The organism is Marinobacterium alkalitolerans (genome assembly GCF_017776525.1).
Lineage (GTDB): Bacteria > Pseudomonadota > Gammaproteobacteria > Pseudomonadales > Balneatricaceae > Marinobacterium > Marinobacterium alkalitolerans.
The window spans coordinates 1-113,498 of the sequence record NZ_JACVEW010000005.1 but is presented as its reverse complement, the minus strand read 5'-3'; the positions used below and the strand labels follow the sequence as shown (position 1 = coordinate 113,498).

111 protein-coding genes (1 of these 111 running past the window's edge) are annotated in these 113,498 nt (G+C 58.4%); 46 read left to right on the top strand and 65 right to left on the bottom strand.

The genetic code is table 11. The annotated features are described in order from the left end of the window. The 3 genes from H9C73_RS04805 to H9C73_RS04795 form a co-directional block, all read left to right on the top strand. A protein-coding gene (locus H9C73_RS04805; protein ID WP_209286662.1) for an efflux RND transporter permease subunit crosses the window boundary here: on the top strand, window positions 1-682 show its 3' portion. It extends 2,537 nt beyond the left edge of the window; 682 of the gene's 3,219 nt are visible here — the last part of the coding sequence; the start codon falls outside the window, past its left edge; it ends in the stop codon at window positions 680-682. Window positions 683-743: 61 nt separating this feature from the next. Continuing rightward, window positions 744-1,214 (top strand): MaoC family dehydratase, encoded by a 471-nt coding sequence (locus H9C73_RS04800; protein WP_209286661.1) that lies wholly within the window; start codon window positions 744-746, stop codon window positions 1,212-1,214. Between the two features lie 11 nt (window positions 1,215-1,225). Continuing rightward, a complete protein-coding gene (locus H9C73_RS04795; protein ID WP_209286660.1) occupies window positions 1,226-2,179 on the top strand; it encodes a 2-hydroxyacid dehydrogenase in 954 nt (317 codons plus the stop codon). On the opposite strand, the gene H9C73_RS04790 is transcribed toward H9C73_RS04795, so the two are convergent. From H9C73_RS04790 to trmH, 7 genes are all read right to left on the bottom strand, one after another. After that, window positions 2,180-5,908 carry an EAL domain-containing protein gene (locus H9C73_RS04790; RefSeq protein WP_209286659.1) on the bottom strand — a complete coding sequence of 1,243 codons (3,729 nt, stop codon included), beginning with the start codon at window positions 5,906-5,908 and terminating at the stop codon, window positions 2,180-2,182. It abuts the gene before it with no gap. 128 nt (window positions 5,909-6,036) lie between these two features. Next, window positions 6,037-7,245 (bottom strand): L-2-hydroxyglutarate oxidase, encoded by a 1,209-nt coding sequence (lhgO, locus tag H9C73_RS04785; protein ID WP_209286658.1) that lies wholly within the window; start codon window positions 7,243-7,245, stop codon window positions 6,037-6,039. A 4-nt stretch (window positions 7,246-7,249) separates the two neighbouring features. Continuing rightward, the gene (locus H9C73_RS04780) at window positions 7,250-9,379 is read right to left on the bottom strand and encodes a TRAP transporter permease (RefSeq protein ID WP_209286657.1); all 2,130 of its coding nucleotides are present in this window, start codon (window positions 9,377-9,379) and stop codon (window positions 7,250-7,252) included. A gap of 69 nt (window positions 9,380-9,448) precedes the next feature. Then, the gene (locus tag H9C73_RS04775; RefSeq protein ID WP_209286656.1) at window positions 9,449-10,480 is read right to left on the bottom strand and encodes a TAXI family TRAP transporter solute-binding subunit; all 1,032 of its coding nucleotides are present in this window, start codon (window positions 10,478-10,480) and stop codon (window positions 9,449-9,451) included. 179 nt (window positions 10,481-10,659) lie between these two features. Continuing rightward, window positions 10,660-12,027, bottom strand: coding sequence for a sigma-54-dependent transcriptional regulator (locus tag H9C73_RS04770; protein WP_209286655.1), 1,368 nt, complete (start codon window positions 12,025-12,027; stop codon window positions 10,660-10,662). Continuing rightward, window positions 12,024-14,099: a sensor histidine kinase gene (locus tag H9C73_RS04765; RefSeq protein ID WP_209286654.1), complete on the bottom strand. Its 2,076-nt coding sequence runs from the start codon at window positions 14,097-14,099 to the stop codon at window positions 12,024-12,026. Before H9C73_RS04765 ends, H9C73_RS04770 begins: the two co-directional genes overlap by 4 nt. A gap of 13 nt (window positions 14,100-14,112) precedes the next feature. After that, window positions 14,113-14,817, bottom strand: coding sequence for a tRNA (guanosine(18)-2'-O)-methyltransferase TrmH (trmH, locus tag H9C73_RS04760; protein WP_209286653.1), 705 nt, complete (start codon window positions 14,815-14,817; stop codon window positions 14,113-14,115). Window positions 14,818-14,928: 111 nt separating this feature from the next. On the opposite strand from trmH, the gene H9C73_RS04755 reads away from it, so the two are divergent. Beyond that, on the top strand, window positions 14,929-15,792 hold the full coding sequence (locus H9C73_RS04755; RefSeq protein ID WP_209286709.1) for a prephenate dehydratase: 864 nt from the start codon (window positions 14,929-14,931) through the stop codon (window positions 15,790-15,792). Window positions 15,793-16,021: 229 nt separating this feature from the next. On the opposite strand, the gene H9C73_RS04750 is transcribed toward H9C73_RS04755, so the two are convergent. The 3 genes from H9C73_RS04750 to H9C73_RS04740 form a co-directional block, all read right to left on the bottom strand. Then, window positions 16,022-17,023 carry a type I asparaginase gene (locus H9C73_RS04750; protein ID WP_209286652.1) on the bottom strand — a complete coding sequence of 334 codons (1,002 nt, stop codon included), beginning with the start codon at window positions 17,021-17,023 and terminating at the stop codon, window positions 16,022-16,024. Further along, window positions 17,020-18,423, bottom strand: a complete 1,404-nt coding sequence (locus H9C73_RS04745; protein ID WP_209286651.1) for an aspartate ammonia-lyase — start codon at window positions 18,421-18,423, stop codon at window positions 17,020-17,022. The genes H9C73_RS04750 and H9C73_RS04745 overlap by 4 nt, the downstream gene beginning before the upstream one ends. 68 nt (window positions 18,424-18,491) lie before the next feature. Then, a complete protein-coding gene (locus H9C73_RS04740) occupies window positions 18,492-19,964 on the bottom strand; it encodes an alanine/glycine:cation symporter family protein (protein WP_209286650.1) in 1,473 nt (490 codons plus the stop codon). 171 nt (window positions 19,965-20,135) lie between these two features. On the opposite strand from H9C73_RS04740, the gene H9C73_RS04735 reads away from it, so the two are divergent. Beyond that, window positions 20,136-20,963, top strand: coding sequence for a helix-turn-helix domain-containing protein (locus tag H9C73_RS04735; RefSeq protein ID WP_209286649.1), 828 nt, complete (start codon window positions 20,136-20,138; stop codon window positions 20,961-20,963). Between the two features lie 23 nt (window positions 20,964-20,986). On the opposite strand, the gene trhO is transcribed toward H9C73_RS04735, so the two are convergent. From trhO to hda, 4 genes are all read right to left on the bottom strand, one after another. Then, a complete protein-coding gene (gene trhO, locus H9C73_RS04730; protein ID WP_209286648.1) occupies window positions 20,987-21,985 on the bottom strand; it encodes an oxygen-dependent tRNA uridine(34) hydroxylase TrhO in 999 nt (332 codons plus the stop codon). Window positions 21,986-22,081: 96 nt separating this feature from the next. Continuing rightward, window positions 22,082-22,879: a tRNA cyclic N6-threonylcarbamoyladenosine(37) synthase TcdA gene (gene tcdA, locus H9C73_RS04725; protein ID WP_209286708.1), complete on the bottom strand. Its 798-nt coding sequence runs from the start codon at window positions 22,877-22,879 to the stop codon at window positions 22,082-22,084. Continuing rightward, window positions 22,872-23,111 carry a hypothetical protein gene (locus H9C73_RS04720; RefSeq protein ID WP_328797938.1) on the bottom strand — a complete coding sequence of 80 codons (240 nt, stop codon included), beginning with the start codon at window positions 23,109-23,111 and terminating at the stop codon, window positions 22,872-22,874. Before H9C73_RS04720 ends, tcdA begins: the two co-directional genes overlap by 8 nt. Before the next feature lie 64 nt (window positions 23,112-23,175). Further along, window positions 23,176-23,862, bottom strand: coding sequence for a DnaA regulatory inactivator Hda (hda, locus tag H9C73_RS04715; protein WP_209286646.1), 687 nt, complete (start codon window positions 23,860-23,862; stop codon window positions 23,176-23,178). Between the two features lie 183 nt (window positions 23,863-24,045). Here hda and purM point away from each other — a divergent pair, with 183 nt between their 5' ends. From purM to H9C73_RS04695, 4 genes are read left to right on the top strand one after another with little or no spacing between them, the layout of a single operon-like run. Continuing rightward, on the top strand, window positions 24,046-25,104 hold the full coding sequence (gene purM, locus H9C73_RS04710) for a phosphoribosylformylglycinamidine cyclo-ligase (RefSeq protein WP_209286645.1): 1,059 nt from the start codon (window positions 24,046-24,048) through the stop codon (window positions 25,102-25,104). Window position 25,105: 1 nt separating this feature from the next. Continuing rightward, window positions 25,106-25,756 (top strand): phosphoribosylglycinamide formyltransferase, encoded by a 651-nt coding sequence (gene purN / locus H9C73_RS04705; RefSeq protein WP_209286644.1) that lies wholly within the window; start codon window positions 25,106-25,108, stop codon window positions 25,754-25,756. A 20-nt stretch (window positions 25,757-25,776) separates the two neighbouring features. Beyond that, window positions 25,777-26,487: a DUF3108 domain-containing protein gene (locus H9C73_RS04700; RefSeq protein WP_236014083.1), complete on the top strand. Its 711-nt coding sequence runs from the start codon at window positions 25,777-25,779 to the stop codon at window positions 26,485-26,487. Further along, window positions 26,484-26,765, top strand: coding sequence for a YfcL family protein (locus H9C73_RS04695; RefSeq protein ID WP_209286643.1), 282 nt, complete (start codon window positions 26,484-26,486; stop codon window positions 26,763-26,765). Before H9C73_RS04700 ends, H9C73_RS04695 begins: the two co-directional genes overlap by 4 nt. Here the strand turns inward: H9C73_RS04695 and H9C73_RS04690 are convergent. The 10 genes from H9C73_RS04690 to H9C73_RS04645 all read right to left on the bottom strand — a co-directional run bounded on the left by H9C73_RS04690 (window position 26,693) and on the right by H9C73_RS04645 (window position 38,265). Further along, entirely contained in the window at window positions 26,693-27,916 is a 1,224-nt protein-coding gene (locus H9C73_RS04690; protein ID WP_209286642.1) for an EAL domain-containing protein, read from the bottom strand. The two genes, H9C73_RS04695 and H9C73_RS04690, sit on opposite strands and share 73 nt — an antisense overlap. Before the next feature lie 86 nt (window positions 27,917-28,002). Continuing rightward, window positions 28,003-29,307, bottom strand: coding sequence for a Xaa-Pro dipeptidase (pepQ, locus tag H9C73_RS04685; RefSeq protein WP_209286641.1), 1,305 nt, complete (start codon window positions 29,305-29,307; stop codon window positions 28,003-28,005). Between the two features lie 52 nt (window positions 29,308-29,359). Beyond that, window positions 29,360-30,298 (bottom strand): LysR family transcriptional regulator, encoded by a 939-nt coding sequence (locus H9C73_RS04680; protein ID WP_209286640.1) that lies wholly within the window; start codon window positions 30,296-30,298, stop codon window positions 29,360-29,362. Between the two features lie 33 nt (window positions 30,299-30,331). Continuing rightward, the gene (locus H9C73_RS04675) at window positions 30,332-31,492 is read right to left on the bottom strand and encodes a M14 family metallopeptidase (RefSeq protein ID WP_209286639.1); all 1,161 of its coding nucleotides are present in this window, start codon (window positions 31,490-31,492) and stop codon (window positions 30,332-30,334) included. Between the two features lie 14 nt (window positions 31,493-31,506). Further along, on the bottom strand, window positions 31,507-32,568 hold the full coding sequence (locus H9C73_RS04670; RefSeq protein WP_209286638.1) for an ABC transporter ATP-binding protein: 1,062 nt from the start codon (window positions 32,566-32,568) through the stop codon (window positions 31,507-31,509). Window positions 32,569-32,570: 2 nt separating this feature from the next. Further along, window positions 32,571-33,563, bottom strand: a complete 993-nt coding sequence (locus H9C73_RS04665) for an ABC transporter ATP-binding protein (RefSeq protein ID WP_209286637.1) — start codon at window positions 33,561-33,563, stop codon at window positions 32,571-32,573. A gap of 6 nt (window positions 33,564-33,569) precedes the next feature. Beyond that, window positions 33,570-34,547, bottom strand: coding sequence for an ABC transporter permease (locus tag H9C73_RS04660; protein ID WP_209286636.1), 978 nt, complete (start codon window positions 34,545-34,547; stop codon window positions 33,570-33,572). Between the two features lie 12 nt (window positions 34,548-34,559). After that, window positions 34,560-35,537 carry an ABC transporter permease gene (locus H9C73_RS04655; RefSeq protein WP_209286635.1) on the bottom strand — a complete coding sequence of 326 codons (978 nt, stop codon included), beginning with the start codon at window positions 35,535-35,537 and terminating at the stop codon, window positions 34,560-34,562. Between the two features lie 194 nt (window positions 35,538-35,731). Beyond that, the gene (locus H9C73_RS04650; RefSeq protein ID WP_209286634.1) at window positions 35,732-37,288 is read right to left on the bottom strand and encodes an ABC transporter substrate-binding protein; all 1,557 of its coding nucleotides are present in this window, start codon (window positions 37,286-37,288) and stop codon (window positions 35,732-35,734) included. Window positions 37,289-37,521: 233 nt separating this feature from the next. Then, window positions 37,522-38,265 carry a spermidine synthase gene (locus tag H9C73_RS04645; protein ID WP_209286633.1) on the bottom strand — a complete coding sequence of 248 codons (744 nt, stop codon included), beginning with the start codon at window positions 38,263-38,265 and terminating at the stop codon, window positions 37,522-37,524. Window positions 38,266-38,399: 134 nt separating this feature from the next. On the opposite strand from H9C73_RS04645, the gene H9C73_RS04640 reads away from it, so the two are divergent. The 4 genes from H9C73_RS04640 to H9C73_RS04625 are packed head-to-tail and all read left to right on the top strand — an operon-like array spanning window position 38,400 to window position 43,726. Further along, window positions 38,400-38,780: a response regulator transcription factor gene (locus H9C73_RS04640; RefSeq protein ID WP_209286632.1), complete on the top strand. Its 381-nt coding sequence runs from the start codon at window positions 38,400-38,402 to the stop codon at window positions 38,778-38,780. A 2-nt stretch (window positions 38,781-38,782) separates the two neighbouring features. Further along, the gene (locus tag H9C73_RS04635; RefSeq protein WP_209286631.1) at window positions 38,783-40,807 is read left to right on the top strand and encodes an exonuclease domain-containing protein; all 2,025 of its coding nucleotides are present in this window, start codon (window positions 38,783-38,785) and stop codon (window positions 40,805-40,807) included. After that, window positions 40,804-40,998 carry a hypothetical protein gene (locus H9C73_RS04630; protein ID WP_209286630.1) on the top strand — a complete coding sequence of 65 codons (195 nt, stop codon included), beginning with the start codon at window positions 40,804-40,806 and terminating at the stop codon, window positions 40,996-40,998. The genes H9C73_RS04635 and H9C73_RS04630 overlap by 4 nt, the downstream gene beginning before the upstream one ends. Next, complete coding sequence (locus H9C73_RS04625) at window positions 40,988-43,726, top strand: sensor histidine kinase (RefSeq protein ID WP_209286629.1); 2,739 nt, start codon at window positions 40,988-40,990, stop codon at window positions 43,724-43,726. Before H9C73_RS04630 ends, H9C73_RS04625 begins: the two co-directional genes overlap by 11 nt. On the opposite strand, the gene H9C73_RS04620 is transcribed toward H9C73_RS04625, so the two are convergent. From H9C73_RS04620 to H9C73_RS16210, 7 genes are all read right to left on the bottom strand, one after another. Continuing rightward, window positions 43,708-43,923: a (2Fe-2S)-binding protein gene (locus tag H9C73_RS04620; RefSeq protein ID WP_209286628.1), complete on the bottom strand. Its 216-nt coding sequence runs from the start codon at window positions 43,921-43,923 to the stop codon at window positions 43,708-43,710. The genes H9C73_RS04625 and H9C73_RS04620 overlap by 19 nt on opposite strands. A gap of 100 nt (window positions 43,924-44,023) precedes the next feature. Further along, window positions 44,024-45,130 carry a DUF294 nucleotidyltransferase-like domain-containing protein gene (locus tag H9C73_RS04615; protein WP_209286627.1) on the bottom strand — a complete coding sequence of 369 codons (1,107 nt, stop codon included), beginning with the start codon at window positions 45,128-45,130 and terminating at the stop codon, window positions 44,024-44,026. A 65-nt stretch (window positions 45,131-45,195) separates the two neighbouring features. Next, the gene (locus tag H9C73_RS04610) at window positions 45,196-48,261 is read right to left on the bottom strand and encodes an AAA family ATPase (RefSeq protein WP_209286626.1); all 3,066 of its coding nucleotides are present in this window, start codon (window positions 48,259-48,261) and stop codon (window positions 45,196-45,198) included. 71 nt (window positions 48,262-48,332) lie between these two features. Beyond that, the gene (locus H9C73_RS04605) at window positions 48,333-49,661 is read right to left on the bottom strand and encodes an exonuclease SbcCD subunit D C-terminal domain-containing protein (RefSeq protein WP_209286625.1); all 1,329 of its coding nucleotides are present in this window, start codon (window positions 49,659-49,661) and stop codon (window positions 48,333-48,335) included. 2 nt (window positions 49,662-49,663) lie between these two features. Continuing rightward, complete coding sequence (locus tag H9C73_RS04600; RefSeq protein ID WP_209286624.1) at window positions 49,664-50,083, bottom strand: secondary thiamine-phosphate synthase enzyme YjbQ; 420 nt, start codon at window positions 50,081-50,083, stop codon at window positions 49,664-49,666. A 68-nt stretch (window positions 50,084-50,151) separates the two neighbouring features. After that, window positions 50,152-51,048, bottom strand: coding sequence for an ADP-ribosylglycohydrolase family protein (locus H9C73_RS04595; protein ID WP_209286623.1), 897 nt, complete (start codon window positions 51,046-51,048; stop codon window positions 50,152-50,154). Between the two features lie 27 nt (window positions 51,049-51,075). Continuing rightward, window positions 51,076-51,759 carry a lytic transglycosylase domain-containing protein gene (locus H9C73_RS16210; RefSeq protein ID WP_209286622.1) on the bottom strand — a complete coding sequence of 228 codons (684 nt, stop codon included), beginning with the start codon at window positions 51,757-51,759 and terminating at the stop codon, window positions 51,076-51,078. Window positions 51,760-51,973: 214 nt separating this feature from the next. Between H9C73_RS16210 and H9C73_RS04585 the strand changes: the two genes are divergently transcribed. Next, the gene (locus H9C73_RS04585; protein WP_209286621.1) at window positions 51,974-52,600 is read left to right on the top strand and encodes a TetR family transcriptional regulator; all 627 of its coding nucleotides are present in this window, start codon (window positions 51,974-51,976) and stop codon (window positions 52,598-52,600) included. A gap of 32 nt (window positions 52,601-52,632) precedes the next feature. On the opposite strand, the gene H9C73_RS04580 is transcribed toward H9C73_RS04585, so the two are convergent. Both H9C73_RS04580 and H9C73_RS04575 read right to left on the bottom strand, forming a co-directional pair. After that, entirely contained in the window at window positions 52,633-55,803 is a 3,171-nt protein-coding gene (locus H9C73_RS04580) for an efflux RND transporter permease subunit (protein ID WP_209286620.1), read from the bottom strand. Then, window positions 55,800-56,948, bottom strand: a complete 1,149-nt coding sequence (locus H9C73_RS04575; RefSeq protein ID WP_209286619.1) for an efflux RND transporter periplasmic adaptor subunit — start codon at window positions 56,946-56,948, stop codon at window positions 55,800-55,802. The genes H9C73_RS04580 and H9C73_RS04575 overlap by 4 nt, the downstream gene beginning before the upstream one ends. A gap of 189 nt (window positions 56,949-57,137) precedes the next feature. On the opposite strand from H9C73_RS04575, the gene H9C73_RS04570 reads away from it, so the two are divergent. Beyond that, on the top strand, window positions 57,138-58,310 hold the full coding sequence (locus H9C73_RS04570; RefSeq protein ID WP_209286618.1) for an HD-GYP domain-containing protein: 1,173 nt from the start codon (window positions 57,138-57,140) through the stop codon (window positions 58,308-58,310). On the opposite strand, the gene H9C73_RS04565 is transcribed toward H9C73_RS04570, so the two are convergent. Further along, the gene (locus tag H9C73_RS04565) at window positions 58,299-59,198 is read right to left on the bottom strand and encodes a DUF1853 family protein (protein WP_209286617.1); all 900 of its coding nucleotides are present in this window, start codon (window positions 59,196-59,198) and stop codon (window positions 58,299-58,301) included. The genes H9C73_RS04570 and H9C73_RS04565 overlap by 12 nt on opposite strands. Window positions 59,199-59,206: 8 nt before the next feature. Continuing rightward, complete coding sequence (locus H9C73_RS04560) at window positions 59,207-59,929, bottom strand: TrmH family RNA methyltransferase (RefSeq protein ID WP_209286616.1); 723 nt, start codon at window positions 59,927-59,929, stop codon at window positions 59,207-59,209. Window positions 59,930-60,291: 362 nt separating this feature from the next. On the opposite strand from H9C73_RS04560, the gene H9C73_RS04555 reads away from it, so the two are divergent. The 4 genes from H9C73_RS04555 (at window position 60,292) to H9C73_RS04540 (ending at window position 65,478) form a co-directional block, all read left to right on the top strand. Further along, complete coding sequence (locus H9C73_RS04555; protein ID WP_209286615.1) at window positions 60,292-61,674, top strand: diguanylate cyclase; 1,383 nt, start codon at window positions 60,292-60,294, stop codon at window positions 61,672-61,674. A 37-nt stretch (window positions 61,675-61,711) separates the two neighbouring features. Beyond that, complete coding sequence (locus H9C73_RS04550) at window positions 61,712-63,160, top strand: ABC transporter substrate-binding protein (protein ID WP_209286614.1); 1,449 nt, start codon at window positions 61,712-61,714, stop codon at window positions 63,158-63,160. An 84-nt stretch (window positions 63,161-63,244) separates the two neighbouring features. Continuing rightward, window positions 63,245-63,865 carry a 23S rRNA (uridine(2552)-2'-O)-methyltransferase RlmE gene (rlmE, locus tag H9C73_RS04545; RefSeq protein ID WP_209286613.1) on the top strand — a complete coding sequence of 207 codons (621 nt, stop codon included), beginning with the start codon at window positions 63,245-63,247 and terminating at the stop codon, window positions 63,863-63,865. A 158-nt stretch (window positions 63,866-64,023) separates the two neighbouring features. Further along, a complete protein-coding gene (locus H9C73_RS04540; RefSeq protein ID WP_209286612.1) occupies window positions 64,024-65,478 on the top strand; it encodes an HD domain-containing phosphohydrolase in 1,455 nt (484 codons plus the stop codon). 12 nt (window positions 65,479-65,490) lie between these two features. Here H9C73_RS04540 and H9C73_RS04535 read toward each other — a convergent pair whose 3' ends face one another. Continuing rightward, window positions 65,491-65,934, bottom strand: a complete 444-nt coding sequence (locus H9C73_RS04535; RefSeq protein ID WP_209286611.1) for a DMT family transporter — start codon at window positions 65,932-65,934, stop codon at window positions 65,491-65,493. A gap of 26 nt (window positions 65,935-65,960) precedes the next feature. Continuing rightward, complete coding sequence (gene trmA, locus H9C73_RS04530) at window positions 65,961-67,046, bottom strand: tRNA (uridine(54)-C5)-methyltransferase TrmA (protein ID WP_209286610.1); 1,086 nt, start codon at window positions 67,044-67,046, stop codon at window positions 65,961-65,963. 147 nt (window positions 67,047-67,193) lie between these two features. On the opposite strand from trmA, the gene metG reads away from it, so the two are divergent. Next, window positions 67,194-69,239 (top strand): methionine--tRNA ligase, encoded by a 2,046-nt coding sequence (gene metG / locus H9C73_RS04525; protein ID WP_209286609.1) that lies wholly within the window; start codon window positions 67,194-67,196, stop codon window positions 69,237-69,239. A gap of 67 nt (window positions 69,240-69,306) precedes the next feature. Here metG and arsJ read toward each other — a convergent pair whose 3' ends face one another. The 5 genes from arsJ to H9C73_RS04500 form a co-directional block, all read right to left on the bottom strand. Then, on the bottom strand, window positions 69,307-70,533 hold the full coding sequence (arsJ, locus tag H9C73_RS04520; protein ID WP_209286608.1) for an organoarsenical effux MFS transporter ArsJ: 1,227 nt from the start codon (window positions 70,531-70,533) through the stop codon (window positions 69,307-69,309). Between the two features lie 2 nt (window positions 70,534-70,535). Beyond that, window positions 70,536-71,546, bottom strand: coding sequence for an ArsJ-associated glyceraldehyde-3-phosphate dehydrogenase (locus H9C73_RS04515; RefSeq protein ID WP_209286607.1), 1,011 nt, complete (start codon window positions 71,544-71,546; stop codon window positions 70,536-70,538). A 49-nt stretch (window positions 71,547-71,595) separates the two neighbouring features. Continuing rightward, a complete protein-coding gene (gene arsB, locus H9C73_RS04510; RefSeq protein WP_209286606.1) occupies window positions 71,596-72,618 on the bottom strand; it encodes an ACR3 family arsenite efflux transporter in 1,023 nt (340 codons plus the stop codon). Window positions 72,619-72,666: 48 nt separating this feature from the next. Beyond that, the gene (locus tag H9C73_RS04505; protein WP_209286605.1) at window positions 72,667-73,026 is read right to left on the bottom strand and encodes a metalloregulator ArsR/SmtB family transcription factor; all 360 of its coding nucleotides are present in this window, start codon (window positions 73,024-73,026) and stop codon (window positions 72,667-72,669) included. 151 nt (window positions 73,027-73,177) lie between these two features. Then, window positions 73,178-73,372 (bottom strand): hypothetical protein, encoded by a 195-nt coding sequence (locus H9C73_RS04500; protein WP_209286604.1) that lies wholly within the window; start codon window positions 73,370-73,372, stop codon window positions 73,178-73,180. Between the two features lie 144 nt (window positions 73,373-73,516). Here H9C73_RS04500 and H9C73_RS04495 point away from each other — a divergent pair, with 144 nt between their 5' ends. Both H9C73_RS04495 and H9C73_RS04490 read left to right on the top strand, forming a co-directional pair. Further along, the gene (locus H9C73_RS04495) at window positions 73,517-74,233 is read left to right on the top strand and encodes an AzlC family ABC transporter permease (protein WP_209286603.1); all 717 of its coding nucleotides are present in this window, start codon (window positions 73,517-73,519) and stop codon (window positions 74,231-74,233) included. Next, window positions 74,223-74,534 (top strand): AzlD family protein, encoded by a 312-nt coding sequence (locus H9C73_RS04490; RefSeq protein ID WP_209286602.1) that lies wholly within the window; start codon window positions 74,223-74,225, stop codon window positions 74,532-74,534. Before H9C73_RS04495 ends, H9C73_RS04490 begins: the two co-directional genes overlap by 11 nt. Before the next feature lie 6 nt (window positions 74,535-74,540). Here H9C73_RS04490 and H9C73_RS04485 read toward each other — a convergent pair whose 3' ends face one another. After that, window positions 74,541-74,861 (bottom strand): DUF6482 family protein, encoded by a 321-nt coding sequence (locus tag H9C73_RS04485; protein ID WP_209286601.1) that lies wholly within the window; start codon window positions 74,859-74,861, stop codon window positions 74,541-74,543. Between the two features lie 105 nt (window positions 74,862-74,966). On the opposite strand from H9C73_RS04485, the gene H9C73_RS04480 reads away from it, so the two are divergent. Beyond that, the gene (locus H9C73_RS04480; RefSeq protein WP_209286600.1) at window positions 74,967-75,923 is read left to right on the top strand and encodes a ketopantoate reductase family protein; all 957 of its coding nucleotides are present in this window, start codon (window positions 74,967-74,969) and stop codon (window positions 75,921-75,923) included. 40 nt (window positions 75,924-75,963) lie between these two features. After that, window positions 75,964-76,305, top strand: coding sequence for a HopJ type III effector protein (locus tag H9C73_RS04475; RefSeq protein ID WP_209286599.1), 342 nt, complete (start codon window positions 75,964-75,966; stop codon window positions 76,303-76,305). On the opposite strand, the gene dinB is transcribed toward H9C73_RS04475, so the two are convergent. Beyond that, on the bottom strand, window positions 76,306-77,400 hold the full coding sequence (dinB, locus tag H9C73_RS04470) for a DNA polymerase IV (RefSeq protein WP_209286598.1): 1,095 nt from the start codon (window positions 77,398-77,400) through the stop codon (window positions 76,306-76,308). A gap of 61 nt (window positions 77,401-77,461) precedes the next feature. On the opposite strand from dinB, the gene H9C73_RS04465 reads away from it, so the two are divergent. The 3 genes from H9C73_RS04465 to H9C73_RS04455 all read left to right on the top strand — a co-directional run bounded on the left by H9C73_RS04465 (window position 77,462) and on the right by H9C73_RS04455 (window position 79,986). Continuing rightward, window positions 77,462-77,635: a hypothetical protein gene (locus tag H9C73_RS04465; RefSeq protein ID WP_209286597.1), complete on the top strand. Its 174-nt coding sequence runs from the start codon at window positions 77,462-77,464 to the stop codon at window positions 77,633-77,635. An 89-nt stretch (window positions 77,636-77,724) separates the two neighbouring features. Next, entirely contained in the window at window positions 77,725-79,446 is a 1,722-nt protein-coding gene (locus H9C73_RS04460) for a GNAT family N-acyltransferase (RefSeq protein ID WP_209286596.1), read from the top strand. Window positions 79,447-79,488: 42 nt separating this feature from the next. Continuing rightward, window positions 79,489-79,986 carry a J domain-containing protein gene (locus tag H9C73_RS04455; RefSeq protein WP_209286595.1) on the top strand — a complete coding sequence of 166 codons (498 nt, stop codon included), beginning with the start codon at window positions 79,489-79,491 and terminating at the stop codon, window positions 79,984-79,986. A gap of 3 nt (window positions 79,987-79,989) precedes the next feature. On the opposite strand, the gene H9C73_RS04450 is transcribed toward H9C73_RS04455, so the two are convergent. Further along, window positions 79,990-81,006 carry a hypothetical protein gene (locus tag H9C73_RS04450; RefSeq protein ID WP_209286594.1) on the bottom strand — a complete coding sequence of 339 codons (1,017 nt, stop codon included), beginning with the start codon at window positions 81,004-81,006 and terminating at the stop codon, window positions 79,990-79,992. 109 nt (window positions 81,007-81,115) lie between these two features. Here H9C73_RS04450 and H9C73_RS04445 point away from each other — a divergent pair, with 109 nt between their 5' ends. The 4 genes from H9C73_RS04445 (at window position 81,116) to H9C73_RS04430 (ending at window position 84,802) form a co-directional block, all read left to right on the top strand. After that, on the top strand, window positions 81,116-81,322 hold the full coding sequence (locus H9C73_RS04445) for a dodecin (protein WP_209286593.1): 207 nt from the start codon (window positions 81,116-81,118) through the stop codon (window positions 81,320-81,322). Between the two features lie 186 nt (window positions 81,323-81,508). Further along, window positions 81,509-82,897, top strand: coding sequence for a sensor histidine kinase (locus tag H9C73_RS04440; protein ID WP_209286592.1), 1,389 nt, complete (start codon window positions 81,509-81,511; stop codon window positions 82,895-82,897). A gap of 3 nt (window positions 82,898-82,900) precedes the next feature. After that, a complete protein-coding gene (locus tag H9C73_RS04435; protein WP_209286591.1) occupies window positions 82,901-83,398 on the top strand; it encodes a hypothetical protein in 498 nt (165 codons plus the stop codon). A gap of 3 nt (window positions 83,399-83,401) precedes the next feature. Further along, window positions 83,402-84,802 carry a sigma 54-interacting transcriptional regulator gene (locus tag H9C73_RS04430; RefSeq protein ID WP_209286590.1) on the top strand — a complete coding sequence of 467 codons (1,401 nt, stop codon included), beginning with the start codon at window positions 83,402-83,404 and terminating at the stop codon, window positions 84,800-84,802. A gap of 31 nt (window positions 84,803-84,833) precedes the next feature. On the opposite strand, the gene H9C73_RS04425 is transcribed toward H9C73_RS04430, so the two are convergent. Continuing rightward, the gene (locus H9C73_RS04425; protein ID WP_209286589.1) at window positions 84,834-85,418 is read right to left on the bottom strand and encodes a hypothetical protein; all 585 of its coding nucleotides are present in this window, start codon (window positions 85,416-85,418) and stop codon (window positions 84,834-84,836) included. Window positions 85,419-85,506: 88 nt separating this feature from the next. Here H9C73_RS04425 and H9C73_RS04420 point away from each other — a divergent pair, with 88 nt between their 5' ends. After that, window positions 85,507-86,886 carry a methyltransferase gene (locus H9C73_RS04420; protein WP_209286588.1) on the top strand — a complete coding sequence of 460 codons (1,380 nt, stop codon included), beginning with the start codon at window positions 85,507-85,509 and terminating at the stop codon, window positions 86,884-86,886. Here the strand turns inward: H9C73_RS04420 and H9C73_RS04415 are convergent. The 3 genes from H9C73_RS04415 to smrA form a co-directional block, all read right to left on the bottom strand. Next, window positions 86,855-88,924: a tRNA(Met) cytidine acetyltransferase TmcA gene (locus tag H9C73_RS04415; RefSeq protein ID WP_209286587.1), complete on the bottom strand. Its 2,070-nt coding sequence runs from the start codon at window positions 88,922-88,924 to the stop codon at window positions 86,855-86,857. The two genes, H9C73_RS04420 and H9C73_RS04415, sit on opposite strands and share 32 nt — an antisense overlap. Then, window positions 88,921-89,625: a nucleotidyl cyclase domain-containing protein gene (locus tag H9C73_RS04410; protein ID WP_209286586.1), complete on the bottom strand. Its 705-nt coding sequence runs from the start codon at window positions 89,623-89,625 to the stop codon at window positions 88,921-88,923. The genes H9C73_RS04415 and H9C73_RS04410 overlap by 4 nt, the downstream gene beginning before the upstream one ends. Before the next feature lie 70 nt (window positions 89,626-89,695). After that, a complete protein-coding gene (smrA, locus tag H9C73_RS04405) occupies window positions 89,696-90,280 on the bottom strand; it encodes a DNA endonuclease SmrA (protein ID WP_209286585.1) in 585 nt (194 codons plus the stop codon). A 124-nt stretch (window positions 90,281-90,404) separates the two neighbouring features. Between smrA and H9C73_RS04400 the strand changes: the two genes are divergently transcribed. Further along, the gene (locus H9C73_RS04400; protein WP_209286584.1) at window positions 90,405-91,184 is read left to right on the top strand and encodes a hypothetical protein; all 780 of its coding nucleotides are present in this window, start codon (window positions 90,405-90,407) and stop codon (window positions 91,182-91,184) included. 158 nt (window positions 91,185-91,342) lie between these two features. Then, window positions 91,343-93,055, top strand: coding sequence for a DEAD/DEAH box helicase (locus tag H9C73_RS04395; protein ID WP_209286583.1), 1,713 nt, complete (start codon window positions 91,343-91,345; stop codon window positions 93,053-93,055). Window positions 93,056-93,094: 39 nt separating this feature from the next. Here H9C73_RS04395 and H9C73_RS04390 read toward each other — a convergent pair whose 3' ends face one another. Next, window positions 93,095-94,015: a LysR family transcriptional regulator ArgP gene (locus tag H9C73_RS04390; protein WP_236014081.1), complete on the bottom strand. Its 921-nt coding sequence runs from the start codon at window positions 94,013-94,015 to the stop codon at window positions 93,095-93,097. A 121-nt stretch (window positions 94,016-94,136) separates the two neighbouring features. On the opposite strand from H9C73_RS04390, the gene H9C73_RS04385 reads away from it, so the two are divergent. Beyond that, window positions 94,137-94,763: a LysE/ArgO family amino acid transporter gene (locus H9C73_RS04385; RefSeq protein ID WP_209286581.1), complete on the top strand. Its 627-nt coding sequence runs from the start codon at window positions 94,137-94,139 to the stop codon at window positions 94,761-94,763. 186 nt (window positions 94,764-94,949) lie between these two features. Continuing rightward, window positions 94,950-96,131 carry a formate-dependent phosphoribosylglycinamide formyltransferase gene (purT, locus tag H9C73_RS04380; RefSeq protein WP_209286580.1) on the top strand — a complete coding sequence of 394 codons (1,182 nt, stop codon included), beginning with the start codon at window positions 94,950-94,952 and terminating at the stop codon, window positions 96,129-96,131. Here purT and H9C73_RS04375 read toward each other — a convergent pair whose 3' ends face one another. Together H9C73_RS04375 and H9C73_RS04370 are read right to left on the bottom strand one after the other, a co-directional pair. After that, a complete protein-coding gene (locus tag H9C73_RS04375; RefSeq protein WP_209286579.1) occupies window positions 96,132-96,416 on the bottom strand; it encodes a hypothetical protein in 285 nt (94 codons plus the stop codon). A 64-nt stretch (window positions 96,417-96,480) separates the two neighbouring features. Then, the gene (locus tag H9C73_RS04370) at window positions 96,481-96,729 is read right to left on the bottom strand and encodes a GIY-YIG nuclease family protein (RefSeq protein ID WP_209286578.1); all 249 of its coding nucleotides are present in this window, start codon (window positions 96,727-96,729) and stop codon (window positions 96,481-96,483) included. 119 nt (window positions 96,730-96,848) lie between these two features. Between H9C73_RS04370 and nhaD the strand changes: the two genes are divergently transcribed. Then, the gene (nhaD, locus tag H9C73_RS04365; protein ID WP_209286577.1) at window positions 96,849-98,090 is read left to right on the top strand and encodes a sodium:proton antiporter NhaD; all 1,242 of its coding nucleotides are present in this window, start codon (window positions 96,849-96,851) and stop codon (window positions 98,088-98,090) included. 11 nt (window positions 98,091-98,101) lie between these two features. On the opposite strand, the gene cysG is transcribed toward nhaD, so the two are convergent. Both cysG and H9C73_RS04355 read right to left on the bottom strand, forming a co-directional pair. Next, a complete protein-coding gene (cysG, locus tag H9C73_RS04360) occupies window positions 98,102-99,520 on the bottom strand; it encodes a siroheme synthase CysG (RefSeq protein ID WP_209286576.1) in 1,419 nt (472 codons plus the stop codon). Window positions 99,521-99,613: 93 nt separating this feature from the next. Next, entirely contained in the window at window positions 99,614-99,991 is a 378-nt protein-coding gene (locus H9C73_RS04355) for a glutaredoxin family protein (protein WP_209286575.1), read from the bottom strand. Between the two features lie 179 nt (window positions 99,992-100,170). On the opposite strand from H9C73_RS04355, the gene minC reads away from it, so the two are divergent. From minC to cspE, 4 genes are all read left to right on the top strand, one after another. After that, window positions 100,171-100,908, top strand: a complete 738-nt coding sequence (gene minC / locus H9C73_RS04350; protein WP_209286574.1) for a septum site-determining protein MinC — start codon at window positions 100,171-100,173, stop codon at window positions 100,906-100,908. Window positions 100,909-100,942: 34 nt separating this feature from the next. Then, window positions 100,943-101,755 (top strand): septum site-determining protein MinD, encoded by an 813-nt coding sequence (gene minD, locus H9C73_RS04345; protein WP_209286573.1) that lies wholly within the window; start codon window positions 100,943-100,945, stop codon window positions 101,753-101,755. Next, window positions 101,755-102,003: a cell division topological specificity factor MinE gene (gene minE, locus H9C73_RS04340; protein ID WP_209286572.1), complete on the top strand. Its 249-nt coding sequence runs from the start codon at window positions 101,755-101,757 to the stop codon at window positions 102,001-102,003. The genes minD and minE overlap by 1 nt, the downstream gene beginning before the upstream one ends. 282 nt (window positions 102,004-102,285) lie before the next feature. After that, on the top strand, window positions 102,286-102,492 hold the full coding sequence (gene cspE, locus H9C73_RS04335; protein WP_209286571.1) for a transcription antiterminator/RNA stability regulator CspE: 207 nt from the start codon (window positions 102,286-102,288) through the stop codon (window positions 102,490-102,492). 91 nt (window positions 102,493-102,583) lie between these two features. Here the strand turns inward: cspE and H9C73_RS04330 are convergent, their stop codons facing one another. After that, window positions 102,584-102,823: a hypothetical protein gene (locus H9C73_RS04330; RefSeq protein WP_209286570.1), complete on the bottom strand. Its 240-nt coding sequence runs from the start codon at window positions 102,821-102,823 to the stop codon at window positions 102,584-102,586. A gap of 214 nt (window positions 102,824-103,037) precedes the next feature. On the opposite strand from H9C73_RS04330, the gene H9C73_RS04325 reads away from it, so the two are divergent. Further along, entirely contained in the window at window positions 103,038-104,666 is a 1,629-nt protein-coding gene (locus H9C73_RS04325; protein WP_209286569.1) for a methyl-accepting chemotaxis protein, read from the top strand. A 40-nt stretch (window positions 104,667-104,706) separates the two neighbouring features. Here the strand turns inward: H9C73_RS04325 and H9C73_RS04320 are convergent, their stop codons facing one another. From H9C73_RS04320 to H9C73_RS04290, 7 genes are all read right to left on the bottom strand, one after another. Beyond that, entirely contained in the window at window positions 104,707-105,189 is a 483-nt protein-coding gene (locus tag H9C73_RS04320; RefSeq protein ID WP_209286568.1) for a GNAT family N-acetyltransferase, read from the bottom strand. 53 nt (window positions 105,190-105,242) lie between these two features. After that, complete coding sequence (locus H9C73_RS04315) at window positions 105,243-106,091, bottom strand: mechanosensitive ion channel family protein (RefSeq protein ID WP_209286567.1); 849 nt, start codon at window positions 106,089-106,091, stop codon at window positions 105,243-105,245. Between the two features lie 82 nt (window positions 106,092-106,173). Then, window positions 106,174-107,457, bottom strand: a complete 1,284-nt coding sequence (locus H9C73_RS04310; protein WP_209286566.1) for a GGDEF domain-containing protein — start codon at window positions 107,455-107,457, stop codon at window positions 106,174-106,176. Window positions 107,458-107,621: 164 nt separating this feature from the next. Beyond that, window positions 107,622-107,942 carry a putative quinol monooxygenase gene (locus H9C73_RS04305; RefSeq protein ID WP_209286565.1) on the bottom strand — a complete coding sequence of 107 codons (321 nt, stop codon included), beginning with the start codon at window positions 107,940-107,942 and terminating at the stop codon, window positions 107,622-107,624. Between the two features lie 30 nt (window positions 107,943-107,972). Then, the gene (locus tag H9C73_RS04300) at window positions 107,973-108,476 is read right to left on the bottom strand and encodes a DUF1543 domain-containing protein (RefSeq protein ID WP_209286564.1); all 504 of its coding nucleotides are present in this window, start codon (window positions 108,474-108,476) and stop codon (window positions 107,973-107,975) included. 66 nt (window positions 108,477-108,542) lie between these two features. Continuing rightward, a complete protein-coding gene (locus H9C73_RS04295; RefSeq protein WP_209286563.1) occupies window positions 108,543-109,013 on the bottom strand; it encodes a hypothetical protein in 471 nt (156 codons plus the stop codon). 350 nt (window positions 109,014-109,363) lie between these two features. Further along, window positions 109,364-110,227 carry a LysR family transcriptional regulator gene (locus tag H9C73_RS04290; RefSeq protein ID WP_236014080.1) on the bottom strand — a complete coding sequence of 288 codons (864 nt, stop codon included), beginning with the start codon at window positions 110,225-110,227 and terminating at the stop codon, window positions 109,364-109,366. 142 nt (window positions 110,228-110,369) lie between these two features. Between H9C73_RS04290 and H9C73_RS04285 the strand changes: the two genes are divergently transcribed. The 4 genes from H9C73_RS04285 to H9C73_RS04270 all read left to right on the top strand — a co-directional run bounded on the left by H9C73_RS04285 (window position 110,370) and on the right by H9C73_RS04270 (window position 112,099). Further along, window positions 110,370-110,987, top strand: coding sequence for a glutathione S-transferase family protein (locus H9C73_RS04285; RefSeq protein ID WP_209286561.1), 618 nt, complete (start codon window positions 110,370-110,372; stop codon window positions 110,985-110,987). Then, window positions 110,988-111,344 (top strand): nuclear transport factor 2 family protein, encoded by a 357-nt coding sequence (locus H9C73_RS04280; RefSeq protein ID WP_209286560.1) that lies wholly within the window; start codon window positions 110,988-110,990, stop codon window positions 111,342-111,344. 71 nt (window positions 111,345-111,415) lie between these two features. Then, the gene (locus H9C73_RS04275) at window positions 111,416-111,613 is read left to right on the top strand and encodes a tautomerase family protein (protein WP_209286559.1); all 198 of its coding nucleotides are present in this window, start codon (window positions 111,416-111,418) and stop codon (window positions 111,611-111,613) included. Window positions 111,614-111,706: 93 nt separating this feature from the next. Then, window positions 111,707-112,099, top strand: a complete 393-nt coding sequence (locus tag H9C73_RS04270) for a universal stress protein (protein WP_209286558.1) — start codon at window positions 111,707-111,709, stop codon at window positions 112,097-112,099. Between the two features lie 115 nt (window positions 112,100-112,214). On the opposite strand, the gene H9C73_RS04265 is transcribed toward H9C73_RS04270, so the two are convergent. The 3 genes from H9C73_RS04265 to H9C73_RS04255 form a co-directional block, all read right to left on the bottom strand. Further along, a complete protein-coding gene (locus H9C73_RS04265; RefSeq protein ID WP_209286557.1) occupies window positions 112,215-112,562 on the bottom strand; it encodes a DUF3024 domain-containing protein in 348 nt (115 codons plus the stop codon). Window positions 112,563-112,643: 81 nt separating this feature from the next. Beyond that, window positions 112,644-112,946 carry a type II toxin-antitoxin system RelE/ParE family toxin gene (locus H9C73_RS04260; protein ID WP_209286556.1) on the bottom strand — a complete coding sequence of 101 codons (303 nt, stop codon included), beginning with the start codon at window positions 112,944-112,946 and terminating at the stop codon, window positions 112,644-112,646. After that, window positions 112,943-113,224 carry a type II toxin-antitoxin system Phd/YefM family antitoxin gene (locus tag H9C73_RS04255; RefSeq protein WP_209286555.1) on the bottom strand — a complete coding sequence of 94 codons (282 nt, stop codon included), beginning with the start codon at window positions 113,222-113,224 and terminating at the stop codon, window positions 112,943-112,945. The genes H9C73_RS04260 and H9C73_RS04255 overlap by 4 nt, the downstream gene beginning before the upstream one ends. Between the last annotated feature and the right edge of the window lie 274 nt (window positions 113,225-113,498).

The window sequence follows — 113,498 nt, the reverse complement described above, 5'->3', positions numbered from 1 at the left end:
CAAGGATCTGCTGCCGGTTACCTACGTGACCGCCGATATGGCCGGTGCAATCGATTCTCCTCTCTACGGCATGTTTGCCATGGTTGAGCGGCTGAACGGACTCGACTCGGCTCCCGAGCAGTTCTTTATTCAGCAGCCCCCGTTACCGGAACTCGGCACCCTGAAGTGGGATGGCGAGTGGCAGATCACCTATGAAACCTTCCGCGATATGGGGATGGCCTACAGCGTGGGGGTGTTCATGATCTTTCTGCTGCTGGTCGCTCAGTTCCGCTCCTACCTGCTGCCGCTGGTGATCATGGCGCCGATTCCGCTCACGCTGATCGGCATCCTGCCGGGGCATGCATTGCTGGGGCGTGAATTCACGGCCACCAGCATGATCGGCATGATCGCACTGGCCGGCATTATCGTGCGCAATTCCATTCTGCTGGTGGTCTTTATTCGCCAACTGCTGGAAGAAGGCATGTCACTGGAAGAATCGGTTGTGCTGGCCGGTGCCGTGCGGGTCAAGCCCATCGCCCTGACCGCGATATCGGCCATGGTCGGCGCCTATTTCATCCTGAGTGACCCGATCTTCAATGGCCTGGCGATTTCACTGGTGTTCGGGCTCGCCATGTCGACGTTGTTGACCATTCTGGTGGTCCCCCTGCTCTATTACACGCTGGCGCGCTGTCGCTGGCTGTGATTGACCCGGCACAACCGCAGGTTAAGATGGATGGCTTTGATCATGACAAGAGGCTTATTTAATGGACGCTGACACACAGCCCAGGTTGTATCTGGACGATCTGAAGCCGGGCATGCGCTTTACGACCGACAAGGTGCAGGTCACCGCCGAGACGATCAAGACATTTGCCCGGCAGTACGACCCTCAGCCCTTCCACCTGGACGAGGCTGCAGCGGAAGACAGTCTGTTCGGCGGCCTGGCCGCCAGTGGCTGGCACACGGCGTCCCTGAGCATGCGCTTGATGGTCACCAGCGGCATTCCCTTTGCCGGCGGCATGATCGGTGCAGGTGTTGAGCTGCAGTGGCCCGCGCCCACTCGACCGGGAGACGAGTTGCATGTCGTCATGGAGATTCAGGACATCATTCCGTCTCGATCGAAGCCGGATCGTGGCATCGTCCTGCTTGAAAACCGCACCCTGAACCAGCACGATGAGGCTGTTCAGATCATGCACGCAAAAGTAGTCGCGTTTCGCCGCCCGGCTCAGGCTGAATGAGAGGACAGGTTATGAAAGCCGTTTTTCTGGACACCCAAAGCCTCGATGATCTGGACCTGTCGCCACTGGCCAACTCGGTTGATGCGCTGCAGTGCTACAGCGCAACCTCTGCCGATGAGGTCGCGGAACGTATTCAGGGCTATGACATCGTTATCACCAACAAGGTGGTGCTCAGTGCCGAACATATCCGTGCTGCCGATCAGCTCAAATTGATCTGTGTTGTCGCCACTGGCGTGAACAACGTTGATCTGGAAGCCGCCCGCGCACGAAGCATCCCGGTCTGTAATTCTCAGGGGTATGGCGTGCACTCGGTCGCCCAGCATGTACTGGGGCTGATGCTCGCGCTCCACACGCAACTGCTTGCGTATGACAGGGCCGTCAGACAGGGGGACTGGAACCGCTCGACGCAGTTCTGTCTGCTGGATTATCCGATTCTGGAACTGAGCGGGCGTACGCTGGGCCTGGTGGGCTATGGCGCTCTGGGTCAGGAAGTCGCAAGGCTGGCAGCCTGCTTTGGCATGCAGGTGCTGATCTCGGCCCGCCCCGGCAGTGAGACTGTACCCGATGATCGCGTGGCATTTGATGAAGTGCTGAAACGTGCTGATGTGCTGACGCTGCACTGCCCGCTCACCGACCAGACCCGAAACCTGATTGATGCCGCAGCGCTGGCGACAATGAAGCCGGGAAGCTTCCTGATCAATGCCGCGCGCGGTGGGATTGTGGATGAAGCCGCTCTCAAGGCTGCGCTGTGTGATGGGCATCTGGGCGGTGCCGCGACCGATGTGCTCAGTGAAGAGCCACCCCGTAACGGCAATATCCTGCTGGATGACAGCATCCCCAACCTGATCGTGACCCCGCATTCCGCCTGGGGCAGCGTTCAGGCCCGGGAAACGATCATTCGTCAGACCCGTGAGAACATCGAACAGTTCAAGCAGGGACAGCCCGTGCGTCAGGTAAACGCCTGATCAGCTGTCCAGAGGTTCCGCAGCTGCCATATAGTGCTGCTGCCACCGCCAATACCATGCCGGCATGTCATCGGCCGGCATGGGACGCGCAATGGCGTACCCCTGACCGAGATCACACCCGAGCGACAGCAGCTCACGGCCGTGCTCTTCCGTCTCGACCCCTTCAGCAATCACCTCACGTCGGAACGCACCCGCCAGCTGGATCACCCCCTTGAGAATGGCCAGGTCATCCGGGTCTACCAGCATGTCACGCACAAAGCTGCGGTCGATCTTCAGCATCTGGGCCGGCAGTCGCTTCAAATAGGTCAGTGACGAGTAGCCTGTGCCAAAATCATCCAGTGCAAAACCGACTCCCAAACTGCTGCACTCATCAATGATGGCTGATACCTGCTCCACGTCTTCAAGCGCCGTGGTTTCCAGTATTTCCAGCTCCAGGTCACCTCGGCGGATACCCGGTCGTCGATCCAGCATCTTCTTGATGGAGGGGATAAACTCGCTGTGCTGAAGATGAATGGCGTCGATGTTGACACTGACCGGAATCTCCAGCCCTTCCTGTCGCCATGCAAGCACCTGGTCCAGCGCGGTTTCCAGCACCCACTCACCGACCTCGATCGCGATCGGATGGTTTTCAATAACCGGCAGGAAGGCGGCAGGCGGCAAGAGGCCACGCTCCGGATGCTGCCAGCGAATCAGAGCTTCACAGCCAATCACATCACCGGTGCGCATATTCACCTTGGGCTGGAAATGCAGCACCAGCTCACGGTTGCTCATCGCCAGCCGGATACTTTCGAGGCTGTCGTGCTGAGTCCGAAGGGCCCGATCACGTTCAACATCGAAGAACTGATAGCGGTTCTTGCCGGCCTGCTTGGCCTGATACATCGCCTGGTCAGCCTGTCGCAACAGCTGGTCGGCATCCAGGTTCTCCTGCTGCGGGTAGAAGGCAACCCCGATACTGGCAGACACGCGAAGGCCCAGCCCCTTCACTCGGAAGGGGTCAGACACCGAATCAAGCAAGCGGCGGATCACCGGAATACTGTCTTCCGTCTGTTCCAGGTTCATCAGCACAGCGACAAATTCATCCCCGCCCAGCCGAGCCAGAGTATCTTCCTGACGCATCACCTCTTTCATGCGCTGCGCCACCTGAATCAGCAGCTGATCACCCACGGCATGGCTGTGGGTGTCGTTGATCAGCTTGAATCCATCCAGATCGATGAACAGGATGGCAACGCTGGAATGCGTGCGATTGGCCAGTGCGATGGCCTGCTGCATCCGGTCCGCCAGCAGGGTACGGTTGGGCAGTCCGGTCAGTGCGTCAAAGTGCGCAATGCGTTCAAGCTGGTGCTGCTGATGCTTGAGGGTGGTGATGTCGGACATCAGTGAGACATAGCCTTTCAATGCCCCTGTCTGGTCAAAGAAGGCGTTGATCTTCTGCAGCACCGCGTAGCGCTCACCTTCCCGATGGCGATTCCACACTTCCCCTTTCCAGTAGCCAAAGCGCTTCAGGCGCTCCCAGACCCGATCACGATAATCAGGGTCAGCCTCATGTACATTCATGAATACCGGGTCCTGCCCCTTGGCTTCTTCCGCGGAATAGCCCGTTGTACGCACAAACGCCTGATTGACCGAGAGGATCTTGCCATCCGGGTCGGTGATCATGATGCTTTCATCCGCGTTGTCGAACACGCTTGCGGACAACTGCAGCTGGCCTTCTGTCTCCTGTCGCTTGCGAATGTTGGTGAGCAGGCCTGCCAGCAACTCCAGCAACGCGACGGTCTGATCATCAAAAATCTGTTTTTCCCGACTGGAAACACCCACGAATCCAATGCAGCCACTCTCACTCATCAATGGCTGATCAATAAAGCTCTTGAGGCCACGCTCGCGAATGATATCGGCGACGAAGCGCTCTTCCAGTTCGCCAACATCCGGCACCACAATCGCCTCACCCTGAGAGTGCCGTTGCGTCCAGCTCGGCATATTGGCCAGCGGAATACCCTGCAGGCGGTCCTTCCAGCCTTCAAGCCCGTCCACACACCATTCATGGGTCATGGAGAACTGCTGGTCGTCGAAGTCGTATTCAAACAGGTAACAGCTATCGGCACCGATAAAGGCGCCAATCTCATGCAGCGCCTGCTGGATCGCATCATCCACTTCCGGCAGGCTCAGGTTGATAAAACGGTTGGAAAACTTCAGCACAATCTCGCGATAGGCATCCAGCTGCTCAACCTTATGCTCGGCCTGGCTGCGCTGCATTTCAGCGTCCACTCGACCCACGAAGACACGAAACAGCTCTTCAGCCAGCGCTTCTTCCCTCAAGGGGCGGCATCCCAAACCAACCAGAATGCCCATCGGCTGTTGCTGCTTGTCCAGCAGCGAACTGCCCACGTAGGACTCAATTCCCATCTCCTGCAGCAGCTCATCCTCAGGAAACATCGCCTGTATACTGTGGGCGTGAACCTCCATGGAGCACTCCATAACATCATTGCAGGGAGTCCCCTTCAAGCCATAGCGGAAAGGAGTAATATCTCCTTGCAGAGCCGCTCCGGCAATCACATCAACCGACTCATGGTTCGGAGACAGGGCCCCGACAAATACGTAGTCAAGACCGAGTGCATCTGCTAAATGCCGGCATACTGCACGGTAAAAGTCGATGCCTGCCAGTGAAGCATAATCGGTTGCCAGAGCCGTCAAGGCATCCTGCACCACATGCTGACGAGTAATATCCTGTACGGTGCCAAGCGTCATGGGTCGGCCGGAACTGTCGACCACTCGGTTTTCCGCCCGCACATGGATGAACTTGACGCGACCATCCGGCATCAGCAGACGGTGCTCAATATCATAGGGAGAGGCACTCTCAAGCGCGTTGCTGTAGGTATCCTTCAAACGCTCCAGGTCATCGGGGTGCACGCGCTCCCAGGCGCGGCGATAGACCACGGCAGGGTCTTCATTTTCGTCAATCTCCAGAATATGCCGCATCTGACTGGAGCAGACCATTTCACCCTTTTCGTGATCGAGCACCCAGCTGCCAACCTTGGCAATGCGCTGCGCCTCTTCAAGCTGGTAGCGGCTTTCTTCCAGTGCCCGGTTGGCCGCGGCACGCTGCTTTTCGAGCTCTTTTCGGTGTCTGATATTGCGTATCAGCAGCACGATCACCAGCGCCTGCACCAGCAAGCCTGCCAGCAGCAACAGGAGCTGGTGCTTGCGGTTTTGTTCGATTTGCCCCACCTGGGCATCCACCATCTGCTCGAGCCGCTCCTGGTAGTGCCAGAGGTCGGCCGCCTGGTGGCGTCCGGGCGTGATGTCGTTGATGATGGAGTACAGGAGCGAGCGCCCGTCAAAGGTGTAAGGCCTTGAATAGACTTCTACGGTCCTGACCTCACCATCGGCCAGACGGTGCCGGAAAATGAAGTAGTTACGCCCTTCCGATTCAGCCAGTGCACGCTCGGCCTTGACTTGCTCCGGCGTGAACGTGTTGATGTCCTGAATACTCATGGACTCGAGCTGTTGCTTCGAATAGCCATAGAAAGCGGCTGAGGCTGCGTTGGAGGCAACGATCCGGCCGCTCTCGGGCTCGATCAGCAGCATGGGGAGGTTGGCTTCCGTGAAGACCGCCTTGAAGTCGGGGCCGTCGGACAGCTGTGTCTCGGCAACTGCCTGGGACGACAGTATGAAGACCGCGCAAATAAGCGGGTAGATCAGCCTGACTGCTCGACTGAGTGCGGAGAAAAGCAAATGGAAGGCTCCACAAGGACTATTATTATGAAGCCAAACTACCGAATTACCGTTCGGGACTCAAGCAAAGATCAGTGTCCACTGTCAGCATCCGTTCACACTTTGACCAGCATCATGCCGAGGGCGGATCAAACCGCCCCCGGCTGCTCGCTGACACGGTCAACAATGTGCTCACCGATGGGAATGGCAGATGTCGCCGCCGGTGATGGCGCGTTACATACCACCAGGCTCCGGCTCGATTGTACGAACAGGAAATCATCCACCAGTGAGCCATCGGGCGCAACGGCCTGAGCACGCACACCGGCCGGATAGGGACTGAGGTCATCCAGTGTCAGTTGAGGGCAGTACTTGCGCACCTGCTCCAGATATCCCCGCCTGAACAGGCTGTTTTTCATCTCCATCAGGCCCGGCCTGAGGTTGCGTGCCAGCATTTTCAACAAACCGGGATACATCAGCATCTCGGCCGTGTCCTTAAGGCTGATATCGGTCTTGCGGTAGCCCTCTCGCTTGAACGCCAATACCGCGTTGGGCCCCACCGTCACTGTTCCATCGATCATCCGTGTCAGATGCACGCCCAGAAACGGCAGGTCGGGGTCGGGAATCGGGTAGATCAGGTGGTTAACAATCCCGTTGTGCTGTGGCGGCAGCAGGAAGTACTCTCCCCGAAAAGGGATGATCTTGAAGGCCGGTGTTTGCCCCAGCATGCGGACAATTCGATCCGACATCAGGCCCGCACAGGCCACCATAAAACCACCCGTAAACTCACCTTGTGAGGTGTCTACCCTGATCTGATCAGGCTGTTCATTGATGGCTCGCACCTCGGTGCCAAAACGCACATCGCCGCCTTCAGCCTCGACCAGCTCAGCCATCTTTTCGCAGATGCGGGTATAGCTGACAATACCGGTCGAGGGCACGAAAATGCCCCCAACGCCGGTGATGTTGGGCTCCCGTGCCTTTAACTGGTCGGCATCCAGCACTTCAATAGACAGCTCGTTTTCAGCACAGCGGCCGATCAGCCCCTGCATCCGCTCAAGCTCCACTTCATTGGTGGCGACCAGCAGCTTGCCACATTCATCAAAGGGAATGTCATGTTCACGGCAAAAAGCCTTGGTGGCTGCATTCCCCGCCTTGCAAAAGCGCGCCTTCAGGCTGCCCGGCTTGTAATATACGCCGGCGTGAATGACGCCGGAGTTGTGTCCAGTCTGATGGCGGGCCGGCGCTGGCTCCTTTTCAAGCACCAGCACCCGTTTGCCGGGAAAACGCTGCTGCAACTGGCGGGCCGTCGACAACCCGAGGATGCCGCCGCCCACCACAATATAGTCATACTGGTTTTGCATGGTGTTATCCCTTCACCTCTACCGCCGGAGCCAGCGAGCGGCTGTAGATGAACAGGCCCACGAACGCCGCTGCGGCAATCAGATCATATGCCAGTTGCCCATGCGGCCAGAGCAGACCGACGGCGCAGGCACCACTGATCACCCTGAATACCGGATTCAGCGGCCCTTCCAAATACCCTTCCATAAAGCCGACAAAGGCATAGAGACCCAGGACACCGAACAGGAAAATCGTCAGAACCTCTTCAACACTGCCACCAATAAAGCCGGTGTAGGCAAACAGCAGCGGTACGATATACAGCCCCTTGGCAATTTTCCAGGCAGTGAAACCGGTCTTCATTGGAGGCGTGCGCGCAATGGCTGCCGCCGCAAAGGCGGTCAGACAGACCGGCGGTGTCACATTGGAGTCCTGCGACAGCCAGAAGATAATCATGTGTGCCGCCAGCAGGATCATGCCCAGCTTCTCGGCATCAATGGCCTGATCCAGCAGCTGCCCCTTGAAATCGGGCGGCACCTGTTCCAGCAGTCCCGTGGCCTGTGCCTCACTCATGGGCGCAGCCAGTGCCGTCAGGCTGTTGGGATCGACCAGCATGAAGATGGCACGTGCCGCCTCGGGCAGGTTGCCGTTGATCATCAGCTCCAACAGTTCGCGTTCTGCCATCAGGCTGTACAGCGCCGGTGCCGACAGGGTTGCCAGTACAATGTAGGCCGCCGTGACCGGAAGCCCCATGCCCAGCACCAGTGATGCCAGTGCCACCAGCACCAGTGTGATCAGCAGACTGCCGCCGGCCCAGTCGGTCACCATCAACGAGAAGGTGTTGCCGATGCCGGTCATGGCGACAACGTTGACGACCAGGCCAACGGCCACAAGCAGCATCGCGGTTGTCGCCATGTTACGAGAGCCCTGCGCCAGTGCATCCAGAATATCGCGCAGGCCCATTTTCTTCGGTGAGATCCAGGACGCCAGCACCACCGAAATAATCGAGATACCGGCCGCATAGGTGGGTGTAAAGCCATAGATCAGCAGCGCCACCAGCACAACCAGCGGCAGCAGGCAGTGCCAGCCCTCCTTGAGCACTTCTCGCACCGGACGCACATCCATCTCAACCGCATGCGCATGACTGCGACGTGCCTCAACGCGCACATAGAAACCGACCGACAGGAAGTACAGCAGCGCCGGCAAGGCCGCAATGGCGATGATTTCAACATAGGGAATCTGGGTGTAGGACGCCATGATAAAGGCACCCGCCCCCATCACCGGCGGCATCAACTGACCACCGGTTGATGCAGCCGCTTCGACCCCCGCCGCAAACCGGGACGGAAAGCCGGCCTTGCGCATCAGTGGAATGGTGATGACACCGGTCGACACGGTGTTGGCAACAGAGGAGCCCGATACAGAGCCCATCAGGCCGGAGCCCAGTACCGCAACAAAGCCGGGGCCACCAATCATGCGGCCGGCTGCACAGCGGGACAGCTCGATAATAAAGTCGCCGGCACCCGATTTAACCAGAAAGGCGCCGAACAGAATAAACATGAATACGTAGGTCCAGGAGATACGGGCAATGGAGCCGAACATCCCCTCGGACGAGAAATAACTGCGATAGAGCACGGTTTCCAGACTCAGGCCCGGAAAATTGAACATGCCATCGACATACTGCCCCCACCAGAACACATAGGTCAGCGAGAACAGGATCAGACAGGGAATAAACCAGCCTGTGGTACGGCGGGTCATTTCCAGCGCCACCAGAATGGCAACAACTGCCACCACCCAGTCAGTGGCAATAAAGTGAACGCCGCGCTCATAGAGCGCATCTTCAAATGCTATCAGGTAGATCGTGGTTGCTATGGCCACCAGGCCGATGACGACATCAATGGCAACCGTCCAACGGGCATGCCCATGCTTTCTCGACAGCGGCACCATCAGGGCACACATGAGTGCGAAACCGGAAAAGTGGATCGCCGACACCCAGAGCTCGGACAGCGTGCCGAGGGTGTTGAAATAGATATGGGCCAGGGCAAAGAGTACACCGGCCCAATAGACGAAGCGCCCGGTCGGTCCTTGCTCATCACGCTGAGTCAGCTCCATGGATTTAAGCTGTTCAGCGGTTTGCTGGTCGGTTTGTGGGGAAGCAGACATCACTTCATTCCTGAATACAGCGGTTACGGAAAAGGATCGGCCAAAAATGGCCGATCCCTGAGAAGCGGGTTATTCAGCGATCAGGTGATCCGGAATGCTGATACCCATTTCACGGTAGTAGCGCGCAGCACCCGGGTGCAGCGGAACCGGCAGACCGGCAATCGCTTTTTCCAGCGCCATGGCTTTGGTCGCTTTGTGGATGCTGTTCAGGAACGGCAGGTTTTCATAGACGGTTTTGGTCAGCAGGTAGACATCTTCTTCGCTGATGTCATCACGCACGGCCAGGAAGTTCGGCTGTGCCATGGTGTTGATGTCTTTGGTCTGACCCGGATAGGTGTTGGCCGGGATCACGTAACGGGTCCAGAGCTGATAGTTGCCATTGGCTTCTTTCATCTGCTCGTCAGTGAAGTCCAGCACGCGAATGTCATCGCCCATGGCCGCATAGGCACGGGTAATGGCTGAAGCCGGCACGCCTGCCGGAATGTTCATGCCATCGATGGTGCCGTTCTGCAGCGCATCGGCAGAGGCGCCATAGCCCATGTGTGCCAGGCTGAAGCCATCAACGTTGATCCCCAGGTTGCCCAGAATAGTGCGGCCTGAGCCTTCAGTACCGGAGTTTTTCTTGCCGATGGAGAACTTCTCGCCTTCGAGACCTTTCAGGTCACTGATGGTGCCGGTCTGAGCGTACTTGCTGCGAACCACGAAGTGCTCAACGTTCTGCCACAGCATGCTGACAGAGCGCAGGTTTTCCTGCTTGCCGGAGGCTTCCATGGCACCTTCACCACTCCACGCCCAGGCACCGTAGAGGCCCTGCAGGATCGCAAACTGTGCTTCGTTCTCACGCAGCAGCTTGATGTTCTCACCGGAGCCGGCGGAGTTGATGGCCGACATGGAAATGCCCTGAGTCGGCTCCAGCTTCACCTTGGTCAGGGTCGCCAGCGCAACACCCACGGGATAGTAGGTGCCACCGGTTGAAGCGGTTGCCAGAATGTAGGAACGGTTGTCATCCGCCGCCTGTGCAAGACCGGCCGGGCCCGCAACGGCGCCAACAGCCATGGAGAGCCCAATCGCCTTGATGAGAGTGCGTTTGCCAAGATTCATATTGATTCCTCAGGTTGTCGTTTTCATTGTTGTTAAAGACACCTGTAGGAATAGCAGAAATCGGGCCAACTCACCCAAAAACCATATCTATTTGATTTAAAAGATATTTACAAAAGGACCAAAAGCTGAATAAGCAAAAAACAGCCGAAACCCCGGCAATACGATAAGCAAAAATCGGCCTATTCCTCGGTAAAATCAGCCCGATTCAGCCCATAGCGCACCATTTTCTGGTTCAGCGTTCGGCGGGGCAGATCCAGTGCTTCCATCACGGCCTTGATATTGCCCCGGTGCTTTTCCAGCGCCTCCCGTATCAGGCGTGCCTCGTAATCGGCGACCTGAACCGCCAGTGGCAGATTGGGCCGTGTCACCACCGGCTTGAACTGCATCTGCTGCTGGCGGGACAGAAGATCCACCAGGCTGGCACGGGGGTCGATGGCATAACGGATCGCGATGTTCTTCAGTTCACGCACGTTCCCGGGCCAGGCATAGGATTGCAGCGCATCAATATCATGATCTGACAGAGTACGCGGCTCACGATCATGATCGACGGCGCCCCGATGCACATAGTGTGCGAACAGCAGCGGTACATCCTCAATCCGCTCACGCAAAGGGGGAATGTGCAGCTCGGACACGTTCAGGCGGTAGAAGAGATCTTCCCTGAAGTTGGGATCATCCCGCAGATCGACCTTGGCAGCGGCAATAACACGCAGATCCACCGGAATCGGAGCATTTGCGCCCAGCCGTTCGATCTGATGCTCCTGCAATGCACGCAGTACCTTCACCTGCAGGTTCAGCGGCATGCTTTCAATCTCATCGAGAAAGAGTGTGCCCTTGCTGGCGTACTCGAACTTCCCGATACGGCGCTTGGCAGCATGGGTAAACGCGCCCGCTTCATGGCCGAACAGCTCACTTTCGATCAGGTTTTCCGGAATGGCGCCGCAGTTGATCGGTACGAAGTGGTGCCGGGCACGGTTGCTGTAGTCATGCAGGCACTGCGCAACCAGCTCCTTGCCGGTTCCCGTTTCACCATAAATGATCACATTGGTGTCCAGCTCGGCCAGAGCAAGCAGCTCATTCCTGACCCGCTGGATCGCTGGCGAGATCCCGATCAGCCGTGCATCCAGCCCGCTGCGGCTGGCCAGATTCTGCTGCAGACGCAGGTTCTCAAGCGTGAGTCGGCGCTTTTCACAGGCGCGCTGAATTCGCTCGACCAGACGGTCAGGGACATAGGGCTTTTCGATGAAATCATAGGCACCGGCACGCATCGCATCTGTCGCCATGTCCACATCACCATGCGCCGTCAGGAGGATAACCGGCAGATCCGGAGCGCGTTGCAAGGCTTCCCGCATCAATTCAAGCCCATCCATGCCCGGCATACGCACATCCGTCAGCAGGACTGCATCCGTTTCGGGCGTGATCCTGGCCAGCGCAGCCTCAGCAGCCTCATAGGCTTCCACTTCAAAGCCTGACAGCTCCAGCCACTGGCTGGTCGCTTCACGCACCATCGCTTCATCATCCACCAGCATGACGCGACCCGGCATCATCATTCGGTTGTCTCCTGCTCATCAAACAAGGGCACGGTTAGCCTGAAGCAGGCCCCCTGCTCTGTATCCATAATTTCGATTTCGCCGCCCAGGTCTCGCAGAATGCTGCTGACGATCGCCAGCCCCAGCCCGAGCCCCTGCCCTACCTCCTTGGTGGTAAAAAAGGGCTCAAACAGGTGACCGCGATGTTCCGGCGCTATTCCCGGGCCATTGTCCGCTACCTCCAACACAACACGCCCGGCCTCAGGGGCCATCACCTGAATGCGCAGCCGGTGTTCACCGCTCTGCGTGGACATGGCATCACAGGCATTCTTGATCAAGTTGATCATGACCTGCTCATAGCGTGCGTTATCACCTGCCACACGCAGCCCGGCTTCCGGTTCCTGATAGTCCAGCTTCAGCTTCAGTTCTTCGAAACGGCCCCGAAACATCTGCAATACCTGATTCAGCATCTGGCGCAGGCACACCGGTTCAATTCGCTCGGGCTTGCGATAGGCAAAGGTCTTGAGCTGACCGGTGATCAGGGCCATGCGATCCAGCAGCTCTTCCTGTTGCCTGAGGTTGCGTGTCAGTGCCTCGGGTTGCTCCAGCAGGCGCTTTGCGATGGCCAGGTAGGTTCTCATGGCCGTCATGGGCTGGTTCAGCTCGTGCACAACCGATGCGGACATCCGCCCCAGCGCCGCCAGCTTGCCGGCCTGTACCAGCTCGGCCTGAGCTTCCTCCAGTGCTCGCGTGCGCTCTACCACCTTTTGCTCCAGTGATTCATTGGCTTCACGCAGCGCCTGTTCAAGCCGTTTGCGGCGACTGATATCGATCACGGTGACCAGATAGCCCAGTTCAGGGTGGCGGTCCATCTGCCGAATGGAAATCATCATCGGGAAAGCCGAACCATCCCCTCGCTGCCCCACCACTTCCAGTCCGGTCAACGGCTGAAACCGCTCCGTTCCCAGTGCATCCAGCGCTGTCTTGAGGGGCCGCGCATCGAACCCCTTACCCAGAAACTCCATTACCGGGCGGTGACGCACCAGCTCCACGGAAACGCCAAAGATCTGCATCCCCATCGGGTTTATCAGTTCGATGCGACCGGAGCGGTCAATGTGAATGAGCCCCACCTGAGCGGTATTGATAATATCCCGCTGCTGCTCTTCACTGCGCGCACGCTCCAGCATCTGTTGCCGCTGCAGGCGCTTCTTGTGCCGTGTCTCCCGCAGATACAGCAACAGCAGGGCCAGCGCCACACCCGAGATGAGTACGGCACCGATCAGTATGCGCGAGCGGTTCAACGCCGGTCGAATATCCGTCAGCACCGCCACCTGCCATTGCAGATCATCCAGCACAACACGCTGCAGCAGCCATTGCCGCCCGCCTTCACCCACCAGCTGCAACGCGGTACCGTCACTCAACGTGTAGGTGTCTACGGTTGGCAGTGGCCACACCGGGGCAGTACCCAGAATCAGCTCGCCCCCCGGTGACTGGACGACAAGCGGGTGATCAATCGACAGCTGCGCACGCAGTTGCGCCATATCCAGTCGCATGACCGCGACCCCTGCCAGCCGGTCGGTATAGATGGGCGCCGACATGTACAGGCTGGCCAAATCGTCATCCGGCCGGAGCCTCAGCTCCAGCCCCTGCTCCCCGGCCAGCGCCTGGGTAAAATAGCGGGAGTCACGGTCAGGGCTGCGCGGGTGTGCGCTGGGTTCACGCCAGTTGCTGTAGGCCAGCGGCTGCCCGCTGCGATCCAGCACATACAGCGCGGTTGACCCCGCCACCAGATTCAGCTGCTCCAGCACACGGTTCACCGTTGCCTGATGACTGCTGGCCGGCTGCTCCAGCAGGCGGTGCACATCCGTATTCTGCGCAACCAGAAAAGGCAGGTAATTGTATTGACCCAGCACCTTGCGCATCTGGCTGATACTGGCCAACAGCCGGTCGCCCCCTTGCACGTGCAGGGCAGACAGCGCCCACTCTCTGGACAGCGCACCTGCTCCCAGCGCAGCCGCGAGAATAATCAGGGCATAGAGGGTTGCGGCCAACCAGAGGGGCAGGCGTTTCAGGCGCGATAAACCCGTGTTCAACGAAGACTCCCGGTCAGACCGTTTCAAGGCGGGGTGCCGTGCCAGCCGTCACCTGCTCGTTCCAGGCAGCCGGTTCCAGCATCTCGCCCCGCGCATCATATGCCGGGTAGGCCAGCCTGCGGCGGCGGCAAAACTCGGCAACGCGCGGATGGCGTGCTTCAAACAGTTTACGTGCGATCCACTCTTGCGACATGCGTGACTGATCATAAAGCCCCGCTTTCAAGCGCTGATCGATCACCTCAGCCAGAATGATGCCCGCTGCGGTGGAGACATTCAGGGAGCTGACCACCCCCTGCATGGGAATAATGACATGTTCATCGGCCAACTCGGCCGCACGGGGACTGATCCCCTCCTTCTCGGCCCCCATCACAATGGCACAGGGCAGAGTGTAATCCACCTCTCGGTAGGACACGGCCGTGTCGGACAGGTGTGCCGCATAGACCTTCATTCCCTGCGTGCGAACCTGCTCAACCGCTGCATCAATGGTCTCGTGCAGCCCCACATCCAGCCAGCGATCCGAGCCCAGAGCGGTCCCCCGGTAGTTGTGGTATCCCTCTTTGGGCTTGACCACCTGAACCTCGGCAATGCCCGCCGCGTCACAATTGCGGATCAACGCCGAGATATTGCGCGGCTTGTGGACCTGTTCAGCAATCAGGGTGAGATCGGGTTGCCGGCGGGCCAGCACCGACAGGAGCTTTTGTTCACGTTCAGGGGTCATATGGGCATTCCTCCAACGGCCAGCAACAGTAGCAAATACGGATATCTTTTTCAGCTGATCACCGGGTATGCCATAATACCGCCTCCGTTTTTCAGCCGACGTATGGACACCATGACCCAGAACACCATCATCGCCTATCAGGGCCATCAGGGCGCTTACTCTCACCTGGCCTGCCGCCGCGTGCATCCGGAATTGACTCCCAAGGCCTGCGAATCCTTTGTAGAAGCGATGTTTATGGTGGAACGCGGTGAAGCGCGACTGGCCATGATTCCGCTTGAAAACTCCACGGCTGGGCGCGTCGAAGAGATCTACCGACTGATGCCGAAAACCCGCCTGCATGTGATTGGCGAGCACTTCGAGCCGGTCAACCACTGCCTGCTGGCGCTGCCGGGCACCCGGCTGGAGGATGTAAAAACGGTTTCTTCACACCCTCAGGCGCTGGCGCAATGTGCTGAAAACCTGCGCGCACTGGGGATTGAACCGATTGCTGCACTGGATACGGCGGGTTCAGCCGCCGAACTGGCCGAGAAGCGCCAGCCGGGCCACGCGGCCATTGCGTCCAGTCTGGCGGCAGAGCTGTACGGGCTGGACGTGCTGAAGGAAAACTTTCAGGACAAGACCGGCAATACCACCCGCTTTATCATCCTGTCCAAGGACCAGATGATCCCGCCACTGGATGGAAACATTCGCTACATGACCTCGCTCATGTTCCGGGTACGCAACATTCCGGCCTCCCTGTACAAGGCGCTGGGCGGATTCGCCACCAACGGCGTCAACATGGTGAAGCTTGAGAGCTACATGGCCTCGGAAACCATGCAGGTTTCCAGCTTCCACCTGGATGTGGAAGGCCATCCCCATCAGCAGGCCATGAAATTCGCCATGCAGGAACTGAACTTTTTCGCGGAAGAGGTGCGGGTCATCGGCACGTACGAAGCCCACCCGTTCCGGTTCAGCCATATGAACCTGGAACTCTAGGCTCGTTTTATTCCGCACTGCACAAAAGAACTAATTTCTAAGACTCAAATAGTCTAAAAGCAGCATTGTGCAATGCAACAAAATGGACGATAGTTAAGGTGTCCTGTCCAGCAGGACGCGAGAGAGCTGGCTCTTGCTCTTCCTCGAAACTCTCTCGCATCCCTTCCAACTCTGGCCGTTTGAGTTGTTTGCACTTTGCTGCCCCTCTTCTCAGGAAGAGGGGCCTTTTTTATGCTGCACTGCACTCACCCCGCAGGCTTATCACCATTCTGTCACGCACAGCCTCCGGCTGGTCATACAGCGCAGTCAGGTGCTGCAATTTGGTAAATGCCGCTTCAGGCGTCATATCCATACCGGGTATCACACCGATTCCGTTCAGCAGGGATCCGCTGGCATAGGCGCCCTGAGCCACCCGACCCTGATGACACTGGCTCAGATTGACCACTGTCAGCCCCCGTTCGACGGCGCTTCCCAGCACTTTCAACAGCGCCGGATCATCCGGTGCATTACCGACCCCGTAGGTTGTCAGCACCATGCCCTTGAGGCCCGGCTGAGTGCACAAGGCTTCAAGCATCGATGCCTGCATGCCCGGATAAAAGCCCAGCATGGCCACAGACCCGCTCTGGCAGGGTGAGATTTCAAACCGGGTGGGCGCCGCCGGCAGCAACAGCTCCGGCCTGATACCAAGCTCTATCCCGGCCTCACCGAGCCAGGGGAAGTTGGGCGAGTCGAAGGCCGCCAGCGCGTTACTGCTGACCTTGCGACAGCGATTGCCGCGCATAATGCGACCGTTAAAACACACACATACTTCCGCCAGATCATCCCGCGCAGCCAGTTGCAGCGCGGTGATCAGGTTATCCATGGCATCGCTGCGTGCCTGACTGAGCGGAATCTGCGAGCCGGTCAGCACGACCGACTTATCCTGCTGCGGCAGCATGAACGACAGCGCAGAGGCCGTGTAGGCCAGGGTATCTGTCCCGTGCAGTACCACGAAACCGTCATACCGCTGCCAGTGCTGCTCAAGCATCCGAGCAATACGGCTCCAGTCTTCAGGCACCAGGCTGGCGCTGTCCAGCGGCTGCTCAAACTCGAGCACGTCAAAGTCAGGCAGGCGCTTGTCGTTCAGCCGCGATCTGAGCGCCGCTTCAAAGCCGGACTGGGGTACATACCCCTGCTCCGACGACACCATGCCGATCGTGCCCCCCGTATACAGCACCAGCACCCGGCTCATGACGCAAGCACCGCCGGCGACAACATGGCACGCGGGCTGAGAATCGCGTCCAGCTGTTCTTCATCCATCAGGTTCTCGGCCAGCACCAGCTCGCGCACGGTGCTGCCGCTTTGCAGCGCACGTGAGGCGATACGCGTGGAGTTGGCGTAACCGATATGCGGCACCAGCGCGGTGATAATACCGATACTGTTGTCGACGTGACGCTCACACTGCTCTCGATTGGCTTCGATCCCTTCGATGCAGCGTTCTTCCAGCATTCGACAGGCAGAGGTCAGCATTTTGATGGAGTTCAACAGGTTGTACACGATCAGCGGCTCCATGGCATTCAACTGAAGCTGTCCCGCTTCCGCCGCCAGGGTCACGGCCAGATCCGAGGCGATGACCTGATAGGCGGTCTGGTTGACAGCTTCCGGGATCACAGGGTTTACCTTACCCGGCATGATAGACGAACCTGGCTGCATCGGGGGCAGATGAATCTCGGCAAGGCCGGTGCGCGGACCACTCGAGAGCAGACGCAGGTCGTTACACATCTTACCCAACTTGATGGCAAAACGCTTCAGGATGCCTGAAAACATCACGAACGCGCCCATATCGGAGCTGGCTTCAACCAGGTTACTGGCCGATACAATCGGCTTGCCCGAGATTTCCGCCAGGCGTGAAACCGCCAGCGCCTGATACCCGGCCGGCGTATTGATACCGGTGCCGATCGCGGTACCGCCAAGATTCACCTCGCACAGCAGGCGCGATGCCTCATGCAGACGATCGATATCCTCCCGCAGGTTTACCGCAAAAGCTTCAAACTCCTGCCCCAGCGTCATGGGAACGGCATCCTGCATCTGGGTACGACCCATCTTGACGATATCCGCAAAGGCCACGCCCTTGCGCTCAAGGGACGCAATCAGGCTCAAAATCGATTGCTCCAGCGGCTCGGCAGCAAACTGCACCGCCAGATTGACCGCTGTCGGATAGGCATCATTGGTTGACTGGGATCGGTTCACGTCATCATTGGGGTGCAGGTGCTGGTATTCGCCTTTTGCGTGCCCCAGTTTCTCCAGCGCCAGGTTGGCAATCACCTCATTGGCATTCATGTTCGTGGATGTGCCGGCGCCGCCCTGGATCAGGTCCACCACAAACTGGTCATGCAGCTGACCCTGAATGATGTCTTCACAGGCCGCCATGATGGCATCTGCCTTGCGCCCCTCCAGCACACCCAGCTCCCGGTTGGCCCAGGCGGCAGACGACTTGACCATCGCCAGCGCACGGATAAAGGCCGGGAAATGGCTGATGGGCACGCCCGTAATGGAGAAGTTATTGAGTGCACGCTGTGTCTGGATGCCGTACCAGGCATCACGCGGCACCTCCAGATCACCCAAAAGATCGTGTTCAACACGCATCATCATGCTGTCAGGCTCTTGATAGAAATTGAAAAAGGCCCGGCCTTGCAGCCGGGCAAGAGGTCGGAAAAGGTTCAGCTCAGGGATTCAGCAGGCGCCTTGGCCGTTTTGCCGGCAATACGCTCAAGGTCTTCAGGTTCGATTTCCCAGGCTGCCGCATCCAGGTCCATATCCTTGAACCGCTTGGCATCGAACACCGGCTGGTCATATCCCTGTGCAATCTGCTCGTCGAAATCACGCATGATGCGCAGCCCCGGCTTCATCAGCCCGATCAGGGCGATCAGGTTCACCAGCGCCAGCAGGCCCATGGTCACATCGGCGAATCCGAACACGGTGCTCAGATCAGTGGTCGCGCCCCAGCACACCAGGCCGATGATGACCACGCGGAAGCCGTTGAACAGGTTCTGATTCTCGGTACTGAAAAAGTTGAGGCTGTTCTCGCCCAGATAGTAGTTGTACAGAATGGTGCTGAAACCAAACAGGAACAGCGCCACGCTGACGAATGAGCGCCCCCATTCACCGATATGATCCGCCAGCGCCGCCTGCGTCAGTGCAACGCCCTCTACATCACTTGCACCTGCCGGATCGTAAATGCCGCTCAACAGAATGATAAATGCCGTAGCGGAGCAGATGATCAGCGTATCGATGAAGACGGAAAAGGCCTGCACTACGCCCTGATTGGCCGGGTGCGGCACGTAGGCCACTGCCGCCACGTTGGGCGCACTGCCAAGACCGGCTTCGTTGGAGAACAGGCCACGCTTGACCCCCATCAGGATCGCCGCGCCGATGCCGCCACCCACTACAGGCTCAAGCCCAAAGGCACTTTTCACAATCAATGTAATCACGGCGGGAATCTGCTCCAGATTCATGCCCAGCACCACAAACGCCAGCAGCAGGTAGCCACCCGCCATGATCGGCACCAGTATCTCGGCCACACGGGCGATCCGCTTGACGCCGCCGAAAATGATGATGCCAACAATCATGGCCAGACCGATGCCGGTGTAATACACGGGTACACCGAAGGCATCACCCACAGACGTTGCCACCGCATAGGACTGCAGTGCCGTAAAGCCGAAACCAAAGGTAATCAAAAGCAGAATCGAATAGAGGCCCGCCAGCCAGATCCAGCGCTTGCCAAGCCCTCGCGCGATGTAGTGAGCCGGGCCGCCACGGTAGGTTCCGTCAGGCTCTGCCTGTTTGAAGGTTTGCGCCAGGGTGCATTCGAGGAAGCTGGTCGCCATCCCCATCATGCCTACCACCCACATCCAGAAAATGGCGCCCGGTCCACCCAGGGTAATCGCCACGGCAACACCCGCAATGTTGCCACCGCCCACACGCCCGGCAACGGACAGCAGAAGCGCCTGGAATGAACTCAGGTGTCCATGCTTGTCTTTTTTGAACGCCTGACTGGCGCTCAGGATTCGGAACATGCGCCCGAAGTAACGAAACTGCACAAAGCGTGAGGCGAGCGTAAAACCCACACCCACGAAGATCAGCAAGGCGATCAAAACCTTGCCCCACAGAAGATTGCCCAGAAATTCCAACATGCTCTAGCTCCGCTATTGTTGTTGTATGCGAGCGGCACATTTAACCAACAACCCGGGCCTGTTAGAATTTGGCATTCTGGATACACACTGGTGCATATTGGCGCACTAAAAGCACCTGTAAGCACCAGTGCACACTGACGCACCTTGACCGATCACACCCGGAGCACACGCTTGAAAGACGACTTTGCGCAGAACCTGAGGCTGCTGTGCAGCTACCACAAGTCAATTGCGGATGTCTGTCGGCAGCTGAATATCAACCGCCCGCAGTTCAACCGCTACCTGAGCGGTCGTTTCATGCCGGCCGCGCATGTCCTGAGACGTATCTGTGATTTCTTTGGCGTGGAACCCCACGAGATTCAACTGCCGCACAGCCAGTTCCAGCGCCTGGTACAGGTGAGGCCGCACCAGGCCTCAACCAGCCCGGCCGAGCAGGACACGATCAGCCGTCACATCGATCACCTGCTGCATGCAGGCCATCAGGGGCTGGATCGCTATCTGGGATACTATTTCGAGTACTACCTGTCCATGTCGACACCGGGCCAGTTGATTCGCACGCTGGTGTGTCTGGAGCGGCAAGAGGAGCACGTGGTCTTCCAGCGGACCGAGCGCATGCGCGCGACACAACACCAGCCACCCTGCCATAACCGCTACCAGGGCGCTGCCGTTATGCTGAGCGATCGACTGTTTCTGGTCGATTATGAAACCCTGAATCGCCACGAGCTGACGCAAACCATCCTCTTTCCCAGCTTCAGAAACCGGGTTACACGTCTGACGGGGCTGCGCATTGGCGTGTCGGACAACAGCGAGCGCATGCCCTGTTGCACCCGGGTGCTGTATGAATTTCTGGGAACGGATATCAACGTGCGCAAGGCGATGGCACTTTGCGGACTGCACGCACTGGATGACCCGGAGCTGGACCCGTCAATCATCGCAGCGGTGAGTAATGAAATGGCGCCCCACGAAATGCATTTCCGGGCACGCCATAACACTGGTGGGTAAAGCCGGTTTGCAGCCGGCCCGGTTCAGTCTGAGGCGCCCTGCTGCGAGCGTCGGCGTTGGGCTTCGCGCTCAGCCAGCTTGCGTTCGCGACGCGCCTCAATCGACTCATGGGCATCGGCACCGATGTGCGCCTCTCCACGCTCACGGGCCAGTTGCGCCTGTTTCTCACGCTGACGAAAACGCTCGCGCTGCCGTTCGGTCAGTCGGTCATGGCAGTGCGGGCAGCTTACGCCCTGCTCGTACTGCTCACTGCGCTTGTCTGCCTCGGTGATGGGCATGCGACAGGCATGACACTGATCGTACTGTCCCTTCTCCAGACGATGATTCACCGAGACACGATTGTCGAACACAAAGCATTCACCCTCCCAGAGCGATTCTTCTTCCGGCACCTCTTCCAGGTACTTCAGAATCCCCCCTTCCAGGTGATACACCTCCTCAAATCCCTTTTCCTTCAGGAATGCCGTCGACTTTTCACAACGGATACCGCCGGTACAGAACATGGCAACCTTCTTGTGCCGGCTCGGGTCGAGTGACTGATCAACATACTCTGGAAACTCGCGAAAGGTTTCGGTCTCCGGATTGATCGCGTTCTTGAACGTGCCGATCTGCACCTCGTAGTCATTGCGCGTATCCACCAGCACAACCTCAGGATCGCTGATCAGGGCGTTCCAGTCACGCGGCTTGACGTAAGTGCCGACCACCCGCTTGGGATCAACCCCCTCGACTCCCAGCGTCACGATCTCCTTCTTGAGCTTGACCTTGGTGCGGTAGAAGGGGTTGTGGTTGTCCCGGGATTCCTTGTAATCCAGCTCAGCCAAGCGCGGATCGGACTTGAGCCAGTTCAAGACGGCATCAATACCTTCACGGCTACCGGCGATGGTGCCATTGATCCCTTCATGCGCCAGCAGCAGCGTGCCACGCACGCCCTGCTCCAGCATCAGATCCAGCAATGGCTGGCGCAACGCCTCATGGTCTTCAAGGGTGACGAACTTGTATAGGGCACATACTACTGTGCGAGACATGTCAGATTTCCTGTATTGCGGTCCGGATCGCAAATCCGGAGCATTCAGATCAAGAGTGCCCTGAACGACACTCCGAAAGAGATGATGAGAGCAGACTCAGCCCGCCTGCTCGCGCGCAGCCCGCTCCTGCATCTTCTTGAGCACTCGCGATACCGCCACGAAGCCGAAGCTGGCAGTTACCGCTACCGCCGCTCCAAAGCCGCCGGCACAATCAAGGCGCGTGCCGTTTTCCATGGCACTTTTCTGCTGGCATACACTGCCATCCGGCTGCGGGTAGCGCAACTGCTCATTCGAGAACACACACTCCACGGCAAAACGGCGACCGCTGCTGCTGAAGCGGTAATGTCGACGCAGGAAGGAGCGCACCTTGGCGGCCAGCGGGTCGTTTTGTGTTCGCGTCAGGTCGGCCACCTGAATCTGGGTTGGATCCGTCTGCCCACCGGCACCGCCAATGGTAATCACGGGCACCTTGCGACGCTTGCACCAGGCGATCACGGCCGCCTTGTCCTTGACGCTGTCAATGGCATCAACCACGTAGTCCAGACCATCATGCAGAATCTCGTCCAGATTCTCACGTGAGGCAAAGGCTTCCACTTCATGCACCAGACAATCGGGATTCAGGTCCCGAATACGGTCGGCCATGACAGCAACTTTTGACTGTCCAACGGTTGAGCTGAGCGCATGGATCTGGCGGTTGGTATTGGTCACGCAGACATCGTCCAGATCGATCAGGGTGATTTCGCCAATCCCCGAACGTGCCAGCCCCTCAGCCACCCAGGAGCCCACACCGCCAATACCGATGACAGCCACATGCGCCTGCTGAAAAAGTGCCAGCCCATCCAGGCCATACAGCCGGGCCACACCGCCAAACCGCTGTTCGGACGCCTCATTCATCATCGAAGTCGTCCTCGGTGAGTTCGGTCAGCACGGGCTCTCCGCAGCGCACGCAGCGGCCTTCAATAAAGACGATACCGAAGAGTTCATATTCTTCCGGATCCTTCATGCCAAGCCCCAGCGCCTGGCAGTGGTCACACCAGGTCTCATTGAGAAACAGCGCCTGCTCGTCGGCAGGTCGGGCATGGAAGTCGCGCGGGACGCGCTGATTGTCTGTTTTTTGATCAGTCATCATAGGGCGCGCATGATAATGCAGTGATTAAAGGAGTACCAGATCCGGAACGTGCAGCCTGTGACTACCAGTTCATGACCTGTTTGACGAACGGCACCGTGATTTTACGCTGGGCACTGAGGGAGGCCACATCCAGTTTATCGAGTGTAACCAGCAGATGCGCCATATTCCGGCTGCCGTGGTGCATCAGGTAGCGCACCACCTCATCGCTCAACTTGAGCCCTCGAGCAGAGGCACGCGCCTTCAGCGCAATTTCCTTGGTCTCATCATCCAGCGGCTGCAACTGGAACACCATGCCCCAGTTCAGGCGAGACTCCAGATCCGCCAGACGAATTCCCAGCTTGGCAGGTGGCTTGTTGGCCGCGATGATCAACACATGGCCATTGGCACGCATCCGGTTGTAGAGGTGAAACAGCGCCTCTTCCCAAAGCGGGTCACCGGCTATCTGCTCCAGGTTATCGATGCACACCAGGTCCAGCTGATCGAAATCTTCCAGCAGCTGGGGCCCATATTGCTTCAACTCGGCCAGCGGCAGGTAGACCGCACGGCGATGAACCGGGTCAGACGCATGACAGCAGGACTGCAGCAAGTGCGAGCAGCCGGTGCCGGTATGCCCCCAGAGGAATAAATACTGCTCACCCAGACCACTGACCGCCTTTTCCAGCGCAGCACACACCAACCCGTTACGACCCTGCACGAAGTTCTCGAACCGGGCATCGTCTCTGAGGCTGATTCCAAGTGGCAACTGCATGGGCGCAGCTGCTTGGCTTTTCTGTTTCTGTATCACTACTGCTGTCTATGAGCTCAACTATTGACCAGAAGATGTCAGACCGACAATTGAAGCGCGTAACTCTAACACAGAGCGCCCGCAACCTGATAAACTAGCGCGATAATTTTTTAACGAACATCTCCCGCTTTAAAGGTTGACTCACCCATGTCTACAGGTTCTGAAAAAACTTCCCTGAGCTATAAGGATGCCGGCGTTGATATTGATGCAGGTAACGCCCTGGTCGAGCGTATCAAAGGTGTCGCCAAACGTACTGCCCGTCCTGAAGTGATGGGTGGACTGGGTGGTTTCGGTGCACTGTGCGAGCTGCCGGCCGGTTACAAGCAGCCGGTTCTGGTGACCGGTACCGATGGTGTCGGTACCAAGCTGCGCCTGGCAATGGAGTTGAACAAGCACGATACCATCGGTATCGACCTGGTAGCCATGTGTGTGAATGATCTGGTCGTTGCCGGTGCCGAGCCGCTGCTGTTCCTCGACTACTACGCCACCGGCAGCCTCAATGTGGACATGGCCGCCGACGTTGTAACCGGTATCGGTGCAGGCTGCGAGCTGGCCGGTGCTGCTCTGGTGGGTGGTGAAACCGCCGAAATGCCGGGCATGTACGAAGGTGATGACTACGACCTGGCCGGCTTCTGTGTCGGCGTGGTTGAAAAGGACGGTATCATCGACGGCAGCCAGGTTCAGGTCGGTGACGCCCTGATCGGTCTGGCCTCCTCCGGCCCGCACTCCAACGGCTACTCCCTGATCCGCAAGATTCTGGAAGTCACCAACGCGGACCTGCAGCAGCCGGTAGGCGACAAGACCCTGGCCGACGCTCTGCTGGAGCCGACCCGTATCTACGTCAAGCAGCTGCTTAAGCTGATCCGTGAATCTCAGGTCAACGCCCTGTCTCACATCACCGGTGGCGGCCTGCTGGAAAACATTCCGCGTGTACTGCCGGCCTCGGCCAAAGCCGTGATTGACGTTAACTCCTGGGACATGCCGCCGGTATTCCAGTGGCTGCAGGAAGGCGGCAACGTGGACGCCCGCGAAATGTACCGCACCTTCAACTGCGGTGTCGGCATGGTAATCGCTGTTCCGGCCGACAAGGCTGAAGCCGCCATCGCCCTGCTGCAGACTGAAGGTGAAAACGCCTGGCAGATCGGCCAGATCGAAGCCGCTGCCGAGGGCGAAGAACAGGTTGAGCTGCGCGGCCTGGAGGCCTGAGATGGCGCCGAAACGGATCGTAGTACTCATATCCGGTAGCGGCTCCAACCTGCAGGTAATTCTGGACCAGACTCGTGAGGGCAGGATCAACGGCACCGTCGCAGCGGTCATCAGCAACCGCGCCGACGCCTATGGCCTGACCCGCGCTGAGCAGGCGGGCGTTGATGCCCGTCTGCTCGACCACAAGCTGTTTGCCGACCGGGAAAGTTTTGACTCGGCCCTGATCGAGCTGATCGACAATTATCAGCCCGATCTGGTGGTACTGGCAGGCTTTATGCGCATCCTGACGCCGGAGCTCGTGCGCCACTATCAGGGCCGCCTGATGAACATACACCCTTCGCTTCTGCCCAAGTACAAGGGCCTGCACACGCACAGGCGTGCACTGGAAGCAGGGGATGATGTTCACGGCTGCAGCGTGCACTTTGTGACGGAAGAGCTGGATGGCGGACCGGTCATCGTGCAGGCGCGCACCCCCATCATGAAGACCGATACGGAAGACAGTCTTCAGCAGCGCGTTCATACGCTGGAACACCAGATCTACCCCCTCGCGGTGGAGTGGTTCTGCAATGAACGCCTGACCCTTGCATCAGACGGGGTACAACTGGACGGTACCCCGGTGGGCGCTGCAGGTTTCGACTACAGCGCGACCTGATATTGGACAGGAGGCAACGCATGATACGCTCAGGCTTTACCGCTATCCTGGCCGGCTGCATGCTGGCTCTGTCACCCGCCCATGCCGAGGAAATACCCATCACCGGGTTCAAGGCTATCTATACCACGGCTTTCGACATGGGCATCTCCTTGAGTGGTGAGGCCGTGCGTGAACTCAAGCCTCTCCCGGAGGGTGGCTGGCACTTCAGTTCCAGTGCCTCTGCCCTCATGGCCAGCATCAGTGAAAAAACCCGCTTTCACTACCTCCCCTCTGACAGTATTCGCCCTGACAGCTATCGCTATCACCGCAAGGTGCTGGGCAAAAGCCGCAAGGCCAGTGTTGATTTCGACTGGGTACAGCAGCAGGTTACAACGGTGGTCAAGGACAAGCCCTGGAAGATGGAGGTTCCGGCTGGCACTCAGGACAAGCTGAGCTACCAGCTACAGATGCGGCTTGACCTGCTGGCCGGTAAAACCGAGATGACCTATGCGGTCGCGGATGGCGGCAAATTGAAAGAATACCGCTTCAAGGTGACCGGTGAAGAGGAGATCGAAACGCCCTATGGGCGCTACACGGCCGTGCGCGTCATGCGTGACCGCGGGGAAGATGCTGATCGAGAAACACTGATCTGGTTCGCCCCTGAGCTGGATTACCTGATCGTTCGCCTGGAACAGACCGAGTCTGATGGCAAAACCTATGCACTGCTGCTGAAAAAACTGGAGACTTCATGAGCGCAAGCCTGATCGACCTGACCGAACAACGCCTGCTTGAGCGGGAGCAAGCCGCAATGGATGAGCCGGATGAGCTGTTCTACTGCAGCTACCTGATCGGCCATCTCAACCTGGTTGCCGCTGAAGACCCCGCGTCGGATGAAGCCTTTGCTCAGGCCGTCGAAGACAGCCTGAACAGTGCATTCGCCGTTGACCAGCTCAGCGATCAGGACAAGTCCGGCATCAAGTCACTGTGGAAGGATGTTTGCGGCGAAATACCGGCCGCCGCAGCCAACTGATCCTCGACATCCACCACCAGCACCCGATCATCGTCCAGTGCCAGCGTCAGCGTAAAGCAGCGCTGGTTACTGCTGATATCCATGTAGGGAGGCGAGCGCAGGATACGGCGTGAATAGTCTTCCGCCGCCACCAGCTGGTAAAACCACGGCCGCCAGCTCCAGTTATGACCGAGGACACTGGTGTCCGCCTGCCACTGCCCGTCCAGATAGTTGAAGTTGGGCGAAACCTGCACGCCGTTGCGGTTACAGATAAAGCAGCGCAGAATCGCCGTGTCAGGGCAATATTCCCTGAGTGCTTCTTCCCCGCTTCCCTCACGTGATACCAACAACTGCCGCATCGCCAGCAACTGACTGTGCAGACCCTCAAGGTGCCACTGCCGCCGGGCAGACTGCTCCACCATCTGCTCGAGGTAACGCTGGAGCAACTGGTTGACGTGCTCCTGCTTCTCATCACGCGGCATGAATTCGGCAAGTGCCGGTTCAAACAGAAACCCCTGGATGTAACTGGCATTGCACTGCAGCGCCAGATTGAACTCATCAGCGGTCTCGACGCCTTCGAAAATCAGCTTGCAGCCAAGCCGTGATGCCATGTCACCCAGGGTATGCAGCAGTGCACTCTCCTGGTGCCCGAATGCACCACTTTTGAACATGCGCATATCGACCTTGAGCAGGTCCGGGGTAAAGGAGAGCAGTCGGTCCAGCTGCTGAAAGCCGGTGCCAAAGTCATCCAGCGCCACGCGAACACCTGCTTCCCGGTAGCGGCCGGCCAGCGTATGGATCTGGTCCAGATGCCCGCTGTGCTCGGTGATTTCGATGATGACCCGTGCCGGATCCACCCCCAGCTCTTCCATCATCTTGAGCGTTTCAAGCGAGTCGTCCTCGACCACCCAATCCAGCCACTGAGGCGAGATATTCAAGCTGATACAGGTGCCTTCCGGAGCCTCTGACAGCGCTTTCAGCGCCTGGTAACGGACCTGCCGATCCAGCTCCAAACGCTTCTCCAGCGACAGGTTATCGTCGGAGAACAAAGCACCTGCCGATACAATCTTCCCTGATGCATCCTTCTGACGCGCCAGTGCTTCATATCCCAGCACTTGCCCGGTTGCGATCTCGATGATCGGCTGAAACCAGGGAAAGATCGACGTCTGCATGCATACCTCTTCAAAACAGAACTGTGTTGGTGCACATAAGCAATTGTTGGGCCAATTTGGTTCACGCCCCTGTGCGCTGTAGCAGTTTACCCCAGTCGAGCGAAGCCGTCCCGGGTCAAATTTTCACTGCTGTGCTCACCGACAATAAGGTTGTCTTCAATTCGGATCCCACCATAGGGCAGCAGCTCCTCAACCCGGCTCCAGTTGACATCAGAAGCTGCTGGCTGCGTTTTCAGATCAGACAGAAGCTGGGGGATAAAATACAGACCGGGCTCAACCGTAATGGCAAACCCGGCTGCCAGTGGCCGCGTCAGGCGCAGGAACGGGTGTGCTTCTGGCGGTTTGCGCAGCGTCCCCGACGCATCCTGCTGCCAGCCACCCACATCGTGGACCTGCAACCCGAGCAGGTGTCCCAGCCCATGCGGATAAAAACAGCGTGTCACGCCCTGCTCCACCAGCTGCTCTTCACTGCCGTGCACAATATCGAACTGAGCCAACAGCCGCGCGATAACCTGATGCGTCTGTTCATGCAGGCTGACAAAGTCGGTTGTGGCGTTGATCTGGGCACAGAGCGCCTGCTGCTGTTCATCCAGCGCGTCTATCAGGTCCGCAAACAGAGTGCCGGCCGGCGAATGAGTACGGGTAATATCGGCCGCATAACCGTTGTAGCGGGCGCCGGCATCAATCAGCAGCGTCCGGTGAGCCTGAGGCACCACCCGCTGCTGAAACTGATAATGCAGCACCGCCGCGTGTTCATTGAGCCCCACAATGTTGTCATACGGCAGATCAGGCTCGTTATGATCAATCGCATTCAGGTAGGACTGATGAATGGCGTACTCGCTCAGGCCGGACTCAAACCCTTCCCGGGCCGCCCGGTGCCCCTTCACCGCCAGCGCGTTTGCTTCGCGCAGGCAATGCTGCTCCCATTCGGTTTTGATCGCACGGTCAAAGTTCATCGCCTGCATCAGGCCATCGGGGTTCAGGTCCCAATCGCCTTCAGGGAGCGGCTGTTCACTGATAATGGCCGTGCGGGCCGAGCCCAGCGCGCTACGGACCACGGTCAGATCATCATAGGCCGTCCACTCAAATGCCTGCGCCCACTCATCGGCAGGCAAGGCCGGCGTCAGGTGCCAGAAATCACGCGGCGTGTAGTAGAACAGATGCGGCTTGCAACCCGGTCGCAGCAGCAGCCAGCAGTCGGGATGCTGAGTCAGAAAGCTTGCCCAGTACACAAACCAGGGGTTGGGGCGAAACGGGTAGCGGGTGTCGTCCAGAAAATGGTGATGCAAGGCACCCGAACCGATCAGCAACTGCTCATGGCCTGTTGCCGTCAGGTGCTTTTCCAGTGCAGCCTGAAGCTGTTCAAGATGGGAAAAATAAAGCGATATCATTGTGTAAACCTGTCTGTCGAACTGCTCCGGCTGCGGCCGGGCAGGATAAACCCTAGAACGCCAGCGAACCTGTCTGAATGGCCTGTTCAAGAAGCACCCAGAACTGTTTCAGGGTGGATTGAACGTTCTGCCGATTGCGGTAGATGCGTATTTCGACCGGCACCTGCCACTCGGGCCCACCGGCCAGACCCAGACTGCCATGCTCAAGGCTGTTTTGGGCCAGCCGCTGTGGCAGCCAGCCCAGGCCAAAGCCTTCCTTGATCATCGCTTTCACGCTGACGGAGTGTACGTTCTCATTCATGGTCAGCAGCTGAGGCGGCTCGGGGTGTTGCTGGATGAAGCGATCCAGCACCGGGCGCATGAAGGCATTCTCGTAGTAACCGATATAAGGCAGAGGTTCGTGCTTGTCACCCGGCAAGGTGAACAAGGGGCGCCCCTCGGCATCATTGGCGGTCACGGGCACCAGCAGCTCGCTGGCGACCGTAAGACTCTCGAATCGCTCGTCATCCAGGTCCTGGGCGATTTTCATGTCCGGATGCCAGAAGCAGAGCACCAGATCGCACTCCCCCTGCGCGAGGGCATTCACAAAATCGGCCCCGACCCAGGAGGTGGACTTCAGATTGAGATCGATCGGCAGCTGGTGCTGCTCGGAGAACGGCAGAATCACCGCATGGTAAAGGCTGATATACAGCGTCTGTGTGGTGGCGAACGTCAGCCGGTTACTCTGCTGCTCCCGAATCTCGTTACAGCGCGATCGTGTCTCCCGCGCAATACGACTCATCTGCTCGGCACCGGCCAGAAACACCTCGCCGGCGGGCGTAAGCGAGAGAGGCAGGCTGTTGCGGTCGATCAGGGTGGTGCCCATCTCTTCCTCCAACAGTTTGATGCGCCGACTCAGAGTGGGCTGGGTGACGTTACGCTCTTCGGCCGCACGCGAAAAATGCCGGGTTCGTGCCAAAGCGATAAAGTCATCAAGCCATCTAACTTCCATAACACCCCTTTACCTCACACGCTCGCCAGTGGTTCATGCCCGCTGAGCCAATGCCCATTGGTGCAGTGGGTGCACCAGCGATTCACCCAGCTTCATGGAGCGCTCGGGCGACCATCCGGCATCTTCATCGGGCCGGAGGTCATAGTCCTTGAACGGCATTTCCAGCGTCATGGCCGGGCAGCTGAACGCCTGCCCTACCCAGAACGCGGCGATGGTGAAGGTTTCCGGGCCAAACTTGCCGGGCGGATATCCACGTTCAAGCTGAAAGTCCGGATTGGCGGCCAGCAGATCACGCTTGAAGCAGTTTTCCTGTTCCAGTATGGCATCCGCCAGCCCCGGCGCACCTTCCTGACCGGCAATGAAATTACACGGCAGGGCTTCATCACCGTGGAGATCCAGAAACAGATCCACGCCGGTCTGTTGCATCAGGGAACGCACGGCCAGTACTTCCGGACTGCGCTCGGCTGTGGGCTCCTGCCACTCCCGGTTCAGGTTGGCGCCACAGGCATTGGTACGCAGATGGCCGCGAATGGAGCCGTCCGGGTTCATATTGGGCACCATGTAGATATCGACCTGCTCCAGCAGAGACTGGCTCAGGGCATCATCGGTATCCAGCAGGCGGCTCAGCAATCCTTCGGCACACCACTCGGCCATGGTTTCCCCCGGATGCTGGCGTGCGGTCACCCACACCGTGCGCTTACCACCTGACTCGCCTCCCTTGCTGATCTTGAGCAGGTTGAGGTCATGCCCATCCAGCGTAGTGCCGATATCAAACACCTCACACAGCGGTGACTGCTGCGCCGTGGCGATCAGGTCCAGATGCTGCTCCCAGCTGTAAGGGGCAAAATAGGCAAAATAGATACTGTTCTGGGCCGGCGTATGCTGAAATACCAGTTCACCCTGTTCGTAGCTGGTATCTACGCGAAACCAGGTATCCCGGTCATAGGAAGCCACCACTCGGTAGTCCGGCCAGCCATCCACATACGCCGCCTGATCCGCGTTGACGATACGCAGGGTCAGGGGCTGCCCCGCAGCGCCCTGAACTCGAAAGTGAAACCACTGAAAGAACTCGGACTGATTATCCTTGCGGATACTGAGCTGGATATCACCGGGGTTGGTCATATCCAGCACTTCGATGTTCCCTGAATCAAACTGACTGCTGATTTTCAGGGGGGACGCAATTGTCATGCTCATGCTTGATCCTTGCTTCAGTTGATTCGACCTTCTTCCACCGCATGACAGGCCACCTGACCTCCATCATCCGTTGCAATCAGCCGGGGAATTTCTCGCTTGCAGCGCTCGTTCGCGTAGGGACAACGGCCGTGGAACACACAACCGGACGGCAGATTGACCGGTGTCGGCACTTCCCCCTGCAGCTTGATATGCGGCGGACGGTCATCCTCCAGCCGCGGAATGGCGGACAGCAACGCCTGAGTATACGGGTGACGCGGGCGATCAAACAGAGCCTTGGTTGGTGCCAGTTCACACAGGGAACCCAGATACATCACCGCGACCCGGGTACCGAAATGCTCGACCACGGACAGATCATGGGTGATGAACAGATAGGTCAGGTTACGCTTTTCCTGCGCATCCATCAGCAGGTTGAGCACCTGCGCCTGGATCGACACGTCCAGCGCGGAGATCGGCTCGTCGGCCACGATGAACTCGGGGTCCACCGCCAGTGCGCGAGCGATACTGATGCGCTGGCGCTGACCGCCGGAGAATTCATGCGCGAAACGCTCGCCCCAGCTAGGATCGATGCCGACGGAGAACATCACCTCATGCACCTTGTCACGTACCTGCTGGGCGTTCCAGCCCGGGTTGTGCAGGCGCACCGGTTCTTCCAGTGTCTGTGCAATGGTCATGCGCGGGTTCAGTGACGCATAGGGGTTCTGGAAGATCATCTGCATCTTCTTGCGGTACGGCAACAGCTGCTTGTCATCCAGATCATCAATGCGCTTGCCGCGATAGCTGATGGAGCCGGCGGTCGGGGTAATCAGCCCCATCACCGTGCGTGCGACCGTCGATTTGCCACAGCCGGACTCCCCCACCACGCAGAGGGCTTCGCCCTGCTGAATATCCAGATTGACGCCATTGATGGCGTGCACGAACGACTGCTCACGGACGATCTTGCCGCCCTTGAACTTCAACTGGTCCAGAAAGTCGCCCGAGATGTTGAACTGCTTGTACAGCCCGCGAATCTGCACCAGCGAATCAGTGCCGGTTTCATCTGCCACGGAGGCCGCTTCTGTCAGAGTATGAGCATTCATGGTTATACCTCCTCCGAAGACACTTCATCGCGTTTCATCTCCGCCACCATATGACAGGCCACCTGACAGTTGCCCGAGCGGGTATAGCCCGGCAACTGATGTTTGCAGACATCCATCACATAGTCGCAACGCGGGTTGAATGCACAACCGGTCGGAATCTTCTGCAGCGTGGGCATGGAGCCCCGAATCTGGTTCAGGCGCTGGCCGGGAATGGCCATCTGCGGCAGCGCATTCATCAGCCCCTGCGTATAGGGGTGCTGGGCATCGTTGATGATCTCACGCGTAGGGCCCTGCTCGATCACGCGCCCGGCGTACATCACGATCGCCTTCTGTGTCACCTGTGACACCACGCCCAGATCATGCGTAATCAGAATCAGGGCCACGTTGTTGCGCTCGCAGAGCTCAACCATCAGCTCCATGATCTCGGCCTGAATGGTCACATCCAGCGCAGTGGTGGGCTCATCCGCGATGATGATATCGGGGTCCATCAGCAGCCCGATGGCAATGACCACGCGCTGTCGCATACCGCCGGACAACTCGTGCGGATACTGATCGATACGTGTCTCCGGTGAGGGAATCTGTACCTGTTTCAGTTTTTGAATGGCGATGGTCTTGGCGTTTTCGCGGCTGATTTTGCGGTGTGCCAACAGACACTCCACCATCTGCTGACCAATGGTCAGAACCGGGTTCAGGGTCATCATCGGATCCTGAAAGATCATTGAGATCCGATTGCCGCGAATGGTGCGCAGCTCGCGAGCCGACATCCGGGCCAGATTCTGCCCTTCAAACAGGATCTCGCCGCCCGTGATCCGCCCGGGCTTGGCAATCAGGTTCAGAATGGAGAAACCCAGCACGGATTTACCGGCACCGGACTCGCCCACCAGCCCCAACCGCTCACCGCGATCAAGGGTGAAATTGATGTTGCGCAGCGCCTTTACCGCGCCACTGCGCAGACCGAAACTGACTTCAAGGTTTCGTACTTCCAGCAATGCCATGATGATTTACCCCTTGTACAGTTTCGGATTAAGCACGTCGCGCAGCCAGTCACCCATCAGGTTCATCACCAGTACCAGGCAGACCAGCACCACACCCGGAATCACCGTGATCCACCAGGTGCCGGAGAAGATGTATTCAAAGCCGCTGGAGATCAGTGAGCCCAGTGACGGCTGAGACACCGGCATGCCAAGACCGAGGAACGACAGTGAAGCCTCGGAGATGATGGCGTTGGCCACCTGCACGGTTGAAATCACCAGAATCGGCGACAGGGTATTAGGCAGGATATGGCGGAACATGATGCGTATCTGGCCCAGTCCCATCACGCGCGCAGCATCCACATATTCCTTTTTCTTCTCGGCCAGCACCGAGGCACGAATGGTACGGGCATACTGCGGCCACTCCGCGATACCGATCACCAGTACCAGCATCAACATGGCCAGATCCTGGTACAGCTCAGTACCGAAGCTGGCCTGAAACACCGCCAGCACCACGATGGCAACCATCATGGTCGAGAACGACAGCTGCACATCGGCACAGCGCATCAGAATACTGTCCACGCGCCCACCGCGGTAGCCGGCGATCAGGCCGATGATGATGCCGATCGTGGCCTGCAGGAGAACCGCACAGACACCGATGGTCAGGGAGATGCGGGTGCCGTAGAGAATCGTTGACCAGAGGTCACGCCCCTGGGCATCGGTCCCCAGCCAGAACTGCGGGTCGCCGTAGTCTTCATCCCAGCTCGGCGGCAGCTCGGAGTTCATGATGTCGATCTGCGTCGGATCATAGGGATCAAAGGGCGCGATCATGGGGGCGAACAGCGCCATGATCACGTAGCCCATGAACACGGTCAGGCTCAACTGTGCAATGCGGTCGCGCTTAAAGCTGTGCCAGATGTGGCTATCCCTGAAGCGCTCCCACAGCGTGGGGGCCTTGTCGGCTTCGGGCGTAAAGCTTTCGGGGGTCGTCTGGTTTGAATCTGTCATGGTCATACCGCCTTATTTCTTGCCCGCCAGATTGACCGTCGGGTTTACCAGGCCGTAAATCAGGTCAACAATGGTGTTGGTAATCACGAAAATGGCACCCACCACGATCAGGTAGGCAACGATCAATGGTGTGTCCACGCGGTTGATCGCCTCCAGGAACAGGAACCCCATTCCGGGCCACTGGAACACGGTTTCCGTCAGGATGGTGTACGCCACCATGGTGCCGATCTGCACGCCGCCCACCGTAATGACCGGCAGCATGGTGTTTTTGAGTGCATGCAAAAAGTAAATACGGCGCGAATGCAGGCCCTTGGCCCAGGCAAACTTGACGTATTCCGACTGCAGCACCTCCATCATTTCGGCACGGATCAGTCGAATGAACAGCGGCAGCATGATCGACGCCAGTGATACGCTCGGCAGCACCAGATGCGCCAGACCATCCGCCGTGAACAGGCCTGTCTCCCAGCCCCAGGGCAACATGACAGTCTCGCCACGCCCATACGACGGCATCCAGCCCAGCTCAATGGAAAAGAAGTAGATCAGGCCGATCGCGGTCAGGAAGACCGGAATCGAGATACCGACAATGCTGAACCCCATCACGGTCTTGGAGAACCAGCTCTGCGGGTTAATCGCGGAGTAAACGCCCAGTGGCACGGACAAGGTAATGATGATCAGGGACGCCCCGAACACCAGTTCCAGCGTGGCCGGCAGTTTGGCCAGAATCACGTCCAGCGCGGGCTCCTTGAAGAAGTAGGACGTACCCAAATCACCCTGAAGTGCATTCTTTACAAAGCGACCGTACTGCACCAGAAAGGGATCATTCAGGCCCAGCTCATCCCTCAACTGCTGGCGCTCGGCTTCCGAAACGGACTGCCCGACCATCTCGCGGAGCGGGTCACCCAGGTTGTCCTGTATTGAGAAGCTGATAATGCTGATGACGAACATCACCACTATCGCCTGTGCCAGTCGTTTTATAAAAAAAGCAATCATGTTCTATCTGCCCTGTCTGACGTCGCTTGTCCCTGCGCCGTTCTGTTATGTCGCCACACACCGGTTCTGACGGACAAAAGCTGCCCGCTGCCATACAGCATAGACTCGGCATGAAACGGATCTTGAGGGGGAAAAGCCGGCGCGGGCAGTTGGGGAAACCGCACGCGCCGGATCTGCATCGTCAAGCGTGAGGGTTATTCTTCGATAACCAGGTCACCCATGTACGGGAAGTTCATCACGTTCAGTACCGGCTCAACGTTCACACCCTTGCGCGCAGCCCAGGCCAGGTTCTGCCAGTGCAGCGGGATGAATGCAGCGTCGTCATACAGCATCTGCTCGATGGTCTGCATGATCTCGGCACGCTTCTGCGGGTCGGTTTCAGTGTTGGCTTCCACCATCAGCTTGTCGGCTTCCGGGTTGCAGTAGTTGCCGGAGTTGTACTGACCGAGGCCGGTATCCGCATCCGGGCAGGCTGTGAGGAATTCGAAGAAGTTGTTGGAGTCTTCGGTATCCGCATGCCAGCCGATCATCATCATGTCAGCCGCACGCTCATCGAACTCGCCCCAGTACTGCGCCTTCGGCATGGTTTTCAGATCAACCTTGATGTTGATCTTGGCCAGCATGGACGCAACCGCCTGCGCAATTTTCTCGTCATTCACGTAGCGGTTGTTCGGCGCCATCATGGAGATGGTGAAACCGTCTTCGTAGCCGGCTTCCTTCATCAGCTCACGTGCCTTCTTCAGATCGTAACGCGGCTTGAGGGCCGAGTTGTGACCCAGATAGCCTTCCGGACTCATCTGTGCAGCCGGGGTCGCGAAACCGCGCATGATCTTCTTCACGATACCTTCCTGGTTGATCGCGTAGGCAACGGCCTGGCGAACACGCGCGTCCTTGAATGCTTCTACGCGTTCCTGGTTCATCTGGAAGGTGATAATGCGCGTACCGCTCATGGTGATCAGGTTGACCTTGTCGTTGCCTTCGATGCGACGGTGGTCAGTCGGAGGTACCGGTGCGATGAAGTCAACGTCACCTGACAGCAGTGCAGCTACACGGGTCGGCGCTTCCTTGATCGGGGTCAGGATGATCTCGTCCACGTTACCCGGAGAGTTCTCATCCCAGTAGTTGCCGAAACGCTCGAACTCAACACGCACACCCTGCTGGCGTTCTGCCACGGTGTACGGGCCAGTGCCGGACAACTGGCGCGATGCGAAAGAGTTGCCGTGCTTGACCAGCTTGTCCTTCGGCTCGCCGTTGGCATCGGTACCCGAGTAGAACTCGCTGTCCATCGGGAACAGGTAGGTTACGTTGTTCAGTACCAGCGGGAAGGGCTTCTTGGTCTTCAGCTCGATGGTGTAGTCATCGATAACCTTCAGCTCGGAGAAAGGTGCGAAAATACCCTTGAAGTCGGGTGACTGACGCAGACGCTCAAACGTGAAGGCGACATCCTTTGCCGTAAAGGGGTTGCCGGAATGAAAGGTCACGCCCTTGCGCAGGTAGAAACGCATGGTGAGATCGTCGATACGCTCCCACTTTTCTGCCAGACGAGGTTCAAAGCCGAGGTCCTTGTCCCAGCGTACCAGCGGGTCGAAGGTCATGTGTGACAGCTGCATGGTACCGCCAGACAGCTGCTCATGCGGGTCCAGAGAAACCGGATCGGCATCATAAGCCATCTTCAGAGTGGCGGCGTTCACGCCGGCAGCAAGTCCGAGACTCAGTGCGGCTCCTGCCAGCATGGATAGGGTCTTGTTCATATTGGCTTCCTATTGTTATTGGCCTGCAGCTGCGTCACAGGTACGCAGGTTCAACTGCAGCATTGACTCAATTCACAAAGACTTCATCGAAAAAAAGTCTAAAGGAAGCCGCGCCCCCCTCCTATTTGAATAACGAAACACCGCATTCGGAATATGTATAGTGGGTCGCAACTGCGCCCAAATAGCACAAAAAACCTCAAAAACCCGGAAAAAAGTTTCCAAAACACCCAAAACTAAGGGTAGCTTTTGAGGCGTTTCAGGAACGGCATAAGCGAAAAACCCAGTTGCCCATTCAGTTCACGGGCCCGTTTTTCCAGCTGGTTTCGGCTGACCTCGGGCGCATCGGCCGCGGCCAATACCACCCAGTTGCCGCTTTGAGTGTGGCAACCGTACAGGGTGCCAAAGTACGGCAGGAGCAGCTCCAGCGTGTTTGCATCCTGATGCTCACGCCAGAGATTCAGCACCAGCCAGCCACCCGACTTGAGCCGCTCGGCACACAGGCGGATGTACTCTTCACCCAGTTGCTGGTCATCCAGACCGTCTGCCCCGTAGATGTCGCTGAAGATGATATTGGCCTTGCGCGTTTCGGCATTGCGCAGGAAGCCCAAAGCGTCCCCCGTGTGTACCTGCAACCGCTTGCCCCGGGGTAACTGAAAGAAACGGTAGGCCACATCAATCACGTTCTGTCGCAGCTCCACCACCTGCTGCTTGCAGGAGGCAAAGCGGCCGTGCAGACAGGTATTCAGCGCCCCTGCCCCCAGCCCCAGCGAGATCACCTGACGCGGTTCGGCAAACAGCAGCACCAGCAGCATGGCACGCACATACTCGTGCTCGGGAATCAGGGGCTCGTGTTTAAGCGTGCAGCTTTGCTCGTCCAGCTCGCCAAAGGCCAGATACCGCTTATCACCGTCATCCCACACCCGCACACTGCCGTATTGGTCATAACTGCAATGCACCTCTTTACCCTGCAAGGACATGAACGCTCCCGAGCCTGAAAAATGCGCCCATTATGACGCGCCATGCCACCAAAGTCCTGCCCCGGGCCCTGCCGTTTCACTTTTAACTGGGGCACACTAGACTCATACAAGAGCGTCATCACGAGGGATGTGCCATGCCGGAAGTACTGGTAGTAGACGACGAGCCCAATATCCTGCTGTCACTGGAATTTCTGATGCAGCAGGCAGGCTACAGGGTTGTAACCGCTGCGGATGCCGAACAGGCAAGCCGCCTGATTGAAGCCAATCGCCCTGATCTGGTGCTGCTCGACATCAGCCTGCCGGGCATGAGTGGGTTCGACCTGCTGGAACAGCTGCGACAGTCAGACGCAACCCGCGACCTGCCGGTGATCATGCTGACAGCGCACGGACGTGAGGTGGAAAAGGAGAAGGGCCTGGCGCTGGGTGCCAATGATTACATCACCAAACCCTTTTCGACACGCGATCTGGTCAGCCGCGTCGGCACCCTTCTGGCCGATCATTCAAGCGAGGGTTAGTCATGCCGCCGCGTCAGACACTGATCGGGCTATGGCTGCTGTTGACCGGCACCTGCCTGTTTGCCGGACTGGGGCTGGCCATGTACCTCGCCGCCACCACGCCGGGCGAAGCCAGTGCACACTGGCCGCTGTGGCTATTGTCATTACTGCCCGCCTTAATCCTCCTGCTCGGCGGCATACTACTGGAGCGCCGCCTGCTGGCGCCCTTGCGACAGCTGCAAGTGCTGCTGGCCCGGCTGGTGGCAAGCCCTGACGCCGACCGGGACTATCCGCTTGCCGGCTGGCTGGCCACTTTGCAGGCGGATCTGGATCAGGTCCGTTCAGGCTGGCGCCAGGACCGGCAGACGCTTGTCCATGCCAAAGAGGAAAGCGCCCGCAGCACCCGTCATATTCGCGAAGCACTGGAAGCACTGGTACAGACGCTGGATACGCCGGTTCTGATATGCGATGCGCATCAGCGACTGCTGTTGTTCAACCACGCCGCGGAAGCCCTGCTGTCAGAACAGACCCACTTGAGTCTCGGTCGATCAATCACCGCCATTCTGCCCTATGACAGCCTGAAAGCAGCCCTTGACCACCTCACGCCCGACCAGCCCGGCCAGTCCCTGCTGCTGCCCGGTGAGCAGCACTGGCTGGGCTGCCGACTGCAACCTTTGGGTGACGATCCGGGTCATATTCTGCTGACACTGCAGGACTCCACTCATGTAGTGGCACAAGAGCAGCAATGGATCAGCGAACTGAGCCAACTGCTGCCTGCACTGCGTGGCCATGCGGGCAGTCTGGCCACCGCCAGCGAAGCGCTGTCGCAAGGCACAATTGAGGCCGAGATGCAGTCCCGCCTGCACAGTGCCATCGGTGAAGAAAGCCAGGCACTGGGTGACAAGCTGGGACAGCTGAGCCGACTGATCGAGTCTCACCAGCTCAGCCACACCCGTCTGGAAGACACCTGGTCCAACGATCTGTGCCATGCGTTGCAGGGCCGGCTGAAAGACGCCCGAATACAGATTACGCCCATCGGCATCCCCGCCTGGGTCCGTATCGACGCCCCCAGCCTGCTCCCTCTGCTGGAGCATCTGCTGCGGATGATACACCCACACGCAGAGAGCAATGCCTGTGAAATTGAATTCCTCCTCGGCAACCGGCGGGTCTACCTGGATATTCGATGGCCGGGTGCCCCTCTGAGCGAAAGCCAGCTTCACCAGTGGCGCAGCCGGCCCCTGTTTGATGAGCCCCTTTCGCCCCGCATCAGTGATGTACTGGCGCAACATGGCGCCGATATCTGGGCATTGCCCGCCGACACCCACAACGATATGTCAGGCATCCGCCTGCCCCTGCCCGCCTCACCCAAAGGCGTTGAGCCACGGCGCAAGACACAGCCGCGGCCGGAGTTTCATGATTTCAGCATTGCCCAGCGTCCACCTCCCACGCAAGAGCAGTCATCTCTCTTGCTGGATGAACTGGATCTGGTCGTCTTCGATACCGAAACTACCGGGCTGGACCTTAAAGGGGGTGATCGCATCATCAGCCTTGCGGGCTGCCGGATCCTGCACGGACGACTGCTGGCAGACGATTGTTTTGATCAGAAGGTCAATCCCGACCGCCCCATCCCCCCTGCCAGCACCGCGATTCACGGCCTGACCGACGAGGATGTAGCCCAGGCGCCTCCTATCGAAGTCGTGCTGCCACGCTTTCATCGTTATGTAGGCACAGCGGTGATGGTGGCGCATAACGCCGAGTTTGACATGCTGGCCCTGAAACTGGCCGGCACGGCACAGACCTTTGACCAGCCCGTACTCGATACCCTGCTGCTGTCACGCGCCCTTGACCCCACGCTTGAAACCCATGGGCTGGATGCACTGGCCGAACGCTTTGAACTCAGCTTTCCGCCCGGCACGCGTCATACCGCTTTGGGCGACGCGCGCGTGACGGCTGAACTGCTGCTCGCGCTGCTGCCTCGCTTGCAGGCAAGAGGCGTGAACACACTGGGCGATGCGCTGGCGTTCCAGCAGCAGGGAGCAAGCGCATGAAGGCGCCGCGGCAAGGCCGGCTGGTGGCCCTGACCCTGTTGGCACTGGTGCTGTTTTCACCGCCCCTGCTGTTACTGTTTGACCGTCCGACCGACTACGGTTTCTCCAGCCTGGCACTGGTCCTGTATGGCTGCTGGGCCGGTTTGATCCTGCTGGCGGCGATTGTGCTGGAGGGCAGGGATGCAGACTAACTGGATCGTATTGACCATCGCGTTCAGTTATCTGGCGCTGTTGTTTGTCATAGCGGCCTGGGGTGATCGGCGCGCCGAACAGGGGCGCTCGCTGGTAAACTCGCCCACGATCTACGCCCTGTCCATCGCCGTCTACTGCACCGCCTGGACGTTTTACGGCAGTGTCGGGCGCGCCGCCACCACAGGGCTGAGCTTTCTGCTGATCTATCTCGGCCCCACTCTCGCCATGCTCAGCGGCTGGCTGGTGCTGCGCAAGATGATTCGCATCGCGCGGGCACAACGCATCACTTCAATCGCCGACTTCATCAGTGCCCGCTATGGCAAAAGCGGCGGACTGGGGATGCTGGTAGCGCTGATCGCCGTGATTGCGATCATGCCCTATATCGCCCTGCAGCTGAAAGCGATTACCGTCAGCTACGGTGTGCTCACCGAATACCCCAACCTGACGCCACCCGACCTGTCGCTGCAGGACTTCTGGAACGACAAGGCTTTCTGGGTCGCTCTGGTGCTGGCCGTCTTCATCATTCTGTTCGGCACCCGTCACCTGGATGCCAGCGAGCGGCATGAAGGGATGGTGACCGCAATCGCCTTCGAGTCACTGGTCAAACTGTTCGCCTTTATCGCCGTCGGGCTCTTCGTCTGTTTTGCACTCTACCCGGGGCCATCCGCACTGATGGCCGATGCCGCCAGCATGCTGCCCAACCTGGAGCAGCATTTTGGCCTCGATCAGATTCCCGGCGGCCCTCTGGGCTGGTTCGGCACGCTGATACTGGCCACGCTGGCCTTCATTACCCTGCCACGCCAGTTTCAGGTACTGGTGGTGGAAAACGTGAACGAGCAGCACCTGCGGCGCGCCTGCTGGCTGTTCCCGCTCTACCTGCTGCTGATCAACCTGTTCGTGATCCCGATTGCACTGGCGGGCATGATGGGCGGCATGAGCGAGCCGGACAGTTTTGTGCTTACACTGCCACTGTCAGCAGGTCTGGATGCCCTGCCACTGCTGGTGTTCATCGGCGGGCTTTCGGCAGCCACCAGCATGATGATCGTGGAAACGATTGCGCTGTCGACCATGGTCAGCAACCAGCTGGTGATGCCCCTGCTCCTGCGCTGGCGCAGCCTTCATCTGGACCCTTCCCGTGACCTGTCCGGCTGGCTGCTGGGCATTCGCCGTATCGCCATCATCGCCATCCTGATTCTGGGCTATCTCTACCACGCCCTGATCGGCGAGGCCTACAGTCTGGTGACCATTGGCCTGGTGTCCTTTGCAGCCGCCTCCCAGTTCGCACCCGCGCTGCTGCTGGGCCTTTATTGGCGTGGCGCCAGCCGCAACGGAGCGGCTGCCGGCCTGCTGGCCGGCATCACCGTCTGGGCCTGGACCCTGTTGATACCGGGCTTTGCCCTGTCCGGCTGGATCCCGACCGATTTCATTGAGCAGGGCCCCTACGGCCTGACCCTGCTTAAGCCCTACGCACTATTTGGCCTTGAAGGCTGGGATATCTACACCCATTCCCTGTTCTGGAGCATGCTGGTGAATATTGGCCTGCTGGTCAGTGTGTCCCTTTTCAGCCGGCAAACCCACATGGAGCAGACACAAGCGGCACTGTTTACCAACGCCCTGCGCCCGGAAGCGGAGATGGCCGCCATCTGGCAGGGCCAGGCCAACCGTCAGGAACTGTTCCAGCTGGTACAGCGCTATCTGGGCAAGGCGGCAACCGTGCGTTTGCTGGGCGTGGAGCCGCTGGACCGGCATGACGACTCTCCGGCAACGCCGGCCATGCTGGCGGCGGCAGAGCAGGGGCTGACCGGGGCACTGGGCAGCGCCACCGCCCGTATTCTGATCAATTCGGTGGTACGGGGTGAGGCGCTGGATATGGACTCCATCCTCAGCATTCTGGACAACACCTCCCAGACCCTTGAATACAACCGCCGGCTGGAGCAGAAATCCAATGAACTCAGCCGTATCAGTGCTGAACTGCGCGGTGCAAACGACCGCCTGCGTGAGCTGGATCGGCTCAAGGACGAGTTTCTTGCGATGGTCAGCCATGAGCTGCGTACCCCGCTCACGTCGATTCGTGCCTTTGCCGAAATTCTCAACGACGCCGAAGCGATGGAGCCCGAGCAGCGCCAGCACTTCCTCGGCATCATTGTCCGCGAAAGTGAGCGTCTCTCGCGCCTGATTGAAGAAATACTGGATATGGCGCGTCTGGAGTCGGGCCGCATGACACTCAGCCCGGAACGCTGTGATCTGAGCCAGCTCACCCGCCAGGCGATCGAAGCGGTGGAGCAGCTTTTCCAGCAGCGCGGTATCCGCCTTGAGTCACGCCTGCCCGACACCCCCTGCCCGGTCATTGCAGATCCTGACCGTTTGCAGCAGGTACTCATCAACCTGCTGGATAACGCCAGCAAGTTTGCCGGTACCGATACCCCGCGAGTCTTTGTGGACCTGACGGCCTTGAAGCAGCGTTACGAAGTACACGTGGAAGATAACGGACCCGGCATTGCGGTCGCAGAGCGGGAGAAGGTGTTTGAAAAATTCCACCAGATAGAGGCGGGACACTCGGATAAGGCACGCCCTCAGGGAACGGGGCTGGGGTTGCCGATCAGTCGTGGCATTATCAATCAACAGGGGGGGCGGCTCTGGGTCGCAGACCCCAAAACCCTGACGGGCGCTTGCATCGTACTGGCACTGCCCAGTGCGCCCGATGAAACTCAGGAGGTCAGTTCGTAGGCCAGGTTGGCGAGCCCTGCGAGCGGCCCCTGATCACCATTCAAATCACGCACGATACGACGCGCCTCACACGCGCATTTACCGCACTGGGTGCCCAGCTCGGTTTCGCGGCGAATATCTGCAAGGGTCGTTGCACCCTCATCAACCAGACGGCGAATCTCGCGGTCACTGACACGTTTACAGATACAGATAATCATGCTGACGATGGCTCCTTCAATCAGACCGATAGCCAAGTGCTATGATTCAAATATAAATGAAACATATTCTCATTACAACACAAATGATAGTTAATCTCATTCAATTTCGTATCTGCCTGACCTTGCGCTGAAACACCTTCACCTGCTGCAAGTCCCATTGCAGCTCGCGCTTCTCACCATCACAGAGGCTGCGCGTATCCACCCAGTTGTCAGGCACCCGGCCCTGACGGTACGCCTCAACCTGTGTCACCAGCAGACGCGACTGAAGCCGCTCAAAGGCTGTCACAAGCCGCCAGTGCTCATCACCCGTCAGAACCCCCGCATCATGCAGGGCTTCTAACCGGTCACGGGAACTGACAGCCTCCACCCCCTGCAACAGGCTGCGCAGGCGTAATGCAGATGTCAGTGGCAACAGCCCCTGGCGTTTCAGGTTGATGGCATCCGGATGCGGAGCCTCACGCCCATCACCCTGCAGGCGATCAAAGCGATCCAGCGCAACCGGCGCTTCATCCATCAGCTCGGACATCTCATGCAGAAAGAGCCCTGATTGGGGCAACAGCTGCTGAATCCACGCCTTGAGCCGCAACGCCAGCTCGACTTCGCCATACACCGGCGCAAAATCAAACAGGATGTTACACATCTGGACCAGTTTGACGCGGCGGGTACTCATCCAGAGCCGCATCTGCTCCTGCCACTCGCTGATCGGCTTGCGCCAGAGCGGCCGGGACGCCATGACGTCACCGCGGCAGAAAGGGATGCCCGCGGCATCAAGGGTTGCCGTAAAGTGCTCGGCGAAATGCAGAAACCAGGCATCAATTTCGGTGTGATGCTCGGCAGGATAATCGTCCAGAATCAGCCCGTTGTCCTGATCCGGGTGCAGCAGGCTTTCGTGACGCGCCCCCGAGCCCATCACGATGACACAAAAACGCACCGGCGGTTCGCCCCAGCCGGTATCCCGCAACGCTTCAAGGGACCGCTCAATCGCCTGCCGATAGCAGAAATCGTTATGATCGCTGATCACTTCCGACACCCGCCAGCCGGGCAGTTGCCATTCAAGCAGTGCCTCGACCAACCGGGGTTGCTGGTGTATACGCTGCTCGGGGCCCTCAGCCAATGCCTCGATCAGCGGCCGCAGCCCGTCCAGCAGTCGTGCACTCTGGCTGATCGGGTCCGACGATGAAAACAGCGTGCGCCAGACATTGGCCATACCTTTCCTCCCTGCCCGGATCTCCTTTCAGCATAGAGTGCCACTGCCGCAATGCCAGTGTTCATCTATGCCAGTGAGCGGCAACCCGGCCCATCCAGTCGACTGCGGCCGCCGCTTAACGGGGTCACCTCAATCCGCGTGGCAATGCGATCCTTCAATGCCTGAACATGCGAAATCACCCCGATCAGCTTGCCCTCCTGCTGCAGGCCGGCCAGAGTATCCAGTGCCGTTTCCAGTGCTTCTTCGTCCAGAGTGCCAAAGCCTTCATCCAGGAACAGCGAATCCACCCGCACGTTCTGACTCGCCATGCCGGACAGCCCCAGCGCCAGCGCCAGACTGATCAGAAAGCTCTCGCCGCCGGACAGGTTCTTGGTCGAGCGCACCTCACCGGCCTGATAGTTGTCGACCACATTGAGCTCCAGCGGCTGCTCACTATCACGCACCAGCAGATACCGGTCCGACATTTTCTGCAGCTGACGGTTGGCATGGGATACCATCAGCTCAAAGGTCAGCCCCTGAGCAAAGTTGCGGAATTTCTTGCCATCGGCCGAGCCGATCAGCTCGTGCAGCAGCTCCCAACGCTCCAGCTCGCGCAGTTGAGCTTCGATCGCCTTTTGCTGTGCCCCGAACTGCTGTTTTTTGATCTCATTGTCGTTCAACGCACGCTGCAGACTGCCCCGCTGCTCAAGTCGCTGAGCCTGCTCCGCCTTGAGCTGCTGCAAGTGATTTTCGAGCGCCTCGGCACTTTGCTCGGTCAACGCCTGCTCGCGCAGCAGAGCAAGACGGTTCCGACTTTGCTCCATCAGGGCATGCAGGTGGGCCGAACGTTCCTTGAGCCGGTCCGCTGCCTGCTGCAGGGCCGTGCGCTCTGTCTCTGGCATCAGTGCAGCCTGCAGGGCCGCTTCATCACCAAACAGGCTCTCGGCCAGTGCCTGCGCAAAGGCCTGCTGCATTCGTTCGACGTCAGTGCGCAGTGCCGTCTGCTGGCCTTCCAGATCACTGAGTTGCTGCTGACGACGGTTCAGTGCCTGCTGGTGCTCGCTCACCTGCTGCCGGGCCTGCTCAAGCTGCTCGCGGGACTGCCTTACGGACTGTTGCAGGCGCATTTCAAACGCGCGTGTGTCCGGTTCAGTCGAGAGCTCACGCCGCTGTTGCTGCAGGGTGTTCAGCGCTTCCTGAGCGGATTCCAGCGCCAGCCGCTGCTGCAGCCGCGCCTGCTCTTCCTGTTGCTGCTTGATCTGTTGCTCGAGGCGGTCCACCTCCGCGAGGCGATCCCGCAGCTCACCCCATTGCTGGCGTGCGCTCTGGTGCAGGCTGTCGACATCCTCCAGCGATGGGCGCACGGCAAGCTCAAGCCCCTCAAGACACTCTTTCAAGGCAGGCTCCATCGCCTCACAACGCTTGTGGTGCTCCTCCTGCTGCTGACGCAGCCCCTGCTCGTCCTGCTCCAGACGTGCCTGCTGGGCAATACTCTGCTGCAAACCTGTGCGCAGCTCAGCCAGCCGCTGATCCACGGCCTGCAAGCGTGCTCTTTCAGCATTCATCTGCGGGGGCGTTTCGCTGCGCCAGGGGTGCTCTTCCGACCCGCACAGCGGACAGGGCTTGCCCGGCTCCAGCTCTTGACGCTGCTGCTCCAGATCCGCGATGCGCTCCGCCAGACGCTGCATTTTCTGCAGGTCCTGCTGCTCCTGTAACAACCGGGCTTCATCCCTGCGATCTTGCTCGATCAGCTGGTGCACACGGCTCTGTTCCGGTTTCAGGGCCGACACGCGCGCGTTAAATCCTTCAATCGCACGGCGCCACTCCTCCCTTTGGCGGACCAGATTTCGCAGTTCGCTCAACTGCTCTCCCCGGCTGCGCACTTCATCCTGTTGCGCCTGCAAGCGAGGTCGGGTACTACCGGCCAACAGCGCTTCCAGCGCCTGTTCGCTCTGCTGGAGTGCGCGCTGCATCTGTTCGGCATCGGGCACCGGTGCCTCAAGCAGCTCTGCCGGCAGCGCCGCTTTAAGCTCGTTCACCTTGGCCTGCTGCTCACGCAGCTTCCAGTCCTGCTCATGCAATTGTCGAAGCAGCGGCTGCTGGCGTTCATACTCCGCCTCGGCATGCTCGAAGGTCTGCTGCACCTGTGCCTGTTGTGTACAGGCCGACTCATAACGTTGCTGCAAGGCGGGCACACCGGCGGCCAGCTCTGCCAACCGAGTTTCGACACGATGCAGGTCATCCCGCCGCTGCCGCAAGGGTTCATAGGCCGGACGCAGTGCTTCGGCCCGCTGTGCCCGCTCAAGGCTCTGCTGCTGAGGCTCAAACGCCTGCTGTTCCTGCTGCAGTGCCGACTGCTGCTGTTGCAACTGCGCTAACTGCTGGCTCTCCTGGTCCAGCTGCTGCCGCCAGTTGAGCAGTTGTTGCTGCTGATCGACCTGCTGCTGTTGCTCTCGGGCCTGCTCATCGACCTGAGCCAGCTCACGGCCCAGCGCCGCCTCTTCCTCTTCATCCAGCAATTGAAGGCCGGACTGCGCCGCCTGAAGCTGTTCCAGTGCCTGCCGCTCTTCGCCACGGCGACGGTGAACCGCGACCGAAATATCGGAATAAATGGAGGTCCCGGTAATCTGTTCAAGGATGGGCGCGCGCTCGTCCGGCGCCGCCTGCAAAAAAGCGGCAAAGCTGCCCTGGGCAAGCAGCATGGAGCGTGTAAAGCGCTCAAAATCCATTCCGCTGAGTTGCTCGATACGCTCTGCCACATCCCTGATTTTGCTGGCCAGCAGTCTGCCGCTGTCCGCCTCCGACAACTCCTGTCGCGGTGGCTGCAAACTGCCATCCGGCTGTTTTCGGCTGCGGTGCTGGCTCCAGTGACAACGCCAACGTCCTTGCGGCGTTTCAAACACCACCTCCGCAAAACACTCTCCGGTTTGGCGTGACATCACTTCGTTCTGGGCCTGACTGATACGCGGCTGGCGCGGTGTCTGCCCATAGAGTGCGAGGCAGACCGCATCCAGTAACGTCGACTTGCCGGCACCGGTAGGGCCGGTAATGGCAAAGAGTCCATCACCGGTGAATGCCGGGTGGGTCAAATCAACCTCCCACTCCCCGGCCAATGAATTCAGATTTTTAAAGCGGATGGAAAGAATGCGCATGAGAGTCCGTTTCGCGTGGCAAAAACTGTTTCGTGTCGTTTCGGTTTGAAAGGCCGCCCGCAAAGGTCAGCCTATTCAGCCCGGCTGTCGTCTTCATCCAGAGACTGAAGCACGCTGTTGAACAGGTGTGTCAGTGTTGGCTGCTGTGATTCAGGCACCTGATGGGCGGCCAGTGCGCGGGCAAACACTTCAGACGGCTGCAGCTCATCCAGCGTTTCCTGCTCCACCTGACTGGAGAGCACTCGCTCCACCACCCGGTTGTTCCTGACCCTCAGCACCTTCAAGTCGGTACCGGCAATCGCCTGTTCAAGCCACTGGCGCAGGTCGGCCGCCACTTCGTCCCCTTCATAGTGGACTTCAAGCCAGATCGACTGCGATGCCTGCGCCAACTGTTCCAGCTGCGACTGCAGATACGCCTTGTCACCGCGCAGTCGCTCCAGCCGCTGAAACACCGGAATCTCAAGCTGCTCGATCCGGGGCTCGCGCCCATCAAATTCGACCAGACAGAGACTTTTCTGCTGTTTGGCTTCCCCGAACCCCATCGGCAGGGGCGACCCGCTGTAACGGATATGGCTGTATCCCGCCACCGACTGGGGCACGTGAAGATGTCCCAGCGCCACGTAGTCCAGATTATCCGGAAAGGCATCGGCCCCCACCTGTGCCAGCGAGCCCACGTACAAATCGCGCACGCCGTCGCCTTCAAGCGTTTTGCCTCCTGCAGCGAACAGGTGCCCCATGCCGATCAAGGGGATATCCGGCCCCAGCTCAGAACGCACCTGCTCGGCAGCGGCACACACCGCTGCATAGTGCTGCCTGATCCCCGCGACCAGTTTCCGATCCTTGTCTTCCAGGCTCTCACCGGCTTCCGCCTGGCGGATATCCCGATCACGCAAATAGGGTACGGCGCAGATGATCGCCTCCGGACGGTTCTGATCGTCCCTGAGTACAACCACTTCATCGGCCGGGTCATCACAGGCCTGGCCCACCACATGCACATCCAGCGCTTTCAACAGCGCGGCAGGGGCATTCAGAAAGCTGGGCGAATCATGGTTGCCACCAATAATCACCACATGACGGCAACCGGACGACGCCACGCCGTGCAGAAAGCGGTAGTAGAGTGACTGAGCCCGGTTGCTGGGTGTGGTGGTATCAAACAGGTCCCCTGCAATCAGCAGGATATCGACCGCCTGCTGCGCCAGTTGCGCCTGCATCCAGCCCAGAAAGGCTTCAAATTCCTCGTAGCGTTTCTGACCGTAGAGCAACCGGCCGAGGTGCCAGTCAGAGCTGTGCAGCACGCGAAGGACGCGTCCCGAGGAAGCCGGTTCCGGTTCAGGCTCCTGCTTGGCTCGGGATGGCTCAACGGATGCGGGGGAATCAAATAATGACGGCTGCTCCGGCACGTCTACTCTCCTTGTAAGGTCGCGATGATGCGGCGGCTGCCGCCGTGGTTACGGTGTTCACCCAGATAGATGCCCTGCCAGGTCCCCAGATTGAGGCGCCCATCGGTAACGGGCAGCATCAGGCTCACACCCAGCAAGCTGCTTTTGAAATGCGCCGGGAGGTCATCAGGCCCTTCATGAATGTGCTGATAGTAAGGCGCGTTTTCAGGTACGGAGCGATTGAAAAAGGCTTCAAAATCAGCGCGTACGGTCGGGTCGGCGTTTTCATTCAGGGTCAGGCTGGCAGAGGTATGCTGCAGCAACAGGTGCAACAGACCTGTCTTGACCCGCCGCAGTTCCGGCAGCGCCTGCTCGATTTCGTCAGTAATCAGATGAAAGCCGCGTGGACGTGCACGCAGGCGAATGGTTTGCTGATGCCACATACAGATCTCCTGCAAGAGGGGACCAGTCTAACGCAAAACGGCGTGACTCTGGAGCCAGGCCCGGCGTATCAGATTTCCATCAGCCGCTCTGCCAGGCTGACCAGACATTCATACTGATGCAGCCCCTGCCGCCACTCGACAGGAATGGCCTCAAGACCATAAAAGGCACCGGCCAGCTGACCGTAGATTGCGCCCACCGTATCGGCATCTTCACCCAGATTGACCGCCTTGAGCATGCCCTGCTCGAAACTGTCACTCTGGCTGAATGCCCAGAGCGCGGCTTCCAGCGAATCGATCACATAGCCGGTGGCACGGACTGCAGGCGGTTCGCGTTCCAGGAATGAGCCCAGGCAGACACCGATCACCTCGGCATCCAGCTCAGGCAAGAGTTCGGTCAAGGCGGGGCTTTGCCACACGTCAGCAGGGCTTTGTGCCGTGACGGCCGCTTTCAGCATCAGGGCAAATGCCTTGTTGGCATCGAGGCAGCGGGGATCGGCATGGGTCAGGCGCCCGTGCTCTGACACCAGATGCAAGAGTTCGGGCCTGTCAAAGGCATGAATGACGACTGGCACGAGTCTCATCAGGGTTCCGTTACCGGCCTGATCCATCGACTCTTCACCGGCAAAAGGCTCCGCCGTGCGTTCGTAGCGAAGCAATGCACTGCGCGTGCGGTTACCGATATCGAAGCAGCGCCCGGTTGAAGAGCAGTAGCCTTCCCGAAACCAGCGCACAAAACGCTCCATCTGGTCGTGGGGATCAAACCCCTTGCATTCGATCAGGCTATACGCCGAGCATAACGCCATTGAAGTATCGTCGGTCCAGTATCCGGCCGGCAGCTGATGCGGACCACCACTGCGAAAACCGGTGACCGGCTCGAAGCTGCCCGGTGCCATGAACTCGACACTGGCCCCGAGCGCATCGCCTGTTGCCAGACCCACCAGCATGCCTTTCAGTTTGTCGTGCATCTACGTTCCCTCGTCGCCTGTGCTCGTTCACTGTGCCATTTGATAACGCCGATGCAGAATCGCGACACGCTCCACATAGGCCCGCGTTTCGGCATAGGGCGGAATACCACCGTATTCCTGCACGGCGCCGGGGCCTGCGTTATAGGCCGCCGTCGCCAATCGCGTATCCCGGTTATAGCGCTCAAGCAGCATCGCCAGATAGCGCACGCCACCGTCGATGTTCTGCGCGGGGTCAAACGGGTTGGTCACTCCCAGTTCAGAGGCGGTCTGCGGCATCAGTTGCATCAGCCCCTGCGCGCCAACCCGCGAACGCGCCCGGGCGTTAAATGCGGATTCCGCATGGATCACGGCGCGGACCAGCGCCCCATCCACCCCATGACGCTTTGCCAGGGTATCAATCGTCTGTCGGTATCGATCGGTAAACAGCGGCGTCGTTTCCCAATTGACACTGGAATCGACCTTGCAGGCAAAGCAGTCAAAGCGCACCACCTCGAACTTGACGCCCGAGGGCTTCTCATCGCTGAACGAGAGCACACCCTGTGCGTTGCGGTACTTGTAATAGGTACTGACGATATCTGCCCGCTGTTTGGGGGCGATATTGGTGTACTCCACACGCCCGTCCGGATGCACGATTTTACGCACTTCCGCGTTCAGGTGGCTGGAGGGCAGGCTCCAGAGAGCAGCCAGCACAATGTAAAGAAGTCGATGCATGGTCTTCAGATCGAATTTGAAACCTGTAATACGTGTATTCTAGAGATCTGCCGCATGAAATGCTGCCACACGACGCAGGTTTGTTCGCATTCGTTGATTTCAGCCGTGAATCGCGCCATAACATACATTCAAAAATGTATAGATGTTTTCCAGTGACGCGCTGGGTTACACTTGTCCCTGTTTTTCATACAGGTTTTGGATGGGGTAATCACTGATGGTACGACGTACCAAGGAAGAAGCCGCTGCCACGCGTGAAGCACTGATTGATGCGGCCGAAGAGATGTTCATGCAGCATGGCGTTGCCCGCACCTCGCTGGAGCAGATTGCCCGTCATGCCGGCATGACCCGTGGCGCTCTGTATTGGCACTTCAAAAACAAGACCGATCTGGTCAAGGCGATGCGTGATCGGGAACACCTGCCCTTTCAGGACCTGTTTGATCAGGTGGATATTGATAACCCCGAAGCCTCCCCGCTTGAAACCATTCGACTGGCCTGCTTACAGGGCCTGCGCCAGCTGGAATCCCCCCGCAAAATCCGAGTACACACGATTCTGACCTTTCGCTGCGAGTTTTTCAGCGACTTCAACCCGCAGGCGATGCACCGCGAGATTTCCGACGATATCCGCTCGGTGCTGCAGCGCTATTTCACCCTGGCGGAGGCAAAGGGTCAGTTGCAGGGCATCACTGCGCCAGCGGCAGCGGAGCTGATGCACTCGGTCCTGTCCGGCCTGTTTCACTCCTGGATACGCAACCCGGAAGACTACTCCATTGCCGAGCGGGGCGAGTCCGTCATCAACAGCCTGATGGGGCTGCTCAGCACACCGGGTGCCCTGGAACACTGAACAGGGCACCCTCAGGTGCCCCGCTGCAGGACTCAACCGGCCTTCGCCACCGCATCATGTTGCCCGCGGCGACGGGACAGCCAGTCGGATACCGAAGCGATCATGGCATAGAAGGTCGGTATGAAGCAGCTGCCAATCACCGCAACCGCCCCCATTCCGACGGACACCGCCGTACCGATATGGTGACTGCTGGTGTCACTGGCACCCGTGGCGAGTGCCAGCGGCAAGGTGCCAAGGATGAACGCAAAGGAGGTCATGATGATCGGCCTGAAGCGCAGTGTTGCAGCCAGCACGGCCGCCTCACGAATGGACTTGCCCTGCTCCCGGCGCTGCAGTTCGGCAAACTCCACGATCAGAATGGCATTCTTGGCAGCCAGCCCCACCACAACCAGCAGCCCGATCTCCACATACACACTGACTTCAAGGCTGCGCAGCATAATGCCGCCAATGGCGCCGAAAAAGGCAAAGGGGGTCGCGGTCAGCACCGCCAGCGGCAGTGACCAGCTTTCATACTGCGCCGCCAGAATCAGAAACATCATCAAAATGCCAAACCCGATCGCCAGCGCCGCCGTGTTGCCCAGTGTGGTCTCCTGATAGGCGGTGCCGGTCCAGCCCATGCCCCAGCCTTCACCCAGAGTATCCTTCACCAGCTGTTCCATCGCGGCAATCGCCTGCCCGGAGCTGTAGCCCGGTGCAGGCCCTCCCTGGAACTGAGCCCCCAGATACACCCCGAAGCGGGATACAACGGCGGGCCCGGCTTCACGCTCAAGCGAGACGAATTCAGACAAGGGGATCCGCTCCCCGTTGGCACTGCGCACAAAGATGTGGTTCAGGTCGTCCGGTTGCTGGCGATAGGCGTCCTCGTTCTGCAGGTACACCTGAAAGTTGCGGTTCTGATAGCTGAAGAAGTTGACGAAGCCGGTGCCCAGGGTATTGGACAGAGTGGCATTCAAGTCCTGCAGCGAGACCCCGTAGCTCAGCGCCTTCTGGCGATCAATCTCAGCGCGGTAGGACGGCACATTGACGTTGAAGGTGGTGAACACGCGCTGCAATGCCGGATGCCGATTCGCCGCCTGCATCAGTTTGAGCGAGGCCTGATACAGCTCCTGCGACGATGCCCCGGTATAGGACTGCAGGTAGCCGGTGAAGCCTCCGGTGGTCGACAGGCCACGGATTGGCGGCATGTTGAACGCCAGCGTGCTGCCACCGGGTGTGGTGGCACCGACCTGCATCACCTGCCCGATCAGTTGATCCGCCGTCAACTCACGTGCCTCCCAGGGCACCAGGCTGATAAACATGACGCCGCGGGCACTGTTTAAGGCACTGCTCAGGATATCGTAACCGGCCACGGCCGCCACATGGGCAACGCCCGGTATCGCCTGCACCTGCTGGCTGACCGCATCCATATAGGTGGTGGTACGGTCCAGTGACGCCGCATCGGGCAGGGAAATGCTGGCCAGCACGATGCCCTGGTCCGTTTGCGGCACCAGTGTGGTTGGCGTGGTGTCATACATCCACCAGGCCGCACCGCTGAAGCCTGCAGTCAACAGGAGTGCCAGCACCCAGCGCCTTACCAGCAGCGCCACAACCCGCGTATACAGTGCCGTCAGGCCACTGAACAGGCGCTCGAATCCATCCAGCGGCAGATGAATGACTCGCAACAGGGCCGAGTGCTGTTGCCGCTGATGCAGATCATGCTTGATGAACACCGCTGTCAGCGCCGGAGTAAAGGTCAATGCCATCAGTGCCGAAAAGCCGACGGAGATCGCAACGGTCAGCGCAAACTGCTGATAGATCTGGCCGGTAAAGCCGCCCAGAAAGGCCACCGGGACAAATACGGCCGCCATGATCAGCGAGGTCGCGATCACGGGACCGCCCACTTCCTGCATGGCGCGCACCGTGGCTTCACGCACACTCAACTGAGGATTTTCGCTCAGTACCCGCTCCACGTTCTCAACCACAAGAATGGCATCATCCACCACAATCCCGATCGACAGCACCAGCGCGAACAGGGTCAGAAGGTTGAGCGAAAAGTCGAACAGGAAAAAACCGGCAAAGGTGGCGATCACCGAGACCGGCACCACCGACATGGCAATGACCGTAAAACGCCAGTTGCGCAGGAACACGTACAGGATCACGCCGACAATCAGAAAGGCCTCGACGAAGGTTGTCACCACCGTATCCACCGACGCACTGATGAACAGCGTGGTATCGTACGGCACCACGTAATCCAGCCCCTGCGGGAAACGCTCCGCCAGCTCCGCCATCTTGTCTTTCACCGCCTGGGCAGTTTCCAGCGCATTGGCGCCAGGCTGCTGATTGATCACGATGGGGGTCATGCTGGCACTGTCCAGACGCGCATCGATGCCGTAGAAGGAAGCTCCCAGTTCGATACGGGCCACATCTTTCAGCAGCAGCGCGGAGCCGTCCGGGTTGGTTCTCAGATAGATGTTACGAAAATCGTCCGCAGAAGACAGTCGACCACCCGCCGTGACGGTATAGGTATAGGCACGAGGGTCACTCTGCGGCGTGCCGCCAAGGCTGCCGGCCGGGACCTCGGTATTCTGCGCCCGAATGGCGGCTGCCACTTCGGTCGGTGTCAGGTCGTAACGGGCCAGCTTTTCCGGGTCCATCCAGATACGCATGGCAAACTCGCCCCCGCCCAGTACTTCCGCGGCACCAACCCCGTTGATCTGACGCAGCTCATCCAGCACGTTCAGCGTGGCGTAGTTCTGCATGAAGATGTTGTCATAGTCGCCCTCGGGCGATACCAGCGCCATCAACACCAGAATAGAGCTGGATCGCAGCTGAACGGTCACGCCCTGCGCCTGCACGGCCTCCGGCAGCTGCGACAACGCGCCCTGAACCCGGTTATTCACGTTGATGGTATTGGTGTCACCGTCGGTGCCGATATCAAACGCGACCTCCAGATTCATAATGCCGTTGTCGGCACTGTTGGAGGTCATATAGAGCATGTTCTCGACCCCGTTGATCGCTTCCGCCAGAGGGGCCGCCACCGTCTGCGCCACCGTTTCGGCATTGGCGCCGGGGAAACGGGCACTGACCGATACACTGGGCGGCACCACGCTGGGATACTGCTCAATGGGCAGGACACGCAGACTGGCAAGGCCGATCAGCGTCAGGATGATCGCGATGACGGTGGCAAAGATGGGACGCCGGATGAAGAAGTTGGAAAAACTCATGCGTCACCTGCCTGCTCATGCTGAGCCGCCTTGATCGGCGAGCCGGGTTTGATACCTGCCGGATCCCCCGTTACCACCTGCATGCCGGGCTCCAGCCCGTCCAGAATAATCTGCTGTGCACCTGCCACTTCACCCAGCGTCACCTGCTGCGCACGTGCCTTGCCCGATGCATCCACCACAAACACCTGCGGCCCCATCAGGCCCTGAGTCACCGCTACTTCAGGCACGGCAAGGACGTTGTAGCGTTTCAGCCCATCTATATGGACCCGCACGAACTGCCCGGGCAGTAGTGTCTGATTCGGGTTGGCGAAGGTGGCGGCCGCCTGCACGGTGCTGGTGCGTTCATCAACCCGCACGCCCAGAAACGACAGGCGCCCCTTGAGCGGAGGCTGGTTGCGCATGGCACTGCCGGCCAGCTCAAGCCGGGCGTGGATGCGGTCAAGATCATCCAGCTGCAGTTGCTGACGCAACTCCTGCGCATCTTCCAGCGGCATCTGGAAACGCACCTCCAGAGGGTCCAGAGGTGTAACGGTGACCAGCTCTGTGCCCGATGCAACCAGGTTGCCCGGATTCACCTGCCCCAGCCCCACGCGACCGCTGACCGGTGCGGTCACCCGGGTGTACCCAAGGTCGATGCGTGCACTGGCCAGTGCTGCCTCTGCCTGTGCCACCTGAGCGCGGGCCACTTCCAGATCAGCCAGAGCCTGATCGTATTGCTGACGGCTGACCGAGCGGCGCTCCAGCAACGTTTTATAGCGGTCTGCATCACGCTGTGCCCGTGACCGCTCGGCCTGTGCACTCTTCAGATCAGCTTCCCGCTGTTGTACCAGCGCCTGATAACGCTCCGGCTCAATGCTGTACAGCAGCTGACCCGCTTCGACCCAGTCACCCTGCTCGAAATGGCGCGTCTGCAACGTACCTGTCACGCGGGCCACCAGCGTGACTTCGTGCTCACTGCGCAACAGCGCGGAATAGGCTTTTTCCAGTTCGATGTCCTGCCGCTCAAGGTGGGTCACGTCCGCCACAACCGGCGGTTGCGACTGTTGCCTGCCGGCCTGCTCCGGTTGTTCGGCGGTACAGGCAATCAGGCTCATGCTGATCAGCGACACAAGGAATAACTGTCGAACAGGGGCTAGGGTGTTCATGGCGGCGCCTCAATGGGGTGGGGTTGGTTCTGAACGGGATTTTACATTCATACATGTATGAATGTAAATTGGACGCTGTTATTTCACCGCCATTAAAAGGCGTCGGGAGCTGACCTGAAGCAATGCACTCGGAGCTCCAACTGGCACACACTGTCGGCGTTTTAATACTCTTTATGGATGAAGCCGTAGATGGACCCAGTAACCGCTCAACGCACACTGACGGGATTGGAGCTGAAAGTCGGGACACGCCTGCCCTGGTCCCTGTACAGTCCTCAGGGCGCTCTGTTGCTGACGGAAGGCACCCTGATTCGCAGTGAACGGCAGATCGAAAGCCTGATCAGTGCCAATGCCTATTACGTGCATACCCCCAGCCTCGGGACCTACAAGACACAAGAGCATCAGCGATCCAGCAGCCCGAAGGTCAGCTCCTTTGTCATCATCCATACCCTGCTCGAACGACTGGAAGCCTGCTTCTCACTGGCCCATCGATCCGGTCAGAGCGGCGCGTTCGTCCGCGGCATCATGAAACTGGTGTTTGATATCCAGGCGGTGTGTGAAGAAAACCCGGACGCCATACTGGGCACCATGCAGCTGATCGTGGAAGCGCCGCACGGGCTGCTGCACCCGCTTCATGCCGCGCTGATGTGTGAGGTGGCCGCGTGCCGCATGGGCTATGACGCACTGGAGCGTGCGCCTTTGGTTGCCGCCGCGCTGACGCATGATATTGGCATGTATGACATTCAGCAGGCACTGTTTGAACAAAGGGCACCTCTCAGTGCCAGCCAGCGTGAAATCGTCGATAACCACCCGCTGCTGTCTTATGAATTGCTGCAGTCGCACGGCGTGAATGAACCCAGATGGCTTAACCCGGTGCTTCAGCATCACGAACGCCTGGACGGAAGCGGCTATCCCAATGGACTGAAGGCCGATTCGATCTGTCGCGAAGCTCGCCTGCTGGCCATTACCGACTGCTACTCGGCCATGATCCGTCCTCGCGCCTACCGGGAGCAGGTTTTGCCGAAAGACGCGATCAAGGAAATCTTTCAGCAGCGCGGCGCCACTATCGATGAACGCCTGGCCCGGCTCTTCATCGATGTGATGGGCGTATTTGTTCCCGGGACGCTGGTAGAGTTGAGTCATGGCGAGCTGGCGCTGGTAACCGGTCAGGGGGAAGGTCTGAATCAGCCTGCGGTCGCACTGCTGCAAAACCGACTGGGGGTCAGGCTGGAAGCGCCCCGCCATCTGGTGCTGGAGGACAGTCAGGCGATCAGGTCCATCCTCCGCCTGCAGGACCATACTGACCTGATCGCCCTGCTCGGACGGGCATGGCCGGAAATGTCCCCCATTCCATCAGCCGTATGAAGAGCCCGGCCAGACGTCCGGCACAATGAATATCCGCTCCACCTCCTGCCAGCCCCCTTCTCTGCCAAAAGGCTCCAGCCGCGCCAACAGCCCGGGCCTTTCAAGCGTACGCGCGTATTCAGTGGCCTCACGGGCACTCAGGATGACGGCATCATCCTGAAAATGCGCGGGCCCGGGATAATAAAAAGGCCCCAGCCAGTTCGGCTTTTCCAGCAGAACCCACTCACCCGCTTCAGGTTCAAAGCGTGAACGATGGCACCAGTGGCTCGTATCGGGCACATGCTCGACCCCAGCCGGAACCGGCAGTGCGCGCCCAACCGGCTGGAACAGGTAACCCGGCATGAAAATGCGTGATTGTTCAACCGGTCCATATCCACGCTGCGCCAGCAGCGCTGCCGTTTCAGGCCGATCTGTCAGCCGGGACTGACGCTCACGCAACGCTTTTTCCTTGCGCGCAAGCGTATCGCGACTGTTGGGTCCCACCCAGTGCACTGCATCGGACGCTTCAAACCCCAGATAGAATTTTACCGCGATCTCATGGTGCTCAAGTTTCCCCGTCAGCGGGTTGGTGACCAGAAAATCCAGCTCACCCAGGGTGTGACCCTCCACGATGACCTGCAGGTTACGGGCTTCTATGCGCCAGCCAAGCAGGTGTTGCAACAGAACGGCGTAGAGGGTTTCAAAATAGGCTCCCAGACGGCGGGGCGGTGGCTGCCAAAGGATGGACGGGGCCAGGTCCGGGTGCTGCTCCCACATTTGCAGGGTCTGCAGCCAGTCATGCGGAAGATACGCAGTCGAGTCAAAAGCGGCCTGACCACTATAGAGCCTGGGGGCCTGAGCCAGCCATGCCAGATGTCTTAAGACGGGAATACGCAGAGGAGCAGACATTACCGGTGTCAGCGCTGGCGCTCATACACGCTGAGACTGACGGCAGTGCCGAGGTTCAGCGATTCGATCAGGCCCGCCCCCGGAATGGTGAAAGCCCGGGCCTTGAGGGCTTCAAGCCTGTCCCTCGGAACGCCCCGCGCCTCGTTGCCAAAGAGGTAACAGTCACACGCCCTGAAGTCGTCAGAATGCAGTGGCTGCCCCTGCATATCCAGATACCCCAACGCAGAATAGCGCTCGGACAGGCTTTCAAGTGTCACCTCCTGCTCCAGCGGCACATGAAAAATGGCGCCCATGCTGGCGCGAATAACCTTGGGGTTGAACGGGTCAACGCTGCCCGGGCTTAACAGGCAGCGATAGCCACCAAACCAGGCGAGCGTGCGCAAAATGGTGCCCAGATTGCCCGGATCCTGGATTTCATGCAGGTATATGGCGACCTCATTGTCCTGTACCGGCGGCTGAATCGCCTGCATGGGCAGCACGGCCGCAATCCCCTGAGGGCTCTTGGTCGCACTGATCGCACTCATCTGCCTGGCGCTGACCGTGTGCACCTTCAGTTCGGTATCCCAACCGGCATACTGATCGGTCAGGTAGAGCTCAGCCTCTCGCAGGCCGGGCTGTTGCTGTGCCGCACGCTCAAGCTCCAGCACCAGGTGCTCTCCTTCAATGAGGCAATACCCGGTTTCAGTGCGAAATTTTTTCTGTTGCAGTTTTTTGATCAAATCCAGCTTCATGCCAACCCGTACCCTTGAGGCTATACCTGTCAACAGAGCCTGCCGACAGAGCGCGCAGTATAGTCATTGCGCCCGTCAAAGTCAGTCGGAAGCCGGAGTTGACACCGGTCGCTACATTACCTAAATTTAATGTATCCAAAAAGCGACACACTATTCTTCACATTCAGATGACTTGCATGGTGGTGTATAGCGACTTTTAATTCCGAGAGTGGCACAATCTTTGAACACCTGTTGACCGACTTCCCCCACCTGGTCGGCTCGGCACACAATCACGGGCGCACCGCGCCGGTTGGTTTTAAACAAGGGGAACCGAGTCCCATGATAATTCAGACCCACACCGCACAGTGGACCGGTTTTCTCCGATGATCCATCGCCACAAAGGCCTCGGGCTGACGACCAAAACACTCTGCCTCACACTGGCTGTGATGGGGCTGATACTGAGTGTGATCATTACCCTGAGCGAATCGTACAAGCAGCTTCACGAACAGACGCGCAATCTGGCAACCAGCGAAATGGAAAGCCTGATGACTTCGGTGCGTCTGGTCCAGCAATCCGAGTCTCTGGGCAACCTGGGTGTACGTTTGACCTCGGCAACGACCCACTCCGCCCGCCGCCGTGCCTTGATCGACCTGACCGACCGCATGACCTGGGTGGGCCAGCTCACCAACCGACTTGCCCGACAGGGTGGTGAGCCTGAGCTGATTGAACAGGTCCGGCAGACCCTGCATCAGCTGGAGCAGAATACCGCTGAGCTGAACCTGAGCGTATCGGAGCGCATCGACGGCAATACCGATCCGGGCCTGCAGCGTCACATAGAAGCCCTGTCGAGCAACAACCGGGAACTGTCCGGTCAATTGGGTGTTCTGGTGGGCTACTTTTCTGCCAACACACGCCGTCAAATGGTCAGCCAGAGTGAAATGCTGGCAAGCGACATCCAGACTCAACGCTACAATCTGATCGCTCTGTCACTGGTCGTCCTGTTGTTTGCACTGCTGACGGGTATCTACTTCGAGTTCAGAATCGTGCGCCGAATCCTGCATCTCGAGCGAACGGTGCGCTCACCCAAGGTGGATATTGATGCCTTCGATACGCTGGGTGGCGATGAGATTTCACGCCTGTCGAAGACCGTTCGCTCCTATGTCCAACGCATCCAGTCGCATGAAGCCCAGATGCGCAAGGCACACCAGGAGATGACCTACCTGGCCGAGCATGACACGCTCACGGGCCTTGCCAACCGCCGCCACTTCCAGGCTGCCGCACGTCGCCTGCTGCGTGAGTCGCGCCAGCCACTCTGTATTGCCATTGGTGACCTGGATTATTTCAAACGCATCAATGACCGCTACGGCCATGCCGCCGGGGACCAGGTACTGGTCGACCTGGCCCGACTGCTTGAAAAGGGCATCCGTGAAAGCGATGTACTGGCCCGTTTTGGTGGTGAAGAGTTCGCGTTTATCCTGCCGGTCGGGTCGCTGGAGGATGCACAGAAAGTCATTGAAAAGCTGAGAACGCGCCTGGCCGAGCACTCAATCGCCGCAGCTCCCAACCAGAGCATTCATCTGAGCATGAGCTTTGGACTGGCGCTGGTCGACGCCTCCAATCTGGAGCAGCCACTGGATGACCAGCGCCTTGAGACACTGCTTGACTCGGCCCTGCGTGCCGCCGACGAAGCGCTCTACAGCGCCAAACACAACGGCCGTAATCAGGTTGAGCTGGCCCCGGAGACCCTGTATGCAAATGCGATCTAATCAAGCCAGCATACGCCGGGCCGTGACTGCATGTTTGATGCTGCTATTGGCATTGTGTGTGCCTTTTTCAGCCCAGGCTTCAGAGCATATACGGCTTGGAATACAGCTTGAGCCGCCGTCACTGGACCCCACACGCACGGCGGCCGTTTCTGCCAGTGAAATCACCTGGTGCAACCTGTTTGAAGGGCTCACCTTCGTCAATGGCGAGGGGCAACTGCGCCCCCGTCTGGCCAAGTCATGGACCCTGTCGGACGACCAGCTGCAGTACCGCTTTGAATTACGGCACGACATCCGTTTCCATGATGGCCGCACGTTTAATGCTGAAGTCGCAGAATTTGCGCTGCAACGCTTGCTGGACCCGGGCAACGCCAACCCACAGCTTGAGTGGTACAAACAGATAACCGGGGTCAAAGCCACCGACGAGTACAGTCTTGAAATTACGCTCAAGCGGCCCGATGCCATGCTGCCGTTTGCTCTTTCACTGCCTGCCGCCGTCATGGTGCACCCGGACTCGGCCGCGAATAACGGCGAACACCCCGTGGGTACAGGCCCTTACCGCTTTGCCGGCTGGGAAAAAGGCCACTCGGTCACGCTGCTGCGCAATGATGACTACTGGGGTAAACGTCCGGCCCTGCATGAAGCCCGTTTTCTGTTCATGCGCACGTCTGTTGGAACTGAAAACATGCTGGCAGAAGGGCTGGTGGATGGTTTGCTGAGTGTTACGCGTGTCGGCAATCGCTTTCTGCTGCGTCCGGACTACCGCATGAGTCCGCGCCAGCTGCAAAGCAAAATGATTCTGGCCATCAACAACGGTCGCCCGCCCTTTGACAACCTTCAGGTACGCCGCGCCCTGTCCCATGCGATCGATCGCCAGAACCTGAGCCAGCTGTACGGCCCGCAATTCAAGCCACAACTGATCGGCAGCCACTTCCCCCCTTCTCACCCGGCCTATGTTGATCTGGTGGACCGCTACCCCTACGACCCTGAGCGCGCCAAAACCCTGTTAAGGGAAGCAGGCGTCGAGCCCGGCACACGCATTGCGTTGACGATCCCGCCAACGGACTACGGACGCTACGGCGGCCTGATGGTGGCCGAAGATCTGGAGCGCATCGGGTTTCGGGTTGAACTGGAGCAACTGGACTGGAGCCGCTGGCTGAGCCAGGTGTTCAAGCAAAAGGATTATGCGCTGACCCTGATCATGCATGTTGAGCCGATGGATCTGAATATTTACGCGCGTGATAACTACTACTTCAACTACGACAACACCCGCTTTAAAGCGATCTGGGAGCAGGTCCTCAATGCCGCTTCAGAGACGGAGCTTCACCGTCTGCTGGGCGAGGCTCAGCGTCAGCTGGCCGAAGACGCCGTCAACGTATTCCTGTTCATGCGCCCCGAGCAGAACCTGATGCACCGACAGCTGCGCGGCATGTGGGAAAAGAGCCCCATCCCCTCGTTTGTGCTCGAGGATGTGTACTGGGCTCCCTAGTGCATTGGGCACCCGGCGTTTCCATCCACACAACGGGATACGTACAATAGCGCTCTCAGTCACAACGATGGTTTGCAAAACACTATGGCCCGTTCCAAAAGCAGCGCCCGCTGGCTCAATGAGCATGTTAACGATCCCTACGTCAAACAGGCCCAGAAAGATGGCTACCGCTCTCGCGCAAGCTACAAGCTACTGGAGCTGAACGAGAAGGATAAGCTGATCCGCCCGGGCATGCTGGTAATTGATCTGGGCTCGGCACCGGGCGGCTGGTCGCAGGTAGCCTCGAAGCTGGTCGGCGAAAAAGGTACTGTCATCGCCTCCGATATTCTGCCCATGGATGCACTTCCCGATGTCGATTTCATTCAGGGTGACTTCACCGAGGAGGCCGTGTTTGACGAGATCATGGGCGTGATTGACGGCCGTCCGGTCGATGTGGTCATTTCCGACATGGCCCCCAACCTCAGCGGCGTGGCGTCTGCGGATCAGGCTGCCTCCATTTACCTGATTGAACTGGCGCTCGACATGGCACAGCAGGTGCTCAAGCCCAAGGGCTGCATGGTCGCCAAGGCGTTCCAGGGCGAAGGCTACGAAGCGTTCGTGAAGGAGGTTCGCGCCCATTTTGATACGGTGGTTATCCGTAAGCCCGATGCCTCACGTTCACGCTCACGTGAAGTGTACGTGGTCGGCAAGGGGTTCAAGGGATAACGTCCTCTCAGGCACCCCCTGTGGGTGCCCTGCCAGCAGCAGATTTATCCGTTTACATTGATCCATGCCTTTCACCTCCCTGCCTGAACCCGTTTAAGCTCCGTTTAATCGTGAGAATGTTTTGATTGAATCGCTTGTTCAGGTAAACGGGATTTCACATGTCAGACCAGCGCACCGAAAACAGCAGCCCCAAACGCGGCTTTCGCCTGTCGTTGTCCTTGCGCTTTCTGGTGTTCGGTGTCGGTGTCCTGTTGCTGAACGGGCTGCTGCTTTCCAGCAAAACCGATCACATCATCGAAACCGCCTTTCTGGACCAGGCCGACCAGAAGATTCATCTCTTTCTGGATCAGATCAAGCGCGATATCGAAACCGGTCGACTGAGCCCGACCGACAAAACGTTCCAGCAGGAAGTGCTGTACCTCAACCAGCATGAACAGTTCAGCTCCCAGCTGCACGTGCTGTCGCTCTACCTGTTTAACCGTGAGGGTGAGTTGATCGCACACAGTGACGGACGGCGTGAACCCAAGGAGATGTCCCCGGATTCCCCCTATTATGCGGTGATCAACGACCGCCAGCCTTCACTGGGTGACGAGCACGAGCTGAATGCTGAAACCGGCGTAATCAAGGGCGACTACCTGCTGCCCCTCACCCTGCCCGACGGTACCGAAGCGGGTATTGAAGCCGAAGTGGATATCACCGGCCTGACACAGGCCATCGGCAGCTTTGACGCGCCGTTTGAGCAGTCGGTCTGGGTCACGGTCAGTTTGAGCAGCCTGCTGATGCTGACGGTGCTCGGCGGCCTGATCTACGTGCGTCTGACCAAACCGATCGAACAGCTCCACCGCACCATCAGCGATCTGTCCTCAGGCGAGCTGGACCAGCGTGTGCCGGTCAAGGCCAATGACGAGGTCGGCCAGCTCGGTGCCGGGGTCAACCATCTGGCAGACAGCATTCAACGCCTGCTGCGCGAGCAGGACGAGACCTATATGGCGGCACTCAGCTCGCTGGCACAGGCACTGCAGGCAAAAGACCCCTACACGGCGGCGCACTCCGGCCGCGTATCGCGCTACGCGGTTCGGCTCGGTGAGGCCATCGGGCTCAGTACCGAGGAGCTTGGCCTGCTGAAAAAGGGGGCGCTGATGCATGACCTTGGCAAAATCGGCATCCACGACACCATTCTGAACAAGCCGGCGGCGCTCACCGATGACGAATACCGGGAGATGCAGCGCCACCCGGTGATCACCGCAACCATCATGAAGCCACTGAAGCGCTTCAAGGCGTTTGCCGATATTGCCGCCTGGCACCATGAACGCTGGGATGGCAACGGATACCCCGATGGACTGGCAGGCGAAGAGATCCCCCTGCTGGCCCGCATCGTTTCCATCGCCGACACCTGGGATGCCATGACCGGTGACCGTGTATACCGCCCTGGGATGCCACCCGAGAAGGCGATCAGTATTTTGGAAGAGGAACGTTACTCCGGGCAGTTTGACCCGGAGCTGATAGGCACTTTTATCGAAATGATCAGATCTGATCTTGCCCGAGGCGTGGCCGATACCACGGACCAGCGTTCCGAGGCCGATTATGCAGCAGTATTGAACGATAACGCCTGAGCGGTTCCCCGCTCAGTGCATGCGTATCAGCACCACACCTGCCAGCAGACACAGAATGCCCAGCACCCGCCCAAGGTTGATGTCATGTTGCGGGAAAGTGGCCCAGCCAAAATGATCCAGAATCACGGACATGATCAACTGACCCGCCACCAACAGGGCCACCATGGTGGCCGCACCGATGCGCGGCGCCAGAAAGGCACCGGTCGCCACAAAGAGCGCCCCCATGAAGCCGCCCGTCCAGGCCCACCAGGGTGCCTGCTTGAGCTCAGCCGTCAGCGGCCAGTGGTAGCGCATGGCGACCACAACGCCCAACAGGGCCAGCGTCCCAACGGCAAACGAAATCCAGGAAGCCCAGAGCGCACCGTTACTGTGCAGCGCCAGCGTACTGTTCACACCGGCCTGCATGGGCATCATCATGCCGGCGACAAACGCCAGCGCCAGCCAGAAATAGAGCATGGGGCCTCCCTTCATCATCAGAGTACTCAGCGGCGGGTCAGATAGACACCGCACTCAAGGTGGTCGGTGTAGGGGAACTGGTCAAAGATCGCGAACCGTTCCAGTTTATGTGTCTTGCTGATCTGCCTGAGGTTTTCATGCAAGGTATCCGGGTTGCAGGAGATGTAGAGAATATGCGGATATTCGCACACCTGCTCAACCGTATGCTCATCCAGACCACAGCGTGGCGGATCCACAAACACGGTGCTGAACTCACACTCTTCCAATGCCAGGCCCTGTACTTTGCGGCTGGTTTTCTCGCCCTTCAGAATCAGGGACAGATCCTCGGAGGGCATTCTCAACACATCAATATTCTCGATGCCGTTCTCCTCCAGGTTCCAGAGCGCGCTGCGCACCGAGACCTTGGAAATTTCGGTCGCCACCACCCGGCGGAAGTTCTGCGCCAGCGGCAGGGTGAAGTTGCCGTTGCCACAGTAAAACTCAACCAGATCACCGCCCGCGTGGGCCGAGGCATCGATCGCCCATTCGATCATTTTTTCACATACGTGACCGTTGGGCTGGGTGAAGCCGTTTTCCACCTGTTTGTAGCGGTAGGGACGGCCCTTGATGTTCAGTGTCTCCACCACGTAATCACGCTCCAGCAGGATCTTCTGCTTGCGTGCACGACCGATGATGTCGATGTTGAACTGCTCGCGCAGCGGTTTCACACGCTCGACCCACTCGTCATCCAGCTGACGGTGATACAGCAGGCTCACCAGCAGTTCACCTGACAGCGTGCTGAGGAAGTCGATCTGGAACAGCTTGAAGCGCAGCACCGGATCCGGGCGGATCACGTCCAGCAGCTTGAACATCATGTCATGGATGCGCTCGGACACCATGGGGCAGCTGTCCAGACGAACCGGGGTCCGCTTGTCACCGTCGAACATGACATAGTAGAGGTCATCCCCGTCATGCCAGGTACGAAACTCCGCGCGCAGGCGATAATGTTCCGGCTGCGACGTAAAAACCTCGATATCGGGCAGATCAAACTCGGCAAACTGCGCTTCAATGCGGGCCTGTTTCTCGGCCAGCAGGGCGTTGTACTTCTCAGGCTCCACGCGGGGAAGGGCCATCAGCTACCTCTACACTCAGTATTCAGGGACAGGATCGGTTATCAGGGCGGCGAATTCTAGCATAGCCGCTACCAGCCTTCATTCGGGGATCAATCAGGCGTAGAATGTCCCCCTTTATTTTCGTTCTCAACCGACTCAGAGCCAACGATGTCCGAAAGCAAGCGCAAGATTCTCGTTACCAGTGCCCTGCCCTATGCCAATGGCCCCATTCATCTGGGCCACCTGGTGGAGTATATCCAGACCGATATCTGGGTTCGTTTTCAGAAACAGCGTGGTCATGAGTGCACCTACGTCTGTGCTGACGATGCCCATGGTACGCCGATCATGCTCAAGGCCGACCAGATGGGCAAAAGCCCGCAGGAGCTGATTGATCAGGTCAGCACCGAGCACCAGCGCGATTTTGCCGGCTTCATGGTCAACTTCGACAACTACTACTCCACCCACTCGGAGGAGAATCGTCATTTCTCGGCTCTGATTTACGAGCGCCTGCGTGACGCCGGACACATTACCCGCCGTACCATTACCCAGGCGTACGACCCGGTTAAGAACATGTTCCTGCCGGACCGCTTCATCAAGGGTGAGTGCCCCAAGTGCGGTGCCAAGGATCAGTACGGTGACTCCTGTGAAGCCTGTGGCGCGACCTACCAGCCCACCGAACTGAAGAACGCCTACTCGGCCATCTCGGGCGCCACTCCGATCGAGAAAGAATCCGAGCATTTCTTCTTCAAACTGGCGGACTTTGAAGACTTCCTGCGTGGCTGGGTCAATGAACACGTACAGACCCAGATGACGCACAAGCTCAACGAATGGTTCGAGTCCGGCCTGCAGGAGTGGGACATCTCCCGTGATGCGCCCTACTGGGGCTTTGAAATCCCCGATGCACCGGGCAAATACTTCTATGTCTGGATGGACGCCCCAATCGGTTACATGGCCAGCTTCAAGAACTGGTGTGACAAGAACGGTGTCGATTTCGATGCATACTGGAAGCCGGATTCCGATGCCGAGCTGTACCACTTCATCGGCAAGGATATCGCCTACTTCCACACCCTGTTCTGGCCTGCCGAACTCAAGGGCGCGGGCTTCCGCACCCCAACCGGCGTATTCTGTCACGGCTTCCTGACCGTCAACGGGCAGAAGATGTCCAAGTCTCGCGGCACCTTCATCATGGCGGAGACCTATCTCAAGCACCTGCGCCCGGAGTACCTGCGATACTACTTCGCCGCCAAGCTGGGCTCCGGCATTGATGATATCGACCTGAGCCTGGAAGACTTCCGCTACCGCGTGAACGCGGACCTGGTGAACAAGGTGGTCAACATCGCCAGCCGCTGTGCCGGCTTCATCAAGAAGAAGTTTGACGGCCAGCTGGACAGCACTCTGGCTAACGAAGCGCTCTACCAAGAAGCGGTGGCACTGGGCGATGTTGTAGCGGACGCATACGAGAAGCGCGAATACGGCCGTGCCATGCGTGAAATCATGCACCTGGCTGACAAGGCCAACCAGTACATCGACAACGCCGAGCCCTGGGTACTGGCCAAGCAGGAAGGCCGCGAGGCCGAAGTTCAGGCCTGCTGCAGCCTGGGCATCAACCTGTTCCGCGTCATCATCAGCTACCTGGCCCCGGTGCTGCCGGAAGTAGCCGAGAAAGCCTGTGAGTTCCTCAACATCGACACCCTGGCCTGGGATGCCGTCAAGGAGCCCCTGCTGGATCACCAGATCAACAAGTTCAAACCGCTGATGCAGCGTGTGGACGAAAAGGTGATCGAGGAGCTGATCGAGGACTCCAAACAGAGCCTTCAGGCTCAGCCGCAGGTTCAGTCAGCCAAGCCGGCTGCCGCTGAAACCGAGCTGAGCAAGGAGCCGATTGCCGATACCATCGAGTTCCCGGACTTTGCCAAGGTGGACCTGCGTGTCGCCAGAATCGCCAAGGCCGAACATGTGGACGGCGCCGACAAGCTGCTGCGCCTGACGCTGGATCTGGGTGGCGAAACCCGCAATGTCTTTGCCGGCATCAAGTCCGCCTACAAGCCGGAAGATCTGGAAGGCAAGCTGACTGTCATGGTGGCCAACCTCGCTCCGCGCAAGATGAAGTTTGGCGTATCCGAAGGCATGGTACTGGCTGCCGGCCCCGGTGGTGAAGACCTGTGGATTCTGGAACCGCACGCTGGCGCTCAGCCGGGCATGCGGATCAAGTAAGCACCCCGAAACAAAAAAACCGGCCCCTCTGGGCCGGTTTTTTTATGCATTTGCGTCAAGCCACCACTCAGACAGACTCAGTCGCGGGCAACCGCAGTGAAATCAGTGTTGTCAGCAACAGGAACAACGCCGAAACCCAGAGGCATACTTCCAGCCCGGCAACGCCCTGACCCGCCGCCTGAAACACCCAGCCAGACAGAACCGTCCCGATCAGTCGCCCCATGGCGTTCGACATGTAGTAGAACCCCACATCCAGAGAGACACCCTCACGGCTGGCATAGCTCACAATCAGATAGCTGTGCAGAGAGGAATTCACGGCAAATACCGCCCCGAACACCAGCAGCCCCGCCACGACCACCAGTGCCGGGCTCAGACCTTGCATCAGCCCGAGTGCAATCGCCGCTGGCAGCAGCGTCAGCAGCGCAGCCCACAGCGTCGCAGCGCGTCCGTCCGGCACCTTTCCGGCAGCCTTGCCGGTGAGTCGGGGCGCCACCGCCTGCACCAGTCCGTAGCCGATCACCCAGAGTGCCAGAAAGCCTCCGGTCTGGCTGTGGTTCCAGCCCAGCGTCTGCGACAGAAACACCGGGAGCGCGACCACAAACCAGACATCACGCGCCCCGAACAGAAACATGCGGGCGGCCGATAGAATGTTGACCGCTTCGCTCTTGGACAGGATGTCACGGAATTTGGGTTTCTGCTTCGCCTTGCCGAGATCCTTTTTCAGCAACACCAGGCTCAACCCCCAGACCAGCGCCAGCGCAATGGCCATGGCGGCGACCGCCCCTGCAAACCCGAGCAGCATCAACAGAGCACCGCCCAGAAAAAAGCCGGCCCCTTTGAGCGCATTCTTGGAGCCCGTCAAAATGGCGACCCACTTGTAGAGCGCCCCTTGAGCGTTTTCAGGCACCAGCAGCTTGATCGAGCTTTTGGCACTCATCTTGTTCAGGTCCTTGGCAATGCCCGATAGTGCCTGCGCCGCCATCACCCAGGGCACGGTCAGCCAGGCGGCGGGGACCAGCAACATCGCCAACGCCACCACCTGCAGGCCCAATCCGATGTTCATGGTTCGGTTCAAGCCCAGATGAGCCCCCAGCCAGCCACCCACCAGGTTGGTCACCACACCGAAGATCTCGTAGAACAGGAACAGCAGGGCGATCTCCAGCGGCGAATAGCCCAGACCGTGAAAATGCAGCACCACCAGCATACGCAGCGCCCCATCAGTCAGGGTGAACGCCCAGTAGTTCCCGGTCACGACCAGATACTGGCGGATAGCGGGAGACAGCTGACTCAGCATATTCAAACCTGATCCAGACGCCCGACTTTCAGCGCCAGCTCCGCCGTGCGGTTGGCATAGCCCCACTCGTTGTCGTACCAGAGGTAGAGTTTCACCTGAGTACCATTCACCACCATGGTGGACAAGGCATCGACCACGCTGGAGCGCGGGTCGGTACGGTAATCGATGGAGACGAGCGGGCGCTCTTCGTAGCCCAGCACACCCTCAAGCTCGCCATCTGCCGCCTGCTTCAACAGCGCATTCACCTCCTCCACAGTGGTTTCACGCGCAACCTCGAACACGCAATCGGTGATCGAGGCATTGGCCAGCGGCACACGAATGGCGTGGCCGTTCAGCTTGCCCTGCAGCTCCGGGAAGATATGGGTGATCGCCGTAGCGGAACCGGTGGTGGTCGGAATCAGGCTCATGCCGCAGGCACGGGCACGACGCAGATCCTTGTGCGGCGCATCCAGAATGGTCTGAGTATTGGTGATGTCGTGAATGGTCGTCATGGAGCCGTGCTTGATGCCCAGCTGCTCGTGTACCACCTTGACCACCGGTGCCAGACAGTTGGTGGTGCAGGAAGCCGCGGTCACAATCGGATACTGCTCGGGGTCATACAGGTCGTCATTCACACCCATGACGATGTTGAGCACGCCCTCTTCCTTCACCGGCGCCGTGACCACCACCCGCTTCACGCCCTGATCCAGATAGGCCTGCAGCAAGGCCCGGGTTTTCATTTTGCCGGACGCCTCAATCACCAGATCACAGCCTGACCAGTCAGTCTCGGCAATCGTTTTGTTGGCCGTGACCTGAATCGACTGACCATCAATGCTCATCTGATCGCCATCGGCTTGCGCTTCATGCTGCCAACGCCCGTGAACGGAATCAAAATTCATCAGGTGCGCCAGCGTGGCCGCATCACCGGCCGGATCGTTGATCTGCACGATCTCGACGTCGGGCTGATCGTAGATGGCACGCATGGTCAGGCGCCCCATACGGCCAAAGCCATTAATACCGACTTTGATACTCATTCATTATTTCCTCAACACTGTATTGATACGAAACAGGTCATTTTCACCCTCACGGCTGGTCAAACCAGTGACGGGTGCGGTTGGCAAAGGCAACCAGCGACAGCATGACCGGCACTTCCACCAGAACGCCCACCACCGTTGCCAATGCCGCCCCGGAATGCAGACCAAACAGGGAAATGGCCACGGCGACCGCCAGCTCGAAGAAGTTTGAGGTACCGATCATGCAGGCCGGAGCCGCCACCTGGTGGGGCAGGCGCAACCAATGTGCAGCGGTATATGCCAGTGCAAAGATGCCATAGGTCTGAATCAGCAGGGGAATGGCGATCAGCACAATGGTCTGCGGCTGAGCCAGGATCGTCTCTGCCTGAAACCCGAACAGCAACACCACCGTTGCCAGCAATCCCAGAATTGACCAGGGCTTGAGCCGATGCAGAAAGGACTCAAGGACGTGCCCATCGCCCCGCCGTTCGAGCTGATGGCGTGTCCAGGCACCGGCCACCAGTGGCAGCACCACATAGAGCACCACCGACAGCAGCAGCGTTTCCCAGGGCACATGGATATCACTTACCCCCAACAGAAAGGCGGCAATTGGCGCGAAGGCAAACACCATGATAATGTCATTCACGGATACCTGCACCAGCGTGTAATTGGGATCACCCTTGGTCAGCTGGCTCCAGACAAAGACCATGGCCGTGCAGGGTGCCACGCCCAACAGAATCATGCCGGCGATGTATTCACCGGCACTTTCGGGGTCGACCCAGTCGGCAAACAGAACGCGGAAAAACAGCCACCCAAGTGCCGCCATGGTGAACGGCTTGATCAGCCAGTTAACGACCAGCGTCAGCACCAGCCCTCGGGGCTTCTTGCCCACATCCCGGATGGCACTGAAGTCGATCTGCACCATCATCGGGTAGATCATGACCCAGATGAACACGGCCACGACCAGATTGACGTGGGCATATTCCCACTGTGCGATGACACCAAACACCTCCGGCACCCAGTTGCCCAGCAGGACACCGGCCAGAATGCTCAGCCCCACCCAAAGTGTCATATAACGCTCGAAAATACCCATGATGATCTCCCTGCCCTGCTTGATGCCTCGATCTCAGCCCTGAATCATTCAACTCGGAGCACAACTCAGTGGACGGTCCGGCATGGCAGCCAGGCGCCGCTCGGCTTCAGCCACAAACATCTGACAGTTATCGCGCGTCAGCCGAATGACCTCGCGCATCCAGTCACTCATCAACGGGTGCAGACGATAATAGACCCACTGCCCCTGACGCCGATCCAGCAGCAGACCCGTTTTGCGAAGCTGAGCAAGGTGGCGCGAAATCTTGGGCTGCGACTGATCCAGCACCTCAACCAGCTCACACACGCACAGCTCCCTTTCAAGGAGCAATATCAAACAGTTAAGCCGCACGTCGTCCGCGAGCGCCTTGTAGAACTGTACTGCGGACAGTTCGTTACCGGTCGTACCCATGGCCCATCCCTTTTCAAGTGACTGGATTCAAGCCTTAATCCATATATGGAAAATCATATATATGAAAAACCATATATACAAGCACCGACTGGATTCTTCTCGATGAGAGACAGACAGCATGCCTGAAACCTATACAATCACGCGGGAGCCCTCAGTCCCCGTCGCCACCATCCCCATCGCTGTCGCCACCCATTCCACCGCCTTCACCCATTGGTGTTTCATGATGACGCCGGTGCACAGCGCCTCTTGCCGGACGCCCTTCCCGGCGCCTTTTTGCACGCTTGTGTCGCACAACCAACAACAGCAGGGCAACAAATACGACAAACAGAACCAGATCGTTACTCATCAGTTTCATCTCGAGCCCGGTAAAATTCCCATCAGAGTACACCATCCACCTTTGAGGATAAGCCCCTGGGCCTGACAGGCTCACTTTAAAAAATGCTAATAAACATGCATAGTGCCCCGCTGAACAGCTTGGAAGGTATGAGTCATGGCAGATGCAGATCAAGGATTACATCAACTGGACGGGCCTCTGATCTGGTCGGGCTTCAAGCAGCTGGCGCCCATCGCCCTGTTCGTCATCGCGTTTGGCATTGCCTTCGGTGTCGCTGCCGCCCAGGAGGGCTTGAGCGCCGCCATGACCATCAGCATGAGCGCACTGGTGTTTGCCGGGGCTTCACAGTTTGCCACCCTTGAACTCTGGGGGGCTCAGGTCCCACTGTTCACCATCCTGATCACGGTATTTGCCATCAACGCACGTCACCTCCTCATGGGCGCAACGCTTTTCCCCTGGTTGAAACACCTGCCGCCAGCCAAGCGTTACGCCGTTATGGCCGTTGCATCCGATGCCAACTGGGCCATGTCCATGCAGGCCTTCAGCCGCGGCCAACCGGGCCTTGGGTTGCTGGTCGGTGGCGGTCTGGTGCTCTGGCTGTTTTGGGTCATCGGTACCTGGCTCGGCATCAGCTTTGGCAGCGCCATTCAGAACCCCAAGAGCCTGGGGCTGGATATGGTGATGGGCTGTTTCCTGCTGGCGATGGTGGTGGGTGGCGAAAAGAACCTGCGCATGCTGTTTATCTGGGCCACGGCTGCCCTCTCATCCCTGTTGGCCTACTGGTATCTGCCCGAAAACAGTCACGTCATCACCGGCGCGCTGGCCGGCGGCATCCTTGGCACTGTCTGGCAGGAGCAGCACCATGAACGTTGAAACCGCCGGCATCGGAACCCTTTTGGTGATTATCGCCATGGCGCTGGTCACTCTGGCCACCCGCTGGGGCGGCGTATTTGTCATGTCCTATGTGCCGATCGGGTACAGGGTGAAGCAGTTCATCAACGCCATGTCCGGCTCGGTGCTGGTGGCGCTGATCACGCCCATGGCGGTGGAAGGTGACAACGGTGCTCGACTGGCGCTGCTGGCGACCGTGTTGACCATGCTGGTGATCAAAAAGCCCCTGCCCGCAATTGCAGCTGGCGTGATCACGGCAGCACTTTACCGTTACCTGCTGTAATGCCGTTTATGAAAGGTCATCATCCGGGTTCGCCAGCTTGACTTCCAGGGGTGCCGGTTTTTCGGTGGCCGGCATCCCGATCATCTCGTTGTAGGGACTTTCGTGAATCAAGACCGTGCTCTCGATCCCCAGCCCCTTGAAGGGAAGCTTGGCATCCAGCTGGCTATTGAAACGCATAATGGTTCCCTCATCATCACACACATTCAGTAGCTCGCTGCCCTGTTTCAGCTTGACCTGAACCAGGTACATGCTGCTCTCAAAGGCGCGCAGTACCAGACGTTCAATCTGGCCAAACTGCTTTTTGACGTCACTCACCGCTATTTTCATCTCATTCTCCTTGTTCCATCTTCGGGTGTACGTTGTTCCGGTAAAGGCGGTTTATCTGATCAGGCTTTTGCGGTACAACCGAACGCTTGCCAGAAGGAGAATCGGATGAAGTGTTTGATTATCGGTGCCGGTGGTATCGGCTGCTATTACGGTGCCCGGCTGATCGAAGCCAGCCACGACGTTACCTTTGTCGCCCGCGGTGAGCATCTCAAGGCCATGCAGCAACAGGGCCTCAGCGTCGAGCATGAAGCACTGCAGTTCCAGGCCCCTGTCGATGCGCTTTCCATGCATGAGCTATTGGCGCAACGGCAGTGTGATGATTACGACCTGATCATGCTTACTCTCAAGTCCGGCGCTACAGCACACTGGCTGAACGAGGCCAAAGACTGGCTGCTGCAGGGCTCGGCACCGATACTGTCGCTGCAAAACGGCGTCGATAACGAGCCACTCATCGCAGGTGTAGTGGGTGAAGCCCGCACTCTGGGCGGTCTGGCAGTACGCATCGGCGGGCATATCATCGCCCCCGGTCAAATTGAGGCACGCGGCCCGGCACAGGTGGTCATGGGGCGCTGGCCTCAAGTAGACGCCGAGGACCCGACCCTGACCGCACTGGCCAAGGCCCTGAATGAGGCACAGATACCGACCCGTACCACACTCAACATCCGCTACGAACTCTGGAAAAAACTGCTGATCAACAATGGGGTGAACCCGCTCAGCGCGCTGACGGGGCTGGATACACGCAGCCTCACCGCAGACCCTGCACTGGGCAAAACGGTCTACGCCATGATGCAGGAGACAGCTATCGCCGCCAGCGCCGATGAGGTAACACTGACAGCCGCTGACGTGGATGAGATGTTCAACCTGATCAGCCAGTTTGATGCCATCAAAACGTCCATGCTGGTAGACCGAGAGAAGGGCCGACCGCTGGAACTGGATGATATCAGCGGGGCCGTCATCCGACGCTGCCAACAACTGGGGGAAGCGGCGCCAAATACGGAACTGGTGCAGCGTCTGCTGCAGCTCGACATACGCCCTGTGCAATGGCAGCCACTGACGGCATAATGCCCGGCTGCAACATTCGATACCTCAAGAGGACAGACTGATGACGCCGGAAGAGTTTGCCAACCGGATCGGCCAGGACGACGGGCTGGATTTTGAAGACACCCAGGCCGTAATTAACGAGCACTTTGACTATACGCCTTCTGCATTCAGCAACGGCGAGATACGTAACGAGGCCGGCCAGAACGAAGGCTCATGCAAGATTTTTGCGCTTGGACAACTGCTCCAGCTGAACCAGGAGCAGACACTGGCCTGCTTCGGTCGCTTTTACCGTGACGTGCTGAATACGCCTGATGGCAGCGACCACGGCAATATCCGCAACTTCATGGTCAGCGGCTGGGACGGCATCCAGTTTGAAAGCCAGCCTCTGACACCCAAGGGCTGATCAAAACAGCGGAAGCTGCTCGGCTTCCGCCTCTCCCTCTTTTGCCCCCAGCCGATAGCCGACACCCAGCAGACGCACAGGCCGTGCACCGCGGTGCCAGGCTTCCTCCATCAGCGATGCGAAGAGCCCCTTGTGCGGCTGATCCGAACGGCACTCAGCCGTGGTCTGGGTAAAGTCGTTGAATTTCACTTTGACCACCAGCCCCAGAATCTGACGCGAGGCGCGATGACGCTCAAAACGGCGTGCTAGGTCATCCATCAGCGGGTCAAGCTGCTCCATACACTGGGCCAGCCCCGGCAGGTCCTGACTATAGGTGTGCTCAACGCTGATTGATTTCCGCTCGCGGTGGGTGCGTACTTCACGGCTGTCTTCACCGCGCGCCAGTTGCCAGAGGCGCTCGCCAAACTTGCCAAAGTGGTTCTGCAACTCCAGCAGCGATAGCGACTGCAATTCGGAACAGGTCCCCACTCCCAGACCCATCAGTTTCTCCTGAGTTCTCGGTCCCACGCCGGGTATTTTCTTCACCTCCAGGCTGGCCACAAACTCAGCCTGCTGATCCGGGGTGATGACACAAAGTCCATCGGGCTTGTTCCAGTCACTGGCGACCTTGGCCAGAAACTTGTTCTGGGCCACACCGGCCGATACCGTAATACCGGTCTCATCTCTCACCTGTTCACGAATGGCCTGAGCAATGCGGGTAGCACTGCCGTCCAGCAAGCGGGTGTTTGATACATCCAGATAGGCTTCATCGATGGATACCGGCTCGATAAGATCGGTGAAACGGCGATAGATGGCAAATATCTGCTCCGCCACCTCCCGATAGCGCGCCATATTGCCCGACACCAGCTTGAGATGCGGGCACAGCTGCAACGCCTTGGCGCTGGGCATGGCCGAATGTATGCCATAGGCGCGCGCCGGATAGTTGCAGGTGGAGATGACGCCACGGCGTTCGGAGGCACCACCCACTGCCAGGGGAATATCCCGCCATTCCGGATGCTCAAGCATTTCAACCGCGGCAAAAAAGCAGTCGCAGTCCAGATGAATGATCTTGCGCTGACCGGGCGATTGAGTGTTTTCAGGAGTTGGAGCTGACATTGGTTTACACTGTACAAACGGGTCGCTATTCACGCATGAATCAACTCAGGGAGCAAGTCCAATGTCAGAACAGAACGACTGGAACGGTCGCGAACGCCGTAAAGGGCATGACCGCCGCCAGGCAGCAGATCGCAGGGAAGATATCCGCTTTGAGCCCGGCAAATCAGACCGCCGCCAGAGCCGAGGCCGCCGTAAGGAAGATCAGGATCCCTGGCACAAAAGCCTCAATGACTGATCGCGTGTCATACTGCGGTCACCTGCCAGTCACCTCGCTGTCACCTGTTCGCCATAGTGTAGGGCGGCAAGCGAGAGAGGTGACTGAACATGCACATCGATGTAGAACAGGTACTGGTAAACAAGTTTCCCGCATTTGCTGACAAGCCGGCCCCGGTCAAGCGCTCTACCCTATTCTGCCTGCGACGTCTTATCCGTGAAGACGAGATCAACCGATTTCTGGACACCCACAGAGGCGTGCAGGGTTTCGAGTTCGTCGATGAAGTTCTGGATTACTTCAACTTCAGCTACTCGCTGAGCTACAAAGAGCGCATGAACATCCCCTCGACGGGGCGTGTGGTGATTGTAGCGAACCACCCTTTGGGCGCGCTGGATGGACTGGCCCTGTTGAAGCTGGTCGGCGAGGTACGCCGGGACGTCAAGATCATCGCCAACGATCTGCTGATGAGCTTTGACGCCCTCAAAAACCTGTTTCTGCCAGTCGATAATCTGGGCAAGGGCACCCGCAAGCAAAATATCGCACGCATCGTCGAGGCACTGCAGAACGAAGAAGCGGTCGTCGTTTTTCCGGCCGGCGAGGTTTCCCGCGCGGGTCTGACGGGCATTCGTGACGGCAAGTGGAACAGCGGCTTTCTGCACTTCGCCCGCAAGGCCAACGCACCGGTGCTGCCGATCTATCTGGGTGGGCGCAACTCGCCCCTGTTCTACGGCCTGTCCTATCTGAACAAGTCAGCCTCCACCCTGATGCTGGCCCGCGAAATGTTCAACAAGCGTTCCGTGACCCTGCCCGTGCGCGTGGGCGAGCCAATTGCCTTCAGCCAGCTGGACGCCGTTCCGGTGTCCAACCGTGACAAGGCCAAGCTGCTGAAAAAGCACCTGTATCGTATTGCGCGCAACAAAGAACCTCTGTTCATGACAGAGAAAACCATTGCCCACCCTCAGGACCGCAAGGCGCTGAAGCAGGAACTCAAGCAGGCCGAACTGCTGGGCCAGACGCACGACGGCAAGAAAATCTATCTGTTCGACTATAAACCTGACTCCGCCGTCATGGGCGAAATCGGCCGCCTGCGTGAAGAAGCCTTCCGCACCGTGGGGGAAGGCACCGGCGAAAAGCGCGACCTGGATACCTACGACCAGTACTACCGGCACCTGATCCTGTGGGATGAAGACGACCTTGAAATCGCCGGTGCCTACCGGATCGGAGAAGGCCCTCAGCGCATGGAGTCCCCGGACAAGCCGCTCTACAGTGAATCCCTGTTCCAGTACAGCGAGTCCATGCAGGCGGTATTTGCGCAGGGTATTGAGCTGGGCCGCAGCTTCGTGCAGCCGCGCTATTGGGGCAAGCGCTCGCTGGACTACCTCTGGTACGGTATCGGAGCCTACCTGCGCCGGCACCCTGAAGTGCGATACATGTTCGGACCGGTCAGCCTCAGTCACAGCTACCCCAAACGGGCGCGCGATCTGCTGGTCTGGTTCTACCGCCACTACTTCCCCGACCACCAGAACCTTGCCCGCTCCCTGAGTCCCTACCAGCTCGATGCCGATGCAACGGCCGTGGTAGGCTCCATCTTCAGCGGCACGGACTACCGCGAGGACTTCAGTCGACTGCGGGAACAGCTCGATTTTCTCGGTGTATCCGTACCTACACTGTATAAGCAGTACAGTGAACTCTGTGAGCCGGGCGGGGTCAGTTTTCTCGACTTCGGCGTCGATGCGGATTTCAACTACTGCATCGATGGCCTGGTGCTGGTCGACACACACAAGGTCAAGGCTCGCAAGCGCGAGCGCTATATCGGCAAGGCGGACACCTGATCGGGGTGCTCGCTCTGCCGCCACAGAATGACGGGAGAGACGATGCACCCACTGGGTTTGGTTCTATTCGGCATCATTGCTCTGGGCAGCTGGTTCTGGTGGCAGAAACAGCCACCGGAGCAGCGTCGCAGCGCCAGCTGGAAACTGGTACTGCTGTTCGTGGTGATCGGCCTTTTGTATCTGGCCATCACGGGGCGCATGCACTGGCTGGGCGCCCTCATCGCACTGGTGCTGCCGTTTTTGAAAAAGCTTCTTCCGCTGCTTCTGCGCTTCATGCCGGCACTGGCTCGCTGGTGGCAATCACAGCAACGCAGTGGCCCCCGGAATCAGTCAAAACAGCAGCACCGCAAAAATGCCAGCCAGAACGGCATGTCGCGTCAGGAAGCGCTGGATATTCTGGGGCTGGAAGACGGCGCCAGCCGAGAAGCAATCCTCGCCGCACACCGGCGCCTGATCCAGAAACTGCACCCGGACCGTGAAGGCAGCGCCTATCTGGCGGCCAAGATCAATGAAGCACGTGATCGGCTGCTTGAACGCTAGCGATCAGCGCCACCAGTCCAGCTCGCCGGAGTCGTACCGCATTGGGCCGGCAGCAGGCGCCAGCGTCAGTTCATTGCCATAGGCCGGATGATAGGCTGCCAGATTCAGCTCGCCATTGGGGGAGACCGAAAAGACCAGTGCCGGGCCTGAGCCCCGGCCATCCAATGACAGCTCAATGCGGTCACTGGACACCCGCCGCCAGTGCCCGTCATGTTCCAGCAGCGGTTGGTCATTGAGGTAGTCCTCTCGCCATACGAGTAAGCCATCAGGCATCAGCATGAGATCAATCCTGCGAGTGGCGACCGACGCGAGTGTGGTATAGCGCTCTCGCAATGGCCAGTGCGACAGGTCACCCAGACGCGCGCAGCCCTTGAAATAGCGCCCGTTGACGTCAGCTTCCATGCTCATGCCATACCAGCCCCCCCTTGGCCCGGTGCAGGCTTCGGGGGCCACTGACAACGACACCTTATGCCGTCTGTTACTGCTTTGCATCTGCTGTTTCCAGTGTCGCCTCGGCCTCGGGTTTTCGATATCGGCAGCTTCCGGCTCGGGACGCTCGAATGCCAGATGCATAAGCCGGTCCCGAAAACGGACCCGAATCTGATCCCGGGTCAGGTCGAACACCACCGCTCCATCCTCCGAGACACCTCTCAGTTCGATGCCGTCCAGCCCGAACTGGCAGGCACGTGCCCCTCCACCCAGGACAACGCCCCGGCTCAGTTCCACATGGCTCGCCTCAATCCGGCCAAAGGCCTCCACGTAAACGGGCCAGTCATCGCCCAGACTTTGACGCCTATAGGCCTGCTCCAACACCTCAGGCAGTGCTGCCACTGCCAGACGCTCTCCACCCAGACAGCTCTCGAACCAGTATTGCCCCTGAGAGACGGCCAGCACGCCACGCAGCAAGGCGTCCTGATCCGCAGGCTTTATGTCCTGACTTTTACAACCGGCCAACAGCATCGCCACTGCAACGACTGCCACTGACACTTTTACACCACCGAGCATAAGGCGCTCCCGCATGAATCCATCCCTTCTCTTTATTATGTCCAAGGCGCTGCAGGCATCCAATCAAACAGGACGAAAAAACATGACCTACACTCAGTAAACATTCATCACAGGGAGTTTCAACATGTCGGATCATGTCTACAAGCTAATCGAAGTGGCCGGGTCATCCACCGAAAGTCACGATGACGCCATTCGCAACGCCATTGCCAAGGCATCCGAATCGGTCGAGCACCTGAACTGGTATGAAGTCAAAGAGATGCGTGGCCATATCGAAAACGGCCTGATTGCTCACTATCAGGTCGTGCTCCGTATCGGCTTCCGGCTTGAGTGACCGGCCCGGCAACAGGGGCACTCCCTGTTGCCATACTGCTTCGCTTTCAAACGCTTACCTGCCCGATTCATCCAAGGTTCATCCTGCCCACCCTAAAGTGTCGCCCTTTTGATGCTGGCCCTTAGGCACCGGCTCGGTTACGGACTTCGATTGCGGACAATGGCTTTACCCTGGCATACACATTCATTGAAGCAGCTCGTGCTGCTGGCGTTCATGTCAGCCGTTGTCCCGCTGGCCGTCCTCATGTACCAGTCGGGCAACGCACTGGTCGACCAGTCTGAGCGTGCCCGCAGCCTGGCACGAGAGATGCTCCAAAGCCGGCGCCACACGGAGCAGATGCTGACCCAGGCCGAGGACATCATCCGCTCCGCACGTCAGTACGACATCGTCAACCGTCACGAACTCCGCTCACGCTTGCTGAGCCAACTGGACGCCTTTGAAAGCCTGCTGCAAAGCCCGGACTTCCCGGCGGGTGCGGACACACTTTCAGGCCCGCTATCACCCCTGCTGGAACGCCTGAAAGCACAGTCACTCGCGCCCGAGTCACCCCGCTTTGCGCCCGACCTGCTTGAACAGTTCCTCACCGAAACCCGACAGCTCAGCGCCCGCGTTGAGCGAGCCTTTGACAGCCGTCTGGCACTGCTGGAGCAACAAACCCGAGCGGAACAGCGCAACACCGGCTGGCAGGCCCTTTGGCTGGTGGCGGCGTCTGCGGTCCTGATGGTGTTTTTCAGTGGTCGCATCAACCGGCCGGTACAGCAACTGATTAGCCGGATTCGTGCCCTGGGCGAGGGGGAGCGCAGTCAGGGCAAGGCTCTACAGGGCCCCGTTGAACTGGCAGAGGTCAACGAGCAGCTGGACTGGCTGGCCGAGCGCCTGCAGTCACTGGAGGAAGACAAGGTCCGCTTTCTGCGCCATATCTCCCACGAACTGAAAACACCGCTCACCACCCTGCGTGAAGGCGCAGACCTGCTGGCAGAAGAGCTGGCCGGCCCCCTGACACCCAACCAGCACGAGATTGTTTCACTGCTGCAGCAAAACAGCGTCAGCCTGCAGACATTGATTGAACAGCTGCTCGACTATAACCGTCTGCAGCAGCCGGGAAGGCTGCAACGGGATAAAGTTCACCTGCAAACGCTGCTGGAGCGTATAATGGGGCCTTTCAAGCTGCAAATAGAACAGAAGCAGTTACAGACGGACATTACGCTCAACAATGTGGACCACTGGTATACCGATGCTCAGATGCTGCAACGCATTCTCAGCAACCTGATATCCAATGCCGTTCACTATGCGGATAACGGTGGCCAGATCAGCATCACGGGAGAGCTGCGCCAGCACCAGCTCAGGCTCACGGTCGGCAACAGCGGCCCCGAAATCCCCGCACAGGATCTTGAGCAACTGTTCGATCCCTTTTATCAGGGGCAGAACAAGCGCAAGGGCCCGCTCAAGGGCTCGGGTATCGGTTTGAGCATTGCGCACCAGGCCAGCGACTCACTCGGCGCCAGCCTGGGCGTGGTGCATAACCGTGACCGCTGGGTTGAGTTCGCACTGGAACTGCCGACACTGGAGCCCTGAACCATGTTGCGACTGCCCCTGATCGTACTGACCCTCGCCCTGCTGGCCGGCTGCCAAAGTCCCTGGCTGCTGCCGCCATCCGGGCAACCGGGCACCGGCGCCGACGACGGCACCTGCCGTTTTGATGAGGGTCAGCTTAACGACTGGATAAAATATGAACATCGTTTTATTTCGTCTACAATTAGTGACAAGCGAGCACTCCTTGTAGACGCCGAACAACGACAGAAGACTGCGCTGTACGCACTTCTGTTGAGTAGCCCCGGGCAGTCGCAGACCCAACTGGAACGTGCTCAGCAGATACTGACCACACTCCCGCTGAGTCCCCTTGAGCACTGCCGGGCCGACCAGTATCTGGCTAACCACCAGCGCCGGCTGGCGCTGCAGTTGGAAGCCCTGCAACAGATTGAAACCCTGCAGTTGCAGAAGATGGAACTTGAACGTCAGGTCGATGCCCTGACAGATTTGGAACGACAGATAACGCGACAGCGTGAGGAGCACTGACAGATGACGTCAACCCCCCATATCCTGCTGGTTGATGATGATACCGCTCTGCTTAAGCTGCTGGAAATGCGCCTGAAAGCATCCGGTTACAGCACGGATTGCGCCGAAAGCGGCGAAGACGCTCTGGCCATGATCAACCAGCAGAGCTTTGATCTGGTTCTGACCGACCTGCGGATGGACGGCATGGATGGCCTGACGCTCTTTTCACGGATTCAGCAGGAGCAGCCTGATCTGCCGGTCATTATCATCACGGCACATGGCTCCATTCCCGAGGCCGTGGAAGCGACCCAGAAAGGCGTGTTTGGCTTCCTGTCCAAGCCGATCGACAAACAGCACCTGCTGGACACCGTTCGTGCTGCACTGAACAGCTCCCAGCGCCAGCAGGATCAAACCTGGCGCGAAGGCATCATCAGCCACAGCGGCCCAATGTCTGAGGTACTGGATCAGGCGCATCGAGTGGCGGCCTCGGATGTCAGTGTATTGATTACCGGCCCGAGTGGCAGCGGCAAGGAACTGGTTGCACGCGCCATTCACAAGGCCAGTGCGCGAGCCGACCAGCCGTTTGTAGCCATCAACTGTGGTGCGCTGCCTGAGCAGCTGCTTGAGTCCGAACTCTTTGGCCACACCAAAGGTGCCTTCACCGGCGCGATCAACCAGCACTCCGGCCTGTTCCGCGCGGCACAGGGCGGCACCCTGTTCCTCGATGAGATCGGTGACATGCCACTGGCACTGCAGGTCAAGCTGCTGCGCGCTCTGCAGGAACGTGTCATCCGTCCGGTCGGCTCAACCGAGTCGATTCCCATCGATGTACGCGTCATCTCGGCGACTCACCGTGACCTGGAAGCGGCCATGCTGAGCCAGGAGTTCCGTGAAGACCTGTACTACCGCCTGAACGTGGTGAACCTCGAGCTGCCGCCGCTGCGCGAGCGCCCGGAAGATATTCCCCTGCTGGCCCGCCATTTCCTGACGCAGGCAGCCCAGAAACACAACCGCAAGGTTCGCGGCATTTCGCCGGGTGCTCTGCACCTGCTGGCTCAGGCAGCCTGGCCCGGCAATGTGCGCCAGCTGGAAAACGTGATGGAGCAGGTCGTTGCACTCAGCCCCTCCCCCATCATTCCGGAAGGACTGGTCTCCAAGGCTCTGGCCAATCAGGAACGGGTTATTCCGTCCTTCAACGAGGCACGTGCAGACTTCGAACGTCGCTACCTGATCAAGGTACTGCAGATTACGGAAGGCAACGTGACGCACGCTGCTCGTATCGCTCAGCGTAACCGCACCGACTTCTACAAGCTGCTGAACAAGCATCAGCTCGAGGCGGCGCAGTTCAAGGCCAATGCCAAGGCAGCACTGGCCGCGCAAAAAGAAGCGCAGAAAAAGGCACGTCAAACACGCAAGGCAGGCTAAGCCTGCCTTGCAGGGGGAGCCGGGCCTCGGCCTAGTTCCCCAGTACCTCCAGAGCCTTATCGGTCAGCTCGATCACATCCAGTACGGTGCCTCGGCCCTCGGCCACACGTACAATCCTGTCACCCAGCACGATCAGTTCAGCCGCTTCGGAGCGACGACCAAGCCGTTCCAGATAGTCCCGAGGCAGGCGTTCAGCGTTGCGGTAGAGTTCGGTATCCAGCACCTCACCACGCTGCACCTTCATCTGCCAGCCCGGCGGCAAACTACCACCCCGCTCCAGTTTCTTGCGCAGCCCCGGCGGCAGCTCTTTCGTACGCCCCTTGGCATAGTCGGAAGCGCCATATTGCTCATCCAGCACCCAGTTGCGCAGGCGCTCACGCTCACGCTCGCTCAAGGGCAGATAATCGCCTCGCTCGTCACGATCATAACGGTCGTCTTCGTCACGTTCGTAGCGGTCATCCCTGTCCCGCGCAGAGCCTTTTTCATCTCTGTCATATTTGGGTGCTTTCTCAGCCTTTTCGGGCCCGCCTTTCTTCCCTGCCCATTCCGGCTTCTCAGCCCATGCCGGTGCCGCCAACAGGGCCAGAATCAGCCCCAGACTCGCTGTTTTTTTCATACTGCCTCCTGCGTCCAGACTTGGACTTTTATTTTACCTTCTCTAGTATGCGCGTGTTGTTTTGGTTGAACGGATACCGGTTGACTCAATGTCTGCTCCCTCACTGAATGAAGCGCTGGCCCTGATGCATCAGCACGCCTTTACGGCCGCTGCTGCCGTCTGCCGCCAACACCTGGCCAGCCGCCCCAGGGACTTCAATGCCCTGCACCTGCTGGGATTAATCCAGCTCAAAAGTGGCCAGCATCTGGCCGCGACCAAGTCGCTTCAGCAGGCAGCTCAGCTGCCGGTGCAGAACCGCTTCAGGGCACAGGCGCTGAGCAATCTGTCACTGGCACTGCAGGCCCGTGGTCGCCTCAAACAGGCAGGTGAAGCCTTGCAGCAGGCGATTACACTTCAGCCTGAGGAGCTGGCGTTTCATCTCAACCTGCTCGGGGTGCTGGAAAAGACTCGCGACTGGTCAGCCATTCACCACCACCTTGCTCAAACCCCTGTACTGGCCCACCACCCTGAAGCGCGTCTCTGTCACGCCGTAGCGCTCAGACACCTGACCGAGTACGAGCAGGCGCTGGAAAAGCTTTCAACACTTGATGCCAGTATAGAAGCAGAGCCTGAATACGCGTTGAACCTGTGTCTTGCAGGCCGCGTGCAAGAGGTGCTGGAACAGGCACAACACAAGGATACACCCTCGCAATGGCTGACGCAGGTAGCGGATTACATCGCCGAAGAGGGCCATGCCCGTCTGGCAACGCCACTGTATGAAGCCGTCTTTGCTCAGGAGCCGGACAATGCCAGTGTGCGCCACATGCTGGATGCCGCCGCAGGGCGATGCACCGCTGCCGCTCCCGATGACTATGTGCAAGCACTCTACGATCAGCATGCCGATGCCTTTGAGGAGCGACTGACACACCGGCTTGGATACAATGCCCCCCGCCTGCTGGCGGAGCAGGTTGCCAAGCTGCTGCCTGCACCGAGCGTGACAACCGTTCTGGACCTGGGCTGCGGCACCGGGCTCTGTGGCGAAGCGCTCCTGAAAGCGGTGAATGCACAACAGATGATCGGCTGCGACCTGTCCAGCAAGATGCTTGCGCATGCACGTGCCAAGGGCATCTACACGGAGCTCAACCGATCAGGCCTTATCGAGGCGCTGGCAGCATCCAGTCACATCGACCTGATTACCGCCACGGACGTACTGATCTATACCGGTGACCTCAATCAGGTGCTGACCGCGGCCTATTCAGCACTCATGCCGGGGGGACTGTTCGCGTTTACCATCGAAACCACAACCAGCCCGGCCGGGGTCGAGCTGGACAGCTCAGGGCGCTACCGCCATAACCCTGACAAACTGGCGGCACAAAGTGAAACGGTCGGTCTGGAGGTGTGCTACCAGGAGCGTTTCCCGCTGCGTCGCGAACATGACGCCATGCTGGAAGGCGCGCTCATGATTCTGCGCAAACCTGACGCAGCATGATGTCACACAGTTGGCGTAGTCGTGCCTGCTGAGCCTTGCGCCCGCAGGGCTGCAACACCTTTGCAGCGGGTTCCTGACGCAAGACGCGCTGACAGAGCAGGTGCAGGTTATCTGCATCCAGACCCAGCCGGGACCACTGTGACAGCGAGCGCTGTACCAGCAGGGTCAGAGGCAGCAGTGAAGATTCAAACGAGCGCTGCGCGTAGGCAAACCCCTGCAGACGCTTGAGGTCAGCTGCACTGAGCTCAATTGCAGGGGTGTTGCACAACAGGTCCGGCAGCCACTGCGGCTCCAGATCTGCCAGCTGTCCGGGCAGCCGGGCCAGAAGGCTGCGCTGATACCAGCATCGCGCCTCTTCAAACCACTGGCCCACGCCGTTTGTCAGGGGGGCAATGACGATCACGGCATGGCTCCCGGCCACCGGATCTCGCTGCTCGCCCAAACGAATCGGCCAGTAGTCACACGCCTGCCAGAAGCGCACCAGCCCGGGTTCCGCCGCAAAGCTGGCCCCCAGATAATCAACCTGCTCGGCCTCTGCCTGCAACCGAACCTGCTGCAGAAGCTGTTCTCCAATGCCCTGTTGCTGCCGCTGCGGATGGACGGCAATGCGTACAACGCGCCAGGCGCTCCAGTCGGCGGCCTCCTGCCACCCCTCCTGCGCCACCAGCGCCTGAGGCAACAGGTGACCACGTGGGCGCCGACGCCCCTCCCACACGGCCTCAGCCAGATCCGAGGGCAGAGGCCCCTCTCGGGCCACCAGTACACACCCCACCGGCGTATCCCCCTGACAGGCGGTAAACAGCAGCATATTGGGACTGTCCAGCAGAATGCGCAGATCACCGGGCGAGGTTCGATAATGCGCCAGCACCAGCAGGCCGAACAGCTGCTTCAGGTATTCCGGATGGCTTATCAGGGCATCACGGTCAACCTGCTCAAACCTCAACTCTCCCGCTGAGGCCGGCAGGGATGCGTCAGCATCCAGCAGCAACATGGAATGGCACAACTGCTCAAGCGGGTCAGGTGCCGACCAGCGAATGGGCGCTTCAAGTTTAACCTCATCATATTCAATACCCCTGCTGCGGAGCCGGGCAAGAAAACGCAGGGCAAAGCCCTGCCCATTGCCTTCGTAGCCGTGGACCGTGGTGGCGAAAACCGTGCGCGGAAAGCGTTCAACGAGCTGGAGCAGTACCGGAACGGGAATGGCAGCCGCCTCATCCACCAGCAACACCTGGGCCTGATCCTGCAGATGCAATAACTGATCGGGTCGGCGGAAGCACAGCGCCTCGGCATGGGCCGGCGCCAACTGTTGGACCTGCTGCTGCAGGGCCGCGACGGAGCCCGCATCCGGCGCGGTAACCGCCACCGTTTTGCCTGCCTCAAGCAGCCGGGCCGCCGCAATACCCAGCGCGGCACTTTTGCCCCGCCCTCGGTCAGCCGTCAGCACCAGTGGACGCCGGCGGCGGGATACCGCACGCATGATCGCATCAACCGCACCGGCCTGGTCGGGGGTCATACAGGGGCCACCCGGCGGCTCAACCTGCTGGGCGTAGGGCCAGTGCTCGGGCAAGGTCAAACCTTCGGGGCTCCAGCTTACCCGGTATGTGCACTTTGCCAATACGGACACCAGGTAATCCAGAAATCGTCCATCAACCTGCTCGGGCCGATAAGGCTCAACACAGAGCGCCCTGTATTCAGGGTCGGGAAAATCGGGCCAGTCATCAGCAGGAGGCGTCAGCAGTATCAGCGGAGCGCCGCCTTTAAGGGCACCACTGAGCTGACCGAAAGTGTTCGGATTAAAGCCGTCAAAGGCATCAAAAACGAGAAAGTCCAGCGTCTGCCCGAGATACCGATGCGCTTCTCGGGCCGACAGTGCCTGCATGTCGCCCAGCGGCCGGTCAGATACCAGAACCCCCTGGCCTTCGAATTCAGGCAGCAAGTCCTGCACCCTGTCCCGCCCCCAAGCTTGCGGGCCATGAATCCAGATCAGGGCACGTTGACGCGTATTGGACAGCCGACGCAGGAATGAAGTCAGGCTCATCCTTCGTTGTAGATCATATTGTCATCGGGAGAGGTGGCGTGTTCAGCCTCATACACAACACCGGGCTGAGACAGTTTGCTCATGCTCAGCGTCAGCGTTTCCTGAACCCGGTTCAGGTTCAGGCTGCCACGGGGCTGGAATGTCTGGGCTACGACCCAGAGGCAAGAAGGATCAATACTGGTGTGCTCGAGAATATGATCGTAGCAGCGTTGCGCGAGCGCTCCGGCATGCTCATTGGTTGCCGGGAGGACGGCGCCAATTTCATGCACCCCGTCCCAACCGATCAGGTCACCGGGACGTGACAGCTCCTCACTGAGCACGCGGACCAGCTCAAGCAACTGCTCACGGTTTACCTGATCGCCCATGCTGATACGCATGACCGTCAGCGGACTGAACTCGCGCACGGAGCGCCGGCATTCCAGCGCCAGCATGTGGCGGTACCAGTGTTCGGTCGCAATGCCGGTATTGGGGTCAATCGCCAACAGAGGCTCGTGGGTATGGGCAACGGCACGGGTCATGCTTCGGTTGCGCAACATGACAAACAGGGCAAGCGTCACCAGCAGTGACAGGCCCACAACCAGCAGCTGGCCGATACTGGCATTGCCACTGGCCGAAAGCGCCAGCAACAGAACGTGCAAGACGATCAGCAGAGCGACCAGATAGCGGCTGCGCTTGAGCTGTTCCACAAAAACCGAATCCATGCCGGTATCCTCACCTGTTTCCCTGTTCAGTAAAGCGACTTTAGCACCTGAATGCAATCAGCGACATTTATTAACGCTTCTGGTGCTGCTCCCAGTTTTGCTGGCGGCTCTGTGCATTCTTGCGCAGCATTACGTAGACCGCGCCAACACCACCATGATGCGGCTGTGCCGAGTGGTAGGCCAGTACCAGATCAAGCTGCTGAAGCCACACGTCCAGATAGCTCTTGAGTCGGTTGGGCCGGTCTTCTCGCCCACGCGACTTGCCCAGCTGCACCAGCACGGTACGGATACCGAATTCATAACTCTGGCGCACAAACCCGGCCAGCTCGTCACGCGCCTGTGAAGGCGTAAACTGCTGCAGGTTCAAACTGGCGTCTGCACTGTATCGACCCAGCCTCAGATTTCTGAACACACCGTCCTGAACGCCGTCGCGCTTCCAGCTGATAGGGTCTGCCGGGTGCAACAGCTCGATCTCATCCAGTGACAACCCTTCCGGCGACCCCTGTGCCAGACGGCGGCGTACACTTTTGTCCGGGTCGGCTTTCAGCGACCGTGCAGCCGGTACTGCGGGCCCGGCACTGTCTTTCGGTCGAAGGCGGCTAACCCCTTCAGACTGCATCAGCTCGGAAAAGCTGTCATCATGCTCGGAATGCATCAGGCCCTCCTTCCGCAAACGTTATAGCTGTATTGTGACAGCAGAATCGACCGAATTGAACGTTTTGCAGCTGAAGGATTCTCTATTAGAGTGTAAGCAGGCAATTCACAGAGGTATCAACCCCATGCAGCGTCTGATTCTGATTTTTACGCTGATTGTTTTTGCAGCAGCAGGCTATCTTTTTCTTCAGCCCCCCCCCGATACCCAGCTTGAAAACGCCAACACGCCGCCCAGCGTATCTGAAGAAACGCGGCGGGAAGCGCAAAGCCATATCAACAGCCTGACCCAGCAGGCGGCTGAACAAACGCTCAACATGAATGAGGCCGATCATTTCGTGAAGGGCAACCAGCTGCTCAAACTGCCGGAGACCGAAGCCCAGGCCGCTGATGCCATCCAGCTTGAAGCCCCCGCAGCCAGCAGCAGCGTCAAAACCTTTGCCGCTTCACGCACAACGACCGGGAGCAGCAACGCCCCGCAGGTATCCGACCAGCTGAGCAAACTGGACAGGCTGCGCCTGCAGGAGTTGTTGAACAACCCGGATCAGGCCAGCAATGAAGTCTTCTATATTCACTCCGTGGACGGTGCCGACCAGCAGGGGCTGTGGGGTATCATCCACCAGGGGCTGATCGAAACCTTCACCCGCGGTATTCGCATCGATGACCGCTCTCGCCTGCTGAGTGTCGCCATTCCCGAAGACGCAGACGAGCCCCTGGCCGATAAGCGCAGCTCCTGGCTGGGCACATTGCTGAAGGACAAGGTGGAAACCACCTGGGTCTACAACTATCAGCAAGGACTTCTGGGGCAAAACCCGAATGTGATTCATCCGGGACAACAGCTGATTATCGTGCGTTTTGATGAAGATGAGCTGATCGATATCTACAACCACTTCACGCACGCCCAGTAATTACTCAATGCCTGTGGTCCACTGCCCCCTCTATTCCAGTGGACCTTATCATTGCAATCGCGTATAATTCGCGCCTTAATATCCAGGCAACACTGGCTACATCAAACACTCGCATCCCTGTTGCCTCCTCTAAAAAAGACCCAGGTGTAACTCACAGCATGTCCGACACTGATACCAGCCCCGCCACCTTTGGCGATTTGGGACTGTCTACTCCTATTCTCAGCGCACTGGCCGATGTTGGCTACGAAACGCCTTCACCGATTCAGGCCCGGAGTATCCCGCCACTTCTCGAGGGACGGGATCTGCTGGGCATGGCACAGACCGGAACCGGTAAAACGGCCGCCTTTGCCCTGCCATTGCTGCAGCGGATTGATACAACGGCAACCCATCCTCAGCTGCTGGTATTGGCACCCACGCGTGAGCTCGCCCTGCAGGTCGCGACCGCCTGTGAGAAATACGCCAAACATCTGCCCGGCCTGCGTACTCTGTCCATTTACGGTGGCCAGGGCTATGACAGCCAGATCCGCGGCCTGCGCCGTGGTGCCCAGGTGATCATCGGCACGCCGGGGCGTGTGATGGACCATATCCGTCGCGGCACCCTGCAGCTCGACCGTCTCCAGTCACTGGTACTGGACGAAGCCGACGAAATGCTGCGCATGGGCTTCATCGACGACGTGGAATGGATTCTGCAGCACACGCCGGCCCAGCGTCAGATCGCCCTCTTCTCGGCCACCATGCCGCAGGCGATCCGTCACATTGCAGAAAACTACCTGCAGGACCCGGCGGTTATCAAAATCAAGGCGCAGACTGCGACGGCCAGCACCATTCGTCAGCGCACCTGGACCGTGCGCGGCATGAGCAAGACTCAGGCCCTGACCCGCATTCTGGAACTGCATGAGCACGAGGCAGCCCTGGTGTTCGTGCGGACCAAAACCGCCACGGAAAGCCTCGCGGAAGAACTGAATCAAGCCGGCTTCCCGGCCGCTGCCCTGCACGGCGATATTGCCCAGGCTCAGCGTGAGCGCATCGTCAGCAAGCTGAAAAAGGGTGAGCTGGATGTCGTGATCGCCACCGACGTGGTGGCGCGTGGTCTGGACGTTGAGCGTATCAGCCACGTGGTCAACTATGACATTCCCTATGACACCGAGTCATACATCCACCGTATCGGTCGTACCGGCCGTGCCGGACGCGAAGGGGATGCCATTCTGTTCGTCACTCCGCGTGAACAGCGCCTGCTGAAGCAGATCGAACGCACCACGCGTCAGCCGCTGGAAAAACTCCAGATGCCGACGGCCAAGGAGATCAATGCCCTGCGAGCAGAGCGTTTGCAGAAGCGCATTCTGGAAGCTGCCGAAAAGGCGGATCTGGAGCAGTACCTGCCGGTCATCAACGCCCTGCAGGAGCAGTCTGAGCTGAGCGCCGAACAGATGGTTGCCGCAACCCTGGCGCTGATGCATACCGACAAGCCGCTGTGGATGAACGAAAACGAGCCGGACCCCAACCGCGCTGCGCCTCGCGAGCGTCAGGAGCGCGGAGAGCGCCCGCGCCGTAACCAGCGCAACGAACCGGTTGCAGCCGGTATGGAACGTTACTGGATCGGCGTAGGCCACCAGCACGGCGTCAAGCCGGGTAACATCGTGGGCGCTATTGCCAACGAAGCCGGCATCGAAAGCCGCCTGATCGGCCGGATCAACATCGCGGACGAGTTCAGCTGTGTCGACCTGCCCTCAGGTCTTAACAACCAGCAGATGCAAACACTCAAGCGTGCGCGCGTCTGTGGCCAGCGCCTGGACATTCGCCCCTGGCAGGAAAACAGCGCTCCGCGCCGCCCGCGTGGCAAGCCGCAGGGCCGCCGCGCCAACCGCGACTGATTCGACAATGAGCCCGGCCCGACTCAACGGTGCCGGGCTCTAGTCGTCCCCCGGATGCGTTAGCTGGCCGTGCTGTTCAAAACGGTCGAGCTGACGTTCCGCCTCCACCACCAGCGCATCCGTCAGCGCACGTATCAGCTGCGACTTCAGATTCCAGACGTGCCAGTACAAGGGTACGGCAAGATAACGTCCCGGCGTCATATCCACCGCTTCTCCTCGCTCAATTAGCGGATTGCCCTGCTGATCAGGCACCATTCCGCATGCCAGCCCTCTTACAATCACGTCACAGAACGCCTTTGAAGACGGGATACGATGGCGCGGATACTCGTGCGGCCCAACGCCGAAATACTGCATCAGGTAGCGGTTCTGTAGCTGATCCTTGTTACTGAACTCGGCTATGGGGGCCTGTCGAAAGCGTGCAGCTTCCACCCCCTGCGGGAAGTAGCGCGCCAGATAGCCGGGACTGGCAAGGCAGCGATAGGCAACTACCCCCAGCGGCACACAGGCACACCCCGGCATCGCCTTGGGTGACGAGGTGATACACCCGATCACTTCACCATCTTTCAAAAGCTGCTGAGTGGCGTCCTGATCATCCACCTTGAGATCCACCAGCAGGCGCTGTTGCTGCAGCAAGGGCGCGATTGCATCCGGAAACCAGGTATCCAGACTGTCCGCATTCAACCCCACGGCAACTCGGGTAAAGCCCGCGTCATCCTGCTGCGAAAGCGCCTGCTGCAGCTCCTGCTCCAACAGGCTCACCTGGCGATAGTGCTTGAGCACCTGCAGACCGGCCGGCGTTGCCTGGACCGGCGAGCTGCGCACCACCAGCACTTGCCCCAGACGCTCCTCAAGCTGCCGAATCCGCTGAGACACCGCAGACTGAGTCACATGCAGCCTCTGAGCCGCCCGTTCAAAACTTTGCTCCTCCACCACCGCTGCCAGCGCGGAGAGCTGTCGCATATCCAGCATAATTAGAGAGATTAATGATTGATTAAAAAGATTAGTTTTACTTAATCAGCGAACAGTCGCAACATGGCCGCCTTCATTTCTTAATCCGCAAACGCAGCAAGGGAGACACGGCATGACTTCAGTTCTTACTGTGGAGTTACTGGCCTGGAGCAAGGGCCTGGCGACCTCCGCCGGATTGATCATGGCGATTGGTGCGCAAAATGCATTCGTGCTGACACAAAGCCTCAAACGGGAATATCACTGGCCGGTGGCACTGCTGTGCATGTTTTTCGACGCCGTGCTGGTGACCGCCGGCGTTGCCGGGTTGGGTGTACTGATCAACCAGTCTCCGACGCTGCTTGAAATTGCACGCTGGGGTGGCGCCCTCTTTCTGTTCTGGTTTGGCCTGCAGGCGGCACGCCGTGCCTTCAACAGCCACCAGCTTGAAACCCGTGACAAGGGCATCAGTTCACTGCGCACCGCACTGCTGACAGCGGTCGCCGTCACACTGCTCAACCCGCACGCCTATATCGACACCGTGGTGCTGCTGGGCGGCATTGGCGGTCAGTACGAGCCGGGACTGCGCTGGTGGTTTGCGGTCGGTGCCATTACCTTTTCCATCATCTGGTTTACCAGTCTCTGCGCCGGTGCCCGCTGGCTGGCACCTCTGTTCCGCAAGCCCATGGCCTGGCGCGTGCTGGACGGGCTGATCTGCCTGATGATGTGGACTATTGCCGCCAGCCTGCTGAATGCCTTCTAACACCTGACCGAAAAAGGGCTGCCCAACACGGGCAGCCCGTTCAGGCCGAAATAGCCGGCCAAGGACCATACCTGAGGGGTATGTCTTCTGGAAAATTTGCCCCCTAAGTATAGTCAGCCCCGTTGGCGCTCACGCCCTCCTCCCACCTATAATGCGTGAAACTTTTTCAACAGGGAGTGCGTTAGCATGACAACTCTGGGCACACCACTTTCCGGTACGGCCACCCGCGTCCTCATGTGCGGTGGCGGCGAGCTGGGCAAAGAAGTCGTCATTGAGCTGCAGCGACTGGGGGTCGAAGTCATTGTTGTCGACCGCTACGCCAACAGCCCTGCCATGCAGGTTGCACACCGTTCACATGTCATCTCCATGCTGGATGGCGCAGCCCTGCGTCAGGTCATCGAGCATGAGCAGCCCGACTACATCGTCCCGGAAATTGAGGCCATTGCGACCGATACGCTGGCCGAGCTTGAGCAGGAAGGCTACCGCGTCATTCCGACCGCCCGTGCAACTCAGCTCACGATGAACCGCGAAGGCATTCGTCGTCTGGCGGCGGAAGAACTGGGCCTGAAAACCTCGGAGTATCGTTTTGCCGGTGACGAAGACAGCTTTCGCACTGCCGTGGATGAAATCGGCTTTCCCTGCATCGTCAAACCCGTGATGAGCTCATCCGGCAAGGGCCAAAGCACCCTGCATACAGAGGCAGATCTGGAAAAAGCCTGGAAATATGCGCAGGAAGGCGGGCGCGCGGGTGGCGGGCGCGTCATCGTGGAAGGTTTTGTCGAGTTCGACTATGAAATCACGTTGCTGACGGTGCGCCACATCGGCGGCACCTCCTTCTGCGCGCCGATCGGACACACTCAGGTAGACGGCGACTATCGTGAATCCTGGCAGCCCCAGACCATGTCGGATGCGGCCCTGGCCGGTGCTCAGCAGGTCGCCGAAACCATCACCCGCGCACTGGGTGGGCACGGCATCTTCGGCGTCGAGCTGTTCATTAAAGGTGATGAAGTGATCTTCAGCGAGGTGTCGCCCCGGCCGCACGATACCGGCATGGTGACGCTTATCTCACAAAATCTGTCGGAGTTTGCGCTGCATGCACGCGCGATTCTGAACCTGCCGGTGCCCGCAATCCGTCAGCTGGGCCCTGCGGCTTCAGCCGTGATTCTGCCCACCGGCGAGTCACGCCAGACCCGTTTTGGCAACCTGCAGCAGGCCCTCGCAGAGCCGGATACCGACCTTCGCCTGTTCGGCAAACCCGAGATTCATGGCCGCCGCCGCATGGGGGTTGCGCTGGCACTGGCAGAAGACACCGACGGTGCACGCCAAAAAGCCAAGGAGTGCGCCAGCCACGTTGATATCGAGTTCTGATCAGCGCTCTTCAAACCAGGCGACACGGCTGCTCCCCTCAGGGTGGCCGTAGCCGGGGTAGACCTGTCCGTCGCGCAGCACGAACCAGGGCGCGCCTGCCATTTCAGAACTGCGCTCACCGGTCAGCGGAATCAGCTTGTCCTGCTGAACAATAAATTCAGCATCATTGGATTTGCCTTCCGGATGACCATAACTGCGGAAGACCTTGCGGCCGACACGCTCATACCAGGGAAGGAAGCCACGTCCTTCAGGATGGGAGCGTGTGGGAAAGTACTTTTCTCTCACATCTTTCACCATGGCACTTCATCACTGAATTATGATTGAAACGGCATGGTAACATCAGATGTCTCTAAATAGATACAGCGTAAAGTTGACAGAGCTCATGCTTTTGTTTGCGACTGAGCTGCTTGATTGCGTACTCGCGCTTCAGGGCACTTCCCCTGTTATGGCCCTGTTCCTGCCATACCACGACGACCGGCCTGCGCGCACGGGTATAACGCGCACCGCGCCCGGCACGCTCACCATTATGCTCCGCCAGCCTGCGCTCCATATCCGTGGTTACGCCGGTGTAATAACTGCCGTCGCTACAGCGCAGCATGTAGACGGTCCATGCAGGTTGCAAAGATGAAAGTGGCTGTTCCATTTGAGACCTGTTAAGCACTTCAGTAGAGGCGTAGAATCCTGCTTTCACACAATTTTGGGGGCACGGTTTGACCGATGCAAACTTTACTGCTCACGATTGCAGGGCTCGCCTTCCTGATGATCGTGCTGGAAGATGTCATACACATCAATAAGGCGAAAACCACCCTTTTCCTCGGCACACTTGCCTGGTTATTACTGTTCCTCTTTCCGCAACACGGCCTGCAAAGCCATGACATACAGGAGCAGCTGAACGAGAATATCCTGGAGATAGCCAGCCTTTGGCTATTCCTGATGGCCGCCATGACCTTCGTGGCGTTTCTTAACCATCAGGGGCTGATCGAAACCATGATCTACAAGGTGCTGCCCCAGCGGTTGAGTGAGCGCAAGCTCATGTTTCTGGTGGCGGGCTTTGCGTTCTTCTTCTCATCCCTCTCCGACAACATCACCGCCACCCTGATCTCCATTGCGCTGGTGCTTTCACTGAAAATGGATGCGCGCAAAACACTGCGCTTTGCCGTACTGGTCGTATTTGCGGTCAACTCGGGCGGGGTAGCCTTGATCACCGGCGATGTCACCACGCTGATGATCTTCATGCAGCAGAAAGTGGCGATTGATGATCTGCTCTGGCTCAGCTTGCCCGCCCTGATCAGTGTATTGGTGCTGGCGGGGCTGCTTTCACTGCGCCTGAAAGGCGAAGTCGTGATCTACCCGACGCCTCGACGGGACGACAAGGTGGGCATGGTGATTGCGATGATCTTTCTGATGACCATCATCTCAACCATCATTCTCAACGTCATCGCAGGGGTACCGCCACTGCTGACCTTCCTGTTCGGCCTGTCGATCATGTTCCTGGTGGGTCGCCTCTGCTACAAGGATGACGAGCGCGAAAGCCTGCTGGATTACATCCGCGTCATTGAGTTCGACACCCTGCTGTTCTTCCTCGGCATTCTGCTGCTGGTCGGCATGCTGAAAGAGATCGGCGTGCTGGATTCACTGGTCCGCATCTACGAACTGATGCCCACCACGGGCGCCAACTTTGTGATGGGCCTGCTGTCGTCGCTGGTGGATAACGTGCCGCTGACCGCCGCACTGCTGAAGTCCGATATCGCGATGGATACTGCCAGCTGGCTGACCCTGACCTACGCGGTGGGCGTGGGTGGCTCGCTGCTGGTAATCGGCTCTGCCGCCGGCATCGTGGCCATGAGCAAGGTGGAAGCGGTGACGTTCATCAGCTTCATGCGCTACTCGGCCTACATACTGGTGGCGTATACGCTGGGCTTTGGCGGCAGCTATCTGGTGGGCCATACACTGCACTGAGCCCTGCCCTCTCAGTCAACATGCTCCCCGGCCACGGCCGGGGCAGCATTATCCCCGAACCAGGACAGATCTTCCTGCAGCTCAACCACTTCGCCTACGATCACCAGTGCCGGTGCCGGCAACTGTGCCTCATCCTGCAAATCCGGCAGGGTTGAGAGCGTCCCCACCAGTACCTGCTGATCTTCCGCCGTACCCCTGGATACGATAGCCGCTGGCGTATCGCCGGGCTTGCCATGTGCCATGAGACCTTCACAGTTCTGGCGCAGGGTATGCAGACCCATGTAGAACACAATCGTCTGATTCGGGTGCACCAGCTCGGCGTAATTCAATTCGGTGGTGCGGTTTTTGAGCTGACCGGTGATGAATTTTACCGACTGCGCGTAGTCTCGATGCGTGAGCGGAATCCCCGCATAGGTGGAACAGGCACTGGCCGCCGTAATGCCCGGCACCACCTGAAACGGAACGCCTGCCTTTTTGAGTTCGGCAATTTCCTCGCCACCACGACCGAAAATAAAGGGATCCCCGCCCTTCAGGCGTACGACTCGCTTGCCGGCCAACGCATGATCAACCAACAGTTTGTTGATGCCCTTCTGAGGTACCGCGTGGTTGTCCCTTTGCTTGCCCACAAAGATGAGGTCGGCATCGCGGCGGCAGAGATCAAGCACCTCAGGCGACACCAGGCGGTCATACAGCACCACATCGGCCTGCTGCATCAAGCGCAGCGCCTTGAAGGTCAACAATTCGGGGTCACCGGGGCCTGCGCCGACCAGATAGACCTCGCCCACCTGATGCCGTGCATTGCCCGCTTCGATCTGTTGCTCCAGCAGCGTTTCGGCAGCCGAGTCCTGACCGGCAAAGACACGCTCGGCAACCTGCCCCTGCAGCACGGACTCCCAGAATACCCGGCGCTCATTCACGCTGCCAAAACGGGCTTTCACCTTATCCCTGAAACGCCCTACCAGCTGGCCCAGACGGCTGTATCCGGTGGGAATCCAGGTTTCCAGCTTGGCTCGCAAAAGACGCGCCAGAACCGGAGACTGACCACCCGAGCTGATACCGATCACAATGGGAGAACGATCGACAATGGCTGGAAATACAAAGGTACACAGTGCCGGACTGTCCACCACGTTAACCGGTACATTACGCGCCACCGCATCGTGATGAATACGCTCGTTCAGCACATCGTCATCCGTGGCCGCCAGCACCAGCACCTTCTCGTCAATCAGTTGAGGATGATACTCACCGATCACGACCTGGCCCTGATGCAGGTCCAGCATCTCATGCAGCTCCGGCAGCACCTCATGGGCCACACAGGTCACCTGAGCCCCGGCTCGGGTTAACAGCCTTGCCTTGCGCAAGGCCACATCACCGCCCCCCACCAGCAGAACCGGGCGCTGTTTGAGGTCAAAGAATAAAGGCAGGTAATCCATCAAAGGGGCTCCCGATCAACAACGGATAGATGCTGACACTATAGCCCCAAATTAAGTAATAAAAAATATTTTTATTATAACTTTTTGTGGATCTCACTCGCTCGGCTTGAGCGGGAAGCGCTGCTCCAGGAAAGCAACGATGTCTTTCGACTCGTACATCCACTCAGTGTGACCGTCTTCATGGTCGATACGCAGACAGGGCACTTTCATCTTGCCACCACCGCTGACCAGATCCTGACGGTGACGGGCATCCCCTCGCACATCGCGCAGCTCAAACGGGAGGTTCAAGCGTCGCATCGCACGGCGCACCTTGACGCAGAACGGACAGGTTGGAAGCTGATAAAGCGCATAGCTCTTGAGGGACTGATCTACTTGCTGCTGATGCTGGGGAGAACGCTTTCCACGGCGCGGCAGGGTGAGATAATGCAGGCCCATAACGATGAGGCCCAGTAGCCAACGTACAACTTTCATAGTGCTTTCAGGTCCGGTTAAAACGCGATGGCGCAGTGTACTACAATGACCCGGATCAAAAAACTGAGCCGGCACCGGCGAACGCTGTCAGCCAGACCGGGTTACGTGGTAAGGTTAGCCGCACTTGAATAGCCGATAAGTCCCGCTTGTATAAGCTTTTTTAGCGAGAAAGATTCACTATGGCCGATGCCAGACCTCAGGCTTCAAACAGCAATGATTTCCAGTTCAAGAGCGCTCGTGCATCCTTGAACGAATTGATTCTGACCAGTGATGACCCTGAGCAGCTGGCCCCTCAACTTGAGGCGCATGCTGCCAAGGTACCCATGCTGTTCAGCCACATGCCCGTGGTGTTGAACCTGCAGTCACTGTCACACACGCCGGAGCTGCCGCGCATTGAAGCACTGCTGAACCTTTGCCGCCGGCTGTCTCTGGTCCCGGTAGGCCTCAAGGCCGATGCGGCCCAGGCCCCGGAGCTTTGCCGGGCGCTCCAGCTTGCCGACTTCAGCCAGCAACGGGCACGAAGCCAGCAGCCTGAACCTGCTGCCGAAGAGACGCCCAAGGCCGAAGCCATCGCTGAAGCACCGCCGCCCTCTGCCGCACGCATCGTCACCTCACCGGTCCGGTCCGGCCAGCAGATCTATGCCCGTGGTACAGATCTGATCATCCTGGCAGCCGTTGGTGCCGGCGCCGAAGTGATGGCCGATGGTCATATCCACGTGTACGGCCCCCTGCGCGGCCGCGCCATGGCGGGCGTGAACGGTAATACGGATGCCAGAATCTTCTGCCAGAGTATGGAAGCTGAACTGGTGTCTATTGCCGGCTATTTCAAAACCAGTGAAGACCTGCACAGCGAGTGCTGGCAACAGCCCACACAGGCGTTGCTCAGAGGGTCGCGACTGGATACAGTTCCTCTTTGATTGAACCGCTTTTCATTTTGATGGATACGCATGCATGGCTGAAATAATTGTTGTCACTTCAGGTAAAGGGGGCGTGGGCAAAACCACCAGTAGCGCCGCGATCGGTACCGGCCTGGCCCTGAAAGGTTTCAAAACCGTTCTGATCGACTTTGACGTGGGTCTGCGCAACCTGGACCTGATCATGGGGTGCGAGCGCCGCGTGGTATATGACTTCGTCAACGTGATCAACCAGGAAGCCACCCTGAACCAGGCGCTGATCAAGGACAAGCGGACCGAAAACCTGTTTATCCTGCCGGCTTCTCAAACCCGCGACAAGGACGCTCTCAGCGTTGAAGGGGTTGAAGCGGTCCTCAACGAGCTGTCGGAAAGTTTTGACTATATTGTCTGTGACTCCCCTGCCGGCATCGAGAAGGGTGCTCATCTGGCGCTCTATTTTGCGGATACAGCCATTGTCGTGACCAACCCGGAAGTCAGCTCCGTGCGCGACTCCGACCGTATTCTGGGCGTACTGCAGAGCAAATCACGCAGGGCCGAACAGGGCGGCAGCGTGAAAGAACACCTGTTGCTGACCCGTTACAACCCGGGCCGTGTGCAGGAAGGCGAAATGCTGAGCGTGGACGACGTCAAGGAGATCCTTGCGATCCCGCTGCTGGGCGTTATCCCGGAATCTCAGGCCGTGCTGAAAGCATCCAACCAGGGCGTGCCCGTCATCATGGATGACCAGAGTGATGCCGGTCAGGCCTACGATGACGCCATCGCTCGCTTCCTGGGTGAAGAACGTGACCACCGCTTCCTTAACGTGGAGCGCAAAGGCTTCCTGAGCCGAGTATTTGGACGGAAGGGCTAATGGGTATTCTGAGTTATTTCCGATCGAAAAAGCCGTCATCGGCCAGCGTGGCCAAAGAGCGCCTGCAGGTGCTGGTGGCCTACGAACGCAGTCAGCGCACCCAGCCGGAATATCTGCCACAAATGCAGAAAGAGATTCTGGCGGTGATTGCCAAGTATGTGGACGTGTCCACCGATGATGTTCAGATCAACCTGGATGAAGACTGTTCAATTCTGGAACTGAATGTCACCCTGCCGGACAAGCACTGACACACCTCTGCGGGAGGGTTTCACGCCCTCCCTGTCTTTGCCCGCCTCCCCTGTCCGAAAAATATTTTCGGTTTTATCAAATAAAGCGTTGACCCACCCCGGGGTTCATGTAGACTGAAACGGCTTGAGAGTAACACCTGCATTTATGCACCATTTCGACGTCCTACCTAGTAGTAAGTACCTCGTTCTGACCATAAGTACCAGCATTACCTAAAGCACAACCCGCTCGCGAACGCCGTGTTCAACAGCATCAATTTTTTCTATTCAGACGAGATGAATATTATGTCTACTACTACCGGCACAGTTAAATGGTTCAACGAAACTAAAGGTTTTGGTTTCATCGCTCAGGAAAACGGCCCGGACGTTTTCGCTCACTTCAGCGCTATTCAGGGTTCTGGTTTCAAGACTCTGGAAGAAGGCCAGAAGGTTGAGTTCACTGTTACTCAGGGCCAGAAAGGTCCGCAGGCAGAGAACATCGTTGCACTGTAAGCCCTGCGCTTAACAGTGAACTGAAAAACGGGCCCAAGTGGCCCGTTTTTTAATGCCTGAATTTTGAACCTCTGAACAAGGGCAAGACAGATCAGGTTGGCGAAAAACTGATATTGATCTTGGGCATCTCTTTCGAGTGCGACCCCGCACTGCCCGTATCCAGCTTGACGACAGACACTGCTCTGGAACTCCCCTCCTCCAGATGGTGCTCAATATTCAACACCTTGAACCTTTCCCTGCCGATATAGATAAACTCATCCTTCAGTGGCCTGAACGGCATCTCCACATCTGCACTTGTTAGATCCTGAAACACCAGCCTTACCGGTATCATCACAGCCTCCATGAATTCCATTTGAACTGCCTTGATTCTAGATGAGGTGCCGCCGCTGCACCCAAATAGCGATTGGCTATCAAGTAGATAATAAATATAAAGTTAGTACTATCATCGAGTTGCGACATTATTCCGTATCGAGATGAGCCAGCATCTTTTTCTTGCTCCACCATCGGTTGCAGGCTCCTCAAACACTCATAAGAACGGAAACGCTATGCTGAAACGAACGTCCATCCCGCGCGCCTTACAGCTGGCCTTTGGCGCAGCCATTCTCGCGATCATCCTGTTGAGCACCTACCTGCTGGTATCCATCAGCAGCATCAAGGATCAATTCGTCACCGTCGTGGATCGTAATGTCAGCCTGCTTACAACCGTGTCTGACCTTCGCTACTACACCGTCACCTACCGTCGCTTTGCACTCGACTACGGACTGACCACAGACGATGACGAGCACCGCAAGATTCTTGAAACGATCACGTTCAATGATGAGCAGGTCGCCAAGGCCATGAGCAACATGAACCGCCTGGCTGACACCCCCTGGATACAGGCCGATATTGCCGAATACCAGAAACGCATTGCTGACTACCGGGCGATGCAGGAAAACTACGTCTCACTGATTGATCAGGACAAGATCGATACTGCCCGCGCGGAGATGCTGGGGCCAATGCTGCGCCCCTTCAACGAGATTGTGGATCTGCTCAGTGAAATGCAGGCGACCCTTGAACAGGAAGCGATCGACATCAAACTGGCCGAGGCCGAAAAGATTGATAACCTGGTCACCGAAACAGCGATTGTGGTCCTGGTAATCGTGGCGTTCATGTTGATCATGAGTGTCGCAATCGCACGCAAGGTGACTCGCCCGCTGGACACACTGATCGACCAGATGCAGCAGGTTGAGCGAGGCGACCTGAGCCAGCGACTGGACATGTCCCTGTTTGCCCGCGATGAATTGGGCACTGCTGCCGAATACTTCGACAAGATGCAGGCCGGGTTGCGTGAGCTGGCAGCAGAAATCAACGACAGTGTCACCACGCTGGAGAATACCAGCGCCAACCTGCGCCAGCGCGTCTCCGAAACCACTGACAGTCTGGACACCCAACGGAGTGAAATTTCGCAGATTGCGGCCGCGTCGGAACAGATGCAGAGCGGCTTTGACGAAGTGGGTCAACGCACACTGGTCGCCTCACGTGAAAGTGATCAGGCGCGCGTGGAAGCCCGTGATAGCCAGACCCTGATGCAACAAACGGTCGAGGACAGCGAAGCGCTGGCCAACGCCCTCAAGCAAACGGCAGACGTGGTACTGGGGCTGCAAAAGGACAGCCACAACATCAGCGTGGTATCGGAAGTGATTCGAGATGTGACCGAGCAAACCAACCTGCTGGCCCTTAATGCCGCCATTGAGGCAGCGCGAGCCGGTGAGGCCGGACGCGGTTTCGCGGTGGTTGCTGATGAAGTGCGCCAGCTGGCCCAGAAAACACAGCATTCACTCACGGAGATCGCGTCCACCATCGAAACGCTGCAGAAGCATGCCCGGCAGGCGGCCGACATGATGGAACACAGCCAAACACAGATGCAGACCGGTCTGGAAAATGTGCGTGAGGCGGGCAACTCATTCAGTCACCTGCTCAATACTTCCGAGCAGATAGCCGATCTGAGCGCTCAGATTGCCACTGCCACCGAAGAGCAAACGGCTGTCTCCCGCGACCTCGGCAACAGCGTTGGTGCCATTCACAGCGCGTCTGAACACATCGCGGCAGGTGCCACTGACACCCGCGCAGCCTGCGACGAACTCAGTCAGGCCAGTGAACAGCTCAGCCGACTGGCGGGTCACTTCAAGCTCTAAAGCAGCAGTCGCCAGGGACGGCGACCGCCCTTATAAGGAGTTAAATTTTCTTTTCCCAGAACAGTGCTACACCCGCCTCGGGGTCCAGCTCATAGCCGGAAAAGCCAAACTTTTCATAGGCCGCCTTGGCCACGTGGTTCTGGCTCAGTACCTCCAGCGTAACCTTGCAGGCGCCACGACGACGTGCTTCCTCTTCCACAACCGCCAGCATTTTCTGGCTCAGGCCAGCGCCGCGGCTGGGTGCCAACACCACCACATCATGGATATTGATGATGGGCTTGCAGGCAAAGGTTGAAAACGCCTCGAAGCAGTTCACCAGCCCAGCCGGCTCACCGTCCACATAGGCCAGCACGGAAAACGCATGGGGAATCGCGGCCAGCTTGCCTACCAGCTCCTGCTGCACCTGATCGCTCAGCGGGCTGCCGCCTCCCATGGGATCCTTGGCATACTCATTCAGCAATGCAGGAATCGCCCGGGCATGCTGAGGGTTGGCATAATCCGCCTTTACAACTGAAACATCCATTTGCTTACAACACCTTATACAACAGAAAAGGCCCCGCAGGGCCAGTGAAACATTCAGGCAGCCGGAGGGGTATTGAGCCAACGCACCTCTCGCTGCGGGAAGGGAATCTCAACACCTGCATCCTGCAACGCCTTGAAAAGACTCAAATTGATTTGATAGAGCAGGTCATAATAGCGCTCGGTCGGCAACCACACACGCACGCCCAGCGTGATACCACTCTCGCCGAAGGCTTCAATGCCGACCTGGGGGGCCGGTTCCTGACAGATCGCCTCGCCATAGCCCTCAAGAACGGATTTGAGCAGATCCGACGCCTGCTCGGGATCGGCGCTGTAGGCGATATCGATCGACACTTCGGCCAGCGTGTGGGCGTGGGAGTTATGAATAATCTCCCCCACCACATGCTTGTTGGGAATCGAGATTTCGACCCCATCCTCATTGGTCAGCAACGTATGCGACAAGTGCACTTCCTTCACCTGCCCCGTCACGCCCTGCACCTGAATCGTATCACCCACCACGTAAGGACGGGTGAGCACGATGGTCAAGCCGGCACTGTAGTTGGACAACAGCCCCTGAATCGCCAGCCCTGCCCCCAGACCCACGGCACCGATCATGGCCAGCAGTGGCGTTACGCTGATACCCAGCTTGCCCAGCGCCACCACGGCCACCATCGCAATGATCAGTATCTTCACGCAGCTGGCGATGAAGCGGCTCAGGGTGATATCCAGCTTGTGGCGCTGCATCAACGCCAATGACCAGTTGGATACCTTGCCCGCCACCCAAAGGCCCAGCAAGAGAATGATCAGGGCGCCGACAATCTGGAAGCTGTAGTTCACGAAAAACTCAACTATCAGATTGTAAATCTCCTGAAACTGCACCAGCTCCTGCTTCACTGACTCTTCCATTGCCGACTCCTGCTCAGGCCAATGTGGTTACGATTCGCTTGGATAAATGACCCGCAGTCCAGACGACTGCGACAACCTGCGGCTACTGGGCAAACACGAAACCGTTCTTGCCGCTGTTCTTGACGTGATACATCGCCTTGTCCGCCGCTTTGAGGAGTGCATCCAGATCCCGGCCATCATCCGGGTAGCGTGCGATGCCGACACTGGCACTGACCGACGCCTGATGCGGGCCAACGCTAATGGGCTGCTCCAGCATCTCCAGTATTCGGGAGGCCACTGCCGTGGTGTCGGCTTCGCTGTGATCATGCGACAGCAGAACCACATACTCATCACCACCAATGCGGGCCAACAGATCTTCAGCCCGCACCACCGACTGGATACGCTGAGCCACTTCACAGAGCACGGCATCTCCGGCGGCATGGCCCAGACTGTCGTTGACGCCCTTGAACCCATCCAGGTCAATAAACATCAACCACAGCCTGTGCTGATGGCGCTCGGCATGGGCAATTTCGGTCTGAACCGCTTCCTGCATGTAGTGCAGGCTATGAATCCCCGTGAGGGCATCCTTCATCGCCATGTCGTGCAAGCGGGCACGGGCTACCTCAACAGCTTCCAGTGCTTCATAACGCTCGGTGAAGTCATACTCCACCACCAGAAACAGGAAGTCACCATTGAGCGGGTGTCGTGTTCGGCGAATATCCAGACTGTGACGCCGCGGGCCGATGCTGGTCTGCATGATGAAATCCCAGCGCCCCTCCTCGCCTGCCTGCACGCGCTGCAAACAGGCCCGGCCTTCTTCCGGATCTGCAAAACGCGCCACGAACGGGCATTCTGCTGCGTGACTGAACTGAGCAGGCGGATAGGCTTCCGTCGCGGCCGGGTTCTCAACCACCGTCATGCCTTCCAGCGTAAAGGTGGTGGCCGGCACCCGGGTATAGCGCATCGCTTCCATCAGCAAGAGGTTCTCGGGCTGCTCGCCCATATTCACCTCTTCGTTAATGAAGGCAATAATCCCCCTGTGTTTCTCAGGCCCCAGCAATACGGCTCGGTGCATCATCAAGAGGGTTTTGGGCTTGCCGTTGGGGTATGTGGTCCAGGGGTCAACGGTCAGGCCGTCCCTCACCGCCAACTCAAAGGTTTGCTGCGTCCGGTCACGGGCGCCCTGGGTATCGCCGGACAGGTCCTTGTCGATCAGATCCTGCAGTGTATCGAGGCCCCAGAACTTGATCGCGGCACTGTTCCCCCACCACCAGCCGTGCTTGTCCAGGTCGAAAACCCAGACCACATTCGGAATCAGCTCATACAACCGCAGCTCGTCATGGCTTGCGATATGGACCAGATGATTATATTCATGCACAGAGGACATGCGCGTTCCAGCGGACCAACAGAAAGACAGGAATCACTATATTACATTCGGCCGAAGGCGACCAACAGGGCGTATCGCGTGACTGGCTTTTGAAAGCACCCGACACGCTTACTGAGCACACTCCAGCCCACAGGCACAAGAACCAGAGCCCCATGCCTGTGCTATCAGGGTTGCGATGGCGATGACTGCAGATAGTCGTCACTGACCTCCATCTCATACACCGTCTTTGACTCGATCAGACACTCCCGCATCTTCTGCCTGAATAAATCGTAATGCTCGTCTGACAACGCATGGTCTTTGGCCCAGTGTTCCCGGCTGGGCCATTGAGCATACCCCATCAGCACATCAGGACTTTCGGTGGTATGCAGCCTGGACCCAAAGCTGCCGCAGTGCTTGTAAATCGCCTTTGTCACTTCAAGCCAAGCTTCACGGAACTCCGCCAGCGTGCCCGGTTTAATCTTGAACTCATACAATGCAATAAACATGGGCGCTCTCCGCAGGTTTATACAGTCCGACTAGCCAATAACATGATAGCCGAACCAGTCAGGCTCCAGATTGAAGGTTTCAGATGTCTCATGCAGGTGGATGTGCCAGCCGCTGATCTGGCTGATGCGTAAACAGTCATCCACCTCCATCAGGTTATCCTTGTGCGTTTGGTTGGCATCGGTCAGAAGCGCGGCTTTCGCTTTCCTTTTCGCTTCAGCCGCACTGCCCGCCACAAACAGGCCAAACTCATGCAACTCGTTCAAGCGGTCTTTCTGATACCCGCCAAGATTGACGAAATACAGGCGCTTATCGGAGCCCTGAGGCTCGCACTCCAACGTGATGCGATGCCCATCAGCCCCACGAATTTCCGTGTAGCTATCCAGGTGCAATCCTTTGGCGGTGCCAAACCAGTTTTCGATCAGCTGATCATAGGTGCCCTCTATCGTGTCGGCTACCGCAAATTGAACGTCATGCAGCTCGATATTGGCCTTGGGAGCACTGCCCCCCAGGTACACCATGAATAATTTACTCATAAGGCTTCACCTTCTTCCGAGTTAATGGCACCCATTGCCCCTTCAGCGGTCCCGCTGCGCCACGGATTATGCCGGCACCCAAATCCCCGCCATGACCAGCAGCATCAGCGGCCCCATGATAGCAATCACCGACCCCACCAGGCAGAGCAACCCAAAGCCAAGAACACGCCAGTTTGAGTGAAACTCATAGTCCTCGGAGGCTTTGATCTGCTGTTTATTCATCTGGTACCGCTCCGCCACCTGATGGGCGGTTATGATGTACGCGACGGTAAAGGGCGCACTGGGAAGATTCTCGGGCAAAAGCGGCAATATAATAATCAGCGCCAGAATAAAAAGAATGCCCAGATTCAACACCCTGTTTTTTCTGGATGGCTGGCCAAGGGCATCAAAATTTGCCATCAAGAAGTACATCAAGCCAACGGGCCCACCAATGGTTCCACAGGCGACTTGCCGGGGTGAATAGATGCGCACGGGTGCCTCTTTGCGCGAAGCATTGTATTCGCCTGATGTGATTTCAGCACTGACTTCCCTGTTCATTTCCTTGTCTCCTTCTGCTTGAGTGCAACGTCCGGCTCACACCTTATGAGCCAGACGTTAAACATATCGAATGATTCTTTTCTATATTCCACTCAGGGCCCGACAGGCCCTTTTATGAAACCTGTGCACGATCAAACCCCGCCCCACCGGGCAGCGTTTCAATTCGGTTAATACAAGGCGACAGGCCGGTGCGCCAGCATTTTGCAGCTAACGGTCGGAAGGATAGGTGAGATTGACGAAAGGCATCTTCATCCCTGCTGCCTGCTTGCACTTGATATAAACCGGCCAACTATTTCCCTGTTGGCGTGAAGCTACTCTGCCCCAATTTGACCGACTAGGGCAACCACGTTTTACCCCTCCCTTGACATAAACCAGGCCTGAAGAAACTCAATGCAACTGAGCAATGTCGGTGGCGTAAACTGCCGGTTGGGATAGAGCGCATACAGCGTAAGATCCGGACGGCTCACCTCGGGCAAAATTTCCACCAGAGTACCCTGCTCAATCCCCTCCCGGGCCACAAAGCCGGGGAGGAAACCGATGCCCAGCCCATCCTCAATCACCTGCTTCATGAACAGTGTGCTGTTCACCTTGAGAGAGCCGCCGACGCTGACACCCTGCCCCAGAGGCCAGACATTTCCCGACTTGAAATAGCTGTACACAAAGCAGTTGTGATCGGCCAGATCCTCAACGCTCCGAATGGGCGGATGGCTTTCCAGGTAGCCGGGGGATGCGCACACCTTGTAATTGAAGCGGACCAACGGCTTGCCCACATAATTGGAGTCGAGCCTCTGGCTGGATGCCCGGAACCCCAGATCGAACCCGTGCTCGATCAGATCCAGGTTTTCATCCCCCAGCTGTATGTCCAGCTCCACGTCCGGGTACTGCTTCATGTAGGCAGAGAACAGCCGGGACAGGTCGGTAATCCCCAGCGCCATGGGTGCATTGATGCGTATTTTGCCGCGCGGATTGCCCTGCATGTGCTGCACGTAGGCATCCGCATCATCCATCTGCAACAGCAATTCGCGGCAGCGCTGCAGGTATCCCTCGCCGATGGAGGTCAACTGCTGGCCCCGGGTGGAGCGATGCAGTAGCCTCACCCCAAGATCATCTTCCAGCCGCCCGATCTCCTTGCTGATCATCGACGTGGTTACATTCAGCTCGTTGGCCACGCTGGTAAAGCTACCGGCATCCACCACCCGAACAAACATGCGCATTGCCCGCAACTTATCCATACCGACCGGCCCATTGTTTCCATTTTGTTGAAAGTGTACGCACATTATTGCCATATATCGATAAACAGGAAAGCGCCACACTGCCCCTGCACTCACGCAATCAAGCAAAAAACGAGGTTCTATTATGTACACGCTGTATTTCATTCCCGGCGCTTGTTCACTGGCTACGCAGGCAATTCTCAATGAACTGGACCAGGCAAGCACTCTGATTCACAAGCTGGAAGCAGATCACTTTGAAACCCTCAACCCCGCCGGTACCGTCCCCGTACTGAAGGACGGCGATAAGGTGCTGAACGAGGGTGTGGCGATCATCCTTCACCTGCTCAACAAGCACGAGAACAGCCTGATTCCCGAAAGCGGAGAGGCACGGCACCGGGCCATCGAAAATATGATGTTTGCCAACGCCACCATGCACCCCGCCTACGGACGACTTTTCTTTGCCCAGGCCAACGTGACCGACCCGGCAGTGAAGCAGCAGATCTTCGATACGGCGGCGGTGGCGATCAACAAACTCTGGCGGGTGGTCGAAGCAAAACTGCAACACACTCCTTATCTTGGCGGGAACGACATCTCCCCCGCCGATATTCTGCTGACGGTGTACTCCCGCTGGAGCGACTTCTTCCCCGTGGAGATCGTGCTCGGCCCGAATACCCGCCGGATGGTGGATGCCGTGCTGAAGCGCGAAAGCATGCAGCGGGCCATTCAGCGGGAACAGGACTACAGCGCGGGGGCGGTGGCATAAATGGACACCACACAAACCCAACTGGAAGCGATGGTGAACGAGTATTTTCAGGGCCTGCACACGGGGGATGCCGAGCGACTGTCACCGCTGTTTCATCAGGACTGTGTACTCAAGGCACCTGACCTGCGCCGCACCCTGGATGAATGGCTGGCCGCGGTGGCATCACGACCGGTACCGGCGCAAAACGGACACCCGGAAACCTACAAAATCCTCTGGGTGGAACTAGCCTGTGATCAGGCCATGGTGAAAGTGGCATGCCCGCTCCCCCACGGCAATTTTGTCGACTACCTTGGCTTCCTGAAGGAAGACGGTGTCTGGAAAATCGTCAACAAGATGTACGCGCCAGCCGCCACCTGAGACAGCCCCTGTGCAACCTGAAGGCCTGCCGCACGGCAGGCCACCCAACGAATTGAAAAGAGGACGCTTCAATGCCGTATATCAACATCAAAATCACCGACGAAAACGTCACCCTCGAACAGAAGCAACGCATGATCCAGGGAACGACACAACTCATGGTCGACGTGCTGAACAAGGACCCCGCCCTCACGCATGTGGTCATCGATGAAGTCTCAACCGATAACTGGGGCGTGAGCGGGGAAACCGTCACAGAACTGCGCAAGCGATAACCCTTTGACAGACATTCACCTAAACACCTCACCACCTCCATTGAGCTGCTAAGCTTGTGACAAGTGCACAGACCTTCAACAGGGAGAAGCCTAATGAGCTACCAACATGTACTGGTTACCGTGGACCTGTCTGACGCTGCAAGCAAGACACTGATCGATAAGGCTATCGAGCAGGCAAAACCGTCAAACAGCAAGCTGACAATCGTGTATGTCGAAACGGATCACCTGCGGGAAGACCCAAAGGATGAAGAACACATTCAGGCCCACCTGAAACGACTGGCGGACGAATGCGGCTACCCGGTGGCAGACAAGCTGTCCGTCATTGGTGATTTACATATGAAAGTGGCCGACCTGGTGGATAAAAAAGCAATTGACCTGGTTGTATGCGGACACCACGACAACCTGATGAGCCGCCTCTTCGGCTCCTCACACAAGCTCGTCAACAACGTAAAAACCGACTTGCTGGTCGTCAATCTGGGGTCATGACAGCACCGTGTACTGAGGTTTTGTAGAACACAATAACCGCGACCAGGCTCGCGGTTATTTTTTATGGAGCAGGACTTGCGCCGGCCGAAACCGAACTTTAATGACTGGTTATGTACTACCCGAAGAAGCAGCCATTCTCATCTGCATTCACGATAGCAAAGAATTCCTCAATGGAGCGTGACTCAGGTTCTGGCGAGTACGAATGCCACTTCAAATCGCTACGCATCCAGTAAATTTTCCAACGCCTGGTGTTCTTCACGTAGGTAGCTTTTGCTAACGGTGATTCAATGATCGTGGACGGCTCCCGAAAATGAGGGCGAGTCTCAACAATTTGTACGCTTTGGCCAGAAATCCGAACGTCCAAGTCGAGCTTGGGCCGGATCTCGATTGGCGGCCTCCGGCATTGCAGAAACTTAGTCGCGGCCCGATCAATTTTCTTTGCTTCAAACTCACTAAATGCCATTTGAACTCCCTATGGGAACGCCCGGCTAACGCACCAGCTTGTAGCCGAAAAGTAGCAGAAACCGATCACTCAAACGGCTGGTTATGTTTCTTCATCACCGATCTCGGAAAGCCGCAATAACTGGCTACTGCGACGAACAGTCAAAATATCAACCTGATCTCTGACACTATAAATTACACGATACGTACCGAATATCAGCTCTCTGATGCGGGGCGTCCCCACTTCAGGCACCATACGGCCACTGCCGGGGAAATCAGCTAACCGCTCGACCGTGGAAAATAAATCATCAACCCACTGTACTGCAGCGTCCGGGTTGTCTTCTGCGATATACCGGGCGATATCCTCCACACGCTCCAGCGCAAGTGGAGACCAAACGATCTTCATTGGGCCAGACCACTCAAAACCCGAGTCTTCGCGTCCTCATGGGCAATGCCATCTCCCGAGGCTATCTGCTCTTCCGCTTTATATATTTCTTCCAGTATTTCCAGACGCTGCTGCATTTTCTCGTATTCGTGAACATCCACCAGTACAGCAACACCACGCCCTCTTTGGGTCAGCACCATAGGACGACGGTTCTCATGGAGCTGCTTTATAAATGTAGCTACACCTGCACGAAATTCAGACAGAGGACGGATATCTTCATCGACTCGAACCCTTGACATAGAGGCCACCATGCGTACATATAAATGTACTTAAAAAAGTACAATATAGTTTTCAAACACGCAAGATATTCAAGGGGGGGGAAGCCGGCCCTGCATGACGCTTTAGCGATAACTCGAACAGCCATCAGCACCCACGGGGCGTAAAAGGGCCCGAGCCCGCATAGCATAGCAAGGCAGAGGCAGAGGCAGCCTCTTACTGTGTTGTGACGGTATTCACCTGACAGTCGACCGCTAATACGACGAGTGGTCACAGTGCCTCCTGTGGGCTATAGAA

Bases quoted from the DNA above. Each gene is read 5' to 3' on its own strand.
- H9C73_RS04500 (WP_209286604.1), bottom strand. From the start codon at position 73,372: ATGAGTAACGATCTGGTTCTGTTTGTCGTATTTGTTGCCCTGCTGTTG.
- H9C73_RS04255 (WP_209286555.1), bottom strand. From the start codon at position 113,224: ATGTCAAGGGTTCGAGTCGATGAAGATATCCGTCCTCTGTCTGAATTT.
- H9C73_RS04265 (WP_209286557.1), bottom strand. From the start codon at position 112,562: ATGGCATTTAGTGAGTTTGAAGCAAAGAAAATTGATCGGGCCGCGACT.
- H9C73_RS04580 (WP_209286620.1), bottom strand. From the start codon at position 55,803: ATGAGTTTTTCCAACTTCTTCATCCGGCGTCCCATCTTTGCCACCGTC.
- H9C73_RS04300 (WP_209286564.1), bottom strand. From the start codon at position 108,476: ATGAGTAAATTATTCATGGTGTACCTGGGGGGCAGTGCTCCCAAGGCC.
- H9C73_RS04310 (WP_209286566.1), bottom strand. From the start codon at position 107,457: ATGTCCTCTGTGCATGAATATAATCATCTGGTCCATATCGCAAGCCAT.
- trmH (WP_209286653.1), bottom strand. From the start codon at position 14,817: ATGACCCCTGAACGTGAACAAAAGCTCCTGTCGGTGCTGGCCCGCCGG.
- H9C73_RS04455 (WP_209286595.1), top strand. From the start codon at position 79,489: ATGCACCCACTGGGTTTGGTTCTATTCGGCATCATTGCTCTGGGCAGC.
- H9C73_RS04275 (WP_209286559.1), top strand. From the start codon at position 111,416: ATGCCGTATATCAACATCAAAATCACCGACGAAAACGTCACCCTCGAA.
- H9C73_RS04295 (WP_209286563.1), bottom strand. From the start codon at position 109,013: ATGAACAGGGAAGTCAGTGCTGAAATCACATCAGGCGAATACAATGCT.
- H9C73_RS04395 (WP_209286583.1), top strand. From the start codon at position 91,343: ATGTCCGACACTGATACCAGCCCCGCCACCTTTGGCGATTTGGGACTG.
- minC (WP_209286574.1), top strand. From the start codon at position 100,171: ATGGCCGATGCCAGACCTCAGGCTTCAAACAGCAATGATTTCCAGTTC.
- H9C73_RS04550 (WP_209286614.1), top strand. From the start codon at position 61,712: ATGCTGCTATTGGCATTGTGTGTGCCTTTTTCAGCCCAGGCTTCAGAG.
- H9C73_RS04505 (WP_209286605.1), bottom strand. From the start codon at position 73,026: ATGGGTACGACCGGTAACGAACTGTCCGCAGTACAGTTCTACAAGGCG.
- H9C73_RS04745 (WP_209286651.1), bottom strand. From the start codon at position 18,423: ATGATGATGCGTGTTGAACACGATCTTTTGGGTGATCTGGAGGTGCCG.
- nhaD (WP_209286577.1), top strand. From the start codon at position 96,849: ATGCAAACTTTACTGCTCACGATTGCAGGGCTCGCCTTCCTGATGATC.
- H9C73_RS04330 (WP_209286570.1), bottom strand. From the start codon at position 102,823: ATGATACCGGTAAGGCTGGTGTTTCAGGATCTAACAAGTGCAGATGTG.
- H9C73_RS04385 (WP_209286581.1), top strand. From the start codon at position 94,137: ATGACTTCAGTTCTTACTGTGGAGTTACTGGCCTGGAGCAAGGGCCTG.
- H9C73_RS04670 (WP_209286638.1), bottom strand. From the start codon at position 32,568: ATGAATGCTCATACTCTGACAGAAGCGGCCTCCGTGGCAGATGAAACC.
- H9C73_RS04400 (WP_209286584.1), top strand. From the start codon at position 90,405: ATGCAGCGTCTGATTCTGATTTTTACGCTGATTGTTTTTGCAGCAGCA.
- pepQ (WP_209286641.1), bottom strand. From the start codon at position 29,307: ATGATATCGCTTTATTTTTCCCATCTTGAACAGCTTCAGGCTGCACTG.
- H9C73_RS04615 (WP_209286627.1), bottom strand. From the start codon at position 45,130: ATGGCCAATGTCTGGCGCACGCTGTTTTCATCGTCGGACCCGATCAGC.
- minE (WP_209286572.1), top strand. From the start codon at position 101,755: ATGGGTATTCTGAGTTATTTCCGATCGAAAAAGCCGTCATCGGCCAGC.
- purM (WP_209286645.1), top strand. From the start codon at position 24,046: ATGTCTACAGGTTCTGAAAAAACTTCCCTGAGCTATAAGGATGCCGGC.
- H9C73_RS04635 (WP_209286631.1), top strand. From the start codon at position 38,783: ATGCCGCCGCGTCAGACACTGATCGGGCTATGGCTGCTGTTGACCGGC.
- H9C73_RS04660 (WP_209286636.1), bottom strand. From the start codon at position 34,547: ATGACAGATTCAAACCAGACGACCCCCGAAAGCTTTACGCCCGAAGCC.
- H9C73_RS04450 (WP_209286594.1), bottom strand. From the start codon at position 81,006: ATGCGGGAGCGCCTTATGCTCGGTGGTGTAAAAGTGTCAGTGGCAGTC.
- H9C73_RS04570 (WP_209286618.1), top strand. From the start codon at position 57,138: ATGGACCCAGTAACCGCTCAACGCACACTGACGGGATTGGAGCTGAAA.
- H9C73_RS04720 (WP_328797938.1), bottom strand. From the start codon at position 23,111: ATGACTGATCAAAAAACAGACAATCAGCGCGTCCCGCGCGACTTCCAT.
- H9C73_RS04280 (WP_209286560.1), top strand. From the start codon at position 110,988: ATGGACACCACACAAACCCAACTGGAAGCGATGGTGAACGAGTATTTT.
- H9C73_RS04430 (WP_209286590.1), top strand. From the start codon at position 83,402: ATGACGTCAACCCCCCATATCCTGCTGGTTGATGATGATACCGCTCTG.
- H9C73_RS04565 (WP_209286617.1), bottom strand. From the start codon at position 59,198: ATGTCTGCTCCTCTGCGTATTCCCGTCTTAAGACATCTGGCATGGCTG.
- H9C73_RS04465 (WP_209286597.1), top strand. From the start codon at position 77,462: ATGTCAGAACAGAACGACTGGAACGGTCGCGAACGCCGTAAAGGGCAT.
- trmA (WP_209286610.1), bottom strand. From the start codon at position 67,046: ATGGCCCTTCCCCGCGTGGAGCCTGAGAAGTACAACGCCCTGCTGGCC.
- cysG (WP_209286576.1), bottom strand. From the start codon at position 99,520: ATGGATTACCTGCCTTTATTCTTTGACCTCAAACAGCGCCCGGTTCTG.
- arsB (WP_209286606.1), bottom strand. From the start codon at position 72,618: ATGGGTATTTTCGAGCGTTATATGACACTTTGGGTGGGGCTGAGCATT.
- metG (WP_209286609.1), top strand. From the start codon at position 67,194: ATGTCCGAAAGCAAGCGCAAGATTCTCGTTACCAGTGCCCTGCCCTAT.
- H9C73_RS04490 (WP_209286602.1), top strand. From the start codon at position 74,223: ATGAACGTTGAAACCGCCGGCATCGGAACCCTTTTGGTGATTATCGCC.
- H9C73_RS04610 (WP_209286626.1), bottom strand. From the start codon at position 48,261: ATGCGCATTCTTTCCATCCGCTTTAAAAATCTGAATTCATTGGCCGGG.
- H9C73_RS04390 (WP_236014081.1), bottom strand. From the start codon at position 94,015: ATGCGACAGCTCTCCGCGCTGGCAGCGGTGGTGGAGGAGCAAAGTTTT.
- H9C73_RS04640 (WP_209286632.1), top strand. From the start codon at position 38,400: ATGCCGGAAGTACTGGTAGTAGACGACGAGCCCAATATCCTGCTGTCA.
- H9C73_RS04320 (WP_209286568.1), bottom strand. From the start codon at position 105,189: ATGGATGTTTCAGTTGTAAAGGCGGATTATGCCAACCCTCAGCATGCC.
- H9C73_RS04665 (WP_209286637.1), bottom strand. From the start codon at position 33,563: ATGGCATTGCTGGAAGTACGAAACCTTGAAGTCAGTTTCGGTCTGCGC.
- H9C73_RS04355 (WP_209286575.1), bottom strand. From the start codon at position 99,991: ATGAAAGTTGTACGTTGGCTACTGGGCCTCATCGTTATGGGCCTGCAT.
- H9C73_RS04585 (WP_209286621.1), top strand. From the start codon at position 51,974: ATGGTACGACGTACCAAGGAAGAAGCCGCTGCCACGCGTGAAGCACTG.
- H9C73_RS04535 (WP_209286611.1), bottom strand. From the start codon at position 65,934: ATGCTCTATTTCTGGCTGGCGCTGGCGTTTGTCGCCGGCATGATGATG.
- H9C73_RS04600 (WP_209286624.1), bottom strand. From the start codon at position 50,083: ATGTGGCATCAGCAAACCATTCGCCTGCGTGCACGTCCACGCGGCTTT.
- H9C73_RS04750 (WP_209286652.1), bottom strand. From the start codon at position 17,023: ATGAGCCGGGTGCTGGTGCTGTATACGGGGGGCACGATCGGCATGGTG.
- H9C73_RS04770 (WP_209286655.1), bottom strand. From the start codon at position 12,027: ATGATGATGCCGGGTCGCGTCATGCTGGTGGATGATGAAGCGATGGTG.
- H9C73_RS04410 (WP_209286586.1), bottom strand. From the start codon at position 89,625: ATGGATTCGGTTTTTGTGGAACAGCTCAAGCGCAGCCGCTATCTGGTC.
- H9C73_RS04630 (WP_209286630.1), top strand. From the start codon at position 40,804: ATGAAGGCGCCGCGGCAAGGCCGGCTGGTGGCCCTGACCCTGTTGGCA.
- H9C73_RS04700 (WP_236014083.1), top strand. From the start codon at position 25,777: ATGATACGCTCAGGCTTTACCGCTATCCTGGCCGGCTGCATGCTGGCT.
- dinB (WP_209286598.1), bottom strand. From the start codon at position 77,400: ATGTCAGCTCCAACTCCTGAAAACACTCAATCGCCCGGTCAGCGCAAG.
- H9C73_RS04690 (WP_209286642.1), bottom strand. From the start codon at position 27,916: ATGCAGACGTCGATCTTTCCCTGGTTTCAGCCGATCATCGAGATCGCA.
- H9C73_RS04695 (WP_209286643.1), top strand. From the start codon at position 26,484: ATGAGCGCAAGCCTGATCGACCTGACCGAACAACGCCTGCTTGAGCGG.
- H9C73_RS04475 (WP_209286599.1), top strand. From the start codon at position 75,964: ATGACGCCGGAAGAGTTTGCCAACCGGATCGGCCAGGACGACGGGCTG.
- H9C73_RS04420 (WP_209286588.1), top strand. From the start codon at position 85,507: ATGTCTGCTCCCTCACTGAATGAAGCGCTGGCCCTGATGCATCAGCAC.
- tcdA (WP_209286708.1), bottom strand. From the start codon at position 22,879: ATGAATGAGGCGTCCGAACAGCGGTTTGGCGGTGTGGCCCGGCTGTAT.
- H9C73_RS04425 (WP_209286589.1), bottom strand. From the start codon at position 85,418: ATGAAAAAAACAGCGAGTCTGGGGCTGATTCTGGCCCTGTTGGCGGCA.
- H9C73_RS04560 (WP_209286616.1), bottom strand. From the start codon at position 59,929: ATGAAGCTGGATTTGATCAAAAAACTGCAACAGAAAAAATTTCGCACT.
- cspE (WP_209286571.1), top strand. From the start codon at position 102,286: ATGTCTACTACTACCGGCACAGTTAAATGGTTCAACGAAACTAAAGGT.
- H9C73_RS04625 (WP_209286629.1), top strand. From the start codon at position 40,988: ATGCAGACTAACTGGATCGTATTGACCATCGCGTTCAGTTATCTGGCG.
- H9C73_RS04325 (WP_209286569.1), top strand. From the start codon at position 103,038: ATGCTGAAACGAACGTCCATCCCGCGCGCCTTACAGCTGGCCTTTGGC.
- H9C73_RS04795 (WP_209286660.1), top strand. From the start codon at position 1,226: ATGAAAGCCGTTTTTCTGGACACCCAAAGCCTCGATGATCTGGACCTG.
- H9C73_RS04485 (WP_209286601.1), bottom strand. From the start codon at position 74,861: ATGAAAATAGCGGTGAGTGACGTCAAAAAGCAGTTTGGCCAGATTGAA.
- H9C73_RS04370 (WP_209286578.1), bottom strand. From the start codon at position 96,729: ATGCTGCGCTGTAGCGACGGCAGTTATTACACCGGCGTAACCACGGAT.
- H9C73_RS04780 (WP_209286657.1), bottom strand. From the start codon at position 9,379: ATGTCTGCTTCCCCACAAACCGACCAGCAAACCGCTGAACAGCTTAAA.
- hda (WP_209286646.1), bottom strand. From the start codon at position 23,862: ATGCAGTTGCCACTTGGAATCAGCCTCAGAGACGATGCCCGGTTCGAG.
- H9C73_RS04675 (WP_209286639.1), bottom strand. From the start codon at position 31,492: ATGAGCATGACAATTGCGTCCCCCCTGAAAATCAGCAGTCAGTTTGAT.
- rlmE (WP_209286613.1), top strand. From the start codon at position 63,245: ATGGCCCGTTCCAAAAGCAGCGCCCGCTGGCTCAATGAGCATGTTAAC.
- H9C73_RS04740 (WP_209286650.1), bottom strand. From the start codon at position 19,964: ATGTTGGAATTTCTGGGCAATCTTCTGTGGGGCAAGGTTTTGATCGCC.
- H9C73_RS04540 (WP_209286612.1), top strand. From the start codon at position 64,024: ATGTCAGACCAGCGCACCGAAAACAGCAGCCCCAAACGCGGCTTTCGC.
- H9C73_RS04445 (WP_209286593.1), top strand. From the start codon at position 81,116: ATGTCGGATCATGTCTACAAGCTAATCGAAGTGGCCGGGTCATCCACC.
- H9C73_RS04480 (WP_209286600.1), top strand. From the start codon at position 74,967: ATGAAGTGTTTGATTATCGGTGCCGGTGGTATCGGCTGCTATTACGGT.
- H9C73_RS04285 (WP_209286561.1), top strand. From the start codon at position 110,370: ATGTACACGCTGTATTTCATTCCCGGCGCTTGTTCACTGGCTACGCAG.
- H9C73_RS04415 (WP_209286587.1), bottom strand. From the start codon at position 88,924: ATGAGCCTGACTTCATTCCTGCGTCGGCTGTCCAATACGCGTCAACGT.
- H9C73_RS04800 (WP_209286661.1), top strand. From the start codon at position 744: ATGGACGCTGACACACAGCCCAGGTTGTATCTGGACGATCTGAAGCCG.
- minD (WP_209286573.1), top strand. From the start codon at position 100,943: ATGGCTGAAATAATTGTTGTCACTTCAGGTAAAGGGGGCGTGGGCAAA.
- H9C73_RS16210 (WP_209286622.1), bottom strand. From the start codon at position 51,759: ATGCATCGACTTCTTTACATTGTGCTGGCTGCTCTCTGGAGCCTGCCC.
- H9C73_RS04555 (WP_209286615.1), top strand. From the start codon at position 60,292: ATGATCCATCGCCACAAAGGCCTCGGGCTGACGACCAAAACACTCTGC.
- H9C73_RS04315 (WP_209286567.1), bottom strand. From the start codon at position 106,091: ATGGAAGAGTCAGTGAAGCAGGAGCTGGTGCAGTTTCAGGAGATTTAC.
- H9C73_RS04655 (WP_209286635.1), bottom strand. From the start codon at position 35,537: ATGATTGCTTTTTTTATAAAACGACTGGCACAGGCGATAGTGGTGATG.
- arsJ (WP_209286608.1), bottom strand. From the start codon at position 70,533: ATGCTGAGTCAGCTGTCTCCCGCTATCCGCCAGTATCTGGTCGTGACC.
- H9C73_RS04620 (WP_209286628.1), bottom strand. From the start codon at position 43,923: ATGATTATCTGTATCTGTAAACGTGTCAGTGACCGCGAGATTCGCCGT.
- H9C73_RS04290 (WP_236014080.1), bottom strand. From the start codon at position 110,227: ATGCGCATGTTTGTTCGGGTGGTGGATGCCGGTAGCTTTACCAGCGTG.
- H9C73_RS04575 (WP_209286619.1), bottom strand. From the start codon at position 56,948: ATGAACACCCTAGCCCCTGTTCGACAGTTATTCCTTGTGTCGCTGATC.
- smrA (WP_209286585.1), bottom strand. From the start codon at position 90,280: ATGCATTCCGAGCATGATGACAGCTTTTCCGAGCTGATGCAGTCTGAA.
- purT (WP_209286580.1), top strand. From the start codon at position 94,950: ATGACAACTCTGGGCACACCACTTTCCGGTACGGCCACCCGCGTCCTC.
- H9C73_RS04775 (WP_209286656.1), bottom strand. From the start codon at position 10,480: ATGAATCTTGGCAAACGCACTCTCATCAAGGCGATTGGGCTCTCCATG.
- H9C73_RS04260 (WP_209286556.1), bottom strand. From the start codon at position 112,946: ATGAAGATCGTTTGGTCTCCACTTGCGCTGGAGCGTGTGGAGGATATC.
- H9C73_RS04515 (WP_209286607.1), bottom strand. From the start codon at position 71,546: ATGAGTATCAAAGTCGGTATTAATGGCTTTGGCCGTATGGGGCGCCTG.
- H9C73_RS04435 (WP_209286591.1), top strand. From the start codon at position 82,901: ATGTTGCGACTGCCCCTGATCGTACTGACCCTCGCCCTGCTGGCCGGC.
- H9C73_RS04645 (WP_209286633.1), bottom strand. From the start codon at position 38,265: ATGTCCTTGCAGGGTAAAGAGGTGCATTGCAGTTATGACCAATACGGC.
- H9C73_RS04495 (WP_209286603.1), top strand. From the start codon at position 73,517: ATGGCAGATGCAGATCAAGGATTACATCAACTGGACGGGCCTCTGATC.
- H9C73_RS04650 (WP_209286634.1), bottom strand. From the start codon at position 37,288: ATGAACAAGACCCTATCCATGCTGGCAGGAGCCGCACTGAGTCTCGGA.
- H9C73_RS04270 (WP_209286558.1), top strand. From the start codon at position 111,707: ATGAGCTACCAACATGTACTGGTTACCGTGGACCTGTCTGACGCTGCA.
- H9C73_RS04680 (WP_209286640.1), bottom strand. From the start codon at position 30,298: ATGGAAGTTAGATGGCTTGATGACTTTATCGCTTTGGCACGAACCCGG.
- lhgO (WP_209286658.1), bottom strand. From the start codon at position 7,245: ATGCAAAACCAGTATGACTATATTGTGGTGGGCGGCGGCATCCTCGGG.
- H9C73_RS04460 (WP_209286596.1), top strand. From the start codon at position 77,725: ATGCACATCGATGTAGAACAGGTACTGGTAAACAAGTTTCCCGCATTT.
- trhO (WP_209286648.1), bottom strand. From the start codon at position 21,985: ATGTCTCGCACAGTAGTATGTGCCCTATACAAGTTCGTCACCCTTGAA.
- H9C73_RS04595 (WP_209286623.1), bottom strand. From the start codon at position 51,048: ATGCACGACAAACTGAAAGGCATGCTGGTGGGTCTGGCAACAGGCGAT.
- purN (WP_209286644.1), top strand. From the start codon at position 25,106: ATGGCGCCGAAACGGATCGTAGTACTCATATCCGGTAGCGGCTCCAAC.
- H9C73_RS04755 (WP_209286709.1), top strand. From the start codon at position 14,929: ATGACCCAGAACACCATCATCGCCTATCAGGGCCATCAGGGCGCTTAC.
- H9C73_RS04305 (WP_209286565.1), bottom strand. From the start codon at position 107,942: ATGTTTATTGCATTGTATGAGTTCAAGATTAAACCGGGCACGCTGGCG.